This is a genomic window from Pseudotabrizicola alkalilacus, assembly GCF_003443995.1.
Classification (GTDB): domain Bacteria; phylum Pseudomonadota; class Alphaproteobacteria; order Rhodobacterales; family Rhodobacteraceae; genus Pseudotabrizicola; species Pseudotabrizicola alkalilacus.
The window spans coordinates 1-113,790 of record NZ_QWEY01000008.1 but is presented as its reverse complement, the minus strand read 5'-3'; the positions used below and the strand labels follow the sequence as shown (position 1 = coordinate 113,790).

General features: G+C 62.5%; 112 protein-coding genes, 3 pseudogenes and 2 riboswitches (1 of these 117 only partly in view). Of the genes and pseudogenes, 60 read left to right on the top strand and 55 right to left on the bottom strand.

The genetic code is table 11. From position 1 onward, the window contains the following. From nrdE to D1012_RS14650, 7 genes are all read right to left on the bottom strand, one after another. Positions 1-1,202: the 5' portion of a class 1b ribonucleoside-diphosphate reductase subunit alpha gene (gene nrdE / locus D1012_RS14680; RefSeq protein WP_118153708.1), read on the bottom strand. The gene continues 922 nt to the left of window position 1, outside the view; only the first 1,202 of its 2,124 coding nucleotides appear in the window; it begins with the start codon at positions 1,200-1,202; its stop codon lies beyond the left edge, outside the window. Then, complete coding sequence (gene nrdI / locus D1012_RS14675) at positions 1,187-1,600, bottom strand: class Ib ribonucleoside-diphosphate reductase assembly flavoprotein NrdI (protein ID WP_118153705.1); 414 nt, start codon at positions 1,598-1,600, stop codon at positions 1,187-1,189. The genes nrdE and nrdI overlap by 16 nt, the downstream gene beginning before the upstream one ends. Before the next feature lie 4 nt (positions 1,601-1,604). Next, entirely contained in the window at positions 1,605-1,826 is a 222-nt protein-coding gene (gene nrdH / locus D1012_RS14670) for a glutaredoxin-like protein NrdH (protein WP_118153702.1), read from the bottom strand. Positions 1,827-1,921: 95 nt separating this feature from the next. Then, positions 1,922-2,122: riboswitch (cobalamin riboswitch) on the bottom strand. Positions 2,123-2,159: 37 nt separating this feature from the next. After that, positions 2,160-4,874, bottom strand: coding sequence for a methionine synthase (metH, locus tag D1012_RS14665; protein WP_118153699.1), 2,715 nt, complete (start codon positions 4,872-4,874; stop codon positions 2,160-2,162). Continuing rightward, complete coding sequence (locus D1012_RS14660) at positions 4,871-5,896, bottom strand: homocysteine S-methyltransferase family protein (RefSeq protein WP_118153696.1); 1,026 nt, start codon at positions 5,894-5,896, stop codon at positions 4,871-4,873. Before D1012_RS14660 ends, metH begins: the two co-directional genes overlap by 4 nt. A 192-nt stretch (positions 5,897-6,088) precedes the next feature. Continuing rightward, positions 6,089-7,165, bottom strand: coding sequence for an FAD-binding oxidoreductase (locus D1012_RS14655; protein ID WP_118153692.1), 1,077 nt, complete (start codon positions 7,163-7,165; stop codon positions 6,089-6,091). Beyond that, positions 7,162-8,400 (bottom strand): aromatic ring-hydroxylating oxygenase subunit alpha, encoded by a 1,239-nt coding sequence (locus D1012_RS14650; protein ID WP_118153689.1) that lies wholly within the window; start codon positions 8,398-8,400, stop codon positions 7,162-7,164. The genes D1012_RS14655 and D1012_RS14650 overlap by 4 nt, the downstream gene beginning before the upstream one ends. A gap of 121 nt (positions 8,401-8,521) precedes the next feature. Beyond that, a riboswitch (cobalamin riboswitch) is annotated at positions 8,522-8,720 on the bottom strand. Between the two features lie 251 nt (positions 8,721-8,971). Here D1012_RS14650 and D1012_RS14645 point away from each other — a divergent pair. Further along, complete coding sequence (locus D1012_RS14645) at positions 8,972-9,478, top strand: hypothetical protein (protein ID WP_118153687.1); 507 nt, start codon at positions 8,972-8,974, stop codon at positions 9,476-9,478. Positions 9,479-9,772: 294 nt separating this feature from the next. Here the strand turns inward: D1012_RS14645 and D1012_RS14640 are convergent, their stop codons facing one another. Continuing rightward, positions 9,773-10,099 carry an Hpt domain-containing protein gene (locus D1012_RS14640; protein WP_118153683.1) on the bottom strand — a complete coding sequence of 109 codons (327 nt, stop codon included), beginning with the start codon at positions 10,097-10,099 and terminating at the stop codon, positions 9,773-9,775. 523 nt (positions 10,100-10,622) lie between these two features. On the opposite strand from D1012_RS14640, the gene D1012_RS14635 reads away from it, so the two are divergent. Then, a complete protein-coding gene (locus D1012_RS14635; protein ID WP_118153679.1) occupies positions 10,623-12,506 on the top strand; it encodes an ATP-binding protein in 1,884 nt (627 codons plus the stop codon). 76 nt (positions 12,507-12,582) lie between these two features. Here the strand turns inward: D1012_RS14635 and D1012_RS14630 are convergent, their stop codons facing one another. Together D1012_RS14630 and D1012_RS14625 are read right to left on the bottom strand one after the other, a co-directional pair. Beyond that, positions 12,583-13,794 (bottom strand): extracellular catalytic domain type 1 short-chain-length polyhydroxyalkanoate depolymerase, encoded by a 1,212-nt coding sequence (locus D1012_RS14630; protein ID WP_118153676.1) that lies wholly within the window; start codon positions 13,792-13,794, stop codon positions 12,583-12,585. A 23-nt stretch (positions 13,795-13,817) separates the two neighbouring features. Then, the gene (locus D1012_RS14625) at positions 13,818-14,240 is read right to left on the bottom strand and encodes a CopG family transcriptional regulator (protein WP_118153673.1); all 423 of its coding nucleotides are present in this window, start codon (positions 14,238-14,240) and stop codon (positions 13,818-13,820) included. 419 nt (positions 14,241-14,659) lie between these two features. Here D1012_RS14625 and D1012_RS14620 point away from each other — a divergent pair, with 419 nt between their 5' ends. Together D1012_RS14620 and D1012_RS14615 are read left to right on the top strand one after the other, a co-directional pair. Further along, positions 14,660-15,691, top strand: coding sequence for a sensor histidine kinase (locus D1012_RS14620; RefSeq protein WP_118153670.1), 1,032 nt, complete (start codon positions 14,660-14,662; stop codon positions 15,689-15,691). A 109-nt stretch (positions 15,692-15,800) separates the two neighbouring features. Beyond that, the gene (locus D1012_RS14615) at positions 15,801-16,124 is read left to right on the top strand and encodes an SH3 domain-containing protein (RefSeq protein WP_118153667.1); all 324 of its coding nucleotides are present in this window, start codon (positions 15,801-15,803) and stop codon (positions 16,122-16,124) included. A gap of 129 nt (positions 16,125-16,253) precedes the next feature. On the opposite strand, the gene D1012_RS14610 is transcribed toward D1012_RS14615, so the two are convergent. Beyond that, entirely contained in the window at positions 16,254-18,317 is a 2,064-nt protein-coding gene (locus D1012_RS14610) for a TRAP transporter permease (RefSeq protein WP_118153664.1), read from the bottom strand. Between the two features lie 87 nt (positions 18,318-18,404). Beyond that, positions 18,405-19,415 carry a TAXI family TRAP transporter solute-binding subunit gene (locus D1012_RS14605; protein ID WP_118153661.1) on the bottom strand — a complete coding sequence of 337 codons (1,011 nt, stop codon included), beginning with the start codon at positions 19,413-19,415 and terminating at the stop codon, positions 18,405-18,407. 384 nt (positions 19,416-19,799) lie between these two features. Here D1012_RS14605 and D1012_RS14600 point away from each other — a divergent pair, with 384 nt between their 5' ends. Further along, positions 19,800-21,467: a BCCT family transporter gene (locus D1012_RS14600; protein ID WP_118153658.1), complete on the top strand. Its 1,668-nt coding sequence runs from the start codon at positions 19,800-19,802 to the stop codon at positions 21,465-21,467. A 48-nt stretch (positions 21,468-21,515) separates the two neighbouring features. Here the strand turns inward: D1012_RS14600 and D1012_RS14595 are convergent, their stop codons facing one another. Next, a complete protein-coding gene (locus D1012_RS14595) occupies positions 21,516-22,256 on the bottom strand; it encodes a helix-turn-helix transcriptional regulator (RefSeq protein ID WP_118153655.1) in 741 nt (246 codons plus the stop codon). Positions 22,257-22,502: 246 nt separating this feature from the next. Between D1012_RS14595 and D1012_RS14590 the strand changes: the two genes are divergently transcribed. Continuing rightward, entirely contained in the window at positions 22,503-24,485 is a 1,983-nt protein-coding gene (locus D1012_RS14590; protein ID WP_199489519.1) for a vWA domain-containing protein, read from the top strand. Between the two features lie 153 nt (positions 24,486-24,638). Here the strand turns inward: D1012_RS14590 and D1012_RS14585 are convergent, their stop codons facing one another. Continuing rightward, the gene (locus D1012_RS14585) at positions 24,639-25,661 is read right to left on the bottom strand and encodes a LacI family DNA-binding transcriptional regulator (protein ID WP_233517137.1); all 1,023 of its coding nucleotides are present in this window, start codon (positions 25,659-25,661) and stop codon (positions 24,639-24,641) included. A gap of 67 nt (positions 25,662-25,728) precedes the next feature. Here D1012_RS14585 and D1012_RS14580 point away from each other — a divergent pair, with 67 nt between their 5' ends. The 5 genes from D1012_RS14580 (at position 25,729) to D1012_RS14560 (ending at position 30,517) form a co-directional block, all read left to right on the top strand. Next, positions 25,729-26,778, top strand: coding sequence for an ABC transporter ATP-binding protein (locus D1012_RS14580; protein ID WP_233517136.1), 1,050 nt, complete (start codon positions 25,729-25,731; stop codon positions 26,776-26,778). A 28-nt stretch (positions 26,779-26,806) separates the two neighbouring features. Next, the gene (locus D1012_RS14575) at positions 26,807-27,937 is read left to right on the top strand and encodes an extracellular solute-binding protein (RefSeq protein WP_118153646.1); all 1,131 of its coding nucleotides are present in this window, start codon (positions 26,807-26,809) and stop codon (positions 27,935-27,937) included. Between the two features lie 83 nt (positions 27,938-28,020). Continuing rightward, positions 28,021-28,887 (top strand): ABC transporter permease, encoded by an 867-nt coding sequence (locus tag D1012_RS14570; RefSeq protein WP_118153642.1) that lies wholly within the window; start codon positions 28,021-28,023, stop codon positions 28,885-28,887. 1 nt (position 28,888) lies between these two features. After that, the gene (locus D1012_RS14565; RefSeq protein ID WP_199489518.1) at positions 28,889-29,713 is read left to right on the top strand and encodes an ABC transporter permease; all 825 of its coding nucleotides are present in this window, start codon (positions 28,889-28,891) and stop codon (positions 29,711-29,713) included. Positions 29,714-29,719: 6 nt separating this feature from the next. Then, on the top strand, positions 29,720-30,517 hold the full coding sequence (locus D1012_RS14560; RefSeq protein ID WP_118153639.1) for a metallophosphoesterase: 798 nt from the start codon (positions 29,720-29,722) through the stop codon (positions 30,515-30,517). Positions 30,518-30,536: 19 nt separating this feature from the next. Here D1012_RS14560 and D1012_RS14555 read toward each other — a convergent pair whose 3' ends face one another. Both D1012_RS14555 and D1012_RS14550 read right to left on the bottom strand, forming a co-directional pair. Then, complete coding sequence (locus D1012_RS14555) at positions 30,537-30,926, bottom strand: hypothetical protein (protein WP_118153636.1); 390 nt, start codon at positions 30,924-30,926, stop codon at positions 30,537-30,539. A gap of 17 nt (positions 30,927-30,943) precedes the next feature. Continuing rightward, positions 30,944-31,972, bottom strand: a complete 1,029-nt coding sequence (locus D1012_RS14550; protein WP_118154042.1) for a dipeptidase — start codon at positions 31,970-31,972, stop codon at positions 30,944-30,946. 139 nt (positions 31,973-32,111) lie between these two features. Here D1012_RS14550 and D1012_RS14545 point away from each other — a divergent pair, with 139 nt between their 5' ends. From D1012_RS14545 to D1012_RS14520, 6 genes are read left to right on the top strand one after another with little or no spacing between them, the layout of a single operon-like run. Then, entirely contained in the window at positions 32,112-33,716 is a 1,605-nt protein-coding gene (locus D1012_RS14545; protein WP_118153632.1) for an ABC transporter substrate-binding protein, read from the top strand. 48 nt (positions 33,717-33,764) lie between these two features. Then, positions 33,765-34,841, top strand: a complete 1,077-nt coding sequence (locus tag D1012_RS14540; protein WP_118153629.1) for an ABC transporter permease — start codon at positions 33,765-33,767, stop codon at positions 34,839-34,841. Continuing rightward, positions 34,841-35,746, top strand: coding sequence for a nickel transporter permease (gene nikC, locus D1012_RS14535; RefSeq protein ID WP_118153625.1), 906 nt, complete (start codon positions 34,841-34,843; stop codon positions 35,744-35,746). Before D1012_RS14540 ends, nikC begins: the two co-directional genes overlap by 1 nt. Continuing rightward, positions 35,743-36,573, top strand: coding sequence for an ABC transporter ATP-binding protein (locus tag D1012_RS14530; protein WP_118153622.1), 831 nt, complete (start codon positions 35,743-35,745; stop codon positions 36,571-36,573). Before nikC ends, D1012_RS14530 begins: the two co-directional genes overlap by 4 nt. Positions 36,574-36,577: 4 nt before the next feature. Continuing rightward, the gene (locus D1012_RS14525) at positions 36,578-37,336 is read left to right on the top strand and encodes an ABC transporter ATP-binding protein (protein WP_118153617.1); all 759 of its coding nucleotides are present in this window, start codon (positions 36,578-36,580) and stop codon (positions 37,334-37,336) included. Between the two features lie 19 nt (positions 37,337-37,355). Next, on the top strand, positions 37,356-38,435 hold the full coding sequence (locus D1012_RS14520) for a dipeptidase (protein WP_435530924.1): 1,080 nt from the start codon (positions 37,356-37,358) through the stop codon (positions 38,433-38,435). A 122-nt stretch (positions 38,436-38,557) separates the two neighbouring features. Here the strand turns inward: D1012_RS14520 and maiA are convergent, their stop codons facing one another. The 4 genes from maiA to fahA are packed head-to-tail and all read right to left on the bottom strand — an operon-like array spanning position 38,558 to position 42,044. Then, entirely contained in the window at positions 38,558-39,211 is a 654-nt protein-coding gene (gene maiA, locus D1012_RS14515; RefSeq protein WP_118153611.1) for a maleylacetoacetate isomerase, read from the bottom strand. Continuing rightward, the gene (locus D1012_RS14510) at positions 39,208-39,903 is read right to left on the bottom strand and encodes a fumarylacetoacetate hydrolase family protein (RefSeq protein WP_118153608.1); all 696 of its coding nucleotides are present in this window, start codon (positions 39,901-39,903) and stop codon (positions 39,208-39,210) included. The genes maiA and D1012_RS14510 overlap by 4 nt, the downstream gene beginning before the upstream one ends. Before the next feature lie 15 nt (positions 39,904-39,918). Continuing rightward, a complete protein-coding gene (locus D1012_RS14505) occupies positions 39,919-40,770 on the bottom strand; it encodes a fumarylacetoacetate hydrolase family protein (protein ID WP_118153605.1) in 852 nt (283 codons plus the stop codon). Next, a complete protein-coding gene (fahA, locus tag D1012_RS14500) occupies positions 40,770-42,044 on the bottom strand; it encodes a fumarylacetoacetase (RefSeq protein WP_118153602.1) in 1,275 nt (424 codons plus the stop codon). The genes D1012_RS14505 and fahA overlap by 1 nt, the downstream gene beginning before the upstream one ends. A 255-nt stretch (positions 42,045-42,299) precedes the next feature. Between fahA and D1012_RS14495 the strand changes: the two genes are divergently transcribed. From D1012_RS14495 to D1012_RS14465, 7 genes are all read left to right on the top strand, one after another. Beyond that, a complete protein-coding gene (locus D1012_RS14495) occupies positions 42,300-43,919 on the top strand; it encodes an ABC transporter substrate-binding protein (RefSeq protein ID WP_118153599.1) in 1,620 nt (539 codons plus the stop codon). Between the two features lie 102 nt (positions 43,920-44,021). Then, the gene (locus D1012_RS14490; RefSeq protein WP_118153596.1) at positions 44,022-44,987 is read left to right on the top strand and encodes an ABC transporter permease; all 966 of its coding nucleotides are present in this window, start codon (positions 44,022-44,024) and stop codon (positions 44,985-44,987) included. Then, positions 44,984-45,895 (top strand): ABC transporter permease, encoded by a 912-nt coding sequence (locus D1012_RS14485; protein WP_118153593.1) that lies wholly within the window; start codon positions 44,984-44,986, stop codon positions 45,893-45,895. The genes D1012_RS14490 and D1012_RS14485 overlap by 4 nt, the downstream gene beginning before the upstream one ends. After that, a complete protein-coding gene (locus D1012_RS14480) occupies positions 45,895-47,016 on the top strand; it encodes an ABC transporter ATP-binding protein (protein WP_118153590.1) in 1,122 nt (373 codons plus the stop codon). Before D1012_RS14485 ends, D1012_RS14480 begins: the two co-directional genes overlap by 1 nt. After that, a complete protein-coding gene (locus tag D1012_RS14475; RefSeq protein WP_158569359.1) occupies positions 47,013-48,131 on the top strand; it encodes an ABC transporter ATP-binding protein in 1,119 nt (372 codons plus the stop codon). Before D1012_RS14480 ends, D1012_RS14475 begins: the two co-directional genes overlap by 4 nt. Then, complete coding sequence (locus D1012_RS14470; RefSeq protein WP_118153583.1) at positions 48,125-49,291, top strand: alpha/beta hydrolase family protein; 1,167 nt, start codon at positions 48,125-48,127, stop codon at positions 49,289-49,291. Before D1012_RS14475 ends, D1012_RS14470 begins: the two co-directional genes overlap by 7 nt. 25 nt (positions 49,292-49,316) lie before the next feature. Further along, a complete protein-coding gene (locus D1012_RS14465) occupies positions 49,317-50,009 on the top strand; it encodes a GntR family transcriptional regulator (RefSeq protein ID WP_118153580.1) in 693 nt (230 codons plus the stop codon). 119 nt (positions 50,010-50,128) lie between these two features. Here D1012_RS14465 and D1012_RS23015 read toward each other — a convergent pair whose 3' ends face one another. From D1012_RS23015 to D1012_RS22490, 6 genes are all read right to left on the bottom strand, one after another. Further along, positions 50,129-50,653, bottom strand: a complete 525-nt coding sequence (locus D1012_RS23015; RefSeq protein ID WP_267897830.1) for an ABC transporter substrate-binding protein — start codon at positions 50,651-50,653, stop codon at positions 50,129-50,131. 6 nt (positions 50,654-50,659) lie between these two features. After that, the gene (locus tag D1012_RS23010) at positions 50,660-51,121 is read right to left on the bottom strand and encodes a TroA family protein (RefSeq protein WP_233517134.1); all 462 of its coding nucleotides are present in this window, start codon (positions 51,119-51,121) and stop codon (positions 50,660-50,662) included. A 51-nt stretch (positions 51,122-51,172) separates the two neighbouring features. Continuing rightward, entirely contained in the window at positions 51,173-52,069 is an 897-nt protein-coding gene (locus tag D1012_RS22690) for a copper uptake system-associated protein (protein ID WP_158569358.1), read from the bottom strand. Positions 52,070-52,215: 146 nt separating this feature from the next. Further along, positions 52,216-53,385: a methanobactin export MATE transporter MbnM gene (locus tag D1012_RS14450; RefSeq protein ID WP_118153576.1), complete on the bottom strand. Its 1,170-nt coding sequence runs from the start codon at positions 53,383-53,385 to the stop codon at positions 52,216-52,218. Positions 53,386-53,388: 3 nt separating this feature from the next. Continuing rightward, positions 53,389-54,222, bottom strand: coding sequence for an MbnP family copper-binding protein (locus D1012_RS14445; RefSeq protein WP_118153573.1), 834 nt, complete (start codon positions 54,220-54,222; stop codon positions 53,389-53,391). A gap of 71 nt (positions 54,223-54,293) precedes the next feature. Next, positions 54,294-54,731, bottom strand: a complete 438-nt coding sequence (locus tag D1012_RS22490; RefSeq protein WP_158569357.1) for a hypothetical protein — start codon at positions 54,729-54,731, stop codon at positions 54,294-54,296. Between the two features lie 59 nt (positions 54,732-54,790). On the opposite strand from D1012_RS22490, the gene D1012_RS22485 reads away from it, so the two are divergent. Continuing rightward, on the top strand, positions 54,791-55,006 hold the full coding sequence (locus D1012_RS22485) for a hypothetical protein (RefSeq protein ID WP_147335705.1): 216 nt from the start codon (positions 54,791-54,793) through the stop codon (positions 55,004-55,006). Positions 55,007-55,128: 122 nt separating this feature from the next. Here the strand turns inward: D1012_RS22485 and D1012_RS14435 are convergent, their stop codons facing one another. From D1012_RS14435 to D1012_RS14415, 5 genes are read right to left on the bottom strand one after another with little or no spacing between them, the layout of a single operon-like run. After that, complete coding sequence (locus D1012_RS14435; protein WP_118153567.1) at positions 55,129-55,824, bottom strand: ATP-binding cassette domain-containing protein; 696 nt, start codon at positions 55,822-55,824, stop codon at positions 55,129-55,131. Between the two features lie 7 nt (positions 55,825-55,831). Beyond that, positions 55,832-57,004 (bottom strand): FtsX-like permease family protein, encoded by a 1,173-nt coding sequence (locus D1012_RS14430; RefSeq protein ID WP_118153564.1) that lies wholly within the window; start codon positions 57,002-57,004, stop codon positions 55,832-55,834. After that, positions 57,001-58,221: an HlyD family efflux transporter periplasmic adaptor subunit gene (locus D1012_RS14425; protein WP_158569356.1), complete on the bottom strand. Its 1,221-nt coding sequence runs from the start codon at positions 58,219-58,221 to the stop codon at positions 57,001-57,003. Before D1012_RS14425 ends, D1012_RS14430 begins: the two co-directional genes overlap by 4 nt. 59 nt (positions 58,222-58,280) lie before the next feature. Then, positions 58,281-58,955 (bottom strand): class I SAM-dependent methyltransferase, encoded by a 675-nt coding sequence (locus tag D1012_RS14420; RefSeq protein ID WP_118153558.1) that lies wholly within the window; start codon positions 58,953-58,955, stop codon positions 58,281-58,283. After that, positions 58,948-59,421, bottom strand: a complete 474-nt coding sequence (locus tag D1012_RS14415; RefSeq protein WP_118154037.1) for an RrF2 family transcriptional regulator — start codon at positions 59,419-59,421, stop codon at positions 58,948-58,950. The genes D1012_RS14420 and D1012_RS14415 overlap by 8 nt, the downstream gene beginning before the upstream one ends. A 183-nt stretch (positions 59,422-59,604) precedes the next feature. On the opposite strand from D1012_RS14415, the gene cydD reads away from it, so the two are divergent. After that, complete coding sequence (cydD, locus tag D1012_RS14410; protein ID WP_118153555.1) at positions 59,605-61,212, top strand: thiol reductant ABC exporter subunit CydD; 1,608 nt, start codon at positions 59,605-59,607, stop codon at positions 61,210-61,212. After that, entirely contained in the window at positions 61,209-62,876 is a 1,668-nt protein-coding gene (locus D1012_RS14405; RefSeq protein ID WP_118153552.1) for an amino acid ABC transporter ATP-binding/permease protein, read from the top strand. The genes cydD and D1012_RS14405 overlap by 4 nt, the downstream gene beginning before the upstream one ends. Before the next feature lie 88 nt (positions 62,877-62,964). Here D1012_RS14405 and D1012_RS23005 read toward each other — a convergent pair. The 3 genes and pseudogenes from D1012_RS23005 to D1012_RS14390 form a co-directional block, all read right to left on the bottom strand. Then, positions 62,965-63,279: pseudogene (locus D1012_RS23005) on the bottom strand (CIA30 family protein); the annotation flags it as partial. A gap of 179 nt (positions 63,280-63,458) precedes the next feature. Next, positions 63,459-64,331 (bottom strand): MBL fold metallo-hydrolase, encoded by an 873-nt coding sequence (locus D1012_RS14395; RefSeq protein WP_118154034.1) that lies wholly within the window; start codon positions 64,329-64,331, stop codon positions 63,459-63,461. Positions 64,332-64,400: 69 nt separating this feature from the next. Beyond that, positions 64,401-65,063: a peroxiredoxin gene (locus tag D1012_RS14390; protein WP_118153549.1), complete on the bottom strand. Its 663-nt coding sequence runs from the start codon at positions 65,061-65,063 to the stop codon at positions 64,401-64,403. A 112-nt stretch (positions 65,064-65,175) separates the two neighbouring features. Between D1012_RS14390 and D1012_RS14385 the strand changes: the two genes are divergently transcribed. From D1012_RS14385 to D1012_RS14335, 10 genes are all read left to right on the top strand, one after another. Further along, positions 65,176-66,093 (top strand): LysR substrate-binding domain-containing protein, encoded by a 918-nt coding sequence (locus tag D1012_RS14385; protein WP_118153546.1) that lies wholly within the window; start codon positions 65,176-65,178, stop codon positions 66,091-66,093. Between the two features lie 183 nt (positions 66,094-66,276). Next, positions 66,277-66,471, top strand: coding sequence for a hypothetical protein (locus D1012_RS22850; RefSeq protein WP_199489517.1), 195 nt, complete (start codon positions 66,277-66,279; stop codon positions 66,469-66,471). Positions 66,472-66,991: 520 nt separating this feature from the next. Beyond that, a complete protein-coding gene (gene phnF / locus D1012_RS14370; RefSeq protein WP_118153540.1) occupies positions 66,992-67,741 on the top strand; it encodes a phosphonate metabolism transcriptional regulator PhnF in 750 nt (249 codons plus the stop codon). After that, positions 67,734-68,177 (top strand): phosphonate C-P lyase system protein PhnG, encoded by a 444-nt coding sequence (gene phnG / locus D1012_RS14365; protein ID WP_118153537.1) that lies wholly within the window; start codon positions 67,734-67,736, stop codon positions 68,175-68,177. Before phnF ends, phnG begins: the two co-directional genes overlap by 8 nt. Further along, positions 68,177-68,722 (top strand): phosphonate C-P lyase system protein PhnH, encoded by a 546-nt coding sequence (gene phnH, locus D1012_RS14360; protein ID WP_118153534.1) that lies wholly within the window; start codon positions 68,177-68,179, stop codon positions 68,720-68,722. Before phnG ends, phnH begins: the two co-directional genes overlap by 1 nt. Further along, entirely contained in the window at positions 68,722-69,783 is a 1,062-nt protein-coding gene (locus D1012_RS14355) for a carbon-phosphorus lyase complex subunit PhnI (RefSeq protein ID WP_118153531.1), read from the top strand. The genes phnH and D1012_RS14355 overlap by 1 nt, the downstream gene beginning before the upstream one ends. Further along, entirely contained in the window at positions 69,780-70,694 is a 915-nt protein-coding gene (locus D1012_RS14350; protein ID WP_118153527.1) for an alpha-D-ribose 1-methylphosphonate 5-phosphate C-P-lyase PhnJ, read from the top strand. Before D1012_RS14355 ends, D1012_RS14350 begins: the two co-directional genes overlap by 4 nt. Continuing rightward, a complete protein-coding gene (locus D1012_RS14345; RefSeq protein ID WP_118153524.1) occupies positions 70,691-71,500 on the top strand; it encodes an ATP-binding cassette domain-containing protein in 810 nt (269 codons plus the stop codon). The genes D1012_RS14350 and D1012_RS14345 overlap by 4 nt, the downstream gene beginning before the upstream one ends. An 8-nt stretch (positions 71,501-71,508) precedes the next feature. Then, positions 71,509-72,216 carry a phosphonate C-P lyase system protein PhnL gene (locus D1012_RS14340; protein ID WP_118153520.1) on the top strand — a complete coding sequence of 236 codons (708 nt, stop codon included), beginning with the start codon at positions 71,509-71,511 and terminating at the stop codon, positions 72,214-72,216. After that, positions 72,203-73,372 (top strand): alpha-D-ribose 1-methylphosphonate 5-triphosphate diphosphatase, encoded by a 1,170-nt coding sequence (locus D1012_RS14335; protein WP_118153517.1) that lies wholly within the window; start codon positions 72,203-72,205, stop codon positions 73,370-73,372. The genes D1012_RS14340 and D1012_RS14335 overlap by 14 nt, the downstream gene beginning before the upstream one ends. Positions 73,373-73,412: 40 nt before the next feature. Here the strand turns inward: D1012_RS14335 and D1012_RS14330 are convergent, their stop codons facing one another. The 8 genes from D1012_RS14330 to D1012_RS14295 are packed head-to-tail and all read right to left on the bottom strand — an operon-like array spanning position 73,413 to position 80,559. Then, on the bottom strand, positions 73,413-74,228 hold the full coding sequence (locus tag D1012_RS14330; RefSeq protein WP_118154031.1) for a sugar phosphate isomerase/epimerase family protein: 816 nt from the start codon (positions 74,226-74,228) through the stop codon (positions 73,413-73,415). A gap of 40 nt (positions 74,229-74,268) precedes the next feature. After that, a complete protein-coding gene (locus D1012_RS14325; RefSeq protein WP_158569355.1) occupies positions 74,269-75,426 on the bottom strand; it encodes an alpha-D-ribose 1-methylphosphonate 5-triphosphate diphosphatase in 1,158 nt (385 codons plus the stop codon). Between the two features lie 5 nt (positions 75,427-75,431). Then, entirely contained in the window at positions 75,432-76,217 is a 786-nt protein-coding gene (locus tag D1012_RS14320) for a class I SAM-dependent methyltransferase (protein ID WP_118153511.1), read from the bottom strand. Positions 76,218-76,220: 3 nt separating this feature from the next. Beyond that, on the bottom strand, positions 76,221-77,435 hold the full coding sequence (locus D1012_RS14315; RefSeq protein ID WP_267897829.1) for an alpha-D-ribose 1-methylphosphonate 5-triphosphate diphosphatase: 1,215 nt from the start codon (positions 77,433-77,435) through the stop codon (positions 76,221-76,223). Continuing rightward, positions 77,436-78,092 (bottom strand): class I SAM-dependent methyltransferase, encoded by a 657-nt coding sequence (locus tag D1012_RS14310; protein ID WP_118153508.1) that lies wholly within the window; start codon positions 78,090-78,092, stop codon positions 77,436-77,438. After that, positions 78,089-78,895: a phosphonate ABC transporter, permease protein PhnE gene (gene phnE, locus D1012_RS14305; protein ID WP_118153505.1), complete on the bottom strand. Its 807-nt coding sequence runs from the start codon at positions 78,893-78,895 to the stop codon at positions 78,089-78,091. The genes D1012_RS14310 and phnE (D1012_RS14305) overlap by 4 nt, the downstream gene beginning before the upstream one ends. Then, on the bottom strand, positions 78,888-79,682 hold the full coding sequence (locus D1012_RS14300) for a phosphonate ABC transporter ATP-binding protein (RefSeq protein WP_199489516.1): 795 nt from the start codon (positions 79,680-79,682) through the stop codon (positions 78,888-78,890). The genes phnE (D1012_RS14305) and D1012_RS14300 overlap by 8 nt, the downstream gene beginning before the upstream one ends. Before the next feature lie 4 nt (positions 79,683-79,686). Then, positions 79,687-80,559, bottom strand: coding sequence for a phosphate/phosphite/phosphonate ABC transporter substrate-binding protein (locus D1012_RS14295; RefSeq protein ID WP_118153502.1), 873 nt, complete (start codon positions 80,557-80,559; stop codon positions 79,687-79,689). Between the two features lie 427 nt (positions 80,560-80,986). Here D1012_RS14295 and phnC point away from each other — a divergent pair, with 427 nt between their 5' ends. From phnC to D1012_RS14255, 7 genes are all read left to right on the top strand, one after another. After that, positions 80,987-81,790, top strand: a complete 804-nt coding sequence (gene phnC, locus D1012_RS14290; protein ID WP_233517133.1) for a phosphonate ABC transporter ATP-binding protein — start codon at positions 80,987-80,989, stop codon at positions 81,788-81,790. 25 nt (positions 81,791-81,815) lie between these two features. Beyond that, positions 81,816-82,718 (top strand): phosphonate ABC transporter substrate-binding protein, encoded by a 903-nt coding sequence (gene phnD / locus D1012_RS14285; RefSeq protein WP_118153496.1) that lies wholly within the window; start codon positions 81,816-81,818, stop codon positions 82,716-82,718. A gap of 60 nt (positions 82,719-82,778) precedes the next feature. Continuing rightward, entirely contained in the window at positions 82,779-83,681 is a 903-nt protein-coding gene (gene phnE / locus D1012_RS14280; protein ID WP_118153493.1) for a phosphonate ABC transporter, permease protein PhnE, read from the top strand. Continuing rightward, positions 83,678-84,544, top strand: coding sequence for a phosphonate ABC transporter, permease protein PhnE (gene phnE / locus D1012_RS14275; protein ID WP_118153490.1), 867 nt, complete (start codon positions 83,678-83,680; stop codon positions 84,542-84,544). Before phnE (D1012_RS14280) ends, phnE (D1012_RS14275) begins: the two co-directional genes overlap by 4 nt. Continuing rightward, a complete protein-coding gene (locus D1012_RS14270; RefSeq protein ID WP_158569354.1) occupies positions 84,544-85,383 on the top strand; it encodes a transglutaminase-like domain-containing protein in 840 nt (279 codons plus the stop codon). The genes phnE (D1012_RS14275) and D1012_RS14270 overlap by 1 nt, the downstream gene beginning before the upstream one ends. Continuing rightward, complete coding sequence (locus tag D1012_RS14265) at positions 85,380-85,988, top strand: DapH/DapD/GlmU-related protein (RefSeq protein ID WP_118153485.1); 609 nt, start codon at positions 85,380-85,382, stop codon at positions 85,986-85,988. Before D1012_RS14270 ends, D1012_RS14265 begins: the two co-directional genes overlap by 4 nt. 271 nt (positions 85,989-86,259) lie before the next feature. After that, positions 86,260-86,676 (top strand): hypothetical protein, encoded by a 417-nt coding sequence (locus D1012_RS14255; protein WP_199489515.1) that lies wholly within the window; start codon positions 86,260-86,262, stop codon positions 86,674-86,676. Positions 86,677-86,762: 86 nt separating this feature from the next. Here the strand turns inward: D1012_RS14255 and D1012_RS14250 are convergent, their stop codons facing one another. From D1012_RS14250 to ftsH, 5 genes are all read right to left on the bottom strand, one after another. Next, complete coding sequence (locus D1012_RS14250) at positions 86,763-88,337, bottom strand: Na/Pi cotransporter family protein (protein WP_118153476.1); 1,575 nt, start codon at positions 88,335-88,337, stop codon at positions 86,763-86,765. A gap of 406 nt (positions 88,338-88,743) precedes the next feature. Continuing rightward, positions 88,744-89,931 (bottom strand): efflux RND transporter periplasmic adaptor subunit, encoded by a 1,188-nt coding sequence (locus tag D1012_RS14245; RefSeq protein ID WP_118153473.1) that lies wholly within the window; start codon positions 89,929-89,931, stop codon positions 88,744-88,746. 3 nt (positions 89,932-89,934) lie between these two features. Beyond that, positions 89,935-92,301 (bottom strand): ABC transporter permease, encoded by a 2,367-nt coding sequence (locus D1012_RS14240; RefSeq protein ID WP_199489514.1) that lies wholly within the window; start codon positions 92,299-92,301, stop codon positions 89,935-89,937. Next, positions 92,295-93,002 carry an ABC transporter ATP-binding protein gene (locus D1012_RS14235; RefSeq protein WP_118153469.1) on the bottom strand — a complete coding sequence of 236 codons (708 nt, stop codon included), beginning with the start codon at positions 93,000-93,002 and terminating at the stop codon, positions 92,295-92,297. Before D1012_RS14235 ends, D1012_RS14240 begins: the two co-directional genes overlap by 7 nt. Before the next feature lie 36 nt (positions 93,003-93,038). After that, on the bottom strand, positions 93,039-94,958 hold the full coding sequence (gene ftsH, locus D1012_RS14230) for an ATP-dependent zinc metalloprotease FtsH (RefSeq protein WP_118153466.1): 1,920 nt from the start codon (positions 94,956-94,958) through the stop codon (positions 93,039-93,041). Between the two features lie 936 nt (positions 94,959-95,894). On the opposite strand from ftsH, the gene D1012_RS14225 reads away from it, so the two are divergent. The 12 genes from D1012_RS14225 (at position 95,895) to D1012_RS22845 (ending at position 108,018) form a co-directional block, all read left to right on the top strand. Next, positions 95,895-97,205, top strand: a complete 1,311-nt coding sequence (locus D1012_RS14225) for an RNA polymerase factor sigma-54 (RefSeq protein ID WP_118153463.1) — start codon at positions 95,895-95,897, stop codon at positions 97,203-97,205. Positions 97,206-97,361: 156 nt separating this feature from the next. Then, entirely contained in the window at positions 97,362-98,903 is a 1,542-nt protein-coding gene (locus D1012_RS14220; protein ID WP_199489512.1) for an ABC transporter substrate-binding protein, read from the top strand. A 28-nt stretch (positions 98,904-98,931) separates the two neighbouring features. Then, entirely contained in the window at positions 98,932-99,939 is a 1,008-nt protein-coding gene (locus tag D1012_RS14215) for an ABC transporter permease (RefSeq protein WP_118153457.1), read from the top strand. Continuing rightward, complete coding sequence (locus D1012_RS14210) at positions 99,936-100,829, top strand: ABC transporter permease (protein WP_233517132.1); 894 nt, start codon at positions 99,936-99,938, stop codon at positions 100,827-100,829. The genes D1012_RS14215 and D1012_RS14210 overlap by 4 nt, the downstream gene beginning before the upstream one ends. Continuing rightward, positions 100,826-101,815: an ABC transporter ATP-binding protein gene (locus D1012_RS14205; RefSeq protein ID WP_118153453.1), complete on the top strand. Its 990-nt coding sequence runs from the start codon at positions 100,826-100,828 to the stop codon at positions 101,813-101,815. Before D1012_RS14210 ends, D1012_RS14205 begins: the two co-directional genes overlap by 4 nt. Then, positions 101,812-102,816 (top strand): ABC transporter ATP-binding protein, encoded by a 1,005-nt coding sequence (locus tag D1012_RS14200; RefSeq protein WP_118153450.1) that lies wholly within the window; start codon positions 101,812-101,814, stop codon positions 102,814-102,816. The genes D1012_RS14205 and D1012_RS14200 overlap by 4 nt, the downstream gene beginning before the upstream one ends. Continuing rightward, positions 102,813-103,874 (top strand): C45 family autoproteolytic acyltransferase/hydrolase, encoded by a 1,062-nt coding sequence (locus D1012_RS14195; RefSeq protein ID WP_118153447.1) that lies wholly within the window; start codon positions 102,813-102,815, stop codon positions 103,872-103,874. Before D1012_RS14200 ends, D1012_RS14195 begins: the two co-directional genes overlap by 4 nt. Before the next feature lie 24 nt (positions 103,875-103,898). Next, entirely contained in the window at positions 103,899-104,876 is a 978-nt protein-coding gene (locus D1012_RS14190) for a sigma-54 interaction domain-containing protein (protein WP_118153444.1), read from the top strand. A 144-nt stretch (positions 104,877-105,020) separates the two neighbouring features. Continuing rightward, complete coding sequence (locus tag D1012_RS14185) at positions 105,021-106,379, top strand: acyclic terpene utilization AtuA family protein (protein WP_118153441.1); 1,359 nt, start codon at positions 105,021-105,023, stop codon at positions 106,377-106,379. 8 nt (positions 106,380-106,387) lie between these two features. Then, the gene (locus D1012_RS14180; RefSeq protein ID WP_118153438.1) at positions 106,388-106,717 is read left to right on the top strand and encodes a DUF4387 domain-containing protein; all 330 of its coding nucleotides are present in this window, start codon (positions 106,388-106,390) and stop codon (positions 106,715-106,717) included. 321 nt (positions 106,718-107,038) lie between these two features. Beyond that, positions 107,039-107,767, top strand: coding sequence for a GlxA family transcriptional regulator (locus tag D1012_RS14170; protein WP_199489511.1), 729 nt, complete (start codon positions 107,039-107,041; stop codon positions 107,765-107,767). Further along, a complete protein-coding gene (locus D1012_RS22845) occupies positions 107,764-108,018 on the top strand; it encodes a helix-turn-helix domain-containing protein (RefSeq protein WP_199489510.1) in 255 nt (84 codons plus the stop codon). The genes D1012_RS14170 and D1012_RS22845 overlap by 4 nt, the downstream gene beginning before the upstream one ends. A 14-nt stretch (positions 108,019-108,032) precedes the next feature. Here D1012_RS22845 and D1012_RS14165 read toward each other — a convergent pair whose 3' ends face one another. Both D1012_RS14165 and D1012_RS14160 read right to left on the bottom strand, forming a co-directional pair. Next, a complete protein-coding gene (locus D1012_RS14165; protein WP_118153432.1) occupies positions 108,033-108,812 on the bottom strand; it encodes an SDR family oxidoreductase in 780 nt (259 codons plus the stop codon). Further along, positions 108,812-109,132 carry a nuclear transport factor 2 family protein gene (locus D1012_RS14160; protein WP_118153429.1) on the bottom strand — a complete coding sequence of 107 codons (321 nt, stop codon included), beginning with the start codon at positions 109,130-109,132 and terminating at the stop codon, positions 108,812-108,814. The genes D1012_RS14165 and D1012_RS14160 overlap by 1 nt, the downstream gene beginning before the upstream one ends. A gap of 95 nt (positions 109,133-109,227) precedes the next feature. Here D1012_RS14160 and D1012_RS14155 point away from each other — a divergent pair, with 95 nt between their 5' ends. Then, positions 109,228-110,133, top strand: a complete 906-nt coding sequence (locus D1012_RS14155; protein WP_118153426.1) for a LysR substrate-binding domain-containing protein — start codon at positions 109,228-109,230, stop codon at positions 110,131-110,133. 20 nt (positions 110,134-110,153) lie between these two features. Here D1012_RS14155 and D1012_RS22840 read toward each other — a convergent pair whose 3' ends face one another. Next, complete coding sequence (locus D1012_RS22840) at positions 110,154-110,537, bottom strand: LysR substrate-binding domain-containing protein (protein ID WP_267897831.1); 384 nt, start codon at positions 110,535-110,537, stop codon at positions 110,154-110,156. Between D1012_RS22840 and D1012_RS14145 the strand changes: the two genes are divergently transcribed. Continuing rightward, positions 110,485-111,267, top strand: coding sequence for a DMT family transporter (locus D1012_RS14145; RefSeq protein ID WP_118153423.1), 783 nt, complete (start codon positions 110,485-110,487; stop codon positions 111,265-111,267). The genes D1012_RS22840 and D1012_RS14145 overlap by 53 nt on opposite strands. Before the next feature lie 21 nt (positions 111,268-111,288). On the opposite strand, the gene D1012_RS22995 is transcribed toward D1012_RS14145, so the two are convergent. Beyond that, complete coding sequence (locus tag D1012_RS22995; protein ID WP_233517131.1) at positions 111,289-111,630, bottom strand: ATP-binding cassette domain-containing protein; 342 nt, start codon at positions 111,628-111,630, stop codon at positions 111,289-111,291. An 81-nt stretch (positions 111,631-111,711) separates the two neighbouring features. Further along, positions 111,712-111,948 (bottom strand): hypothetical protein, encoded by a 237-nt coding sequence (locus D1012_RS22990; protein WP_233517130.1) that lies wholly within the window; start codon positions 111,946-111,948, stop codon positions 111,712-111,714. A gap of 27 nt (positions 111,949-111,975) precedes the next feature. On the opposite strand from D1012_RS22990, the gene D1012_RS14135 reads away from it, so the two are divergent. Further along, positions 111,976-112,347, top strand: a complete 372-nt coding sequence (locus D1012_RS14135; RefSeq protein ID WP_118154016.1) for a LysR substrate-binding domain-containing protein — start codon at positions 111,976-111,978, stop codon at positions 112,345-112,347. 6 nt (positions 112,348-112,353) lie between these two features. On the opposite strand, the gene D1012_RS14130 is transcribed toward D1012_RS14135, so the two are convergent. Both D1012_RS14130 and D1012_RS14125 read right to left on the bottom strand, forming a co-directional pair. Continuing rightward, on the bottom strand, positions 112,354-112,746 hold the full coding sequence (locus tag D1012_RS14130; protein WP_118153419.1) for a type II toxin-antitoxin system death-on-curing family toxin: 393 nt from the start codon (positions 112,744-112,746) through the stop codon (positions 112,354-112,356). Next, on the bottom strand, positions 112,743-112,967 hold the full coding sequence (locus D1012_RS14125; protein ID WP_118153416.1) for an AbrB/MazE/SpoVT family DNA-binding domain-containing protein: 225 nt from the start codon (positions 112,965-112,967) through the stop codon (positions 112,743-112,745). Before D1012_RS14125 ends, D1012_RS14130 begins: the two co-directional genes overlap by 4 nt. A gap of 266 nt (positions 112,968-113,233) precedes the next feature. On the opposite strand from D1012_RS14125, the pseudogene D1012_RS14120 reads away from it, so the two are divergent. Further along, positions 113,234-113,432 (top strand): annotated as a pseudogene (locus D1012_RS14120) (phage integrase N-terminal SAM-like domain-containing protein); the annotation flags it as partial. 257 nt (positions 113,433-113,689) lie between these two features. Here D1012_RS14120 and D1012_RS14115 read toward each other — a convergent pair. After that, a pseudogene (locus tag D1012_RS14115) lies at positions 113,690-113,790 on the bottom strand (IS5/IS1182 family transposase); the annotation flags it as partial.

The window sequence follows — 113,790 nt, the reverse complement described above, 5'->3', positions numbered from 1 at the left end:
TAGCTCAGATCCTCGTTGAAGGCGCTGGCCGCGTTCACCTGCAGGATTTCCGAGCACAGGTTCGACATGCTGATCCGCCCGGCAATCGGGTTGGCGCGGTTCACCGTGTCCTCGAACATGATATAGGGATAGCCGGATTCGAACTGGATCTCGGCGATGGTCTGGAAAAACTCACGCGCGTTGATCTTGCGCTTCTTGATGCGCTTGTCGTCCACCATCTCGGCATATTTCTCGGAGACCGAGATTTCCGAGAACGGCACACCGTACACCCGTTCCACATCATGCGGCGAAAACAGGTACATATCCTGATTTTTCTTGGCCAGCTCAAAGGTGATGTCGGGAATGACCACGCCCAGCGACAGGGTCTTGATGCGGATCTTTTCATCCGCATTCTCGCGCTTGGTGTCCAGAAAGCGCAGAATATCCGGGTGGTGTGCGTTCAGATAGACCGCGCCCGCACCTTGGCGCGCGCCCAGTTGGTTGGCATAGGAAAAGCTGTCTTCGAGCAGTTTCATCACCGGGATCACGCCCGAAGACTGGTTCTCGATCCCCTTGATCGGGGCACCGGCCTCGCGCAGGTTGGTCAGCATCAGGGCCACGCCGCCGCCACGCTTCGACAGCTGCAGCGCCGAATTGATGCTGCGCCCGATGGATTCCATATTGTCTTCGATCCGCAGCAGGAAGCACGAGATCAGCTCGCCGCGCTGCGCCTTGCCCGCGTTCAGGAAGGTGGGCGTGGCGGGCTGGAACCGGCCCGCCAGCATCTCTGCCATGAACCGCAGCGCCAGATCTTCATTGCCGCGCGCCAGTGTCAGGGCGACCATCACCACCCGGTCCTCATACCGCTCCAGATAGCGCTGCCCGTCGCGGGTTTTCAGGGTGTAGCTGGTGTAATACTTGAACGCGCCCAGAAAGGTCGGAAAGCGGAACTTGGCGGCATAGGCCGCATCCCAGATCTGGCGGTGAAAGTTGCGCGAATACTGGTCCAGAACGGCGGCCTCATAATAGCCCTCGGCCACCAGATAGCCCAGCTTTTCATCCAGCGAATGAAAGAACACCGTGTTCTGGTTCACATGCTGCAGGAAATACTGCCGTGCGGCCATCCGGTCGGCGTCAAACCGGATGCGGCCCTGATCGTCGTACAGGTTCAGCATGGCATTCAGCGCGTGGTAATCCAGCGCGGGTTTCACGGCGTCAAGCATTCAGTCCCCCAGAAGCGGTCAAGCCCCGCGCGCACGCGGGTTACGTCGGTTTCGGTTCCCGCCAGCTCAAAGCTGTACAGCACGGGTATGGCGCATTTTGCGGCGATCACCTTGCCCGCAAGGGCATAGGTCTCGCCGAAATTCCGGTTTCCGCCGGCGATCACACCCCGGATCAGGGCGCGGCGGGCGGGGTCGTTCAGAAAGGCAATGACCTGCTTTGGCACCGCGCCGCGCCCCATGCCGTCGGCAAAGGTCGGGCAGATCAGCACGTAGGGCAGGGCAGGCGCAGGCATCGGGTCGGCGGGCCGGATCGGGATCCGCGCGGCACTCAGACCAAGCGCCGCGACAAAGCGCGCGGTATTGCCCGAGGCGGACGAATAATAGACCAGCCCGCCCACGTCATCAGGCCAGCTGGCCGATCATGTCGGGGCGGAAACCGGCCCAATGTGCAGCCCCAGCCACCACCACGGGGGCCTGACGGTAGCCCAGCGACATCACCCGCTCCATCGCTTCGGCGTCTTCGGTCAGGTCGATCACGCTATAGGCGATCCCTTTGGCATCCAGCGCGCGGGTCGTGGCGGTGCATTGCACGCAGGCGGGTTTCGAATAAACGGTGATGGTCATGCCCTATGTCCCTTTTGGCAGTGTCTTGCGGGAACAGGCACGGATCAAAGGCAGGACACCCGCCACGATCACGCCCCCATGCCCACCGCACGGTTTCGGTCGTCTGCGTCAAGGCAGGTCTCCTGGCTCGCGGGTCGGGGCTCGGCTGACCTTCCCAAGGGCTAGCCCCCAGTGGCGTTTCAGCGTCGCTCGCCGCTTACAGTTGCGGGGGCAGCACCGGCTTTGGGTCAAGACCCGCACCGGCTTCCCTTTTCATCCCCGAGTCGCCTCGGGTCACCATGACGCTACTAATTGACCCGGAACGCCTTCGGCTGTCAATATGTAGTGGTCGCGTTATTCTGCCGCGAGGGCGGCAGAGGGCGAGGGGATGTAGTTGAGGATCGGCGCAAGCCAGCGTTCGGCCTCGGCCAGATCCATGCCCTTGCGCGCGGCATAGTCGGCAACCTGATCGCGTTCGACCTTGGCCACGCCAAAGTAATAGCTGTCAGGATGGCCGATATAAAGCCCCGAAACCGAAGATCCGGGCCACATCGCCATGCTTTCGGTCAGTTCCACCCCTGTCGCCGCCTCGGCGTCCAGCAGGCGGAACAGGGTCAGCTTTTCGGTGTGGTCGGGCTGTGCCGGATAGCCGGGGGCAGGTCGGATGCCGCGATAGGGCTCGCCCACCAGCTCGTCGGGGGCAAACTGCTCGCCCTCGGCATAGCCCCAGAGTTCGCGCCGCACCCGTTGGTGCAGCATTTCGGCCATAGCCTCGGCAAAACGGTCCGCCAGGGCCTTGACCAGAATGGCGGAGTAATTGTCGTTTTTCTCATCAAACCGCGCTGCGATCGCCGCCTCTTCCGGGCCTGCCGTCACCACAAAGCCACCGACGTAATCGGGCACGGTGCCTTCGGGGGCCACAAAATCGGCCAGCGCCACATTCGGGCGCCCCTCGCGCTTGGCATGTTGCTGGCGCAGGGTGTGCAGCGTGGCGAGCGTCTTGGTGCGGGTCTCATCGGCAAACAGCCGGATATCCTCCCCCACCGCATTTGCGGGCCAGAAGCCCACCACTGCACGCGGGCCGAACCAGCGCTCGGTGATGATGCGCTGCAGCATCTCCTGCGCATCGGCAAACAGCGCGCGGGCGGCCTCGCCCTGCTTTTCATCGTTCAGGATTTTCGGATAGCTGCCCTTCAGCTCCCAAGTCTGGAAGAACGGGGTCCAGTCGATATAGCGGGCGATTTCGGCCAGATCCCAGTCGTCAATCACTTGCGCGCCCAGCCGTTTTGGCGCGGGCACGGCATAGGCCTGCCAGTCCAGCCTCAGCGCATTGGCGCGGGCCTGTGCCAGCGGCAGCCGCTGCTTTGCCCGCTCGTTGCGCTCATGCCGCTCGGCCACCTCGCGGTATTCGTCGCGCAAGGAGGCGATGAACGGACCCTGCTGCTCCGGGCTTAAGAGCGCCGAGACCACCCCCACCGCGCGGCTGGCATCCAGCACATAGACCGCCGGACCGGCATAGCGCGGCGCGATCTTGACGGCGGTGTGCACTTTGGATGTGGTCGCCCCGCCGATCAGCAGCGGAAGGGTAAAGCCCTCGCGCTGCATCTCGGAGGCCAGATGCACCATTTCGTCCAGGCTGGGCGTGATCAGCCCCGACAAGCCGATCACATCGACCTTTTCCTCGCGCGCCACCTGCAAGATCTTTTGTGGCGGCACCATCACGCCCAGGTCGATGATCTCGTAATTGTTGCAGGCCAGTACGACGCCGACGATGTTCTTGCCGATGTCATGCACATCGCCTTTGACCGTCGCCATCAGCACCTTGCCTGCCGTCTGCCGCCCCTCGCCGCCATTGGCCAGCTTTTCGGCATCCATATAAGGCAGCAGCACCGCCACCGCCTGTTTCATCACGCGGGCCGATTTCACCACCTGCGGCAGGAACATCTTGCCCGCGCCGAACAGATCGCCCACCACGTTCATACCCGCCATCAGCGGGCCCTCGATCACATGCAGCGGGCGGTCTGCCAACTGGCGCGCGGCTTCGGTATCGGCTTCGATGAATTCGGTGATGCCGTTGACCAGCGCATGTTCCAGCCGCTTTTCCACCGGCCAGTCACGCCAGGCCAGATCGCGCAGCTTTTCCTCGCGCGCGCCGCCCTTGAAGCGGTCGGCGATCTCCAGCAGGCGGTCGGTGCCATCAGTGCGGCGGTTGAGCACCACATCTTCGCAGGCCTCGCGCAATTCCGGGTCAATCTGGTCATAAACCACCAGCTGCCCGGCATTGACGATGCCCATATCCATGCCCGCCTGAATGGCATGGTACAGGAACACTGCATGCATCGCCTCGCGCACGGTATCATTGCCGCGAAAGCTGAACGACAGGTTCGACACCCCGCCCGAGACATGGGCATGCGGCAGGTTCTGCCTGATCCAGCGCGTCGCTTCCAGAAAATCAACGCCGTAATTGTTGTGCTCTTCAATCCCGGTGGCCACGGCAAAGATATTGGGGTCAAAGATGATGTCTTCGGGTGGGAATCCCACTTCCTCGACCAGAATGCGATAGGCGCGGGCGCAGATTTCGGTCTTGCGGGCAAAGCTGTCGGCCTGTCCGGCCTCGTCAAACGCCATCACCACGACCGCTGCGCCATAGGCCAGGCACAGCTCTGCCTGATGCCGGAACGCGGCTTCGCCCTCTTTCATGCTGATCGAGTTCACCACCGGCTTGCCCTGCACGCATTTCAGGCCCGCCTCGATCACCTCCCATTTGGAGCTGTCGATCATCACCGGCACGCGGGCGATATCTGGTTCTGCTGCCAGCAGGTTCAGAAACTCGACCATCGCGGATTTCGAGTCGATCAGACCCTCATCCATGTTGATGTCGATGATCTGCGCGCCGTTCTCGACCTGATCGCGCGCCACCTCCAGCGCTGCGGCATAGTCGCGGTTGACGATCAGTTTGCGGAACCGGGCCGAGCCGGTCACATTGGTCCGCTCGCCGATGTTCACAAACGGAATGTCCGGGGTCAGGACAAAGGGCTCCAGCCCCGACAGGCGCAGATAGGGGGTCATGTCACGATCCTTGGGGCTTGGCCTGCCACGGCATCGGCGATGGCCTTGATATGCTCGGGCGTGGTGCCGCAGCAGCCGCCGACCACATTCACCAGCCCCTCACGCGCAAACCCGGCAATCTGGGCCGCCGTCTCGTCCGGGCCCTCGTCATATTGGCCAAAGGCATTGGGCAACCCGGCATTGGGATAGGCGCAGATGAAGGTGGGGGCCACGCCCGCCAGTTCGGCCAGATGCGGCCGCATGGCAGATGCCCCCAGCGCGCAGTTCAAGCCCACGGTAAAGGGCCGGGCATGGGCGACCGAATGCCAGAACGCGGTCGGCGTCTGGCCCGACAGTGTGCGCCCTGAGGCATCGGTGATGGTGCCCGAAATCATCAAGGGCAGGCGATAGCCGGTTTCGGCAAACACCTCGAAACAGGCGAAAATCGCCGCCTTGGCGTTCAGCGTGTCAAAGATCGTCTCGATCAGGATCAGATCCGCCCCGCCCGCCACCAGCCCGCGCACCTGCTGGCCATAGGCGATGCGCAGATCATCGAACGTCACAGCGCGGTAGCCCGGATCGTTCACATCGGGGCTCAGGCTGGCGGTCCGGTTTGTCGGCCCCACCGCCCCGGCCACAAAGCGCGGCCGCCCGTCCATCGCCGTCGCCCGGTCCAGCGCGCGGCGCACGATGCGCGCGCCTTCGGCGTTCAGATCGTGAACCGCGTTTTCCATCCCGTAATCGGCCTGCGCGATGGTGGTGGCCGAAAAGGTGTTGGTCTCGACAATATCGGCCCCCGCCATGGCGTAACGGAAATGGATGTCCTCGATCGCCTGCGGCTGGGTCAGGATCAACAGGTCATTGTTGCCCTTTTGCGGATGCTCTGAATGGTGGCGGCAGACGTGACCCGAGCCATGGCCGCCATAATCCTCCTCGGACAGCCCCAGATTCTGGATCTGCGTTCCCATCGCGCCGTCAAGGATCAGGATGCGTTCTCGGGCCAGTATGGCCAGCTGAGAAAGGCGGGGGCTGTGGTCAAGCATGGGGCAGGGTCACTTCCAATGTCAGGAAAGCGAGACCTTACAGCAGTTGTCAGCATGACGGAAATTCATACTTCTAATAAAAATTATGAATCCCGCGCAAGTTCGTTCTGCCTTGCCGGTTGCCAGAGGCAAGGGGAACAACCCCAAAGCTGAGGTCACCTCAGACCGCAGCTTTGGGATGAGCCCGAGAGATCAGACATCCACGCTCACATCGCCAATCGGAACCGAGCAGCAGGCAAGGATATACCCCTCCGCAACTTCGTCTTCCGAAATGCCGCCGTTATGCACCATATGCACATCGCCCGACAGCTTGCGGATCTTGCAGGTGCCACACAGGCCAAAGGTGCAGCCGGACGGAATGTTCAGCCCCGACTGCTTGGCCACCGACAGCACGGTATCGGTTTCCGAACAGGCCGCCGTGACCCCCGAGGCGGCAAAGCGGATCGACGCGCTGGTGCCCGCATCGGGCACCACATCGTCATGCACCGGCACCTCGGCCAGTGTCCGCGCCGGCGCGCCAAAGCTTTCCTGATGATACTGGTCCATGTTGTAGCCAAGCGAGACCAGCATCTCGCGCACGCCCTGCATGAACGGCTCTGGTCCGCAGCAGAACACCTCGCGCTCCAGATAATCCGGGGCCATCAGCCCCAGCATGATCTGGCTCAGCCGCCCCTGATAGCCCGACCACGCGCGGAACGGATCCGGCTCTTCGACCGTGAACCGCAGCTTCAGCCCCGGAACGCGGTTGGCAAACTGCTCCAGCCGTTCGCGAAAGATGATGTCAGAGGGCCGCCGCGCCGCGTGGACAAAGGCGATGTCCGGCATCGTGCCCGAATCCCAGGCCCAGGTCGTCATCGACATCATCGGGGTGATGCCCGACCCCGCCGAGATGAACAGGTACTTCTGCGCCGGGTGTCGGTGAAAGCTGAAAATCCCGCTGGGCCCGAAGGCCTTTATCCGCATCCCCGGTTTCAGATGATCCAGCATCCAGCGCGTGCCGATGCTGTTCGCCTGCGCCTTGACCGTGACAGAGATCGACAGCGGGCGGGAGGGCGACGAGGAAATGGTATAGGTCCGCTGCACATTCCCGCCCGGCACCGGCAAATCCAGCGTGATGAACTGACCGGGCTGGTAGTCGAACCACGCGCCCGACGGCGCGCGAAAGGTGAAGGTGGCGGTGTCGGCCACATCGGGCACCACCATCGCGCATTCCAGCGGCTCGGAGTCGCGCCACGGCTTGCCCGACCAGTTGATTTTCGTCTCCATCATTCCGCCGCCTGTGCCGGTTGCGGCGCAAGCCGATCAGCCATCAGCGTGCAATACCAGTCGACGAACTGGATCACGCCTTCTTCCTGAATCGGCGAGTAGGGGCCGGGTTCATAGGCCGGGGACAGAATGCCCTTCTGGTTTTCCTCGACCACCTGACGGTCTTCGTCATTGGTGGCCAGCCACACCTCGGTCAGCGTTTTCAGATCGTAGTCGACCCCTTCGACCGCGTCCTTGTGCACCAGCCAGGTCGTCGTCACCTCGGTTTGCGTCGCACTCACCGGCAGCACCCGGAAGGTGATGGCGTGATCGCCCAGGAAATGGTTCCAGGTGTTGGGGTAGTGATACATCAGCAGGCTGCCCGCATCGTTGAACGGCATCGTCCCCATGCGCCGGGCCACTGCGGCCTTTGTGCTCATCGTATAGCTTTCGGCGTTGTTCAGCAGCGGAATCCGCGCCAGCCGCCATTGAAACGCCGGGTGATGGACAAAGCGCGATGGCAGGCCCGCCGCTTCGCAACGGTCCCAATGCTCCAGAATCTCCGGGCTGGCCGAATGCGGCCCATCCATCGCACCCATCTTGGGATTGTCCGAGAAGGTGCGGCACAGCGATGGGTGCGAGCCGCCACAATGATAGCATTCGCGGTTGTTCTCGATCACCAGCTTCCAGTTGCCGTTTTCGATGATGCTCGACGTGAACGCCACCTTGGCATCGCCCAGGCCCGACGGCGCCAGATAGGTCATCGCGGTCTTGGCCAGATCGGCAATCGGCGGCGGAACAGCGGCCAGACAGATATAGATGACACCGCTCAGATCGACGCAATGCACCTTTTTCAGGCCAAAGGCCTGCGGGTTGAAATCCTCGCCCATGTCACGGGCAAAGATCAGCTTGCCCTCCAGATCATAGGTCCATTGGTGATAGGGGCAGACCAGATTGGTCGTCGACCCCGACACCTTGGCGCACAGCCGTTGCCCGCGATGGCGGCAGACGTTGTGAAAGGCGCGGATGCGCATGTCCTTGCCGCGGATCACAACCACCGGATAGGCCCCGACCTGCATCGTTGCATAGGCACCGGGCTTTGCCAGCTCGCAGGCCGGAACGGCAAAGATCCATTCCTTGTACCAGATGGCCTCCAGATCCGTCTGGTAAACGCCCGGATCGGCATAAAGCTCGCGCGACAGAGAGAAATCCGGTTTCCGCGACCGGATCTGCGCGTATGTGTCGCCTTGGCTGAGCATCTTGACCTCGCTTGCCCCATGCCTCCCCGCATGAGAACGGTGGATAGTGATATACGGCAGGGGGGCGACGGGGCCGCAGGGGGGCACAATCCGACCCCTGCATGCCCCACCGCTGCCGCGGTGTGCGTCTCGGTGCAGGGCTGGTTTCCGGGCTGAAGAGCGGGCCTTGCGGCCCGGACGCGACACCTTCCCAAGGGCAGAGGCCCCCAGTGGTCTATGTCACGCCGCTCTCCCTTTACCGTTGCGGGGGCAGCGCCGGAATTGCACCGGCTTCCCAATGCTCCGCTGTCGCCAGCGGCACCTTGCCCAGGCACCATATAACAGGGCCGGAAATGCCGCATAGCAGCGGCGACTTTGCATCATCAATTTCCGACGCGCCGCCGCCGGTTGCGCCCGGCTGCGGATGCACTCAGGAAGGGGCTTGACTATCCTGATAGATTTAGTAGGTATTTATCACCCACCGAAAGAACCGGGCGCAGACCCCGGGACGGACAGGCAGCGTTTCAAACCGGACCGCGTGGTGACTTTCCTCTTTCCCTCACGCCGCGCGGTCCAGCCAAAAGGGGATCCCATGTCCGCGTTCCGGGGTGCAACGAACCATATCAGACGCTGCGGCCAGCCCGGCCCGCGTGAGCGGCTGCTTGCCGGATCTGGCTTTGACAGTTTCGAGATCCGCGCGCTGGAGGTGATGCGGTTGATTTTCGCCGGGATGAGCAAAACCCGGCCCCGCTATGCGCCAGACGTTGCACAGGTGGCCCACACCCTGTTCGGCTGCCACCGGGGCGGCATCCTGCTGGCAGGGTTGACGGCTTTCGTGCAGACCATGGCGATCTCGCGCAGCGAAACCTTCCGCTATGCCAATCCGTTCTGCGCAGGCTGTGCCGCGGTGATGACCGAGAACGAGCTGCATCTGCTCCGCATTCTGCACCACAGCCGCCGGGGCAGCACCGGCCGCGCGATGACCTATGCGCTGCTTTTGTGCGACGCCCGCCCGGTTGCCGCTCTGCTGGATGCGGCCGCCGATCTGGCAAGCCTTGCCCCGTTGACGGCAGAGGCCACCTTGCCGCCCGGAGTCTGAGCGTCACAGCGACAGGAGCCCGGCAGATGTCAGGCTCCGGACCGGAACGGAAGAGCAACTCTTGCCCGGTATGCCCCGGTCATGACAGCGGATTGCGGGTGGAAAGCTGCGCCTCCGGCGGGAGTATTTGGCAAGCAGCAATGCAAAGAGCGGACCGTAAGCCATTGCTGCTTTTGAAATACTCCCGCCGGAGGCGTCCTTCAGGTGGTGCCTGTGCATGGTCCTTTGCACTGCTGGCGCAGGTGTCGCGATCAGTGGTGACCGGCACTGTGTTGAACAGGATCTTACAATTGCCTAAGCCGTCAGAGTCGGCAGCTGCTGCACAAAAGCTGCGCGCGAGCGCGTATAGACTGCCTGAACCTCGGCCAGCGGCAGATCGGTGTCGCCTGACTCGGCCCGGCTTTCGCAGCTTCGGGCGATCTCTGACAGATCGGTAAAGCCAAGGGTCAGGGCGGTGCCCTTGAGGGCGTGAAAGGCCGCCTGCATCTGCCCGGCTGTGGATGCGTCGCCAAGACCCGCGACGGACTGATCCGCCTCGTCCAGAAACAAGGTCACAACCTCGGCAAAGGCACTGGTGCCGATCGTTTGCTTCAGCTCGGCTACGCGGTCCCAGTCAATCATCTTACCGTCATTCCTTTGGCTTTTCCGACTATGACTGACTGACGCCTGTCAGCCTCTGTCTGTCTGACCTGCTGCGTTTTGCCACGCAGAACAGATTGCAACAACCCGCTGCGTGCAAGACGGGGCCGATCCTTTGGACTGAGTCCAACCTGTCACAGGCCGCGCAGATCCGAGCGGTGGTCCCGCACGGTTTTTGCGGTGGGAGTTCGGGCTGACAGTCCCGTGTCAGTGAAGGGCTCTGCCTTGATCGACGCTGCGATTCCGGCGATCATTTTGCGTGGCGGGCATGTTCCGTCCCGTCTGATCTGGCCTCGCCGCTTTGCTGCGCGCGCAACATGCCTCATGTGACGCGTCCACCTATATCTGATGTTGCGCTCTTGTCGGTTCCTGTGTTCATATCGGATCTCGTGAATATACCCGTCGTTTTGTGATTGCAGGGGATTTGACACCGCCTCCTGAATGCCGTTTACGCTACGTCAAATCGCACAAAGCCGGGCTTTCACGGCCCGAAAAAGGAACCAGATTGACCATCACAGTTGAAATCAGTGTCGTTGTCCTGATTGCCGCAACGATGGCGCTGTTTTCGCTGTTGATCGGATTTATGGAACGCCGGAACCGCAATCTTGATACCGATCTGAGGCGCGCGAACACCAGGCTTTGCGGATCAAATGTTGCGTTTCTGATTGCGTCAATCACGCTGCTGTTCCACCCTGATCTGCCGTTCTGGCTGAGCGCGTGCATCATCATCACCGGGGCACATCTGGGCATTCTGTTCGGCTTTTTCGCAATGCATCAGGCATTGAAAGTGCGCCCACCCTACCGGATCTTTGCGGCAATCTGTTCGGTCAACATCGGATTGCAATGCGTCTTTGCGGTAGGCGGGCCTGGTCTGGCCTTTCTGTTTGTCAGCACCTCGATCATCAACGGGGTGATGACGCTGGCAATGGGGCTGATCATCCTGCGCCTGTCGCGCCCCTATGAGCGGGAGTTGCGGCTGCTGGTCAGCTTTCCGTTTTTTGTGATCGCCACAGGCTATACGCTGCGACTGGTTCTGATGGCATCGGGCGCACCTATGGCGGTTCTGGTCACGGCGACCGCGCTGATTGCCTTCGTGCTGGCCTATTCCGCCCTGCAATGGTGCTTTGGCCTGATCGCCCTGCGCGCTGCCCGTCTGAACATGTCACTGACCCTTGAACGCCAGCGGGCACAGGAACTGGCGGACTCGCGGGCGCGGTTTCTGGCGCATATGAGCCATGAAATCCGTACTCCGCTGAATTCGGTTCTGGGGCTGGCCGATGTCTTGCAGGGCATGGTCCGGCAACCCGAGGCAAAGGATATGATCGGTCATATCCAGCATTCAGGCGACCTGCTGATCCGCATCCTCAACGACATTCTGGATGTCTCGAAGCTGGAGGCAAATGCGGTCACGCTGGAGCAGCGCCCGTTTGACATCAACGCCCTGTTGCGCCAGATCACTGCCACCCACGGTGCGAAATGCCAGGATCACAGGCTTGCGTTGCATGTCGACCTGCACCCCGAGGCGGCAGCCTGCTGGCTGGGTGATCCGCACCGGATAGACCAGATCCTGCAGAATGTGGTCGGAAACGCGATCAAATTCACCGAGGCCGGCACTGTCCGGGTCTCGGCCAGCGGCACAGATCGGTTGCAGCTGGTGGTCGAAGACACCGGCATCGGCATGACCGACGCGCAGATCGCCCGGATGTTCAATGAATTCAGTCAGGCAGATGAAGGCATCACCCGGCGTTTTGGCGGCACCGGGCTGGGAATGGCGATTGTGCACCGGCTGGTCACCGCGATGGGCGGCACCATTCAGGTGCAAAGCCAGTTCGGTAAGGGAACCCGGTTTACCATTGCGCTCCCGCTACCGCGTGTCGAACCTGTTGGCCTCACGCTGGTTGAGGTGCCGCCGCTGCCGACTGCGGATTTCTCCACGCTGACCGTACTGTGTGCCGATGACAGCAAAGGCAACCTGATGGTGTTGCGCGCGATGCTGCGCCAGTTGGGGATCGAGCCGCATATTGCCGAAGACGGCCACACCGCGATTGCGATTGCCGAGCATCAGGCGTTTGATCTTTATCTGCTGGATATTTCGATGCCGGGCTTTTCCGGCATCGAAACCCTGCATCGTCTGCGCCAGATCGAAAACGATCTTGTCCGTCCGCCTGCCTATGCCGCTGCGGCTACGGCGAATGCGCTGACCCCGGATCTGGCCCTTTATCTGAGCGCCGGGTTTGACGCACATTTGCCCAAACCCATCCGGCTGGAGGCGCTGCGTGCGGTGCTGGAGGCCAGCCTTGCAGAACAGTGCAAGAGGGCGATCCTGCCTGGTGCCGTTGCGGGCGGGGATCAGCCGAAGCTGGCCCTTGCCGCCGTTGCCGGCGGCTGAGCCTGCCGCTGTGCTATTGTTCTGTGCAGGTATTTCGTGCGCGGCAATGGCGTTTTGGGGTCGTCCTGTCAGCCTGTTATTTCGCCTGCCGGTGCTGGGCAAAGAACCGCAGCATTTCACGCGACGCATCGGGGCCTTCGGGGTCGGTATAGCTGCCATCCGGTTGCCCGCCTGACCACGCATGGCCCGCGCCTTCGATCTGCCAATGCTCGGCGATGCTACGGCCCTTTTTATCGTCGTGGCGGATGTGGCGATAGCTGCGGCCCCGCTCTGACGTGCCGGAATTCTCGATCTGTTTCAATCCTGACCGGGCCTGCACCATCTGTGCAATCACTGCCGTCCCGTTGTCGGGGTGCACGGTGCTGTCGGCCAGCCCGTGAAACACGATCACCGGGACAGATCCGGTCTGCGCCTTGCCCGACGCGCCGCTGCGCATCGCCGAGAGTGCCGACATCACATCCTGAGCTCCGCCGACAGGCAGGCCAGAATGCACCCCGGCCGCTGCAATGAGGTCAGGATAGGCCGCCCCCATGATCGCTGCCGCTGCCCCGCCTGCTGACAGACCGGCAACATAGACCCGGTCTGCATCTGCCGGGTGATCGCGCAGAATGTCGCGGATGATTCCGGCAATCACCGCAGGCTCGCCACGATCGCGCGCCTGATCTTCGGGGCGAAACCAGTTCCAGCATTTCTGCATGTTCGCGCCCTGCGGCTGCGCGGGCCATGCGACCAGATAGCCTGCCTCTTCCGCCAGCGCATTCATGCCGGTTCCGGCGGCAAAGTCCTCGGGGGTCTGGGTGCAGCCGTGCAGCATTACGATCAGCGGCATCGGACCTTTGGCCTTGCGCGCGGGAACATACAGCCGGTAGTCGCGGCTGCCTTGTGGGCTGGTGTGGCTCAGCGTCAGGAATTGTGCGTCAGTCGGCAGATCCGGCGCAGAGACGACCTGTCCCATACCCGGCATTCCGCCTGTCGCAAGGCTGCGCAGCGTCTCTCCCAGGCTTTTGCGGCGGGCGCGCGGTGCAGGTTTCGTCGCAGTTTTTCTGGCTTTGGCTTTTTGTGTTTTCTGCGGTTCCGGGTCGGGAGGCGTGTCGCCGACCGGGGTACAGGTGCCCTCGATCACGTCCTTGTCTGCAAGGCCGGGGACCACGGCACCCTCTTGCGGCGGTGCGTCGGTTCCGGCCTTGGGGCGCAGCAGCGACTGGATCAGCGCGGTTGCCTCGGTCAGCTTGCCTGCGCGCGTCAGCTGGCTGGCATGAGCCATATCACGTCCGAAAATTTTGGTCATACTCTACCTCTGGGCAATGGGGATCAGGTGATGCGGTCTGCAAGGGCTGCCTTGACCGCCGCAGGTGCGTGCAGGGTGCCCAGAATGGAGAGGGCGGAAATGGTGGCGCGGGCCAGGTCTGGCGTGACATCGGGGGCGATCACAACCAGACCCAGAACCCGGATATCCAGCATCTGACCCGCCGCCTGTGCCGTCATCAGCTCGTCCCGCGTGATGTGCCGCAACCCCAGATCCACACTTTTGCGAATGACGATCTGGCGCAGAGTATCGGCGTGGCGCTCGATCTGGTTGCGGATCGCGGTGCGGATGAAATCGCTGCGATTGGAATAGAACCCTTCCTGCACCAAAAGCTCGATCTGCCCAAGATCAACAAACCCCAGATTGATGGTAATCTTTTCCGACTCCGGCGTTTTGGCAGGGGTCGGATGATCTGCTGTATGCGCCAAGTTATCCTCCGTATGCCATCTGTATGGATGGTATTTGGATGTTGAGTGGCGTTCGTGCAACCCCCGCGATGGCATTTGCCGCAACTATTGCCTTCCGGGCCTCCCGTCAGGGGGTCATGCAGGGACATGAAACATGATTGGAATGCCTTTCAGGCACGGGGCCCGGCACGAAGATGGGTTGGAATAGTCAGAGGAGGACCGCAGGCGTTTGTACGCGTGATTACCGTAACAACATCCGTGACCTGTATTCGTTCCGGATATTCGGGAATGCGGACAAAGAAACTTCAGGCGTCACAGATTGCGCAGATCTCTGGTTTCAGCCCGTGCCCAGGGGGCATGACAGGCTGGCCATCTTTCCTTCTGGTTGATGCGGCGGTACAAAGTCGCCACAAAGAAGAATTGCCGCCCAAGGAGCCACCATGTCACCCAGCAACGTCACAGGTCACGAATGGGGCCATGAGGATCTGCGCCGTGCCGTCGATGCGGCAGGGGTGGCGATGTGGTCGTGGAACGTGGACACCGACAGTCTGGCGATGGACCCGCGCGGCTATGACCTCTGGGACGTGTCGCCGCATCAGGCGCTGTCGTTTGAAAAGCTGTCCGAGAAAATTCACCCCGCCGATCGCGACCGTGTGCGCGAGGCGTTTGCCGCCACCCGTTCTGCGACAGGCCGCTACGAGATCGACTTCCGCACGCTGGTCGGCGAAGAGGTCCGCTGGATCTCTGCGCGCGGGCAGGGGGGCGATGTCGGCATCAAGGACCGTGCCATGACCGGCGTTTTCATGGATATCACCGGGCGCAAACAGGCCGAAGAGGGCAATGAGCTGTTGGCAGGTGAAATGAGCCACCGCGTCCGGAACCTGCTGGCGATTGCAGCGGGATTGACCAAGATCACAGGGCGGTCGTCGACCGATGTGAATGACATGTCGCGGCAGCTGACGCATCGCCTGATGGCGCTTGGCCGCGCGCATGATCTGGTGCGCCCGCTGCCGGGCGGGCAGGGCAAGGCTGCTTTGCTGGGCGATCTGATGACTGTTCTGCTAGCCCCCTATGACGATGACGGCGCCTTTGCCGGGCGGATCAGGGTGGCCGTGCCGCGGATGGGCATCGGCGAGGCCGCCGCGACCAGTCTGGCCCTTGTGGTGCACGAGCTGGCGACCAATTCGTTGAAATATGGGGCGCTTTCGGTGGAGTCCGGCACGCTTGACATTACCGGCGTGCTGGCAGGAGAGGATATTAGGATCGATTGGAAAGAGCATGACGGGACCGATCAGGCCAGCGGTGCACAGACCGGGCCCGGCACGAACCCGACCCGCACAAGTGATGGCTATGGCAGCAACCTGATCCGCCAGACGGTAAAATCGCAGCTTGGTGGCACGATTTCCTATGACTGGAACGACGCCGGGGTGGTGGTGAGTCTGGTGTGTGCGGTCAGCCGCCTGTCACAATAACTTGGCGCGCCAGCACGGGCGCAACCGGCAGACTTTGACCGTCGCGCGGCTTGCGGGCGAGCGGTCTGGCCACCTACAATGGCCCGGAGGCAGACAACAGGAGAAACCAATGCGCAGAGCCATCTTTGCCGCACTTGCCGCAATCATGCTGGGCAATGCCCCCGGCAGCCCCGTGGTTAACCCGGCCCATGCCGAAATGGCGATGTATTACGAGGTTACGGGCGTTTCAGACGATGACATGCTGAAAATGCGCGCCGGGGCCGGAACCGGCTACCGCGTCATCGCGGGCTTTCCCAACGGCACCGTGTTCCGGGTTCACAGCTGCGAGCAGACCGGCAGCACCCGCTGGTGCCGGGTGTCGCTGCGACAGGCGCGCGGGCTCAAGGGATTTGTGTCCTGGGCCTATCTGAAAGAGCACAAATCCGGCTCATGACCCCTGTCGCGGTCCACCCGCTGACCGGGCCGCCCGCCAGCACATCACGGACAAACGCCGCACTGGCCGGGGCCAACAGCGGCGGGGACATCCCCGCCGCTGCATGATTGGCAGAGATGCGGCAGCCCCTTACGAGGCCTGCCGCACCGGCTCTGCCGGTCCCGCCATCCATTGCCGTAGCGCGACAGCGCCCAGAATGGCAGCGCCGATGGCGGTCGAGACAAACTCGGGCGCGATCATCAGCAGCGCTGCGATTGGCAGCAGCACCCGCTCGATCTTCCACAAGGGGGCCATCAGCCAGTTGGTGATGGCCGCCGACAGCGCGATGATGCCCAGGATCGCCCCGGTAAAGGCCAGCGCAAACGACTCCCAGGTAAAGCCGGAGGTCACCAGCAGCAGCGAGGGCGAGAACACGAACATGAACGGCACCAGTGCCTTGCCCATCGACAGCCGGAACGCGGTGTTGCCGGCCTTGAACGCATTGGCCCCGGCGATGCCCGATGCGGCATAGGCCGCCAGCGCCACGGGCGGCGTCACATCCGCCAGCACCCCGTAGTAGAACACAAAGAAATGCGCGACCAAGGGTTCGACATTCATCATGCTCAGCACCGGGGCGGCGACGGCCACCATGATGATGTAATTGGCCGTGGTGGGAATGCCGCAGCCCATCAGAATGCAGACCACCGCCGTCATCATCAGCGTGAACAACAGCGCCAGTGTCGGCATGGTGAACAGCTCGAACGGCAGAAAGCCAAGGAAGCCATGCACCGACGCGGCCCAGCTTTGCGCCACGCTGGTCAGCATGAAGGCAATCTTGAACCCGATGCCGGTCAGCGTGACCACACCGATCACCACCCCCACCAGCGCCGCAGCGGCGGTGACGGAGAGTGAGCTTTTCGCACCCGAGACAAAGCCATCGAAGATGCCGATGGCAAATTCCTTTGCGCCTGTCGTTACGCCCGACTCCATGATCCGCTGCACCGCATAGACCGCGATACAGGCGGTGATTGCCCAGAACGCAGCCAGAAACGGCGTGCGCCCCGACATCAGCATCCAGACCAGCAGCACCAGCGGCAGTACCGACAGCCAGCCTTCGCGCAGTACATTGAGGGCGTTGGGCAGCTCTTCCTTGCTCAGACCCCGGATGCCCAGACGCTTGGCCTCCAGATGCACCTGCAACAACACGCCAAAGAAATGCATGAAGGCGGGCACAATGGCGGCGATCAGGATCGTGCGCAGGGGAATGCCCAGGTATTCCACCATCAGAAAGGCCACAGCCCCCATCACCGGCGGCGTGATCTGCCCGCCGGTCGACGATGCCGCCTCAACCGCCGCCGCGAAATGGCGTTTGAAGCCGATCTTGATCATGGTCGGAATCGTCAGCGCGCCGGTCGTCACCGTATTGGCGATGGACGAGCCCGAGATCGACCCCAAGAGCGCCGAAGACACCACCGACACCTTGGCCGGGCCGCCCGCATATCGCCCGGTCAATGCGGTGGCGAGGTTGATAAACAACTGCCCCAGACCGATCTTTTGCGCCATCACCCCGAACAGCACGAAATGGAACACATAAGTCGCGATCACGCCCAGAGCGGTGCCGTAAACCCCTTGGGATGACAGGTACAGATGGTTGACGATCCCCGACCAGTCTGCCCCCGGATGCACAAAGATGCCCGGCATCGACCGGCCGAAATAGGCGTAACCGATGAACAAGAGCGCAATCAGCGGCAGCGGCCAGCCCATCGAACGGCGCACTGCCTCGAACAGCGTGACCAACAGAATGGTCCCCATCGCCACATCCAGCGGCAGCGGGTTGCCGATGCGGAACGCCAGCTGATCGTAGATCCACGGCACATACAAAGCGCTGATCAGCGCGGCGAAGCCGAACAGCCAGTCCAGCACCGGCAGGCCCAAGATGACAAAGCCGGTGGTTTTGGTGCGCCCGGAGGAAAAGGCGGCAAAGCTCAGGTAGATCAGGAACAGCGACACGCCCATATGCAGGCCGCGATGCGTGGTCGCGCGCGGGATGCCGAAACCGGCGGTGTAATAGTGATAGACTGCCAGCGCGAACAGGATCACCCCGGCCAGCAGGGCCACCGGGCGCGTAACCGTTCTGAAACGCGCCTCCGGGTCAAATTCCTCTTCGATTGCCCGCAATTCCGCCTCGGTCAGGGCGCGTGTCTCGTTGCTCATCAGGGGTCCTTGCAAGCTGTCGCAGATTTTAAAAGGGACGCGGCCCAATGCTGGCCGCGTCCCTGCTGTCATGTCAGAACAGCCAGATCACTGAATCGCGCCGGCTTCTTTGTAGAATTTTTCAGCGCCCGGATGGAACGGGATGCCAGCCCCCTGAACCGCGTTTTCCAGCGTGATGTATTTGCCCTTGGCATGGCCATTGGCAAACAGCTTTTGTGTGGTCTCGTTGAACAGCGCTTTGGTGATGCCGTACACCAGTTCTTCGGACAGCGCGGCGGAGGTCACCATCTGCGCACCGACCGAGATCGTTGCCACGTCGGCGTCCTGCCCCTTGTAGGTGCCAGCCGGGAAGGTATCGGTCGCAAAGAACGAGTATTCGGCGCGCAGCGCGTCGATTTCCGGGCCGGTGATCGGCACGATCACCACGTCATGCTGGCTGGACAGTTCGGCAATCGCGCCGGCCGGATAGCCGCCGACAAAGAAGAACGCGTCCATCGCGCCATCGCGCATCCGGTCCGACGCCTGATCCGGTTTCAGATATTCCGGGGTAATATCGGTTTCCGTCAGACCAAAGGCCCCGAGGATGATCTTGGCATCGACCAGCGTGCCCGAGCCCGGCTCGTCCAGCGATACCCGCTTGCCGCGCAGATCCGCGACCGAGGCGATGCCCGCATCGGCCCGCGCAACCAGATGGATGCTTTCGGGATAGAGGTTGGCGATCAGCCGCAGGTTTTCAACTGCGGGCTGGCCTTCGAACAATCCGGTGCCGGATTGCGCCCAGAACGCCACGTCGGACTGGCTGAAGCCAGCCTCCAATGTGCCGCCGTTGATCGAGTTCACGTTGCCGACCGAGCCATTTGATGCAACCGCCGTTGCGATCAGCCCCGGCACGCCGCAGGAACCGCCTTCTTCACAGGGGCGCGAACCGGGTGGGTTTGAGATTGCGTTCGCGATCAACCCGCCGATCGGATAATAGGTGCCCGCCGTGCCGCCGGTGCCGATGCGGAAGAACTGCATGTCCTGCGCCATGGACCCTTGTGCCATCAGCCCGACCGCAAGCGCGGCTCCGGCCAGAGCTTTAAAGGATGTGAATTTCATGCCTACCTCCTGGAAGTGTATCAGAGTGTTTTGCCGGCGCTTCTGCGCGGACTGCTGAAAGCCTAAGCGATGATCCGCCAGAGGTCTAGGCGCGACCTTATATCCGGTTGACGGCTCCCCTTACGTTACCGCTGCAGGGGGGACAAACCGGCGATCTTGCCGCTGGCGGTTGAAGTTTCTGCCAAAACAGGCGAAAACACGCCATGTGCGCCACTCAGGCAGCACGATTTTCGCACGGGCGCAGGGTCAGGGGAAACGCTGGCACGGCTGCGCCCGTTACCGGCCTGTGGTCGCAGGCCGATCCATCCGGGACGACCCGCCGTCAGCTTCTGACGGATAAAATCAGCGTAATCGCGCCGGGTCTGACACCAAGAGAGGGACATCATGACCGAAACTCCGAACGCGCCAGAGCGCGACGACGAACCTATCATCGACACCGAAGCCATCCCCGAACCCGAGGGTGAAACCGAAATCATTGTCACCGAGTATGCGATCGGTCAGGACAATGTGGCCCCGCGCTATGTGCTGGAATTCGACTTTCATCAGAAGGTGTTTTCGATCTCGGCGCTTGGCATCGTCGGCTTTACCATCCTGACGCTGGCATTTCAGAATCAGGTCGAGCCGGTATTTACCGGTATGCGCGACTGGCTGACTGGCAATCTGGGCTGGTTCTTTCTGATCGCCGGCAACATCTTTGTGTTGCTGTGCCTGTTTCTGATTGTCTCGCCGCTGGGCAAGATCCGGCTTGGCGGCCCTGATGCCACACCCGATTATGGCTATATCGGCTGGTTTTCGATGCTGTTTGCGGCAGGCATGGGCATCGGGTTGATGTTTTATGGCGTGTCAGAGCCGTTGTCGCACTATTCGGCGGCACTGGGCGGCGTTACGCTGGACGAAACCGGCGCGCGCACCGACTGGGCTCCGCTGGGCGGTGCTGCAGGCGACCCGGTCGAGGCCGCACGTCTGGGCATGGCCGCCACGATCTTTCACTGGGGCCTGCACCCTTGGGCGATCTATGCCGTTGTGGCACTCGCTTTGGCGCTGTTCTCGTATAACAAGGGCCTGCCATTGACCCTGCGCTCGACCTTTTATCCGATCTTCGGCGAAAAGATCTGGGGATGGCCCGGACATATCATTGATATCATGGCGATCTTTGCCACAATCTTCGGGCTTGCCACCTCGCTAGGCATCGGTGCGCAACAGGCGGCAGCGGGGCTGGATTATCTGTTCGGCTTTGGCCAGTCCAATTCCCGTCTGATCATCCTGATTATCTTTATCACCTTGCTGGCCATCATCTCGATTGTCCGCGGGCTGGAAGGCGGGGTCAAGGTTCTGTCACAGGTCAACATGTTCCTGGCAATTGCCCTGTTGATCTTTGTCGTGGCCCTTGGTCCCACGGCAAGCATCTTTACGGGCTTTTTCAGCAACCTTGTTGCCTATGGCGAGTATTTGCCCGCTCTGGCCAATCCGTTTGGCCGCGATGACGCCAACTTTGCGGCGGGCTGGACCGCGTTTTACTGGGCGTGGTGGATCAGCTGGTCACCGTTTGTCGGCATGTTCATCGCCCGCGTCTCACGCGGGCGGACGGTACGCGAATTCCTGATCGCGGTGCTGATCGTGCCAAGCCTGTTCTCGGTGCTGTGGATGACGGCCATGGGCGGCAGCGCGATTTCTCAGGTGGTCAACGACGGCTTTACCGGCGTGCAAGAGGCCGCATTGGAACTGCAACTGTTCGAGATGCTCAGCCAGATGCCGCTGGCGGGGATCAGCTCGCTGGTCGGGATCATCCTTGTCGTGGTGTTCTTTGTCACCTCGTCGGATTCCGGTTCCTTGGTGATCGACACCATCGCCGCCGGGGGCAAGACCAATGCGCCGGTGGTGCAGCGGGTGTTCTGGGCCACGTTCGAGGGGCTGGTGGCGGTTGCCCTGCTTCTGGGCGGCGGTCTGGCGGCCTTGCAGGCGATGGCGGTCTCGACCGGGCTGCCGTTCACGCTGGTTTTGCTGGCGGCCTGCTACTCCATCGTGCGTGGCTTGATGAACGAGCCGCGCTAGGCAAATCCCGAAAACCGGGGGAGGGCGGCACGCCGCCCTCTCCATCCTTCAGACCGGCGACAACAAGCCCCGCGCGAAGCCGATCGCAATCGCCTGTTCCCGCGTCGCTGCCCCCAGTTTGTTGCGGGCATTGCGCAGATACAGCTCCACCGCTGCCGGGCTCAGCCCCAGAGTACGGGCAATATCCTTTGTCCGCTGCCCCTGTGCCAGCAACACCAGACATTCCGTCTCACGCGGCGACAACGCCTGTGCCCCGCAGGCACCTTGCACACAGATCAGCATGTCATGCACATGTCTGGCGGCCAGCCGCAAAGCATCTTCACGATCCGCGCGCAGGGCATCCACCTCAGCGCCCGACAGCGACGAGCCGATGTTCCACCCCGCCACCCCGAAAGCCCCCGGCAGACGCAGGGTCGAGGAAAACCCCGCGTGAATGCCAAATTCCGAGGCTTCGCAGATCAGAGTCCGCTGCGCCGCGGTCAGCCCCTTGTGCCGGTCGGCATAGGCAACGCCGGTGCTGACGGGGCGGAAGCTGGTGCAACACTGGCTGAAAAACGGATCAATCCGGGCATACGCATTGTCCTGGTAATGGCCGATCCAAGCGGCGGGCAGGGTGGTCAACATGGTCAGCGCGCCGGGTTGGGCATCCAGATAGATCAGCTTGTCAAAGCCATGGTGTTCAAAAAACGCTGTTGTCAGCTGCCACACCCGGTCCGCCGCAGTGGCATCGCCCGACCGGCCGATCTGCGACAGCGTGTCCAGAAAATCGTCAACGCCATGCTGCGGCAAACACCCATGCCCCGCCCAGTAAGGATTTCCCTATATTGGCACAGCGCAGGCTATCGGTCTACCGTAGGCCAATTCTTGCAAGAGATGTACTCGCAACTGTATGAAGAAAAATAATAAAATGACCCGTTGTGCACCGGGTGGCGCCCGCGCTGCCCGGTGCATCATTGCGGTGGGCCGTTTGGCCATGCGCGGTTTCACCCCGATGTTTCCCGCTTGCCGCCCTTTCCCTGCCTGTAGGAGACGACCATGACCCGATTGATCCCCGCTGTTGTCGCGCTGATGCTGACGGCAGTGCCTGTGATGGCCGAGCGCGTATCTGTGCTGGTTTTTGACGCCTCCGGCTCAATGTGGAACCGGGTGGACGGCGATCTGACCCGGATCGAAGTGGCGCGCGACGTGATGGGCGATTACTTTGGCAGCCGCGATGGCACGGTGCCGCTGTCGGTCATCGCCTATGGCCACAACCGGCGCGGCGATTGCGGCGATATCGAGGTGATCGCGCCGATGGGCCAAACCGCGCCCGGCACGCTGGAAAGCCGTCTGCGCGGGTTGATGCCGCGCGGCATGACGCCCCTGACCGACAGCCTGCGGATGGCGCGCGGTCAGATCCCGCAGACCGCCGAGGCGGCCGATATCATCCTTGTCACCGACGGGCTGGAAACCTGCGCGGGAGACCCCTGCGCGCTTGCCGCCGAACTGGCGGCCGAGGGCATCGACATCCGCGCGCATGTGGTTGGCTTCGGCCTGACGCGGGCAGAGGTCGAGGCGCTGTCCTGCATCACCGAGCAGACCGGCGGGATGCTGTTCCAGACCAATTCCGGTGCCGAACTGGCGGATGCGCTGCAACAGGTCAGCGCTGTGATGTCAGAGCCGGAGCCGGTTCCAGAGCCGGAGCCAGAACCGGCGCGCGTGGCGGCCTTTGACATCGGCGACAAGGCCGAGGCGGGCTTTGCCTATCCGATCGGCTGGACAGGCGCGGCCAGCTTTGTCGACTACATGGGCTTTGTGCCACAAGGCGCGACCAGCGGCACCGTCTCGCCCAGTTATGGGGTCATCGGTGGCACGGGCGCAAATCCGAACAACCCCGCGACACGCACAGCCCCCAAAGAGCCGGGGATGTATGACCTGATTCTGGTCAGCGTGAGCGACGGCGTGATTGCACGGCAGGTGGTCGAGGTGGTGCCCCCAAGCATGGGATTTGAACCCATCGGCTCGGTCGAGCCCGACAGCCGGGTGCGGTTTGCCTTCCGTGGCCCCGAACGTGTGGAAGAGCGTATCGTGATCGCCGATCTGGATCAGCCGGTGAACGAGCATCAGCGCCACAACTGGGCCTTTGCGCTGCACAAGAACGGTGCAACAAACCTGAAAGTCCCCGCCGAACCCGGTGAATACGAGGTGCGCTATCTGAATGCAAAGCGGACCGAGATCATGTTCTCGCGCCGCTTTGGCGTCGGCATCCCGTTTGAAGACGCCGACCTGACGACCAGCGCCGATCTTTCCGCGCAAGCCGCCGCCGCGACGCGCGGCGATGCCGCACAAGATGATATCGCCTCTGTCCCAGCCACCTTTCGCCTGCCAGCAGATGCGGCACAAAGCGATGTATCGTGGGAGGCGGTGCCGCTGGACCCGGACATGTCACCCGAGGCATGGGCGCCGCAAGACACCGGCCCGGTGATCAGCGGCACGTTCGAGCCGGGCCGCTGGCGGGTGACAGCTTTTGCGCCCGGTGAGGTGGAACTATCGGCAGAGGTGGCGATTTTTCCGGGGCAGGTGAATGACTTCATCGTGCAGCTTCAGGACAGTGGCGAGACAGACAATGGTGCGCTGATGCTGGACGGCCCTTGGCGGGTGGTGGCAGTGCCGCCCCGCGATGCCCCTGCCGGAGCCGCGACCGACGTGATGGACATGCTGCGCATCACCCTGCGCACCCGCGCCGATGCCGGTGGCTGGGAGGGCAGCTTTGCCCCTACAGCGCTGATGGTCGGCCCGCAGGGCTCGCTGGAGACGGCCGCACTCGGCAGTGCGACCGAGGAAGAGGGCTATGTATTCCTGCGCTTTGCGCTGCCCGCCGTCTCGCCCGAGCCATTTGTGATCTCGCTCTCCCCCTATGATAATGGCTATTCAGGCACCATGGCTTCAGGCCCGAATAGCCTGCCGGTAGTGTTCTGGCCGCAGGACCAGTCTTTGCCCGCCTTGCCCGCGCTTCAGGACCAGCTGTACGGCCCCTGAGAGGGACCGATTGCCCGACCGTGCGCTCCGGGGTATGTGCCATAGCCCACTGGCCACCTGGATCTGCGAAAGGCCTTTCCTGCACAGATGAAACGCAATCGGAATGCCTCTGCCTGCCAGTATGCCCGTTGCGGAATTATTGCTTGCCGGGCTTCAGAGGCTTTGGCGGATGCAAAGAGCCGGAGGCAAGCGGATTGTCGAGGGCGCTCCGTTCTCGCCCGCGATTCTGCGGGTCAGCAGATCCAGCGCTGCCTTGACGGTTTCGGTCACCGGATTGGCCACGGTGGTCAGGCTGAACGGCTCCCACGCCGCCGCCGGAATGTCGTCAAACCCACAGATGCCCACATCTTCAGGCACCCGCAGACCAAGGCGGCGGGCCGCCGAGATGGCGCCGATGGCCATGGCGTCGTTGCCGCAGACAATCGCATCGGGGCGGTCCCGGCCAGTCAGCAGCGCCAGCGCCTGCACCATGCCGCTGTCCGTTGTGTAATCTCCGCGGCGGGCTTCGGTCAGCGACATCCCATGCGCGGACAATGCCGCTGTCAGCCCGTCAAACCGCTCGACATTGGAAAAGGTGTCGGCCCGCCCGCCGATCCAGGCGATCCGGCGGCGGTTGGTGGCGACCAGCCGTTCCGCGATCATCGCCATTCCCGCCCGGTTGTCGCAGCACACCGAATCGGCACCGCCGCCGTCCAGAACCCTGCCGACGACGACAATCGGCGCGCCATTGGCGGTGCTGCGTTCGGCCAGCTTGCGGTTGACCGATCCGGCGGCGATCACCGCGCCGTCGACCTGATAGGCCAGCGCGTGATCGAGCGCCGGTTCAACCTCTTGCCCCGGAGAGACCGGCACCAGCAGCGGCCACAGGCCCCGGCTGCGGATGCCTTGGGACAGGATATCCAGAAACCAGCTTTCATAGGGGCTTGAAAGCGACCCGACCACCACGGCGATCAGCCCCGTCGCCCCCCCCGTCAGGCTGCGCGCCATCAGGTTTGGCCGATAGCCGAGTTCATCGGCCATGGCGAGGATATGGGCGCGTTTGTCAGGCTGGATACTGGCGCCTTTGGTAAAGGCCCGCGACACAGCCGAGCGTGAAACCCCGGCTCGCGCCGCCACATCATCTGCCGTCACCCGCATGCTGCCCCCAAGGTCAGTAGGAATTGAACGCGATTTCAAGATAGACACATCCTTGTTACATATCAACGCTAATCACCCTTGACACAAAGGGATAATGAGACAAACGATGAATGCACACGCTTTCAAAACCGCATCGGGGGAGGACGATATGGGAGTCGAGGCGCTGGCGCTGCATGGCTTGTCCATTCGGTTGGGCGGGTCGCAGATCCTGCATGATATAACGCTGAATGTGCCTGCTGGCAGCTTTACCTGCCTGCTTGGCCCGTCTGGCTGTGGCAAAACCACGCTGCTGCGGTCGATTGCCGGTTTCGCCCCGCCCGCGTCGGGCGATATCCGTCTGGGCGCGCGGTCCATCTCTGCTCTGCCGCCGGAAAAGCGCGGCACGGCGATGGTTTTCCAGTCTTATGCGCTGTGGCCGCACATGACGGTGGCGGGCAATCTGACCTATCCGTTGAAACTGCGCGGCGTTGCCCGTGCCGAGCGGGATGCGCGGGCTGAGCGGCTGCTGGAGATGCTGGGACTATCCGGCTTTGGTCCGCGCAAAGTGGGCAGCCTGTCAGGTGGTCAGCGCCAGCGGGTGGCGCTGGGCCGGGCGCTGATCATTGATCCGCCGATCCTGCTGCTGGACGAGCCGCTGTCGAACCTTGACGCCGCCATCCGCCGCAACCTGCGCGGCGAGTTGCGCCGTCTGCAGCAGCGGCTGGGGATCACCACGATCATGGTCACCCACGATCAGGAAGAAGCTTTGTCGATGGCCGACACCATCGTGCTGATGCGCGCGGGAAAGGTGGTGCAGGTCGCTGCCCCGCAGGATCTTTATGCCCGCCCCGCCGATCTGGATGCCGGGCGGTTTCTGGGTGTCGATAATATGATTGCGGGCCGCGCCGGAGATCCGGTGGCGGCAGCAACGCTGGGGTTTCGCAGCATGGATGCGCGCATCCATGACACGGCCCCGCAAGACGCGCTTGTCCGGCATGGCACGGTTCTGGACTGTGCCTATACCGGCGGCGGCTATCACCTTCAGCTTGAGAGCGGAGCCGAGGTGATTTCAGCGGTTTCCGGCGTGCCTGTCATGCCGGGGTCGCAGGTGTGTGTCGCGGTACCGGCCACATCCCTCATGGCGTTCGGCGCAGATCAGATGTTGCTGCCGAACTGAGCCCCCCCAAAACAACGGAGACTTGCCAATGAAACGATCACTTGTACTGGGAGCGGCCTTCGGTGCTGTCCTCAGCCTTCCTGTTGCCGCCCAGACCCTGAATGTGGTCACCGCCGGCGACACCAACATGGTGGATTACATCAACGACTATCTCGGCCCGTTGTTCGAGTCCCAGAATTCCGGCGTGACCGTGCGCGCATTGGGCACGGGTCCGGGCGATGGCGGCAGCCAGGCGCTGTATGAAAAGCTTTCGGCGCAACAGGGCAACGATGTCTGGGATGTGGATGTCGGCGTCGTGCATCAGCGCATGGCGGGGCAGATGGTGACCGAAGGCTTGCTGCAATCCTACCGGGACAAGACCGCGACCGGCGCGCTGGTCACGGCAGACAGCGCCGAAAACGCGCTGGGTGTGGATGTCGGCGGCTATGTGATGCCGATGTTCCAAAGCCAGATCGCCATCGCCTACAATCCGGCGCTGGTCACCACGCCACCCCAAAGCTACGCCGATCTGGCAGACTGGGCAGCCGCAAATCCCGGCCAGTTCGGGTACAACGGCATCACCGGCGGCATGGCTGGCGTGGGATTTGTCTTTGGCTGGATGTACGCGTTTTCCGACATGTCCGAGACCCTGCGCAACGGCCCGTTTGACGCCGCCTCCGCCGCGTCCTGGACCCCGGCGCTGGACGGGCTGAAGCAGTTCAACACGGTTGCCACCATCACGCCCGGCAACGCAGGCACGCTGGATGCCCTGAACCGTGGTGAAATTGCCATGGGTCCGGTCTGGATGGACATGTTCTATACTTGGGTCGCCGACGGCCGCCTGAACCCGGATCTGAAGCTGTTGATCCCCGCGCCGGGGATGCCGGGTCAGCCGATGTATTACGTCGTACCGGAAAAGGCGGCCGAGGCCGAACTTGCGGTCAAGTTCATCGAGCTGGCGACCTCGCCCGAGGTGCAGGCCGAAGGCATCGTGCGCCGGTTCAACTGGCTGCCGGGCATCGACGCCAATGCGGTCAAGGAGAACCTGACGGCTGAAGAGTGGGGTGCGCTGTTCACCGATGTTTCGCCCGAAGTGCTGGCCGAGCGGGGTCTGTCGATGCCACAGGCCGACTACTTCCGCACGATCCTGGAAACCTATGAACGCCAGGTTGCCAACTGATCAACGACTGACAACCGACCGGGGCGCGGCGATGCCGTCGTCCCGGTCATTCCGTTTCCGCCCTCCCAGAAAGTCTGCCCTTGATGCCAACAGCTGACGCTTCCTCATCGCCGCTTCGCGGTATACTTCCCGGCCTGGTGCTGATCTTTCCCGCCCTTCTGGCGATTGCGCTGCTGTATGTGGTGCCTCTGGCCCGGTCGGTGGTCTTTGCCTTTGTCGATGCCGATGGCGGGCTCACCACGGCGCACTTGCGCACCGCAGTCGAGCTGTATGGCCGCGACGTGGTGTTCACCGTGCTGGTGGCACTGGCCTCGCTGATGTTGATCTCTGTGGTGTCGATCGCGATTGCCGGATACCTGACACTCGGCGCGACCCCTTGGGCGGTGACGGCGTTGCGTTGGCTGTACCGCTGGCCGCTGTTCATCCCGTTCATCGTCGCCGGGCAGACCGCGCGCAACTTTCTGGCGCGCAATGGGCTGATGAACAGCCTGTTGATCGACTCTGGCCTGATGGACCCGGCCACAGCGCAAAGCCTGCTGGACTGGCGCGGGCTGGTGCTGACCTTTGCATGGAAACAGGTGCCGTTCGTGACGCTGTTGCTGGCCGGTGCCATGGCTTCGGTTGACCGCTCCACTGTCGAGGCCGCGCGCAACATGGGGGCAGGGCGGTTGCGCTGCCTGATCGAGATTCTGCTGCCGCAGGTGCGCGGAACGCTGCTGGTCGGGCTGATCCTGTCGCTGGTCACCATCATGTCGGTGCTCTCGGTGCCGATGATGGTGATTGCCGGAAACCCGACAATGATGACCTCCATGATGGCGCATCGGGTGACCTATTACGGCGATTACGCGGTGGCCAATGCGTTGGGGCTGTTCTCATACCTGATCACCGCCGTCGCGGCTTATGCCTATCTGCGCATGACGCTGACCCAGCACAACGAGGGGGCACGATAACATGGTGATGACAAACCTTGCGCGGCGCGGCGCGGCAAACCTGCTGCCTGCCGTCATGATCGGGGTCTGCGCCTTTGTGGTGTTCGGCCCGCTGACCAACCTGTTTCTCTGGGCCTTTGCCGAAAAATGGTTCTTTCCGGCCCGCTACCCGACCGAGTTCGGCTTTGATTTCTGGCACCGCGTGTTCAGGCCACGGGCGGGGGCATGGACATCGCTGTTCTCGTCGGTCTGGATTGCGCTGGCCACGGTGGGGCTGTCGATGATGCTGGCCATCCCGGCGGGTTATGCTCTGGCGCGGTTGGTCCTTCCGGCGCGGGCATTCATCATGCTGATCTTCCTGTTGCCGCAGGCGTTTCCCAGCCTGCCGATCTTTGTCAACATCGCGCAGATGTTTTACGGGCTTGGACTGAACGGAACCTATACCGGCGTGGTTCTGGTGCATTCGTTGCCGGGGCTGGTCTATGCGGTCTGGATCGCCACCGCCGCCTTTGCCGCCGTGGACCGCACGATGGAGGAAGCGGCGCGCAACCTTGGCGCCGGGCCGATGCGCACCTTCCGCGACATCACGCTGCCGCAGGCCTTCCCCGGTCTGGTCGCGGCGTCGATCTTTGTGTTTCTGGACAGTATCGACGAATTCACCGGCACATTCTTTGTCGGCACGCCCGATATCTCGACCCTGCCGATCCTGATGTTCAACGCCTCGATGGGCGGGAACTACCAGATCGCCTCGATCACCGCGCTGATCCTTCTGGTGCCGTCCATCGGCTTCATGCTGGTGATCGAGCGGTTCCTGAAGGCCGATGTGCTGTCGCGGATCGGGAGGTGAGGGGGCATGCTGATCGCGCATCTTTCTGATCTGCACATCTCGGCCGGACCGCCCGAGACCGCCCCGGTGCGGCGCGATGCACCTGACATGGCGCGCCTGATCGTGGCCGATCTGCTGGCGCTGCCGCAGCGCCCCGATGCGGTTCTGATCACAGGCGATGTGGCGGATGGCGGGTCAGAGGCCGATTATGCGCTGGTGCGCCGGATCCTCGCGCCGCTGTCCATGCCGGTCTTTGTGGTGCCCGGCAACCACGACCGGCGCGGCCCGATGCGGGCGGCGTTTGGCGCCACCATCCCCTATGCCTCCCCCGTCACCCTGCAGTTCGAGGCGTGGGTGTCGGGCGTGCGCATCATCGGGCTGGACAGCCTGCTGCCTGGCAGGGTCGAAGGGGCGCTTGACTCCGCACAGCTTGACTGGCTGGAGGATCGTCTGGCCACCGGCGCCGATCCAGTGTTCCTGATGTTGCACCACCCCCCGTTTCCCACAGGCAACGCCCATTGGGATGCCAGCGCCCTGCGGGCAGGGGGGCAGCGCTTGCGCCGGATTGTACAGTCATGTCGGGCCCCGGTGCGCCTGCTGTGTGGCCACGTGCATCAGGCGTTTCACACCGAATGGGCCGGGTGCTACGCGGCTGTCGGCGGCAGCCCGGCGTTTCAGTATGGCTTTGGCTTTGGCGAAACCACCGAGCCGCCGTTGATCGACGGACCCTATGCCTGGTGGATGCATCACCGCCGGGGCGAGGGTGGTTTTGCTGTGCATCCGCGATATCTCGCCTTGCCGCTGCGCCAGGATCTGCCGCGCTGATACCCCACGCAGCAGCAGGTCATCCGTCGCCTTCATGAGCGAGCGGATCAGCACTGCCATGGCCGGCTCTGCTCTCTGGTGGGGACGGCGGCGCAAAGTCCCGCTGCCTTCGGCCTGTTGCTGCTGCAATGATCTGGCCCTGACGCACCCGTGGCGTATCCAGCGGCGGCGTGCCGATCACCTTGCCATCGACCATCCGGTTCCGCGCATGGGTTTTGGTCAGCACGCCCTCGGCCAGCGGCAGCTCCAGGCGGTGAACCCGGCTGTTTGTCGTGGTGTCGCACCAAGGCAAGGATATCGACGGTCCCCGCCCCTGCCGCGGGTGGTGGGTCGGTTGCGGGCGGATGATCCGGATCAGGCGAACGTCGTTCTGCCGTATCTTGCAGACCCGGCAGCGAAAGGGCGACAAGGTAGCCCTGTCTGCATTCAGCCGATGGTGCGGCGCAGCACGTCCAGCCAGTTGCCCCAGCAGAGCCGCGCGATCAGATCTGCGCCATACCCGGCCTGTTCCATCGCCTGCGTCAGCCTGGGCAGACCCGCTGCTGACCCGATGAAACGCGGGATCATCGTGCCATCGAAATCAGACCCCAGCGCCACGCCGCCCTCGCCCAGCCGTGCGATCAGGTGGTCTATATGGCGCAGCATCACCTCGGGCCCGGTATCGGCGGTCTTCACACCATCCTCACGCAGAAAGGCCACGCCGAAATTCAGGCCAACCAGCCCTTTGCTTTCGGCAATCGCGTCAAGCTGGCGGTCGGTCAGGTTGCGGGTGGCGGGCGTCAGCGCATGTGCTGCGGAATGGGTGGCGACCAGCGGTGCATCCGTCAGCTTTGCCACATCCCAGAATCCGGCCTCGTTCAGGTGGCTCAGATCGAACAGGATGCGCAGACGGTTGCAGGCTGACAGCAGCTGCTGCCCCGCCGCTGTCAGCCCCGGCCCGGTATCGGGCGAGGCGGGAAAGTCAAAGGGCACCCCATGGCCAAAGATGTTGTCACGGCTCCAGACCGGGCCAAGCGACCGCAGGCCTGCGGCGTGATAAAGGTACAGCTCGTCCAGATCCGGCCCGATCCCCTCGCAGCCCTCGATATGCAGCAGGGCCGCGATTGCGCCCGCCGTCCGCGCGGCCTCGATGTCGGCGGCACTCCGGCACAGGCGGATCGCATCGGGCCGGTCTGCGGACATGCGGTGCAGGATCGCGGCCATTTCCAGCGTCACCTGCCGCGCCATCACGGGATCGACGGGTTCAAAAGCCCGATATGTTGCCATCGGGTCAGGTGCCGTTGCCGGATCGCCCGGAACCCAGACCGCAAAAAAGCCACCCGCAAACCCACCCGCCCGGCACTTTGCCAGATCAAGGTCGCCATCGGTGCCATTGAAAAACGCAGCCCCCGTCCGGTCGCCAGCCGCCCAGAGTTTGCTCAATACATCATTATGGCCATCGAAAACCGTGCGCATCGGCATGGGCCTCTCCTTCTTTGTGACAGAAATACGACTCGCCTTGACAGGGGGGCGCAAAAATTGCCCAGTTGGTCAAAGTTGCGCCTGCCCGGTTCGGGTATAGACGCATACCAACAAGAGAGACAGGGAGTCTTCCATGAAGCTTGATCTTACCCTTCGCCGTGCCGGTGCGCTTGCGCTTGCCTCTTTTCTGGCCGGGACCGCACCTGCCGCGCTGATGGCACAAACCCCGGCTGATACACTGGTGATCGGGGATGCGATCGACGACATCGTGTCCATCGACCCGCATGAGGCGTTCGAGTTTTCCGGCACCGACCTGATAAACAACACCTATGACACGCTGGTAGAGCTGGACCCCACGAAACCGGGTGAACTGGTTCCCGGTCTGGCCGAGAGCTGGGACGTGGCAGAGGATGGCGTGACCTATACGTTCAAGATGCGCCCCGGCGTCACCTTTGCCTCGGGCAATCCGGTTCGGGCCGAAGATGCGGCGTTTTCCTTGCAGCGCGTGGTCAAGCTGAACAAGACCCCGGCCTTCATCCTGACCCAGTTCGGCTTCACGCCCGAGAATGTCGAGGAAATGATCACCTTTGACGGTGATACGGTCACGATGAAAACCGACCAGCCCTATGCGCCCAGCTTTGTCTACAACTGCCTGACCGCCGCTGTCGGGTCGATTGTGGATAAGGAAACCGTCATGGCCAATGACGCCAATGGCGACATGGGCAATGAGTGGCTGAAGTCGAACACGGCGGGGACCGGGGCCTATGTGCTGTTGTCCTACAAACCGTCCGACAGCTATATCCTTGAGGCGCGCGAAGGCCATTGGCGCGGCGATGCCAAGCTCAAGCGCGTGTTCATGCGCCATATCCCGGAGGGCGCGACCAACCGCCTGCTGCTGGAGCGTGGCGATATCGACATCAGCCGTGAGGTGACGTCGGTGGACATCGAAGGCATGGCGGGAAATGCCGATATCCGCGTCGAAACCGACCTTGCGGGCTATATCTATTATGTCTCGGCCAACCAGAAGAAAGAGGCACTGGCCAATCCCAAGGTACTGGAGGCGATGCGCTGGGCCATCGACTATCAGGGCATGACCGAAAGCTTCCTCAAGGGCGAACAGACCGTGCATCAGGCCTTCCTGCCGCGTGGCTATCTGGGTTCGATCGAGGAAACCCCCTATTCGCTGGATATCGAAAAAGCCAAGGCGCTGCTGGAGGAATCCGGTGTCGAACTGCCGCTGAACATCAAGATGTCGGTGCGCAACAGCCAGAACCGCACCGATATGGCGCAGTCGATGCAGAACACCTTTGCGCAGGTCGGTATCAACCTGACACTTTCGATCGCGGAGGGCGCGGAAGTGCTGGGCGAGTATCGCGCCCGCCAGCATGATCTGACACTGCAAAGCTGGGGGCCCGATTATCCCGACCCGCATACCAACGCTTCCACCTTTGTGATCAATGGCGACAATTCGGACGAGGCAAAGCTGACCGGCAGCCTGGCCTGGCGCAACGCCTATGATCCGGGCGAGCTGATGACCATGACGCAAGCTGCCGTGATCGAGCGCGATACCGACAAGCGCCGCGCCATGTACGAGGAAATCCAGCGCAAACACCGCGACACCTCGCCGTTCATCACCATGTTCCAGGAAAACAACCGCACTGCGATGCGCACCAACGTCAAGAACTTCTACACCGGCGGCACCGTGGATTCGGTGACCTACTGGCTGGCCGAGAAGTAAGGGCCTTTCGGCGGGCGGGGTATTCCCGCCCGCCGATGCCTGCCGCGCATGACTGCATCCCCCGACACCCCCGCCCCGCCCCCCGGCTCTTTGTCCGGCCTGCCCCGTGTGCTCCGCCTGATTGGCGGCACGTCTTTGTCGCTGGCCATCACCATACTGGGCCTGTTGCTCGTCACCTTCATCATCGGGCGCGTGGTGCCCATCGACCCGGTTCTGGCCATTGTGGGCGAACGCGCCACCACCGCGCAATACGAGGCGACGCGGCTGGCGCTTGGCCTTGATGAACCGATGTGGAAGCAGTTCGCCATCTATGTCGGAAATGCGGTGCAGGGCGATCTGGGCCAGTCCCTGCGCACCAAGCGCGAAGTGTCGGCCGATATCATCCGCTATTTCCCCGCCACGCTGGAGCTGGCGACACTTGCCACGCTGTTCGGCGTTCTGGTGGGGGTGCCCGCAGGTGTCTTGGCCGCCACCCGGCCCGGCACATGGGTCGATCAGGTCGTGCGGATTGTTGGGCTGATGGGCTATTCCATGCCGGTGTTCTGGCTGGGATTGCTGGCGTTGTTGGTGTTTTATGGCATCCTTGGCTGGGTGGGCGGTCCGGGCCGGCTGGATGCCGGGTTCTCGATGATGTTCGAGCTGGATGTGCAGCAGCGGACAGGGATGATCCTGATCGACACGGCGCTGGCCGGAGAATGGGCCATGTTCCGCAATGCGATCAGTCATATCATCCTGCCGTCGGCGGTTCTGGGTTACACCTCGATGGCCTATATCAGCCGCATGACCCGCAGTTTCATGATGAATGAGTTGGGGCAGGAGTACATCACCACCGCGCGGGTGAAGGGGATGCCGGAATGGCGGGTGGTCTGGGTCCATGCGCTGAAAAACGTGATGGTGCCGCTGATCACCGTCATTGCCCTGTCCTATGCCTATCTGCTGGAAGGGTCTGTGTTGACCGAGACAATCTTTGCCTGGCCGGGGCTTGGCAGCTACATCACCGACGCCTTGTTCGCCGCTGACATGCCCGCCGTTCTGGGCGGCACGGTGGTGGTGGGCGTGGTGTTTGTGACGCTGAACATGGCGTCTGATCTGTTGTATCGTCTTGTTGATCCGAGGGCGCGCTGATGGCCACGATGACAGAATGGCTGCGTGACCCCAGCCCTGCCTCGCGTACGCAGGCCCGGCTGGGGCAAAGCTATCTTGCATGGCTGCGGATGCGGCGCAATCCGCTGGCGATGGTTGGGCTTTTCATCATCCTTGTGCTGCTGTTCGTTGCAGCTTTTGCACCTTGGGTTGCCACGCATGACCCGCTGGCGCAGAACCTGTCGCAGCGTCTGCTGCCGCCTGGAACGCCGGGGCATTGGCTGGGCACCGATGATTTCGGGCGCGATATCTGGAGCAGGATCGCCTACGGCTCCCGCATCACGCTGTATATCGTGACGCTGGTGGCGGTGACGGCCCCGGTGCTGGGGCTGCTGATCGGCACGGTCGCGGGCTATTTCGGTGGCTGGGTCGATCAGGTGCTGATGCGGATCACCGATATTTTCCTCGCCTTCCCGCGTTTGATCCTTGCGCTGGCGCTGGTCGCCGTTCTGGGGCCGGGGATCGAAAACGCGGTTCTGGCGATCGCGCTGACGGCCTGGCCACCCTATGCCCGTGTGGCGCGGGCCGAAACGCTGACCGTGCGGACCTCGGATTATATCGCCGCCGTGCGCTTGCAAGGGGCCGGGGCAGGGCGGATCATCTGGGGGCACGTTATGCCGATGTGCCTGCCTTCGGTCATCATCCGCGTCACGCTGGACATGGCGGGCGTGATCCTCATCGCCGCCGGTCTGGGGTTCCTTGGCCTTGGCGTGCAGCCACCGACCCCGGAGTGGGGTTTGATGATCTCGTCGGGCCGCAAGTTCCTGTTCGAGCAGTGGTGGGTCGCGACCATGCCGGGGCTTGCCATCTTTATCGTGTCGCTGGGCTTCAACCTGCTGGGCGATGGGCTGCGCGATGTGCTCGATCCAAGGAGTTCGGGCAAATGACATTGCTTTCGGTAAAAGACCTGCGGGTGACCTTTGACACCGAGGCGGGCAAGGTCGAGGCCGTGCGCGGCGTGTCCTTCAGCCTTGGCCGCGAACGGCTTGGCATCGTCGGTGAAAGCGGATCGGGCAAGACCATGACAGGCCGGTCGGTGCTGCGGCTGATCCGCCCTCCGGGCCGGATCGAGGCGACCGAGATGGTGTTTGATGGCACCGATCTGATGGCTGCCTCGGAACGCGAGATGCGGGCCCTGCGCGGCCAGCGGATCGCCATGGTGATGCAGGATCCCAAATATTCCCTGAATCCAGTGATGAAGGTCGGCGCGCAACTGACCGAAGGTCTGCGTCTGCGCGATGGCATGTCGGCCAAGGCCGCCCGCGAAAAAGCCATCGAGGCGCTGGAGGCGGTGCAGATCCGGGGGCCGGAGCGCGTGATGGAGGCCTATCCGCACGAGCTGTCGGGCGGCATGGGCCAGCGGGTGATGATCGCGATGATGCTGATCCCGAATCCTGATCTGCTGATCGCGGATGAACCGACCTCGGCGCTGGATGTGACGGTTCAGGCAGAGGTGCTGTCGATCCTTGACGGGTTGGTGCGCGACCGGGGCATGGGCCTGATCTTCATCAGCCATGATCTGCGGTTGGTGGGGCGGTTTTGCGACCGCGTGCTGGTGATGTACAAGGGCCGCGTGGTCGAGGAGCTGGAGGCAAAGAACCTGATGCAGGCACAGCACCCCTATACCCAGGGCCTGCTTAACTGCCTGCCCCGGATCGGCGGCAGCCGGGCCCCCTTGCCGGGGCTGGACCGGGCTGCGGAATGGGCGGAGTAGGACGATGGCACTGATCGAGGTTGAAAATCTGTCGGTCCATTATGGGGCCAAAGGCCAGCTGGTGCGCGCCGTCGAAGGCGTGAGCCTGCGTGTCGACGCCCGTGAAAGCTATGGTCTGGTGGGCGAAAGCGGGTCGGGCAAATCCACCATCCTGCGCGCGATCTGCGGGCTGGCACCCATGACGGCGGGCCAGATCCGCATTGGCGGGCAGCCCGTGCCCACCCCGCGTGGCCGGGCCTTCAGCCGTCGGGTGCAGATGGTGTTTCAGGACCCCTATGCCAGCCTGCACCCACGCCACACGCTAGACCGCACCCTGTCGGAACCGCTGGCGATCCATGGCATCGGCGGCAGTGATGCGCGGGTCGTCAAGGCGCTGGAGGATGTCGGCCTGCCCGCCAACTTCCGCTTTCGCTATCCGCATCAGCTTTCTGGCGGCCAGCGGCAGCGGGTCGCGATTGCCCGCGCGCTGATGCTGGAACCGGAGATCTTGCTGCTGGATGAACCGACTTCGGCGCTGGATGCCTCGGTGCAGGCTGAAACGCTGAACCTGTTGAACCGGTTGCGCGCAGAGCGGGGGCTGACATTCCTGATGGTCAGCCATGACCTTGCCGTGATCGACCATATGTGCGACCGCGTGCTGGTCATGCAGCATGGCCGCGCGGTAGAAGAGTTGACGCGCGACCAGCTTGCAGGCGCGCAAATGACAACAGACTATGCCCGCACGCTGTTCGACGCGAGTGCGGACCGGATGCTCGGAGCCTGAGCGCTTCGGAAAGGACATGATGGATTTCCCGGTTTTTGACGGCCACAATGATTTCCTGCTGCGGCTTTACAACGCCCCTGACCGGCGCGAGGAATTGTGGCTGAAGGGTGAGACGGATGCGTCCGGCAAAACGGTCGGGCATCTGGACCTGCCCCGCATGCGACAGGGCGGTTTCGCAGGCGGGCTGTTTGCGATCTACATCCCATCCCCGATCGCGCATGACAGTGCCGACTATCAGGCGCTGATGGACACGCCCCCCTATGACCTGCCGCTGCCCGACCTGATTGACGCCCGTGGCGCTCAGCCGGTGGCGCTGTCGATGGCGGCGCATCTGCACTGGATGGCACGGGCCGCACCAGATGATTTCACCTTGTGCACCACCGCCACCCAGATCCGCGCGGCAATGGCCGACGGTCGCATCGCAGGCGTGATGCACATGGAAGGGGCAGAGGCGATCAGCCCCAATCTTGATGAGTTGCCGCTGTGGCACGCGATGGGGCTGCGCTCTATCGGGCCGGTCTGGTCGCGCCCGACCGTGTTCGGCGATGGCGTGCCCTTCCGCTATCCGGGTGATCCCGATACCGGGCCGGGGCTGACCGATGCGGGCCGCGCACTGGTGCGCGCCTGCGCCGAAATGCGGATCATGCTGGACCTGTCCCACATGAACGAGGCCGGCTTCAATGATGTGGCCCGGATCTCCGATGGGCCTCTGGTTGCCACGCATTCCAACGCCCATGCGGTGACGCCATCAACCCGCAACCTGACCGACCGGCAGCTGGCGATGATTGCTGAAAGCGGCGGGCTGGTTGGGCTGAACTTTGCAACATCGTTCCTGCGCCCTGATGGCCGGCAATCCCCCGCCATGGACTGGGATCCGGTGATGCGCCACCTTGACCACCTGCTGGCGCATCTGGGCGAAGAGGGCGTCGGCCTTGGGTCCGATTTCGACGGCGCGACCATTCCCGAAGGCATCGGCGATGTCACCGGCCTGCCCGCCTTGCTGCAGGCGATGATCCGGCACGGCTTTGGTGCGGAGCTGGTGGAAAAGATTGCGCACCGCAACTGGCTGGCTCTGCTGCACCGGATCTGGGGCGCCTGATATGGCGCCCCTCCAGACCGGACAGCAATTCTGGCGATGGTGTTTCGCCTCAGGTTGATCGTGCAGGCGCGGGGAGGGGCGCGCCTGAGCGGCTTTGCGCTGCTGCAAATCGACGCCGGCTCTCAACGGTGCACGGCATCCACCTGTCGTTCTGGTCTGGCGCTGTCAAAGGCAGACAGGTCGCAACACGCCTTGTGAATCCGCGCCAGTGTGGGCCAAGCCGACTCATCGACGCCGAAGCGGCGATTGTTCAGCATTTGGGCAAAAAGGCAAATGTCGGCAAGCCCCGGTTGATCCCCATGGCAGAACCGCCCGACGTGCTCTGATTGTGCCAAGACTGCCTCAAGCGGGTCAAGCGTGGCGCGCGTCCAATGCCGGAACCAGGCGGCCTGCGACGCTTGATCCGCGCCGTATTGTGATTCCAGATGCCGAAGGACGCGCAGGTTGTTGAGCGGATGGAGATCGCTGGCAACCATGGCCGCCAGTGACCGCACCCTGGCGCGCCCCGCACTGTCCGCTGGCAAAAGCGGCGTTTCCGGGAAACGTTCGTCCAGATACTCGATGATCGGCAAGGATTGCGTGAGAACCAGGCCGTCCATTTCCAGCGCAGGAACAAAGCCTTGCGCGTTGATATCGAGGTAACTCCGGCTGCGGTGTTCATCCGCCCGAAGGTTCCAGGCGACATAGTCGTAGCCCAGTCCCTTCAGTGCCAAGGCCACACGCACCCGCACCGACGTCGACGAGCGGAAATAGCTGTGCAGCCGGATTGTGGTCATGCTTTGGGTCCGATGGTCGTGGTGATCGGATGCAGGCCTTCCACACTGACGGTGCAGACATCGCCCGGCAGCAAGGGGCCGACACCTGCCGGGGTTCCGGTAAACACCAGATCACCGGGTTTGATCGTGACCGAAGCTGACAGCGCCGCGATGATTTCAGCGACATTCCAGATCATCGTGTCCAAGGGCGCATCCTGCCGCAGCTGATCATTGACCGACAGGCGAATGCGGGCCTGTCCGGAAAGCACGCGCCCCGGCATCGGGGTGATGGTGCCCACGACGGCGGATCGGTCAAAAGCCTTGCTCCAGTCCCATGGGCGGCCCCGGTCGCGCAACGCGAACTGCACATCGCGGCGGGTCAGGTCGTTTCCGACACCGTAGCCGTAAACATGGGCAAGGGCGTTCTCGACCGGGATATCGGTGCCAGACTTCCCGATGGCGACCACAAGCTCTGCTTCGTGGTGAAAGTTCTCGGTCATCGGCGGATAAGCCACCGTTTCACCGTCGGTGACCAGGGCATCAATCGGTTTGGTGAAAAAGAACGGCGGCTCCCGTTCTGGCTGAAAGCCCATCTCGCGGATGTGGTCGGCGTAGTTGCGGCCAACGCAGAATATGCGCCGCAACGCAAAGCGGCGGCTTTCACCATCGACCGCGAGGCTTTGGACGGGAAGGGGGTCAAATATGTAATCCAAGGGATGCTCCTGCTGTTAACTGACCAAGACCTGCATGTCGCCGATGCCCGATATGCGTGCCCGCATCACATCACCCGCCACAACCGGGCTGACGCCTTCGGGCGTTCCGGTGAACAAGAGATCCCCCGGCATCAGCGTATAGAACGCCGAGGCGCGGGCGATCAGTGTGGCGACATCGCGCAACAGGTCTTTGGTCGAGGCACTTTGGCGCGTCTCGCCGTTCACTTGCAGCTCCATCTCCAGTGCGTTCGGGTCGGGAATTTCATCCGCGGTCACCAGCCATGGACCCAGAACGGTGTAGCTGTCGCAGGATTTTCGCATGCTGCGTTCCTGAGTGCCGCGCACCGTCATATCAAGACCGATGCTGTAGCCCGCCACATGCGACAACGCCTGATCCGCACTGACCGCCGAGGCGCGGGTGCCGATGATGGCAACCAGTTCGATCTCGTGATCGTTGCGCGCTTCGGGAAAGCGGATCACCACCGGATCGGATGCGCCGATCAGCGAACTGGTGGCCTTGAGAAACAAGCCAGCCTTGTCGATGGGCAGAATGTTGGTGCCATGGTGGATCGAGTCATCTGCCAGGGCCTCGTCATGGTGCAGGCGATAGTTCACCGGCGCCGCGATGATCTTGCGCGGCGAGGCGACCGGCGACAGCAGGCGCACGCTGTCCAGCGCCAAAGGGGGGGCTTGGTCTGCCAAAGCCTCGAACGCAGGGCGCAATGCGGGCAGCGCCGCGATCAGCGGGTCGTGGTCGGGCAACGGATACTGCCACGTTGGCAGCGAGGCGAGCGCGGCCGTCACGTCATGCACAAAACTGCCGCGCACAAGGCCGACCCGGTTGTCGTTGAACCTGCAAATGCGCATCAGCCGGCCTTTCCGATCTGCTGGGGGGCGGGCAGGATCTGGCCCTCGCAGCGTCCGAACCCGATGCGTTGGCCATTGACCATGCCCCATCCGGTCAGGGTCACGCTGTCACCGTCCTCCAGAAACTTCCGGCTTCCGCCGTGTTCAAGGGCGATTTCGTCCCGTCCGCCCCAGCTTTGCTCCATCAGACACCCGAAGTTATGCCGCTCCGGCCCTGAAATTGTGCCGGAACCAAGCAGATCACCGGACTGCATCCGGCATCCCGACAGTGCATGATGTGCAAGCAGTTGCGGCGCTGAATAGGTCAGATGGGTGGTGTTGGTCTGAACGATCCTGCTGGCGCGATCCGTGTCTGCAGGGGTCAGATGTGCCTCCAGCGTGATGTCGAAGAAATAGGGCGCGTTTTCGTGCAGATAGGGCAAAAGTTCCGTGTCGCGCAGCGGTGCCGGGTGACGGCAGGGTTCCAGCGCTGCCCGCGTGACCACCCAAGGGCTGATCGAGGTTGCAAACGCCTTTGACTGGAACGGCCCCAGCGGCTGCCCCTCCCACCGCTGAATGTCACGTGCGGACCAATCGTTCAAAAGCACAAAGCCGAACAGATGCTCCCAGGCTTCGTCCACGGTCAGGGTCTGGCCAAGCTCGGTCGGCAATCCGACGATTGCGCCGAATTCCACCTCGATATCCAGCCGCCGCGACGGCCCGAGGACCGGTGTTGCGCTCCCACCCGGCAAGGTCTGACCCAAGGGCCGCCGGACCGGCGTGCCAGAGACCACGACAGTCGACGCGCGCCCGTTGTAGCCGATTGGCATGTGCGACCAGTTCGGCGTCAGCGCGTTCTCGGGACCGCGCAGGATGGAACCGGAGTTGAACGCATGCTGGCGGCCTGCGTAGAAATCGGTGTAGCCCTTTACCTCAATGGGCAGATGCATCTGTGCCGTAGCCTGTGGCACGAGGGCTTGGCGACAGAGCGCCACATTCTCGCGCAACTCAGCGCTGCCGCCGTCAGCCAGAAGATCGGTCACCCGATTGCGCACAGTTTCCCAGGCCTTTGGCCCGGCAGCCATGAAATGATTCAGGGCAGGGCGGTCGAACCCATAGTCATCGCCGGTCAGCAGGCCATTTGTCACCAGCTCTGTCAGATCAAGGATCATGTCGCCGATTGCGATGCCACATCTGGGGGGGCGCCCGCTGACCTCGAACACGCCGTAGGGCAGATTGCTGAGCGGAAAATCGCAGTCAGCGCGATTTGCCCCTGTCACCCATGATTGCGTCATTGTGGCCCTCCCAAGCTTTTGTTCGGCACCGCGATTTCTGGTGCCACCGTGTCTGACCTGCCGCACGCGTGACGGCGGCAGACTTCAAGTGCATCCAATTTTGACATATTTGCACTTAAATCAAGCAGAAAATTGTTGACGAATGACGTAATCGTATACACTTTTCAGTCACGCCGACTCAAAAGTCAAAAGCCGTTCCGACAGAGGAGTGTCGCGCGGCCCCCCGTGAAGCTCGGTGAATGGGAGGAGAAAACAATGACTGCCATCGTCAGAAGGCTGCCCTTTGGGCTGGCCACAGGACTTGTTGCGTTTGCCGTGCCCGCGCTGGCTCAGGATCTGGGTGAGCCGGTTCCGGAGTTGAAAATCGCTTACTACGCCGCCGACATGGGGCCGATGTATGAACAATCAGCCCGGGTGTTGTCAGAGGAATGGGCAAAACTTGGCCTGCGGTTCCAGATGCAGCCGGTTCAGTTCAGCAGCTTCATTTCAAATATCATGGTGGGCGGCGGTCTGGAGGACATGGCCGTGTTTACCGTGGGCGCAGACCCTGACCGGGTTGACCCGACATACTGGCTTCACGATCTTGGGGCCTGTGGTGCGCGTCGCAACGGGGCAAAGTGGTGTGACGAAGCCTATACGGCAAGCGTCAAGCAACAGCGCGAACTGGTCAATCAGGAGGAGCGCGTTGCCGCAGTCCACGCAGCCCAGCAGCACTTTTACGACACGATGCCATGGTGGCCCGCGACGAACACGGTGTACGGCATGGTGTGGAACAGCGCCAAATGGGAAAATGTGACCTCGCCCGAACCGGTTGCCGCGCATGAGGGGCTGATTGACCCATGGTTGTCCGCCCGCCCGCTGACCGACGATCGCTGGCTGGATTGGGCGCATTATGAAGACGTGACGACCTATAACCCGCTGACCGAAGAAGGCGCCGTCGGTTGGCTGCGCTTTGTCTATGATACCTTTGCCAAGAACAATTCCGAGGGGCAGACGATCCCTTGGGCGGCGACGTCCTGGGAATTCACCGATCCGACGACGGTGAAGATTACCCTGCGCGAGGGGATGACCTTTCACGATGGCGAGCCGGTGACGGCCGATGATGCGGTCTTTACCTTGAGCAAGGTTGTCGAGTTGCAGCCCCCTGCCATGTCCTCGCGGATCGCGAACCTTGCCGGTGCGGAAAAGGTCGATGACCTGACCTTCAACGTGAAGCTGAAAGCGCCCGACGCAACCTTTATCACCACGGTATTGCCCTATGCCTTCATTCTGCCGGAACATCTGTGGGCGGATTACACGGGCGACATGGTTGCGCGCGACGTGATTGCCGATGGCGTGGCCATTGGCAGCGGGCCGTTCAAGTTCAAGACATGGCGCGTGAACGAAGTGCATGAACTGGATGCCAACGCGACCCACTTCAACGCCCCCGAATACGATGGCGTGCGGCGTCTGGCGCTGGGGCAGGCCGATGCGATCCGCTCGGCCATGCTGTCGGGACAGGGCGATATCGCCACGATGGTCTTGCCGGTTGCGTCGATGAGCGATCTTGCCGAGCAGAACGCGGATCTGGATTTCCTTGAGATTCCGTCGCACGGTTCGATGCTGATCTGGCTGAACAATGAAAAAGAGCCGTTCACCAACCCGGCTTTCCGCAAGGCGTTGCGCATGGCGACAGCCAAAGAGCGCGCTGCGGTTGAGGGCTGGCTTGGCTTTGCCGTGCCAGCAGGTGAAGGCCCGGTGCCAAAGCAACTGGGCATGTGGTACAATCAAGACCTGCCAGAAATCGGCTTTGACATCGAAGCGGCACGCGCTGCCTTGGCCGAAGCGGGCTTTGGCTGGGATGCGCAGGGCGCGCTTCATTACCCCAAGCAGTAATCCTGCGCTGCCCGGTCCCTGTTGACGGGGGCCGGGCTTTCCACGTCGCCAGACGCAAATATCCCGCGTTTGCCCGTAGACTACATCCAGACAGAGAGTCCAATGCGCGCATATATCATCCGTCGTCTGGCACAAAGCGTGCTTGTCGTCTGGGCTGTGACAACGATCATGTTCTTCATGTTCCGCGTCATGCCTGCAGACCCGACCGCGATCCTGCTGGAGCGTGGATTGACCGATGAAGCGCGTCAGGCGCTGTTGGAGCAATGGGGCCTGACCGGATCGCTTTGGGATCAGTATGTTGCCTATCTGGCGAACCTCCTGACCGGCGACTTCGGGTCATCTTTCCTCTATCGAAAACCGGTGTGGGAGGTGCTGACCCCGCTCATCATCAACACGCTCTGGATCGCGGTTCCGGGCCTGCTTCTGGGCGCGGCGCTGGGGGCTGCAATCGGTACGGCCGTGGGTTGGGCAAAGCGCGGGGGCAAGCTGGAACGGTCCGGCATCTTTCTGGCCACCATCATCCGCGGGGTGCCCAATTTTGTGATCGGTATCGCCTTGCTGACCATCTTTTCCAGCACGCTGGGGTGGTTTCCAGGGTTCGGCATGGGTGATCCGGGCGAAACCACCGGCTTTGCCCGCTATATGACACTTGATTTCCTGCACCATCTGGCACTGCCGCTTATTGCGGTCATCATCTACTTCATGCCGGAAAACCTGCTGCTGATGCGCTCGGGTGTGGTTGAAAACCGAACCGAGGATTACATCGAACTGGTCCGCGCCAAGGGCGTGCCGCAGCGGCGGGTGGCCTGGCACGCCGCACGCAATTCCATGCTGCCGCTGATCACCTGGCTGTTTCCGGCACTTGCCGAGACCATTGCGGGCATCGTGGTGATCGAGATCGTGTTCTCTTGGCCCGGCGTCGGACGGGAACTGGTGCTGGCGGTCACCCGTCAGGATTATCCGGTGGCGCAGGCCGCGTTCTTTCTGCTGGCCGTGATGATCGTCATCGCGAACCTTGCGGCCGATCTTGTCTATGGAAAACTCGACCCACGGGTGGTTTACAAATGAAACAGGCCCAAACCAACGCACCCGCCGCGATCCGGGGACGCAGCGCATGGTCTGCCGCATGGGAGTCGTGGCGGCAGGTGATGCAAGACAGCTTTGCCGTGGTCGGTGTGGCCATTTTGCTGATCTTTGTCGTGATTGCCCTGACGGCGCCCTATCTTGCCCCCTTTGATCCCTTCAAGGCGATGATGACCGAGACGGGCCGACTTGCACGTTTGCGCCCTCCGTCTGGTGAGCATCTTCTTGGCACCACGGCTTTCGGCAATGATGTGCTCAGCCAGTTCCTGCACGGGTTCCGCGTGGCCTTGTTGGTCGGTCTGGTTGCGGCGATTGCGGTGGGTTTCATCTCTACCCTGTTCGGTGTGCTCTCGGGCTATTTCGGGGGCTGGGTGGATGATGTCCTGATGCGGATTACCGATGTGGCCCTGTCGATCCCGACACTGCCGTTTTCCATCGTCGCGGTGGCTTTGCTGGGACCGAGTATCGAAAACATCATTCTGGTGATCACGGTTCTTTTCTGGCGCAATGGCGCGCGGATCATCCGATCTGCCGTGCTGACAGAGCGCGAGCGGGTCTATGTCAAATGGGCGCGCGCAGCGGGGGCGTCGCATTTTCACATCATCATGCGCCACATTCTGCCCAATATCATCCGCGTGGTGTTTCTTTGGGTCACGATGTCGGTTGCCTTTGCGGTTCTGACCGAAGCCAGCCTGTCGTTTCTGGGCTTGGGCGATCCCACGGTGATCAGCTGGGGGCAGATGCTCAACACCGCCTTTTCCAGTGGCAACCTGCGCACGGCATGGTGGTGGGTTGTGCCGCCTTCGGTTGCGCTGGTGATGCTGGTTTCCGCCCTTTACCTGATTGGCCGCGCCTATGAAGAACAGACCAACCCCCGACTGAGGAGGCGCTGATGGTTGCCGTCGCACCGCCCCGCTCTGGCCATCGCCCGGCCAGCCCCGCAACGCTTGCAGAGTTGGAACGCCTGACCGACCGCCTCTCGCGCAAACCGGCCGCGCACCTGCAGGTCGAAAGTCTTTCAATTGGCTATTCCACATTGCGCGGCCGGTTTCACGCGGTCGAAGACATCAGCTTTGAGGTACCGGCCGGCACCAATCTGGGTCTGGTCGGTGAAAGCGGCTGCGGCAAGAGCACGGTCGTCAAAACGCTGATGGGGCTTCAGCCCGAGTCAACGGAGGTTTCGGGGCGTGCCTTGCTTGACGGGCGCAACATTCTGGGGCTCGATGAAAACGCCCTGCGCGACTTTCGCTGGAAGCGCATTTCGCTGATCACGCAAAGCGCCATGAACTCGCTTGATCCGGTCTATTGCATCGGGGACCAGATATCCGAGGCCATTCTGGCGCATGAGCCGGTCAGCAAGGCGACGGCCTGGGCACGGGCGGAGCAGATGTTTGCGCTGGTTGGTTTGCCGGCCGGGCGGCTTTACGAATTTCCGCACATGTTCTCTGGTGGGATGCGGCAGCGCGCTGTGATCGCCATGGCCCTGGCCCTGAACGCCGGGTTGCTTTTGGCGGATGAGCCGACAACCGCGCTCGACCCGATCATGCAGTCGCAGATCATGACACGCATCCGGGGCATTCATGCCCATATGCGTTGCTCGATGATTCTGGTGACGCATGACATCGCAGTGGTGGCGGAAACCTGCGAAAACATCGTGGTGATGTATGCAGGAAAGGTTGCCGAAAGCGGCCCGACGGCTGATGTGCTGGAACGCCCGCTGCACCCTTACACGATGGGGCTAAAAAACGCCTTCCCCCGGCTGCCGATACGGGGGGAACCGCGTCAGCCGTTGATCTCGATTCCCGGCGTGGTGCCGAACCTGTTGCTGCCCCCACCGGGATGCCGCTTTGCCAGCCGCTGCCCCTTTGCCACCGAGGTGTGCCACAGCGTGACGCCGCCTGTGGTTCAGGTCGGCGTGCAACGCGCGGCCTGCCACCATACAGACCGGGCCGCCGAATTCCGCCTGGCCGCCGCACGTCCGGACACATGGCGCAACATGAGAGGTGCCGCATGACGGGCCGTCAATCCATCCACCCCGACGCCCCTGCCGTGATCGAGGCGCGCGATCTGAAGACTCAATTTCAGGGCCGCACCGGCATTTTCAGTGCCCTTGCCGGGGTGAAACCGCCAAGCGCCCGTGCGCTTGACGGCGTTGATCTGCGCATCCGCGAGCGTGAGATCGTGGGTCTGGTCGGCGAGTCCGGGTGCGGAAAATCGACCTTGGGCATGACGCTGGTGCGGATGTACCAGCCGACCGCGGGCCAGATCCTGTATCGCGATGAAGACATCACCAAAGCCGAGGGCCGTCGCCTGAAAGCCTATCGCCATTCGGCGCAGATCATCTTTCAGGATCCTTATTCCTCGCTCAACCCGCGTCTGACCATCGGACAGGTGATTGAAGAGCCTCTTATCATTCATGGCATCGGAAACGCGGCCGAGCGGCGCGAAAAGGTGATCCGTGCGCTGGAACTTGTGCGCATTCCTGCGGGTGAAAACATTGACCGCTATCCGTCCGATCTGTCTGGCGGCCAACGGCAAAGGGTGGCCATCGCCCGCGCTCTGGTTCTGGAGCCAAAGTTCATCGTGGCGGATGAGCCGGTGTCGATGCTGGATGTGTCGATTCAGGCCAGTGTGCTGGAATTGCTTGACGAATTGTCGCGCGATCTGGGCCTCGCGGTGCTGTATATCTCGCATGACATCGCGACCGTGGGCTATATCTGCAACCACGTCGCGGTGATGTATCTTGGCCGCATCGTTGAAGAGGGCAGGGCCGAAGATATCCTGACCCGCCCTTTGCACCCCTACACCCAGCGCCTGATGGATGCGATTCCGCGCATGACGCCGGGTGACTCCCCCGACCGCATCGAACTGCGCGGCGATGTGCCGTCGCCGATGGCTGTGCCGCCGGGGTGCAGGTTTTCATCGCGCTGTCCATTCGCCACGGCGCTGTGTGAAGCGATCGAACCCGCGCTTTCAGACCAGACAGACGGCCAAAGGGTGCGCTGCCATATTTACGATGACCGTGCCTCGCGCGCACACCCCAGTCTGCTCGCACCAAAGGCCGGACACATCACAGAAGTCGCAGAAGCAGGCACTCTGGCTGAGGCGGTTGAGGGCGGCAGATGGTAGAGCTGATCTTTGACTGGAAGCATATTGCCTTTGCCGCAGACCGTGCTTTTACCGAAACCTATGGCTTCAACGGCTCACAGGGGCTGACCCATGTCGAGGGCGTGCTGATCCGGCCCGATGACCGGGTATCCCGCACCTTGCTCGTCTTCATGCATCCGTCATCCACCCTGCAGCTTTTGCCTTTGCCGCAGGCTCTGGCCCGCTCCGGGTATCATGTCTTGTGCGCGGGCAGCCGGTATCAGCGCAATGATACCAGTCTGATCATGGAAAATGTGGTTCTGGATCTGGGCGCGTGGATCAGGGCGGCGCGCGAAGACTGGGGCTATCAAAAGGTGGTTCTGTGCGGCTGGAGCGGTGGCGGCTCTCTTGCCATGTTGTATCAGTCACAGGCCGAAAGACCTTCGATCACGCACACTCCTGCCGGGGATCCGGTTGATATTGCGGGGGCGGGGTTGATCCCGGCTGATGCGGTTCTCAGCCTTGCAGCGCACAGCTCTCGGGCGCTTTTGTTGAGCGAATGGCTTGATCCGTCTGTCCGCAACGAGCACGATCCCGATGACCGCGATCCGGCATTGGATCTGTATGCGCCGGGCAATGACACGAAGGGGGGAACGTTTACGACCGCGTTTCTTGCGGAGTATCGCGCGGCTCAGCAGGCCCGGATGGGGCGCATCACCGCGCGGGTGCTGGAGGTGCTGGAGCGCTTGCGTCAATCCGGTGGGCTTGAGACAGAGCGTGTCTTTGTGACCCACCGGACAATGGCCGATCCGCGATTTCTGGACCCGAGCATAGACCCAAATGGCCGCCGACCGGGCTGGACCTACCTTGGGAATCCGGAAGTCGTGAACAGTGGTCCTGTCGGTCTGGGCCGGATTTCCACCCTGCGCAGTTGGCTGTCGCAGTGGTCACCCGCCCACACCCGCGCAGACTCGCTGCGGACCGGGCGAGACATCACGGTGCCGTTTCTGGCTGTTGAATGCGGCGCGGATGACGCTGTGCCACAGCCTCATACGGCGCGCATATTTGGCGCGGTGTCATCGCAGGACAAGACCATGCAACTTGTTCAGGGTGCGAACCACTATTTCGTCAACCAGCCACAGGAACTGGCCGCAGCAACGGAACTGGTTTCCGATTGGCTTGTTGTCCGGGATTTCGGATAGTGCCCGCAGGGAACAGGGAAATGAAATGGCCGAAGACATTTATGCCAAGATCCGCGCGCTTATCGCAGAAGGAGCGTATATTGGTGGAGACAGCATTCCCGAAAGCGAGCTGGCCACCCGTCTTGGTGTAAGCCGCACTCCTGTCCGGGAAGCCATGCGCCGGCTTCAGGCCGAAGGTGTGATCCGGCGGGAAGCGTACCGCCGTGCTGTTGTGGTCGACCTTGACCCGAACGAGGTGATCCACATCTTTACCGCCCGCGCCGCGCTGGAGCCGATCGCCGCCGGGATGGCGGTGGCATTGGCAGATCAGGACTTTCAGGATGTTCTGCGAGACCTTCATGACCGCATGGATCATGCGATTTTGCAGTCAAACCCAGATCGTCGGGCCTACCGCGATCTGAATGCCCAGTTCCATCGTGTGATCTGGCGTCAGGGGGGCAATGCGATTTTCACCGATCTGGTGAACATGGTCGCGCGAAAGCCGGTTGTCAGCCCCACGTTCAACAATTGGACTCAGGCCGAGCTTGTTCGTAGCAACAGACAGCATGAAGACGTGGTGTCTGCATTTGCAGCGCAAGACAAGGAATGGGTCGAGGCGGCAATGCGTGCACATCTGCTCAGCTCACGTGCGAATTACCGGCGCATTGGCGTGTCTCATAAAACGGATGCCCGGCACGATGACTGGACCTATTCGGAAAGTGACCATGCTGCACTTTAGCTGAATACGGCTGTGCGAATGTGGCTCTATGCCCTCAAAGCCTTGCAAACAAACGCTTTCGGAACTTCAAGAACCCACCTTTATGGGTCTGCCTTTTTGACGTTGCCCCCAACTTTTATCTAGCGTGAGCGAGACTCCGGGTTGCCGAGGTAGCGGGCAAAGACGAAATCCGACAGCGACCGCGAGCCGCCGTGGTAGATCGCATGCACATCGCCCGACTTAGCGGCCGGAAGATCGGCCCAACCGGCGCGGGTCAGATAGGCGGCCATTTTTTCCTGTGCCGCCGCCGGATCTGCGCCAATGCCTACCAGCACGGCTTCGGGCGCACCCAGCCATTCGGAACCGGCCAGCAGGATCACTTCGGGTTGTTCTGCCAGAACGTATTCTGGCGCCAGCGGACCCCAGTTTTCGACCTGACCCTTGGCGATGTTCGCCCCGCCGACCAGTTCAATTACCCCGGCCCACATGCCGTTGCCATAGCTGTTACCAACCTCGGCCGGGCCTTTCTTGGCCAGTTCGACGTAGACTTTCTTCGGTGTGTCACCAGCGGCGGCCACGCGTGCAATGGTGTCGTTGATCTTGCCTTCGTAAAGTCCGGCCAGTGCCTCAGCCCGATCTTGCGCGCCCATCAAGGTGCCAATCACGCGGGTTTAGGCCAGATGGGCCTCCAGAGTCTGGGCGTTGTAGTCCACAACGACAATCGGAATGCCGGCGGCTTCCAGTTGCGCCACACCTTCGCCAAGCGCATCAAACTGCCAGCCCGCCAGCAGGGCGACATCGGGTTTGGCAGCGATGGCGGCTTCGACGCTGAAGGTGCTGGTTTCGGTATCGCCGACATCAGGAAGGGTGTCGATCTGCGGATAGACGGCCTTGTAGGCATCCCACTGCATCGGGCGCCATTCCGCCCAAGGCGCGCGCGAGATGGCAACGACCTTGTCAATGCCGCCCGGGCCAGTGATGGCAATGAAGTCTTCGTAGTAAAAGCCAAGCAAGACCCGGTCAGGGGTATCGGCCAAAGTGACCGTCCGGCCCTTGAGGTCGGTCAGGGTGATTTCGGCCCATGCGGGCAAGGCGGTGGTCAGGGCAAGGGTGGCAAGATCAATGAGTTTCAAGATCGGGTTTATTGAGGTCTCCCTTGGTTGAAGGTTTGACTTAGGGATCAATTAGTGACCGTCGCGCCCGACGATCAGCGTGCCGTCAAAGCTGTCGAGCAGGGCGATGGTGTCCGGGGCAAGGGCTGCTTCGGCAGCCTTGGCCCCCGTCAGCAAAGCCTCGGCCTCTGCCGCCGACAGCCCCAGCGATTGCAGCGTGGCAGGCAGCATCAGGCTTGCGCCCGAGCACAGTTCGATGAACCAACCCTTGTCATCCTGACGCAGGAAGGCCCGCCCGCCGCGTCCGTCTTGCGCCCAACCCGCTATGGCGACAGGGCCGTGAACTGAAATCGGGGCCACGGTCAACGGGGTTTCCGGCGTGTCGAACTGCGCTTTCAGCAGGGCCTCGATGTCCACCATCGCATCCCCCGTCTGAACCGGAGCCGTATGGCCCGCGCCATGGGCGGCATGCGCGTTCGTCGCGTCATGGCCCATCGCCGAATGGTCCATCTTGGAATGGTCCACCGATCCATCGGCAGGATCGACCATGAACTCGATCTCGACCCGCCCGCCCTGTTCAAAGATCAGGGTTGCGGGCAGCATGTCCCCGACGTTCAGCGGCTGGGTCAGCCCCATCAGCATGATGTGATAGCCGCCCGGCTCCAGCACGACGGTGTCTCTGGCGGGGATCTCCAGAGCCTCGACGTGCTTCATGCGGGCCACGCCATCGGCGCTGAATTCGGTGGTGTGCAGCATGGCCTTCGCTGCAAAACCAACCTCGACGCCGATCAAGGTGTCGGGGTGATCGCCCTCATTGGAAATGCCCATATACCCTGCGGCAACCTGGGCCATGCCCATGGGTGCCGGGATATTGGCATGGATGATCTGCAGGTCGCCGACGGTCACTTCGTGGGCGAAGGCAGTGCTGGTCATCAGAAGGACGGCAATGGTGACAAGGTGGCGCTTCATGGCGATCTCCTGGAGTGAAGAAAAAGCCCCCTTCGACATGGCAGCCGAAGGGGAGAGTAAGGCCCTTGCCCACGGGAATGAGGGCAAGGGCCACCCAAAGATGCGAAGGGCGGGACGCCTCCTGCCTTGCATCTCAAGAGCGGGGCTCATGGCAGCACCCGGCTGGCCACTGCAGGATGATCTGCGGGCCAGGGGTCACCGTAAGCGGGGTTGGTGAGGAAGCCTTCATCCGTCAGGCTTTCGAGGAATGCGACGATGTCGGCGATCTCGGCATCGGTTGCGCTGTTGCCAACGATCATCCCATCGCGCAGCGGGCTTTGCGCGCCGTTGCCCGCATGGGGGCCGTCTGTGATCCGGCGTCCGCCTGCGCGGTAATGGTCCAGCACATCGGTCAGGGTTTCGGCGGAACCGTCGTGGAAATAGGGCGCGGTCAGCGCGACATTGCGCAGGGATGGCGTGCGGAACTTGCCCATGTCGGCAGGATCGCCCGTCAGTTCCATCAACCCGGTATTGTTGGCGGGGTAAGCCCCCGCACCGTCGATGTTGTAAAGCCCGGTGTTGTGAAATCCGGTTTCGGCAAAGGCCGAGCGGCTGGTCTGCAGATTTTCGGTGAAATGGATGCCGGAATGGCAGTGATAACACTCAAATCGGTGGTCAAAGAACAACTGTTCGCCGCGTTTGGCCGCCTCTGACAGGGCGTCTGTCTCGCCCCAATACTTGAAACGGTCATAGGCGCTATCCACCGAAATCAGGCTGCGTTGAAAGGCGGCCAACGCACGGGTCATGGTGAATAGGTCGGGCGCGGGATGGTCGGGGAAGGCCGCCGGAAAGGCCGTTTGATAGTAAGGGTCAGCCGCCAGCCGCGCGAACAGGACCGCTTCCTGGCCGTTGTTGCCCATCTCATCGGGGTTGTCGCCAAAGAGCGGCATCAGCGCCTGAAACTCCAGGCTGGTCATGTGCGGATTGGCCCATGTCAGCAGTGGCAGATAGCCGACATTCGCCAGCCCCGGCGCGTTGCGGATGCCAAGCGTGCCGTTGATCCCGACGGGCACCTCACGACCATCCGTAAAGGCGCGCTCCTGCACATGGCAGGACACACAAGCCACCGTACCATCCGCCGACAGGCGCGCATCGTAAAACAGATGCCGCCCCAGTTCGACCTTGGCCGTCGACATCGGGTTGTCATCCGGCACGGGTGGCGCTGGCATCCAGGCCGGGATGGGCCAGCGATAGGGCTCGGCGGCAAGCGTCAGCGGTGTGGCAAGGACAAGCCCCGCCACACCGATGCGCCCCGCCCATTGGGCAAGGCGGCGCATGGCTTAGCGCATCGAGACCAGTTGCTGCGCCCCTGCCGGGATGTCGCCATAAGCCAACCCCAGCTTGGACATCACCGTGGTGCAATCGGCATCACCGGGGAAGGACATGCAGCCCGGCGAGGTTTCTGCCGCGTTCACCGTCATATCCGCCTCGGCGACAACCGCTGCCGGGTCAATGACCACCACATTGGTCGCTGGATCAAAACCGGCAAAGCTGACGGGCAGGTGGTTGGGGTTTTTGCACTCCGCATTCGGCGCTTCGGTCTTGGAGGCTGCCGGGCACATGGTCGAACCCAGATGCAGGAACCAGCCCTTCGGCCCATCCGCAGCCTTGTTCACCGGCACCATGTCGATGCGCACAAAGCGGTAGCCGCCCTGCCAGTTCCAGAACATCGCCGTGGTGTTCAGGGGTGCGGCGGCCAGCGTCGGGTCATTATGGTTCTTGTCAAACGGCACCGCCAGATTGAACGTCAGCCCGACATACTCGTCATCCGGCACCGAGCCGCGCAGGGCGGTGTTGGTCTCGGCCGTTCCGGTAGAACAACCGCCTGACCCGTCCTCGAAATCCAGCAGCGCCAGATCATCCAGCTGCCATTTGCCATCTTGCTCCAAGGCAATCGGCTGGGCGGTGCCGTCGGCGCGGATCAGCGCCGCACCAGACACAAAGACGCGGTAATCGATACCCTTGACGGCAGTGGCCTTGGCCCCGATGGCCTCAAACGTCTCGGCGCAGGAGAACGGCTTGCCGCCGATTTCCCCGGCAAAGTTGATGGACACAGCCTGATCGGCCAAGACGGGGGTGGCGGCCAAAGCCGCAGCAAAAGCGATGTATTTCATAAGTTTACCCTCTGGATATGCCAGCGCGATAGCGCATGGCAGGTTGGATTGATCGACAAGACGTTTGGCGATCAAGCCAGAGGGGGTGCACGGACCGGTGTTGCGGGGTTGGTCGTGCGGCCAAAACCGCGCGCATGGGCAGGAACAAGGATCGCCGCAGCGGTGCGCAGTTCGATGTCCGCGACGCTTGCGACCGGTTCAGGAAGCAGAATTGACGCCGCAAGATGGCAGGCAGGGCAATCGCCCATGTCCATTCCACCGTCCGCGTCACCTGGTTCAGCGCAAAGGTCGGCAAGGCTCAGACCCAAGTCCGCCAAGGACACCGCCTGCTCAATCTGGGCGGCGGTAGGAACAGGTCGATGCGCAAAGCCACTGAGCAGGAGGCTTACTGCCACCAGCAAGACCATTGTGGTCTTTGCAAATGCAAATTGAACGCTCCTAACCATGCGCTTTGTTACCAGATTCCAAACCAGAGGCAAACAGAACTCGATAGCGCCGAATTCCGGCACGTTGCCACAGTCCCGGATACTTGGAAAAACTACGGCGACCGGCGCCGTTGGACCACTGAATGCCTGTGCACCTGCAATTGTGCCGCTCCAGCATCAGCCTAAGTGCCACGCCAGCAGCCCGCTCTTCGGCGGCGGCGTTGGCGGTCATCGTACTGGTGTCCCACCAGCGCCGCATCCTGTCGCCAAAACTGGTGGTGGTCAGTTTCGACTTTGCCATGGTGCCAACTGCGGTGTTGAGCATGCCGCTAGTATTACTGCTGGCGATGGTCCGATGATCCTGGCTTGATTTGTTCAGCCAACGCGCCGTTTTGATTTTATGTTTGAGGCCATCTAATTGAGCGGCCTATCTTCATGAATGCTACGTTTACAAGCACCGCTTTGCTGCTGCGGCCCAGCGTTACCCCCTGTCTTCCATCGTCACGATACGCCCGTCCTCCAACGTCAGGATACGGTCGGCGCGGTCGAGGATGCGGTTGTCATGTGTGACCAGCAGTGTGGTCATGCCGCGTGCAGCACCCATTCTTTTCAGCAAATCCACCACTTCAGCCGCACTCTCCTTGTCCAGCGCGGCCGTAGGTTCGTCTGCCAGCAGCAGCGCCGGGTTGCCCACCAAAGCCCGCGCGACTGCCACGCGCTGCTTTTGCCCGCCCGACAAGTTGCCCGGCAGATAGCCGACCCGGTCTGACAGGCCGACCAGACCCAGCGCATGGGTGGCCGCTCGCTGCGCGTCGGCGTCCGACACGCCACGGTGGACCTGAAGGCCCATGATTACATTCTGCGTCGCGGTCAGGCTTTCATGCAGATTGTGCGCCTGAAAGATAAAGCCCAGACGCCGCCGCAGCGCTACGAGTTCCGCCTCTGAAGCGCCGTTCAGTTCCCGATCCAACAGGCAGACCGACCCGTCCTGAACGCTGCGCAGACACCCGATCAGGGTCAGCACGGTGGTCTTGCCGGAACCGGATGGTCCCATAAGCACGGTAAAACTGCCGCGTTTCAGAGTCAGGTTGACGTCAAACAACGCCTGTTTCTTGACATCACCCGTGCCAAACCAGTGGTTCAGGCCCTTGGCTTCGAGGATGTTTTCGTGTTCCATTACACCCTCAAAACAAGTCGGCAGGATCAGCGGCGGCAAGGCGGCGGGTGGCAATCGCACCAGATATCGCCGAAAAGACCACAGTGCCGATAAACACGCTGACAGCCATCGAAAAGGACATGGCCAACGGCAGTGTCGTGATCTTGCCCATCAAGGTCAGAATGGCGGTGCCAACGATCAGTCCGGGGATAAACCCCATGACGCCCAGAACAAGCGCTTCCTCGAATACAACGCTCAGAAAGAAGCGTGGCCCATAGCCCATTGCCTTGAACGTCGCGTATTCGCGCAAGTGGTCGGCGACGTCGGTTGACAGAACCTGATAGACAATGACCAGCCCGACCAGCACGCCGATGAGAACGCCAAAACCAAAGATGATGCCGGTTGGCCGCCTTGTTTGCTGATACTTCAGATCGTCTTGCGCGGCGTCAGCATAGCTGCGGATGCGCAGGGACGGGTCTGAAATCAGCGAGCGCAACCGGGCGACGACAGTGTCCACATCTGCGCCCCGGCCCAAGGTCAACAAGATATGGTCAGGTGCCGCAGAACTGCGCGCAGGAAAGAGCGACAGAAAGGTCTGATCCGACACCAACATGTAACCGTCGCCGCCAAAGCCGCCGCCGCCTGCAAATGTGGCATAGGCAACCAAGGTGCGACTCTGGGCCTCGAAGGCAAGCGGTGTCTGCGGGCGGATCGCTGCCGCTTCATCCTTGGCTAACCCGCGTGCCAGCCGGTCAAGGATCGCGGCGTCCTGCACCTGCAAGAGTGGCAGATCGTCCGCGATCTGGACGCCGATGAAACCGGGTTTCACCGGATCGACGCCAAAGGTAGACAAGCTTATGTCTTTCTCGCCCCGATCCCACGGCACATTCGCCATAAACAGGCCCATTCCGTCCACAACATCCGGGTCCGCCATAGCCTGCAACAGCCATTGCCGCGCGACGTTTCCGCCATCAGACAGCGAGTTGGCATCCCCGGCAGAAATCATAATGTCGGCCTGAAAGAAATCATAAGGACGCAGCGTTGCGGCCCCCATGGAATTCATGATGCCAAGCTGCACAAAGACCAGCACATTGGCAAAGGCCACCCCGGCCAGCGCCGCCGCAAAGCGCGTGCGGTTATGGGTCAATTGCAGCCAACCGATCGGCAGGCGCCCGAACAGGGCTTGCAGCAGACGGCTCATGGGGTGACACGCAGGTCTGCGGATGTGTCGATCCGCGCGATGACCTCAAGGTTGGTGTAGCGGGCCGCAACTTGGGTCGAGGCGGCATCAAGCTTCACCAGTACGCGTATCACGCGGGCATCCTTGTTTTCGGCGGCATCGTCTGAGATCAGCCCTTGCCTGCCCACCGTCAGGCCGATGCTGTCAACCACTCCGCGCAGGGTTTGCCCAAGGGCGACGGCGGCAAGCTCGACCGGCTGCCCTGGTTTTATGGTCGCAATCCGGTCCTGCCATATCTCAACCTCGGCCATCATCTGGCTGGTATCGCCCATGTCCATGATTCCACCAGTGGGCGGGCGCTGGCCGGGTGTTGCGTGAATGTCGAGGATTGTTCCTGCAATCGGGGCAAACACCACAGCGCGTTCCAGATCCAGTCTGGCGCGCGCCAATTCGGCCTTGGCTGCGTCCATGTTGCGTGTCGCGACCACGACATCGGGTTGATCATCCAAGGCAAGTGCGGAAAAGCGCGTCAAGGTCGCCTCGGCCCGCGCTACGGCCAGCACCGCAGCCGCCGAGGCCGCACGGACGGACTCCACCGTGGCTTCGGTTGCAACCTTGCGCTGGAACAGCTCTTCCGTGCGAGCAAGGCTTGAAGATGCCTCCGAGGCGGCCGAAACCGCCTGGTCCAATGCGGCCTGCGCTTCGTCCCGGCTTGCCGCGATGGCAGCGCGCGTTTGCATCAGCGCGGCCTCCTTGATTGCCAGATTGGCCTGTGCAGCAAGAACGGCACTTTCAAGCGTTGTCCGGTTGTCGAGCCGTGCCAGAGGCGCGCCCTTTTCGACCCTATCGCCGACCGACACCAGCACCTCGGCTACCCGGGCATCTCCGGCACCATATGGGGCCGCGACAATCGACACATCGCCGCGCGGCATGACCCGTGCCAGACCGATCACATCGGTCGGCAGCATCGTCTCGGCCATCTTGGGCGGAAGGTCGATGTCCGGGGGCAGGGCAATGGGTGCGTCCGACCCGGCCCCGGGCTGCAATCCGGTCAGCAGGTAGAATTTCTGCAGTCCGGGTGGCTGGAAATACATCCCCATCACCGCCCCGGTGAACATCAACACCGGCACCAGCAGAACCAAAAGATACCGCTTTCGGAACCAGCGTCGCTTTGACGGCGGTTGCCCCTCTTCCAGATTCAGGTCTATCGGAAGGGTCTCGTCGCGGGGTTGCGTCATTTGTTTTTCCATGAAATCGACTGGCACGCCGGGCGTGCGAAAAAATTGCTGCTCGCGCCTCAAGGCTCAGCCAAAGCGGTTGGCCTGCGTGCAACGATATAGGGGTTTTGTGGCCTTTCCCCGAAGACACGCTGATCGACGATCTCGAAGCCAGCGTCCTGTATGGCCTGACGCAGATGTGCGACGCCAAGCGTGGCGGACGGAGGGAACAGGCCGATTACCCGCAGCACGCCAAACAGCAGTCGCAGTTTGCGCCCCAGATCGGCAAAACACCACGTCTTGCTGATCAACAGGCCGCCGGGCCGAAGCTGCGCGTGAATGCCGCTTAGAAGGCCGGGCAGATCGTCCACCAGATGCAGCACGTTGAAGGCGCAGATCGCATCGAACGGCCCGCCATCCAGCGCAGTTTCGGCATTCGAGGTCTTGAAATGAAGGTTGTCTGGCGCGGGTTTGGCCGCTGCGATCCGTATCATCTCGGTCGAAAAGTCGGTGGCAGTGAACTGTGATACGTGGGGCGCAAGGCGGATGGCCGTTCCCCCAGTGCCGCAGCCGATTTCCAGAACGCGGTCGGTCTTGCGCAATCGCGCTGCGACATCGGAAAGCAGCGCCTCATAGGCTGCGACATCCTTGATCGGGCGTGCGGCATAGCGGTCGGCGAACCTGTTCCAGAATCTTGCGCCGCCGCCTGCCGCAGCGGGTTGGGCCCGAGCGGTGGTACAGGTGTGATCAGACAACGGAAGCCTCCGCACAGGCCCTGCGCAAGCTGTCCGGCACCGCAAGCAAGGCGGCAAGTCCACAGTTGCCTTTGGTCAGATCGGCCAGCGTTACCATGTCCAACTCGTGATAGAACGCCTCAAGCGCGCGCGCGACATAGCCGCGCAGGCGACAGGTCGCAGACAGCGGGCAGGTGTTGGTGTCGGGCGCAAAGCACTCGGCAAAGGGCGCACCCGATTCAAACACGCGGAAAACCACGCCCATCGAGATCTGGGCAGGCGGACGGGCCAGGCGCAGACCGCCATGGCGCCCGCGAAGGGTTTCGACAAAGCCATGCGCCTGCAGTTCATTCACGACCTGCAGCAGATGATTGAGTGAGGCGTTGCAGGCCAAGGCGATTTCGGCAGTGCGCAGCGTCATGCCTTCGTTGACCGCACAGGCCATCAGGACGCGGGCTGCAAGGTTGGTCTTTGTGGTCAGGCGCATGAAAGTCGCTTTCTCGATGCAGATTTGATGTTGGTAATCGTGTGAAACCCGGCGGTCCTTGATCTGGATCACATCGGCGAGGCACGGAGTGGCTTAAGTGGCATTCAAAATAACAGTTTGAGTGACCCTGTGGACACATCTTCTGAGCTGCCGTCTGACGTTTCCGCCGGGACCGCGGCGATTATGGCCCCGGGTAGGCGACACCAGCGCCGCGCTGCGGTGCTGTCAGTGCTTGCCGGGTTGGTCTGGCCGCTTCAGGCGGGAGTGGTGGCTTGGGCCATCGGCGCGGTGCTTGCCGGTGCGTCGCCTTTACCGCTTGCGGCAGCCCTTGGGTTTGGCGGGCTTGGACTGTTGCGCGTCGCTCTTACCCATTTGGCCGAGGCGCAGGCGCACAGTGCGGCCGATGCAATCCTTGCCCGTGCGCGGACTGAAATCGTCGCAAACGAGGCGAGTCGGGCAACTGACAGTGCCTTTGGCGGGGCAGGAAGTCTGGCCGCGCTGGCGGGCGAAAAGCTTGAACTTCTGGCCCCCTATGTCTCTCGCTACGCTCCGGCGCGCGCGCGGGTGATGGTGCTGCCGCTGGTCATTCTGGGGCTGGCGTTCTGGCAATCCTGGGCGGTCGGGGTTGTCTTGCTGATTTCTGGCCCCTTGATTCCGGTGTTCATGGCGCTGGTGGGCATGGCCGCGAAAGAGGCCAGTGCCCGCCAGATGGCCGAAATCGGCACGCTGAACGATTTTCTGGTCGAGCGTCTCTCGGCACTGGTGGACATTCGTCTTTTGGGCGGCGGGACCGCGGTTTTGCAGGGCTTTGAGCGTCAGGCGGGCGATTTGCGGCGGCGCACCATGGCCGTTCTGGGGGTGGCTTTCCTGTCCTCTACGGTGCTGGAGTTGTTCGCAGCGATTGGTGTGGCAATGGTGGCCGTTTATGTCGGGTTTTCCCTTTTGGGTGCCTTGGAGTTCGGCGCCTGGGGTGGGCAACTGACGCCCCAGGCCGGGATTTTCCTGTTGCTCTTGGCGCCGGAGTTCTATCAGCCCCTGCGCGATCTGTCGGCCGCCTGGCATGACAAGGCGGCCGCGACGGCGGTGATCGACGAAATTGCTACCTATTCGTCCCAGACCGGGCCACAGTTGCCCGGTGCAGGCGGACCGGCCCCGCGCCTGTCTGGTCCTGCGAGCGTGGCTTTGCTGGGCTGTTTCACGCCTTCAGGCCGCGCCTTGCCCGACATTGCTATCGCCGCCGGTGAGCGGGTGGCGCTTGTAGGGGCCAGCGGCGCTGGCAAGACCAGCGCGCTGCGCCTGATGGCCGGGTTGGAGCTGCCGCAGCGGGGCGCGGTTGTTGTGGCAGGGCAGGTGCTGACGGCTGACGCTGCCGATGGGTGGCGGGCGCGGTTGGGTTGGATGCCGCAAGCCCCGCATTTTCTGGCCGGAAGTCTGCGGCAGAACCTGACGCTTGGCCGCACCGGAAACCTGCCCCAGGCGCTAGACCGGGCGGCGATTGGGGCGGTGGTTCAGGCGCTCCCGCAGGGTCTTTCCACCCGGCTGGGCGAGACCGGCGCCGGGCTGTCAGGGGGCGAGGCGCGGCGGATCACCTTGGCACGGGCGGTTTTCGGCCAGCCCGATCTGCTTTTGGCCGATGAGCCGACGGCCGACCTTGATCCCGAAACCGCGCGCAGTGTCACCGAAGGCCTGTTGGCCCAATCCGCCCAAGGCGTCACGCTGGTTGTGGCCACGCATGACAAGGCCCTTGCCGCACGCATGGACCGGATCATTGATCTTTGGGGCGCCCCATGACCGCACTCTGGGCCATCTTTCGGTTGATCCTGCGGGATCAGCGCACTGCCATACTTCGGGGGATAGCCCTAAGCCTTATCGTTCTGGTGATGGGTGTGGCACTCCTGGGACTGTCGGGATGGTTCATCACGGCGGCGGCGGCGGCAGGGCTGGCCGGGGCAGGGGCCGTGTTCGACGTGTTTCGCCCCTCTGCCATGGTGCGGTTCCTGGCCTTGGGTCGGGCGGCGGCCCGCTATGGCGAGCGGATGTTGACCCACGATGCCACGTTGCGCGCGCTCGAAGCGCTGCGATTGCGCGTGTTGGCGGCGCATCTGTCTGCGCCCTATGCAACGATGATCCGGGTGCGCGGGGCGCAGGCGCTGAACCGGCTGACGGCGGATATCGACGCGCTGGATGGGGTTCCGCTGCGGCTGGTCTTGCCGGTGTTGGCGGGAATCTCGACGCAGCTTCTCGCTCTTGTGGCGCTGTGGGTGCTGGTCGCCCCGGCCGTCGCCCTGTGGGTGGTGGGCGGCTATGTGCTGGGCGCTGCGGTGACATTCGGATGGATGGCACGAACAACCGTGCCGCTGTCGCGCCGGGCCGAGGCTGCGGCGCAGGCCTTCCGAACACGGTTGATCGACCTGATCCGCGCCCGGCGCGATCTGGCGGTCTATGGCAGGTTGGTGGCGCAAAGGGACGCGGTTCTTGCCGCCGATGACCGGCGTCGAAACCTGCGCAGGCTTCTGGATCGCGCCGAACGGCGGGCAGGTACGGCGCTGGGGGTCGTTGGAACCGTTGTCGCGGCCGGTGCCTTGGGGATCGGGTTGATGCTGGTGCAGGCCGGGCAGGTGCAGCCCGCTTTTGCCGCGCTAGGGTTCTTTGCCGCATTGGCCCTTGCCGAAACGCTGGCCCCGCTGCGCCGCGCCGTGTCGGACCTTGGCCGCATGGCCGATGCGGCCCGCAGGGTAAGGCGCGATCTGGCTGAGCCTGCGTCCGCCAAACCCTCTGAGGTCAAACCTCGCGCAGAAGCGGTCTTGCCCGTTGCAGAGGCAGTTGATCTGCGGGTCGCGGATCTGACCTTGGTTCGTGCGGACACCCCTATTCCTGTCATGTCGGGGCTATCTTTTGCGGTGGGCCGAGGTGAAACAGTCGCGATCACCGGGGCGAGTGGAGTTGGGAAATCGACCCTTCTGCTGGCTATTGCAGGTCTGCATCCGGTTGCTGCCGGGCATATTACCCTGGGCGGCAGGGCAGTTGCCGACTGGTCTGAGGCCGATCTGCGCGGCCTTCTGACGCTGTTGCCCCAGCGCAGCACCCTGATGACCGGCACCGTGGCCGAAGCGCTGCGCCTGGCCAACCCGGTCGGGGATGTGCGGCTCTGGCAGGTCTTGGAGGCGGTGCAACTGGATCAGGTTATCCGCAACAAGGGCGGTCTCTCTGCCCGGATCGGTCCGCGCGGGGAGGGGCTTTCTGGGGGCGAGGCGCGGCGTCTGACGCTCGCCCGCGCGCTGCTGCGCAATCCGGACCTGCTGCTGCTGGATGAGCCGACCGAAGGACTGGATGAAGCAACTGCCTTTGCCGTCTTACAAGGCGTGCGGCGGCTGCTTCCCGAGGCGGTCCTTCTGATCGCGGCGCATCGGCAGGTGGAAACCGATTTCGCTGATCGCGTCCTAAACTTGTCTTAAGTCGTATCCTCATCTCTGCGTCGTGGTCGCGGCCATAGGCGACGATGCCGATCGAGGTCAGGCTGCCCGCGCGGGGCACATCCCGCAAAAGCGCCCCCGAGGCTGTGAAGGCGTCGAACGGCAGCCGGATTTCGGTCCAGTCGCGCGTCACGTCGAACCCAGCCTGATAATACTGCCACGGCAGCAGAGTGCCACTGGTGCGCAGATGCACGAAGTAGCGCTGGTCGTTGCCGCGAACGATCAGACGCACCCCGACGGTGCCTTCGGACGGCGGTGCGGGCAGGTTCAACTGCATCTGGATGAAACCGCCGTTGTTTTCGGTGCTGACACGGCCAGTCATGTGCGCATGGGTCTGGCCGTCTTCGGCCACGAAGCGCACCTTTCCTGACGACACACCACCCATCACCGTGTCCGCAAAGAACCGCCAACGGGTTTCCGGTTGCACCTTGAAGTCCTCAATCACGATGTCTTCCGCCAGTACCGGGTAAACACCCCCCAGTGCCAGCAGTATCAGTGCCGCCAGTCTTGTCAAAACACGCATGACGTTCCCCTTGCACTCGTCTAATCAACGCGCAGCTGTTGTCAGCGTTCCTCGAAGTAGTCCATCGGCACCTTCAGATAGCGGCGACCGTTGCCTTCGGGGTCCGGCGCACGACCGCCCCGAATGTTGACCTGTAATGCCGCCAGCATCAGCTTTGGCAACGCCAGCGTGGCATCGCGTGCGTCTCGCCTTGCCTGAAACGTAGCCTGATCCGGGTCATCCGCCAGGTGGATGTTGGTCGCGCGGTGCTGGGCCACTGTCGCCATGGAGGCGGCGGGACGGCCTGGGGCATAGTCGTGCCCGACATAGAGCCGCGTCTCGGGGGGCAGTGCAAGGATGCGTTGCAGGCTGTCATACAGCGCCGCTGACGACCCGCCGGGAAAATCGGCGCGGCTGGTGCCGCTGTCGGGCATCATCAGCGTGTCATGTACAAAGGCAGCGTCGCCCACGATGTAAGTGACCGAAGCCATCGTATGACCGGGTGAAAACATCACCTTCACCGGAAGCGAGCCAACGATGAACGTCTCGCCATCCCTGAACAGCCGATCCCACTGGTGGCCATCCGCAGTGAATTCGTCGCCCAGATCGTAGATGTCTTTCCACAGCGCCTGAACCTTGAGGACATGCTCACCGATGCCGGTCTTTGCGCCAAGCCGGTCTTTCAACCAGACTGCAGCCGAAAAATGGTCGGCGTGCGGATGGGTATCAAGGATCCAGTCAACTGTGATCCCGGCTTGCCGCACATAGTCGAGGATCTTTTGTGCATCGCGTGTGGCCGTTGCGCCCGAAAGCGGATCAAAGTTCCAGACCGGATCGACAATTGCGCCCCTCATCGTATCGGGGTCGTGGAATACGTATTGCCAACTGCCGGTCTGCGCGTCCCAGAACGAAGCAACAACGGGTGAATGGGTCATGAAAAGCTCCTCCTTGTCGGGCACGTCCGGCCCTGCGGGGCCGGACGTGATCATATCAACCGGGTCGGATCACAGCATCTTGGTCGTGAAATACCAGTCAACCGTGTCCAGGCCCTCAGTCATCCGGGCATCGGCGGCATCCGTTGTCTGCGGGGTTGGCACGATCACCGGCTGGCCGGGGTGCCAGTTTTCCGGCGTCGCTACCTTGTGTTCGGCCGATGTTTGCAGCGCCACGATCAGACGGTGAAATTCATCTACCGACCGGCCGTTGGTCATCGGATAGTAGACCATCGCCCGCAGCTTGCCTTCGGGGTCGATCACAAAGGTCGCGCGCACGGCTTGCGTGTCGGACGCACTGGGCTGGATCATGCCGTAAGCCTGCGCCACCTTCATGTCGAGATCGGCGATGATCGGGAATTTGATATCGACGCCGAAGCTGTCCTTGATCGAGCGGACCCAGGCGATGTGGGCATAATGGCTGTCAATCGACAGGCCCAGCAGTTCAGTATTCAACGCGGCAAAGTCATCAGCGCGCTTGGCAAAGGCGGTGAATTCGGTCGTGCAGACCGGGGTGAAATCGGCCGGATGCGAAAACAGGATCAGCCATTTTCCCTTGTAGTCGGCCAGCGATTTCATGCCATGCGTGGTCAGGGCCGTGAAATCGGGGGCGGGCTCGTTCATCCGGGGCAGGCCTGCGGGGGCTGTGGCAACGGTGGGGGTGATGGCGTTCATGGCATCCTCTGGGGGTTGGTGTTTCGATGACCAACAGTTAGCCCACAGAAATACATAGTTGAAATTGATTGTATGTCTGGCAGTCATAGGGATAATCTATTATACGGACAGCATGACCACCCTTCGCCAGCTTCGCTTTCTTGTCGCCCTGTCGGATACGTTGAACTTTTCACGCGCCGCGGAGCTCTGCCATGTAACCCAGCCTACGCTTTCTGCGGGCATCAAGGAGCTGGAGGATCAGCTTGGCGTGCCACTGGCCGAACGATCGAAACGTTCGGTCATGCTGACTCCTCTTGGGGTCGAGATGGTGCGCCGCGCCCGTGTTGTGCTTAACGATGTGGCCGACATAGAGGCGTTGGCGCATGAACAGGCCGGAACGTTGCAAGGTGACCTGCGATTGGGCGCGATTCCAACTGTTGGCCCGTTCCTTGTCCCGCGCGCGTTGCCGCTTTTGCGCAAGGCTTGGCCCAACCAGCGGCTGTTCCTGCGCGAGGAACTGACGGAATCGCTGGTGACCGGCTTGGCTGAAGGGCGGCTGGATCTTATCCTCATGGCACTGCCGCATGCCATCGGTAACATCGAAACCGAACTGCTGTTCGAAGACGGCTATCATCTTGCCACGCCCCTTGGCCACGCGCTTTCCGGTGGCACCAATGTCACTGGTGAAAAGCTGGCGGCGGCATCGCTGCTGTTGCTTGAAAAAGGCCATTGCCTGCAACGCCACGCGCTGGAGGCCTATGCCGAAATGGGCACCCCGCCCGGCGATGCCTTTGCCGCGACCAGCCTGCCGACCCTGATTTCGATGGTAGAGGAAGGGTTGGGCATCACCCTGTTGCCGCAGCTTGCCGTGGATGCGGGAATTGCGCGTGGCCATGCCATAGCGCTGACCGCTCTTCCCGATGCCTGCCCAAGGCAGGTTGTGCTGGGCTGGCGGGCGACCTCTCCACACGCTGCGCGGTTTCGCCAGATCGCCGCCCTGTTCCGACAGGCACGAAAGACCCTGCAGGCGCGGTCAACACAAGAAGTCTGAAAATGTCATCCACGCGCTTGAACTTCCAGGTGTCGGGCATGATCCAAGCGATGCCCGAAGGTCCGTCTGGGCCGAGATTGCTCGCGGAGGTGGGTATCCTGCGGACGCTCCATGGTTCTAGCGGCGATTTTCACCAGGCGTGCCCGATGTCGTTTAGGGCAGGGATCGGCCCTGCTGTTTGAGATGAACGCCCTGTTCGAGGAGTACATCGGCCGTCTGGTGACGCGGGCGCTGGCGGGGTCCGAATTCCGCGTGACCCTGCAGGGTGGCCGCCTGTTTTGTCTGACGTCGGTCGATGACGAACGTGCCGACCTTGTGGACCGCATTCGTGGCCGGATCCTGACTGGCATCGACGAAATGTCCGCCGCAGAACCGTGAGGGCGAAGGTCACGCCCTTGGCAGGTGCACAATTGTGCCCATCGCGGCAGGAGACTGGAATGAGCGAATCTGCCATCATCGACCAGCAGCAGATACCTGCCGCGCGTTGACAGCGTAAATCCATGAAACGGGCCGGGCGATGCGCCGCAGTCGAGGCGTTCGGCGCTTCCTGTCAGGGACTCGCCAGGCCCGGATTTCATCTGCATGTTCGCGCTTGGTCGCGAAGGACGGTAGTCGCCGCGGCTAGCGTCGGTGACAGTTACGACAACGCTCTGGCCGAGACGATCTTCGGCCTGTTCGCGGCCGAAGTCATCATGCGATCACAATATCTAGAGTCTTAGTCTTGTAAGCTATTCTGATCGCGACGCCGTGGACAGTTCTGGAAAGTCTCCCTTAGCGCGCCGATGATCAGTCCCCCATCCCGAGAAGATTTCACCGTGCCACGCCTATAGTGTCACACGGCCGTAATGAACGGGTAGTATCCCTAGAGTCATTCGGATGAATTTGCGGATCGGGCAAGATGGGACGCGACAACTGGAAGATTATTCGTGATCAGATCTCGGCAGAGATTTCCGCCGGTATGCTCCAGCCCGGGGCGCAATTGCCGACCGAGTCGCAACTTTGCCAGACGTTTCATGCAGGGCGGCATTCGGTGCGGCGCGCGGTGGCGGCTTTGGCTGTCGAGGGCAAGCTGCGCGTGGAGCAGGGGCGTGGCACCTTTGTGCAAGTGGCGCCGCTGATCAGCTATCACATCGGGCGGCGGACCCGGTTCCGGCAGAACCTGCTGGAGCAGGGCATTTCTCCTGCAGGTGAGCAGCTGGCCGATGCTGTCGTGCCTGCCTCGGCGCGGGTGGCGGCAGCGCTTGGTTTGGCCGAAGGCAGCCCGGTTCACCGCCTGTTGCGCCGGGGGCTGGCTGACGGGGTGCCGATCAACATCGGGCTGTCCTACCACTGTGCCACGCGCTTTCCCGACCTTGCCGCACAGCGCATGGAAGGCGTATCGGTGACCGACATCTACCGCAGCCATGGCATCACGGACTATTTCCGCAAGCGCACCATCGTTTTTGCCCGCCGCCCGGACGGCGAAGAGGCAGGTCTGCTTATGCAGCATCCCGATCAGCCAGTCATGGTGCTGCAAAAGACCGACGTGGACGCTGCAGGTCAGCCCATCGGCTATTCCGAGGCGGTCTGGGCTGCCGACCGGGTGCAATTCTCCTTTGACAGTCAGGATGAGGGCGAAGCTGCCCCGGAAAGTGCCATCGATGTTTGACCAAGGCGAAGATCCCGCCCAACCCTTTGATCATGCACGGCTGCTGGATGTGCTGGCCCGTGCCGATTCCGACCGGCTGGCCGCGCTGGCCGAAGGGGTGCTTGCCAGCCTCGGCCCGGTCGAGGTTGTGCAAAGTCGCACCGGCCTCGTGATGCTGCCGATGCGCGACACCGTGCAAGGCACCGATTTTCATCTGGGCGAGGTGCTGATGGCCGAGGCGCATATCCGTGCTGCCGGGACCGAAGGCTATGGCATGATCGTAGGTCGTGACCTTACCCGCGCAATGGCGATGGCGGTGGTCGATGCGGCGGCGAGTTTGGGCCAGACGCCAGAGATACGCGCCTTCCTGCACCGCGAAGCCGCAGAGCAAGCCGCAACCGACACCGCCCGCCTACGTGAGGTTGAAGCAACTCGCGTCGATATGGAGACATTCTGATGTCATTGCTTACCGCCGTTCCGGTGCCCGACGCTTTCGAGACGCGCACCAATGCCACGTTCGAGGCCATGATGTGGGCCCTGTCGCGCCCCGGCACGGTGCAAGACTTGCCCGCTCCCGGCATGACGGGAATTGCCGAAGCCCTGCTGGACCGCGAGTGCCGTGTGTTCTGTGATGATCCGGCCCTTGCAGATCGCATCGCCGCGTTCGGCGCGGCGCTGATGCCGTTACCTCTTGCCGATCACTGTTTTTTGTCGCTTGGCAGCACCATTGACCGGCTTGCGCAAGTGGCCGTCGGGTCCGCACTTTACCCTGACGATGGAGCCACTGTGGTGGCTGAAGCCCAGTTCGGCACGGGCCAGCGGCTGCGCCTGACCGGCCCGGGGATCGAAACCCATGCCGAGGTCTCGCTGGACGGGATTGCCCCCGGCTTCTGGGCGATGCGCGCAGAACTTTGCCGCTATCCCGCCGGGTTCGATCTGTTCCTGATCTGCGGCGCACAGGTGATCGGCCTGCCGCGTTCAACCATAATCGAGGTGCTCTGATGGCCTACGTTGCAACCCGTGGCGGCGAACGCGCGATTGACCAGTCGGAACGCCTTTACCGCGCTGAACTTGGCCAGATCGACGCTGCCCGCGTGGCCGAAATCCGCCTTGCCTTGCCGATGCTGATCGACCGGGTGATGGGTGAGGCCTCGCTTTATGAGCCCGACCTTGCTGCCCTCGCGCTGGCGCAAGCGGGAGGCGATCTTTACGAGGCGGTGCTGCTGTTGCGCGCCTGGCGCACCACGCAGCCGCGCCTTACGATTGCCGAACCGGTCCTGCAAGACCAGCTTTTCACACATCGCCGGATATCGGCTGCGTTCAAGGATATTCCGGGCGGGCAGATCCTTGGCCCAAGCCTCGACTATGCACATCGTTTGTTGGCGACAGGCGTGCTGCAAGGCCAGCCCTATATGCCAACCCCCGTTGATCCCGCCGCCACGCCCGCCCCGGCGCATCAACCCTCACTGGCCGCATGGCAAAAAGCGCAGGGGCTGGTGGCAGACCCCGCCCGCACCGAGGTTGCTCCCGATGACATTCCCGACCTGACGCGGGAACCCCTGCTGTTTCCCGCCCAGCGTGCCCATACACTGCAAAGCCTGGCCCGCGCCGATACAGGCGGGATGCTGGCCTTGGGTTATTCCGCGATGCGCGGCTATGGTAACGCCCACCCCACGGTGAACGAATTGCGGCTGGCCGAGGCAGAGGTGCGCGTGCGCCATCCACGCGGCACGGTGTTTTCTGCAGGGCGCGTCAAGGTTTCACAGGCCGAGGTTACCTCAAAAGGCAAGTCAGGGCTGCTTGAGCTGGGATTCTGCGCCACGCTGGGCTGGAACGAGGTCAAGGTGATCTCGGGTGCCACGCTTGACCTGAACGCACCGGGTGCCGCCAAAGGATCGCCGGTCGAGGAAGAGTTCTTCCTTTACCACACAGAACCGGTCGAGGCGTCCGGCTTCTGCATCCACTTCAAGTTGCCGCATTATGTGACATTCCAATCCTCGCTTGATGCCCTGCGCGGGGCCAAAACGGCCACGCCCACCCAGCCGGAAAAGGTGCCCGCATGACCATCGCCACCCTGACCAGACCGTGGGAGGCGATGTCGTATGGCTTCCTCGACGCCTCGGCCAAGCGCGAACTGCGCCGCAAGATGCTGAAGGCCATCGCCGTGCCGGGCTGCCAGATGCCCTATGCCAGCCGCGAGGTGCCGATGGCGCGGGGCTGGGGGACAGGTGGCTTGCAAGTAACGCTTACGCTGCTGAAGCCATCCTCGGTGGTGAAGGTCATCGACCAAGGGGCCGACGACAGTGTCAACGCCGCCTCGATCCGGTCGTTCCTGTCCAAGGTTTCGGGTGCGCGCGAGACCTGGGATACGACCGAGGCCACCCTGATCCAAAGCCGCCACCGCATCCCCGAGGAACGGCTGCGGGCCGATCAGGTGCTTATCCTGCAAGTGCCGAACCCCGAACCCCTGCGGCCGGTCGAACCGAACATGTCCGTCGCCCGTCAAATGCACGCCGATGCCGATTACGGGCGGCTCTGGCTTATCCTGTACGAACAGATCGTGCGGTCTGGCCGGGTCATGCAGGGGGCGGCCTATCCGTCCTTGGTGAACGGGCGGCATGTGATGACGCCATCCCCCATCCCCCGCTGGGACGTGCCGAAACTGCACATGGCGCAGCATCTGACCTTCCTGTCCGCCGGGCGCGAAAAGCGGCTGTATGCTGTGCCGCCCTTTACGCGCGTCGAACCGCTGGTGTTTTCAGATGTGCCTTATCAGGTTGAGGACCATGCTGCCTTGACCTGCCACCGCTCTGGCATGACGGGCTATTTCATGAACGAGATCCCGCAAGAGGACGGCTCGTCGGCGTTCGAGCTTTCGGACAGTCATCTGGGCATCAAGGCGATCCGGCAGGCTGAGGGTGCGGCCGTCAAGATCGGCCCGACGTGGTATGAAAATGGAAAGATGCCGCAATGATCGCTTCCCCCACACTGACGCTGCAAGCCCCGCAACTGATGACGACCCCGCCACTGCTGACCATGACCGGCGTTTCGCGCCGTTATGGCGATGTGGTGGCGCTGCAGGATCTTTCGGCCACCGTTTATCCGGGCGAGGTTCTGGGGATCGTCGGCGAAAGCGGGTCTGGCAAGTCCACCCTTCTGCGGATGATGAACCTTGAAGATACGCCGGACGCAGGCGACTACCGGCTGGCGCTGCCCGATCTGCCCGGCAACCTGTTTGACCTTGACCGTTTCGCGCGCCGGATGCTGTGCGCCACGCGGATCGGCATCGTCTATCAGAACCCGCATCTTGGCCTTTTGATGAAGCACACCTCTAGCGGCAATGTTGCCGAACGCCTGCTGATCGCGGGGGAACGCAGCTTTGCCGCCCTGCGAGGCCGGGCGCGTGAGGCGCTGGACGCCTCTGAGTTCCCGCTGGACCGGATGGATGCGCGGCCGATCGAATTGTCAGGCGGCATGCAGCAGCGCGTGCAACTGGCCAAGGCGATTGCGCTCGAACCGGCGCTCCTGCTCTTGGACGAACCCACCACAGGCCTTGATGTATCCGTGCAGGCGCTGGTGCTTGATACGCTGAAACGCCTGCAGCGCGACCGGGCGATCACCATGGTCATCGTTTCCCACGATCTTGGCGTGATCCGCACCATGGCCGACCGGGTGATGGTGATGCGCCGGGGCAGGGTGGTGGAACAGGGGCTGGCCGACCAGATCTTTCAGGATCCGCAACACGCCTACACGCAACAACTCGTCCATGCCAAGCTGTGAGGTCCGCAATGCACCCGGTTCTTGAGGTTCGGAACCTCGCCAAGCAGTTTCAGATGCACCATCTGGGCCAGCGGCTGCATGCTTTCGACGGCATCAGCTTTACCTTGCAAGCTGGTGAGTTCCTTCTGTTGCGGGGGCCGAACGGGGTGGGCAAGTCCACCCTTCTGCGGACGCTCTACCGTAGCTACCTGCCGCGTGCGGGGCAAATCTGGTATCATACAGAGGAAGGCCGGATCGATCTGGCCACGGCGGCGGATGTGGATATCGCCCTTTTGCGGCGGCGAGAGATCGGCTTTGTAACCCAGTTTCTGATCGCCCGTCCCCGTGTGGCCGCCGAGGACATCGTCGCCGAACCTCTGCGCCGTGCGGGCATCGCTGCCCCCGAGGCCTTGGAGGAAGCGCGCCGCTGGCTGGCCGAGTTTGGCGTCAAGCGTGACCTTTGGCGGGCCTATCCCACCACCTTTTCCGGCGGGGAGCAGCAGAAGGTGAACCTAGCCCGCGCACTGATCCTGCCACAGAGATTGCTGCTGCTGGATGAACCAACCGCGTCCTTGGATGCAGGCGCGAGGGCGGCGCTGATCCGTCGGCTTGCCGACCTGAAGGCGGCAGGCGTGGCGATGATCGGGGTGTTCCACCATCCCGGCGATGTGGCAGGGCTGATCGACAGGGAAATCGAGTTGACCGCGAGAGAGGTGGCTGAAGATGTGGCTGTCTGATTTCTGCGTGGTCTTGGCCGACAGAGTAATCGACCGTGGCTCGGTCCGGGTCGAGGGCGGGCGGATTGCCGAGATTTCGGACAGCCCAATGCCCGGTGCGGCCTTGTCCGGTGACGGGTTGCTGCTTATGCCCGGCTTTGTCGATATGCATGGCGACATGGTGGAGCGGGAGGTGGAGCCGCGCCCCAATGTGCGGATGCCAATGGAACTGGGCCTGCGTGACCTTGACCGCAGGTTGGCTGCCGCAGGCGTGACCACCGCCTATGCCGCCGTCAGCTTTCACCCCGGCTCGGCCTATGGCCACATCCGCCACTTTGACCAGACAAGCGCGATCATCCGTGCGCTGAAATCGATGGGTAATGTGCTGAAGGTCGACCACAAGGTTCATGCCCGGTTCGAGATCACATTTCCCGATGCCTTGCGGGTGGTTGAAGGGCTGATTGCCGAGGGTGCCGTTGACCTTGTGTCGCTGACCGACCACACGCCGGGGCAAGGCCAATACCGCGACATCGAGGCGCATGTGGCCCGCGTTGCCCGTGAAAAGGGGCTGAGCCTGACGGATGCGGAAGGCGAAGTGGCCCGGCGTATCACCGAAAAACGCTCTACCGCTGGCGACATGGCCGCCACACTGCGCGCCATCTCGGCGACCTGCCGGGCGCATGGGGTGGCACTGGCCAGCCATGATGACGACACGGTGGAAAAGGTCGCGCTGATGCAGGCACTGGGGGCGGGGATCAGCGAGTTTCCGGTGACGGTCGAGGCCGCAACCGAAGCCCGCGCGCGCGGCCTTGCCACCGCGATGGGGGCACCGAATGCCCTGCGCGGGCAGTCCTATTCTGGCAACCTGTCGGCCCGGGCGGCGCATGGGCTTGGCCTGCTGGATATTCTCGCCTCGGACTACCACCCCTCGGCCCTGTTGCCCGCCATATTGGAACTGGCCAAGGCCGATGCGGCAGGTCTGTCCGGAGCCAGCCTTCTGGCAACTCTGAACCCCGCCCGCGCGCTGGGCCTGTCGGACCGTGGCGCGATCGCACCGGGAATGCTCGCCGATCTCGTGATCGCGGATGATGCCGGCATTGGCCATGTTCGGGCAACCTTGCGGCAGGGCCGCAAGATCTATTCGGACGGGTCAGTCATGTTGGCGATGGCGGCCTGAACCGGGGACCAAGGGAAAGCCCGTCGAGCCGACAGGACACCTATTCAACCAGCCCAAGCCTTTTCAGATAGGCGAATCCCTGCGGGATATGGGACTTGTTGTGCAGTTCCAGCACCAGATGCGGCGCGGCGGTGCAATCGGCCAGGGCGCGGAACACGGCGGCCCATTCGATCTCACCTTCTCCGGGGGGCCAGTGGCGGTCGGCATGGCCATCAACGTCCTGCAGATGCACATGCGCCAGCTGCGCCCCGGCATCGCGCACAAAGTAATCGACCGGCGGCGCCCCGGACATCCGCCGCGCAAGCTGGGCATGGCCGGTGTCAATGGAAAGCCCGATTGCCGGGCTGGCAAAGCTGTCAACCAGCGCGCGGCGGGTGGCGGGATCAACGTCTTCGATGTTTTCGATCACGATGGTGATCCCGGCCTCTTCGGCGCGTTTGACCACCGGGCCAAGGACTGTGTGGATGCGCGCCTGCTTTGTCTCGGCATATCCGGGCGATGCCAGCTTGTTGTTCTGATACCAGGCCCGATAGGGGGAATGCAGCACCATCTGCCGCGCGCCGATCGCTTCGGCGGCCTCAAGCGCGCGCAGAAAACGCGCGGTGATCAGGGGGCGCAGTTCGGCATCCTTGTTGTCTATATCAAGCCCTTCATACGGGCCATGAATGCCGACACGACCGCCGTGACCAGCAAGGGCCGCCCTTGCGGCTGCAATTCGATCGGCACGTTCATCGCCAAGCGCGGTATGGGTCATGAAATCCTGCAATTCGATGTCGCGCTGCGCGTCGAATAGCCAGTCACGGTGGTCTGCAATTTCGCTGATGCGCAGGCAGGCGCCTATCTTGAGCGGCAGCATGGGGCGTTCCTTTGTTTGATGCGGTTGATCCATAGGTACGTCAGTAAACGCGCCGCCCCTCGCGCCAGACTGCAACCACCTGATTGTGCACCCCCAGCCGCCGCACCTGCACCAGATCGGCGCGCAATCCGGGGGCAATCCGCCCCCGGTCGCTCAGCCCGGCCAGACGCGCGGGTGCGTCGGTGACCATGGCGATGGCGCGGGGCAGGTCCTGGGGCAGGCTGTCGTCAAGGCCGATGAAAAAGGCTGCGTCCAGCGGGCTGCGGGGGATGTAGTCAGAGGACAGGATATCGCAAAGGTCCGCCTCCAGCAGCGCGCGCAGCGAGACGTTGCCGGATTGTGAGCCTCCGCGCAAAAGGTTCGGGGCACCCATCACAACCGACAGGCCTAGCGCGCGGGCATGGGCGGCGGCTTCCAGCGTGGTGGGGAATTCGCTGACCACAGCCCCTTCGGCATTGGCCTGATCGACCTGCGCCACGGTGCGGTCATCGTGGCTCATCAACGGCAGACCCGCCGCCTGCGCGCGCGCCACCACATGCGCGCGCACCTCGGCCCCAACGCGGGCGGAGCGGTCCAGAAGTTCGGCCATCGCGGCGCGGGCGTCGGTCATTTCCAGCCCCATGTCCACGGCCATGCGGCCAAGCCAATGCTCGCGGTCGACGCTTTGCCGGTCGCCCGGCGTGTGGTCCATCACCGAGACCAACCGCACAAGCGGGCTAGAGATGGTGGCATCGGTCAGCGCAATTGTGTCGGGGTCACAAATCTCACACCGCAGATGCAAAAGGTGATCGCCGCGGAACAGCCCCTCGGCGCGGCCTCGCTCCAAAGCGGCCACCAGCGGCACCAGAAGATCGCGCCGTTCGGGGCGCTTCATTGACGCGCCGACGCACAGGCTGTCCAGCACCGTCGTCGTCCCGCCCGCGATCACCACCGCGTCATGGGCCATCAGGGCATTCAGGAAATCCCACTGGACGCCGGCACGCGGAAAGACATGCGCTTCGACATGGTCGGTGTGGACATCGACGATACCGGGGATCAGGAAATCGCCTGCGAGGTCGGTTGCCCCTGCGGGCCGCGCACCGGGGCGCAGGGCGGTGATAAGCCCTCCTTCCAGATCAACAGCGCCTTCAAACACGCCCTCGGGTGTGATGATCTGCGCCCCTGCCAGCGTCTGGTTCGGTCCTGTCGTATCAAGCATGTCGTTCACTCGCTTCGTTTTCGTGCCCATTTGGCCGTTGTTTCCCAGGCAATCTCTATCGCCCCGTGCTCTAGGCCATGTTCGGCGCAGATTGCCGTCAGATCTGCCATGACCCGGGACAGGCCGATCCGCCGGACCACCCCCCACAGGGTGGACCGCGTCAGGTAAAGGTCGATCAGGCCGCGCGCGGTCAGGTTATTCGACCAGTGATAGGTGGAGGACCGCGCGGTCATGAAGCCGGGCAATTGCGCAAGGTCACGCACCACCGGCTCTTTGCGGGCTTCGCGGCGGGCAAGGTCTGGCGTCTCGGTGGAATGTGTCTCGATATACCGGTCAAAGGCTTGGATGACCGGGATGGGTCTGCGCCGGTTGCGGATCAGCGCCAAAACCCCACCGGGGGCAAGCACGCGTGCGGTCTCGGCATGAAATCGCGGCATGTCAAACCAGTGAAATGCCGTGCAGGCCACGATCAGCGCGGCAAATCCACCGGGCAGTTTCATGTCTTCGGCGGTCGCTTCGGCCACATGTACATCCGGGGCCTTTGAAAACCGCCGGGACAGGACGCGGCGCATGTCGCGCCCCGGCTCGATCGCAATGTAGCGCCACTCGGCGCCAAGGGCATCGCGCAGCGAGGCGGTCGAATTGCCGGGACCGGCGCCCACATCCACCGCCACCCTTATTGGGCAGCGCAGGTCGGCCAGCAGGGCCTGAAACGCAACCGCGGGATAGCCGGGGCGGTGCATTTCATAGGCTTCTGCCAAGCCGTCAAATCGGTCTGCCCCGTCCGTCATGACCTAGCCCGCAGCAATCGCGCCATAGGCGGCACGGCCGTTGACCAGGCAGTGCCGCACAACCGGCGTGTGGCCTTCGGGCCAGTCCAGAAGCACCAGATCCGCCCGGCGACAAACTGCGATTTCGCCACGGTCGGCAAGGCCAAGCGCTGCTGCGGGATTGCCTGCGACCAGCTTCCACAGATCGGGCAAATGGCCGATCCCGTCGGCCTGCAACCGTGCCACGGCGGCAAGCATCGCGGGGTAGTAGTAGTCTGACGCAAGAATATCGCACAGCCCGGCCGCCACCATATCCGCCGCCCCGGGTGACCCTAGGTGACTGCCGCCGCGTGCCGCGTTCGGGGCACCGAACACGATCCAGTCGCCTGCCTCACGCGCGGACCGGGCCACGGCCATGTTCATCGGGAATTCCGAAATCCGCGCGCCATGGCCGCGATAGTAGTCGCGCGTTTTGGGCTGGCTGTCATCGTGGCTAAGCATTGGGGCGCAAACCGCTCCTGCCTTTCTGCCAGCCTCGGCAATGACCGCCGGAACATCCAGGCGGCGCTTCCAGATGTCGCGCATCAGGCCGATGAACGCCGAGATCTCCATCCCCGACCGCTTGGCACGGCTTTCCATCTTCGCGGCAAAACCGGGGCTGTCCATGTCAACCACGGGAAAGCCGGGGTCGTGGTCAAAGGGCCGGTCCTGCATCGCTACGGAGGGGTGCAGCATACCCATCGTCGTATGGTCGTTGAAGGCCAGCGCTGGCAGCAACGGCCCCGCAAGGGCAGCATCAATCAGCGGCAACGCCTCGAAGCAGAAGGTCTCCCACCGCAGTTGCACCCGGTTTTCAACGGTTAGACGGGGGGCAAGCGCGGCAAGTGCCGCGACCACCTCTTGACCGATGGCGACCGAGCGCAGGCCAGGCTCCCAGCTGAGTGTCAGGGCATGATAGGCGGTCGCGATGCCGTTGGCCGCCAGTTGCCGGTCGGTTTCCAGCAAAGCGGCCTCGGTCGGGATCATCACGCCGGGGCGGGGCATCAGCTGGCGTTCAAACGCATCCCCGTGGATGTCGACCATGGCTGGCGCAAGGATCATGCCGCGCCCGTCAATCACCCGAGCGCCGTCGCGCGGGCCATCGATAGCCGCGATTTCGCCGTTTTCCACGCGCACTGAAACCTGCGCCACCATGTCGGGCAGAACAACCGACGCCCCTTCAATGACGATCGCTTCCACTTACAGACGCTCCAGCACCAGATGCCAATGCCATGATCCGGGCGTCTCATGCTCGCGGTCTTCCAGACGGCAGACCTCGAAGGCGGAAAACAATTCCAGCAGATCGCGCCCGTTGCAGAAGTAATGCGGGTGGATCTTGTCGCCCGGACCTTCAAACACCCAAGTATTGCGCGAGATTTCGCGCCCCGGAGCCTTGGCCAATTCGACGGGCACACGACGTGCCGAAAGCATGGTGCCAAGGAAAGTGCCGCCGGGTTTCAGGACGCGGGCAATCTCGGCGATGGACTCGCGCAGCACCACCTCATCCCCATGGTAGATCACGTTCCACGATAGCACATGGTCGAACAGCCCGTCGTCAAAGGGCAGGTCGGTCATCATGCCGATGCGGGCGTCAACGGCAAGGCCCTCGGCCCCGGCGATGCGGGTGATCTCGGCGATCCCTTCGGGGGCGGCGTCAAGGGCTGACACGGCAAAGCCCTGCCGCGCAAGGGCCAGAGCATGACGCCCCACGCCTGCACCAAGGTCCAGCACTGCCGCACCCGGTGGCAGGTTTTCAGCAAAATCCATCACCTCGGCTTCGGGGCGTTCCCATTTCGAGGTGCCATCGGCCTTGGCCCATTCCGTGCCCCAGTAGGCATGTGCGGTATCGGTCTTCATCGTGCTGTTCCTATGATCTTCTGGCGCAGGACCGCGCCGATTTGTTCCACCCCAATGACCACCACAGCAATCATCAGGATCACGGTCAGGGCGGTCGGGTAATCGAAAAGGTCAAAGCCCACCTTCAGCTCGATCCCGATGCCGCCCGCGCCGACAAGGCCAAGGATGGTCGAGGATCGCACCGCCTTTTCCAGCCCGAATAGGGATGTGGAAATGAAGGCGGGCATGGCGGCCGGGATGATCGCGCTGGCGGCAATGTCGATACGCTTGGCCCCGGTGGCGGTCAGCGCCTCGGCCGGGCCGGGGTCGGTGTTTTCCATGTCATCGGCAAAAAAGCGGCCGCAAAAGCCGATGGTGTCGATGGCGATGGCCAGCATCCCCGCAAAGGGACCAAGGCCGACCGCTACCACAAACACCAGCGCCCAGGCCAGATCCGGCACCGCGCGGATGAAACCCAGAAGCACGCGCACCACTTGGTTGATGCCGCGCCCGACCAGCACATTGCGGGCGGCCAACAGGGCAATCGGCAGCGACAGGACAATGCCAATCGCCGCACCGGCCACGGCGATCTGCAAGGTTTCCACCATCTTCCACGCCAGCCGGTCGAGATTATGGGTTGATGGCGGCCAGGCGCGCGAAAAGAAGTCGGCCAGTTTTGGCGGTGAGGACAAAAGCCGGTCCATCGACCAGCCCGCACCTTCCAGCGACCAAAGGACCACCAGCGCCACGACGACATAGCTGACAAAGCCAAGGCCACCCGGACGGGCAAAGCGGTGGGGCAGGGGGTGCGACGGGTTATGCATAGAGTTGCGCCATTTCCTTGGGTGTCACGTCGGCTGATGCCGCATCAATGGCAATTCGCCCGCCCTGCAAGCCAAGGATGCGGTCGCCATAGGAAAGAGCGTGCTGGACGTTGTGCGAGGTGAACAGGACCGTAACGCCTTCACGCTTCACCAGCGACATGAACAGCGCCATCACCTCTTCGCCCGCCTGTGGGTCGAGCGAGGCGCAGGGTTCGTCCGCCACCAGAAATCGCGGGTTGCCGACCAGCGCGCGAGCAATCGCCACCCGCTGACTTTGCCCGCCCGAAAGCTGATCCGCCCGCCGCAGAGCGAGGTCGGCCAGCCCGACCTTGGTCAAGGTAGCCATCGCTGCGGTACGCGCCTCGGCCGGAGCCAAACCTTGCATCCAGTAGCGCGGCCCGGAATGGCGGCCCAGAAGGCCGTGGATGACATTGGAAAGCACCGACAGACGCGGCACCAGATTGTGTTTCTGCCCGACCAGCCCGGTCCGCGCCCGCAAGGCACGGCGTGCGGCACCGCCAAGATCGGTCAGCTTTTCACCCAGCAGCGAAACCTCGCCCGCGTCCGGGGCGATCAGCCCCAGACAGCAGCGCAGTAGCGTGGATTTGCCGGTCCCATTGGCCCCGACAAGCGCCACGCAATCGCCCTGAGTAATGCTGAACTCAAGGCCAGAGAACACGGGAGCACCCGAGCCAAAGCGTTTGGCCAGTTCTTTGGCCTGCAGGTCAAGAACCTGCAGACCGCCTTGGGTTACACCCCGCCGAAGGCCGGGCCGGTCAAGCGGCACCGGATCATTCCCCTAGGAACTTGTCGAACTGCGGATAGCCTGCCGAGGTATACATCGAGCGCACCACGTCATAGCTTGCGTCTTCGATCGTCACGAGGTCCATGCCCAGATACTTGCCATTTTCTTCATGCGTGGTGATCGCAGTGATGATCTCGGCCTTGTTGCCGATGATCTTGTCGCGGACCATCGCCTGCACTTCGGCGGGGACATGGGCACCGGCCAGCAGCATGTCGTTGGGCAGATCGCCCGACCGCGCCAGAACCTTGAAGAAGCCGTAGGGAACCGAGGTGTCCTTGTCACGGGCCGAGGAAATCCACGACCCCTCATTGATCCCGATGGCGGCCACGTCGCCTGCCTTCAGCGCCTCATGGGCGATGTTGCGGGCGGTGTGCACGGCTTCGATGTCGGTGACCGGGCTGACACCATAGTCAGCCATCAACTGCATCGGGCACAGCATGTTCGAGGTGGACCCGATGTCGCCGAAAGCGACCTTTTGACCTTTCAACCCGGACATAGTGTCGATGCCCGCATCGGCACGCACAATGATGGCGCAGCGATAGTCGGGGCGGCCAAAGCCGATCAGCGGAGTCGCTTCCGTCAGCGTGTTAATGACAATGTATTCTGCCGGGCCAGTGATGACGAAATCAACCGTCTCGCCACGCAGTGCCTCGGCAGCGGCGGTGCGCGAAGACACCGGGAAGAAATCGAAGGTCTCGCCGGTGGCCGCTTCGAGGGCGGTTTTGAACGGCCCCCACTCGGCCTGCAGACGCTCCAGCCCTTCGACATCCGTGACGGCAATGTTCCAGGTCTCGGCAAAGGCGGCGGTTGCACTGACAGCGGCAAGCGCCGTCCCGATCATGAGCGACTTGAGCGACATTATGGTCCTCCGGTATGAAGTTGTTCGAACGAATTTCTAGGTGTGGCCGGTAACGCCGCTGCGATGCCTGTGTGAATTTAACCCGACGCGCGCATGACGCTTTTGCGACGGCCCTCGTCCCGCATGGCAAGGGGGATTTCGGAAGGCTTTGGTTTGGCGAAAGGACTTTTGCCTGCACGCCGACCCTTTTCGGCGCCAAGCGTTTTTGAACGGCAAAAAGGGCATGGCAGAAGTGCATTTCCGCCCGAGCAAAGGTGTGTCCGGCAGATTTCGCTGGGGAAAAACAGGCCATCTTGGCCAAGTGTCTGAAACCTAAAGGTTCAGATTTCTGTCGTTACGCAACGGTCAAGATTCCGAGTCGAAATATTCATTCGGATGATGTTGGCCTGTCGCACTGCGCTGGCAGACCTTGAGCATGGAAAAACACATGCTCTCTCTTGCTGGCCTTGGCCGCACGTTCAACACCACCCGCGCGGTGGACAATGTCACGCTGGATATCCGCCCGGGTGAATTCGTGGGCGTGATCGGTCGATCGGGGGCGGGGAAATCCACGCTGTTGCGCTTGATTAACCGGCTGATCGACCCGACGTCGGGCCGGGTAACCTTTGGCGGAACCGATGTCACCGCGTTGAGGGGCCGCGCCCTTCGGCAATGGCGGCGCGATTGCGCGATGATCTTCCAGCAGTTCAATCTGGTGGAACGGATGGACGTTCTGACGAACGTGTTGGTCGGTCGGCTGGCGGATCACGGCTTTCTGTCGTCGATGGCGATGCGCTTTTCAGATGCCGAGCGCACGCTGGCCATTCGTGCGCTTGACAGGCTGGAGCTTGCGCCTCAGGCGTTGCAGCGTGCAGGTACGCTGTCGGGTGGGCAACAGCAGCGTGTGGCCATCGCCCGCGCGCTGGTGCAGAACCCGCGCATCATGCTGGCGGATGAACCGATTGCCAGCCTTGATCCCGGCAACGCCACTCGGGTGATGGAGGCCCTGCGCAGCATCAACCGCGACGACGGCATCACTGTGCTGGTCAACCTGCACACACTTGATACCGCACGCGCCTATTGCCATCGCATCATAGCGATGCGCGATGGCCGGGTGTTCTTTGACGGCACCCCCCGGCAACTGACCAACGATGTCGTGCGCGACATTTACGGCAGCGATGGCCTGACCGAGTTCAACGAGGCTGTCACATCTACCGCTGCCATCCCCCATCGCCTCCGCGAGACTGCCTGAATTTCCTCAAAGATGGAGTCCTACCATGCGTTTGCTTGCCACCACTGCCCTGATCGCCCTGACGGCATTGCCCGCCGTTGCTCAAGACTGGAAGACAGATTACCGCATCGTTCGCTTTGGCATTCTGTCGGGCGAGAATGAGGCCGACCGGATCGCGCGTTATGAACCGATGGTTGCCTATCTGAAAGAAAAGCTTGGCGTCGACATCGAGATTTTCAGCGCCGGCAATTATGACGGTGTTGTTCAGGCGCTTGCCGCCGGCCAGATCGAATTCTCATGGCTTGGGCCATCAGCCTATGCCGCTGCTTGGACAGAAACCAACGGCGGTGTGGTGCCGTTGTTCACTTCTCAGCAGAATGATGACTCGGTCGGCTATTACAGCGTGGTCGCCACCCGCTGCGATGCCGGATACAACACCATCGACGATCTGAAGGGCAAGACCATGGCCTTTGCAGATCCTGACAGCGCATCGGGCTATACCGTTCCCTACTATAACCTGCATGCGCAGGGTTATGTTCCCGAAGAATTCTTCGGTGCCGTTCCGTTCTCGGGCAGCCACGAAGCCGGGATCATGGGTGTGGTCAACGGCCAGTTTGACGGTGCCGCAACGCACTGGACCAATGAAACCGCCGGAAACATTCAGCGCATGGTGTCCAAGGACATGATCAAGGAGGGCGATGTCTGCATCGTCTGGACCAGCCCTCTGATCATGGCAAGCCCGTTCACCGCGCGGACCAACCTGCCCGCCGGGCTGATCGAAGACATGAAGAAGGTCATGATGGCCATGCCGACCGACGCGCCAGAGGTGTTCAAGCAGGTCAGCGGCGGCGAAGCCTCGACATCCAAGGCTTATGTTCCCGTGACGCATGAACAGTACCAAATCCTGATCGACATGCGCAACTGGTTCAAAGCCAACCGCCGCAGCTGATCCCCGATGCCAAATGCGGGCGGGCCAGTGGCTCGCCCGCCACTTTTCGGGGAGCCCTGAATGTCCACCGCCATCCTTGCCTTCGAGCGCGACTATGCGCAGCACCGCCGCAAGGCGCGGCTGACCTTTGTGAGCGTCACCGTCGTGCTTGCCGTGCTGTTCCTGCTGACGGCCGAAGCCTCTAACTTTTTCAAGATCACGCAAGTTACCCTTGCCGATGGCAGCCGCGCCGAGCGCTGGGTGATTGGTGCTGGTCTGCCGCGCTTGGGCGAATACCTCGCAAAGACAATTCCAGACCTGTCATGGGCCACCTTGGGCAGCGATCTTGCGGTCTGGTTCGGGCGCTGGCAAATCTGGGCCAAGTTGTTGCTGGAAACGGTGCTGATCGCCTTTATGGCGACGGTCTTTGGCGTCGTCGGCGGGTTCCTTTTGTCATTTCCCGCCGCGCGCAACCTTGCGCCCAACGGCTGGGTCCTGTGGCTGTCGCGCCGGTATCTGGAAATCGCCCGGACGGTTCCGGAACTGGTCTTCGCGCTGATCTTCGTGTTCTGCTTTGGCGTCGGGCCTTTGGCCGGGGTGCTGGCCATCGGGCTGCACACCGCTGGCGCTTTGGGTAAGCTTTATTCGGAAGCGAATGAAAACATCGACATGCGGCCGCTTGACGGGGTCAAGGCTGCGGGTGGGTCGTGGTTCGACATGATCCGCTATGGGGCCGTGCCGCAGGTTCTGCCCAACGTGCTAAGCTATACGCTTTTGCGGTTCGAGATCAACGTCCGCGCCTCGTCCATCATCGGTTATGTCGGTGCCGGGGGGCTGGGGCAGGAGTTCCGCACAGCAATGTCCTATCAGGAATACACCGACCTCTCTGCGCTGTTCGTCATCATCCTTGTCACCGTCATCGTCATCGACCGCGCGTCCGAGGCTCTGCGCCACCGCGTCATCGGGATCGGAGCCGCCACATGACCCCGCAAAGCGTTCACGCCGACGATATCGAACGTGCCCGCGCCGAGCACCCGCTGGCGTTCCGCGCGCCCCTGCCAGTCCGCCTTCGCCGCATCGCCCTTTGGGCCGGATTTGCGCTGCTGTTCGGCTGGTGCCTTTATGCTTTCGACTTTTCCCCTTTCCGCATCTGGGAGGGGCTTGGTCGTCTGGGCCGCGTGCTATCCTTCATGTTCCCGCCCCATGTCTGGACCACCTGGCAGGAATTTTCCGACATCCTTAAAGGTCTGGGCGAAACCTTGTCGATGGCCTTTCTGGGCACGCTTCTGGGCGCGGTCTTTGCCTTTCCGCTGTGCTTTCTGGGGGCCAAGAATATCAACCGCCTTCCGTTACTGCGCTTCACCGTGCGGCGCGGGTTCGACATCATCCGCGCGTTTGAAACCCTGATCCTTGCGCTGATTTTCATCCGGGCCTTCGGCCTTGGGCCGCTGGCAGGCGTGCTGGCCATTGCTGTTGGTGAAATCGGGGTGCTGGCCAAGCTGTATGCCGAAGCGATCGAGAACACGTCGAACAAATCGGTGGATGGCGTGGTGGCATCCGGGGGCAGTCGCACGCAGTCGCTCCGCTTTGCTGTGTTGCCGCAGGTCTGGCCCGTGCTTTTGTCGATCACGCTTTACAATTTCGAATCCAACGTCCGGTCGGGGACAATCCTTGGCATCGTCGGGGCAGGGGGGATTGGGTTCCTCCTCGCCGACCGGATCGGTGCCTATCGCTGGGACGAGGCATGGTCGATCATCTTCCTGATCATCGCCATGGTCTATCTGATCGACTGGCTCTCGGGCCTGATCCGCGCACGCTTCATCGGCACGTGGGAGGGTGCAAGGTGATGGGTTACACGGTCGAAATGATGCTGGACGACCCCCGCGCAGAATTCATCGCTCCCGCCGGTCTGGACACCCCCTTGTCGCGCGCGCTGGGCCTTAGCGTTTCTGGCGGGCAGGTCCGGTGGTGGACCGAAGCTCAGACGGGCCAGAGCTTCGCCCGCATCGCGCCCGAGGGTGGGCCGTTGAAGTTGCGCTTTACGTTTGACGGAAAACCGACCGCCTACCCCGAGGCGATCTTCCGTCCTTCCTCCTCCCGCTACACCCGCGCAGCCGCCAGCTTGCTGGCCGAAGTTGCAGATCTTGGCACCGGGCCGAGCCAAATCGCCCGCGCCGTGGCGCAAAAGTTCGACTACGGCCACCCTGACAAACGGTTCTACGACGGGCATGACGATAGCCTGCCAGCCTTGGGCTGCGACCGTGCGGCGGGATCCTGCGTCGATATCAACATGTACTTCCTTGCTGCCCTTCGCGCTGCGGGCGTCGAGGCGGGCTACATCGCCGGGGCGTTCTTTCCGGCAGAGAAGGGCGACTGGTGCCGCGATGGCCATTGCTGGATCGTGACCCGGACGGCAGAGGGGGTGCAGGAATGGGACATCGCCCACCACCTGAAGATGGGCACGCGTGACATCGCGCCGGGTCTGAACCCCAAGCCCGGCTTTCGCGCGGCGCTGTCCCACAGCCTCGGGCTGACGATGCCGGGAGGCGGCATGATCAAACTTCTGGCCGAGCCGGTCTTGGCCGAAGCACCCCACCGCTATGTCCCGACCCGGATGATCCGGTTGCAGCACCCAGACATCCCGGCAGGCCCGCTGCGACCCCAACTTGACAGCGTGATGCCGTGAAACTCCTGACAGAAGCACCCAACGTCCACGAAACCGCCACGCTGGTTGATTGCGCTTTGGGCAAATGGACAGAGGTCATGGCGCATGTAACCATGCGCGAGGTCACCTTTGGCGACTATTCCTACATCGTGCGTGGCGGCAACGTGGTCTGGTCCACCATCGGAAAGTTCTGCTCCATCGCCGAGGGCGCACGGATCAATCCGGGCAACCATGCGACCTGGCGGGCGGCCCAGCACCACTTCACCTACCGCGCCGCGCAGTTCGGCCTGGGCGAGGATGACGACGCCTTCTTCCAGTGGCGCCGCGACCACTGGGTCACCATCGGTCACGATGTCTGGATTGGCCACGGCGTCACCATCCTTCCCGGCGTGACCGTGGGCTCTGGCGCGGTCATCGGTGCTGGCGCCGTCGTCTCCAAGGATGTGGCCCCCTATGAGATCGTCGGCGGTGTTCCCGCGCGGCACCTGAAATGGCGGTTCGCTGCCCCGCAGGCCGAAGTGCTTCATGCCATTGCCTGGTGGGATTGGGATCACGCGGCACTGAAGGCTGCCCTGCCCGATATCCGGGTGATGGACATTGACGCCTTCATCGAAAAGTATCGCTGAACCCTGCGGCCCCACCCCCGCAATACAGTCGGAACACCCACGATGGAGACCCTGCCTCGGATTGCCCTGGCTCTTTTGATCGGGACGGCAGGCGGTGCGGTGTTCTACCATCAGCCGGCGATATCACTGGAGCGTAGCCTAGTTCTTCTCGCGCGCGGCTTATATCGATGGTGAAATCCTTGCCGATCAGTCGCAGCATCTGTCACATTCGGCGATCTACCGGCACTTTCGGTCCAAGGCAGATATCTTCGACGCCTTGGCTGCACGGACCATGGATGAGGAGGCCGAACTGGCGGCCCGTTTCGTGATCGCCGATGGTTCTGCAGGCGACAGGTTGCGCGGTCTCGTCCTGGCGCTCCATCGCAGCAAACGCGCCAAGCTGGGGGATGACCCGGAGATCCACGGCCTCTACCGCCGGATCGTGACGGAGCGCCCCGACCTCGTTGCCGACTATGCGCGACGCATGACCGAGCTTGTGCGGCAGGTGTTGAACGATGGGGTATCACGGGGCGAGTTCCTTGTCCCTGACCTCGACGCCGCTGCCGGTGTGGTTCGCGACGCGGTTACGGTCTTCATCCATCCCGCCCATGTGGAGCAGGCTGTCTTGGCCGGGCTGGATATGGAACCAAGGCTTCAAGCGGTGATGGATGCCCTGGTCGTGGCTTTCGCGGCTACCAGGCGGGCGTGATCGGTAACCCATGCAGATCGCCCCCTTCCTGCCCAAGCTACCCAGGGGCCCAGCGGGTCGGCGGAACTTACTCTGCGATTTATACCTCAAGCTGGGCGCACAGAGTTCATCTGCGGGCCCGCCGCCTGCGCCTCGTAATGGGCGAGCCGTTCGGCATGTTCGGCGACCCGGTCGACCCAGCGCAGAGCGTCGGTTTCGCGAAAGACCTCCACCGGGCTGATCATGCCGGCATGTTCGCGCAACAGCGCCCCGCGTCGGTGCCGCAGGGCAAAACCCCGAATGCGAGCAAACAGCCGGGCGGCCTGACCGACCTTGCGCTGCTTGGCCAGGGCTGCGGCAATGGCCCGAGCAGGTCGGGCAAGTCGTGGACTGTCGGCCAGATGAGCGATACGGTCCAACTCTTCGCTTCGCGAGGTCAACCGGGTGATATGGTCGGTCAGATGCATCAGCGCTGCCATCCGGTTAAGCAGCTCTGGCCGGTCTGGTGGCAAATGAAGTCGTGAAAGCCAGGTCTCCAGCGCCTTGCGCGCGGGCTCCACCTTGTTGGGCAGCGCGGCCAAGGGGCGCAGATCGCGCGCGTCTTGCGGGGCCAGTGCGGCCTGCAACGCCTGTCCGATGGCCTCGGTGATGGCCGTGGCCGTGCGCGCGGCGGCATCCAGCGCGGTGCCGCTGTCTGCCAGAAGCTGCGGGTCCAGCGCCATGGCCAGTGTAACCGGCCGGTCTGGCACCAGCCAGGTCACCAGCGCTCCAAAGGGTTTAGTCAACGGCAGAAACAAGGCTGCTCCCAACACATTCAATGCGGTGTGGAACAAGACCAGTGCTGTCTGATCATCTGGCCCGGTCACCGGGTTGTGCAAGAGCGGTGCCAGCAGGTTGAGCAGCGAAAACGCAAGCAGGGCCGAGATGAAGTTGAACAGCAGGTTGGCAAGGGCTGCCCGCAGCATCTCGCTGCCGCCACCCAGACTGGCCAGAAACCCCGTCAGGGTGGTGCCCATGTTCATGCCTACCACCATCGCCGCCGCCTGACCAAAGCTCAGCGTGCCCGATCCCAGCAGGACAAGGGTCAGCGCAATCCCGGCAGATGAGCTTTGCATGATCGCGACAAGGACCAGTCCAATCGCAGCCATCGCCAGCCGTCCGGCCCAGGTGTCCCCAGGCAGCCAGTCGAGTGGCACAAAGTCCTCGACCCCCGCCGAAGCGGCCTGCATCAGGTCCAGCCCTATGAAAAGCAGCGATAGCCCTGCCAGCATCCGGCCCAGCCTTGCCAACTGGCCCTCACCAAGGATCCCCATCAAGGACGCGACGAACAAAACGGGCAGAGCAACGACTCCCAGCTTAAGCTTCACCCCGACCAGCATGATGATCCAGCCGGTCACAGTCGTCCCGATGTTGGCGCCATAGATCACGCCCAGCGATTGCGAAAAGCTGATCAACCCGGCGCCGACAAAGCCAATGGTCATCACCGTGACGGCCGTTGAGGACTGGACGACAGCGGTAATGCCTGCCCCGGTCAGCACGCCGCGCAAAGGGCTGGATGTCACGCGCAACAACCAGCGCCGCAACCCCTCACCGGCAAGCGACCGCAGTGCTGCAGTCAACGTCTCCATCCCGAACAGGAAGAGTCCAATTCCGCCCAGAAACCCAAGTATGCCACCCGTCATGGAGCAACCTTGCCGCAGGCGTTTTCGCTTTGCAATCCGGGCTTTCTCGCCATTGGCGTCCACGTCCGGAATGCGGCCATCCTGTTCATCCCCCCAACCCGAGCCGGTTCTGCTTTTTGATTTCGATCAGCGCGAAGAAGGCCGCGCCGATGCCGACAACGACAACGAGCACTCCGTCCATCAGCGGGACAGATGCGGTGCTCAGTATAGCTTGCAACGGCGGCACGTAGGCAACGGCAAACGGTGCGGCAGTGACTGCGACGCCCCCCGTCCAGACGGTTTGCGTTCCCTTGACCGCTTCCAGGTCAGCGAGGTCCCGTGAATGTTGGAATGAAGTAAAGGTGGAAGGTCTTCAGCACGACCAGAGTGTTCATCGCGATGGTCTGTGAAAGGGCGCGCGAGTAGCCTACCTGTCGGACTGAAGGCTGACGGCCACGCCATCCGCGACAAGATCACTGGGGTGCAGGATCACCTGATCGCCCGCCTTCACTCCGGACAGGACCTGCGCAAAGCTCTCGTTGCGTTCACCCAGGGTGATGATCTGCAATAGCGCGCGCCCGTCCTGTACAGCATAGGTTGCCCAGTCAGACCCGTCGCGGAACAGGGCACCCACCGGGATCGACAGCACACCATCGCCTTTCCAAAGGTTGATGTGGGCGATAACGCGGAAACCGTGGCCCAGAAGCTGCCAATCCGCCGGATTCCCGCGTAGGGTCAGGATCACCCTGACCCGCTGCTCGTCAATGCCAAGCGCCGACACCCTGGTTCTGGCTGAAGGTTCGATACGCTCGACCCGCGCCGTTATGGGCGCGCCGCCCCAGCCGGTGATCTGCGCCTCGGATCCCTCGCGCACCCGCACGGCATCGCGCGACAGCAGGTCCACCGTGATCTCAAGGTTGCCGGGATTGCCGATCTCCATGATCGGGGTGCCGGGCTGCACCACCTGTTCGTTTTCGGTCAGCACCCGCAGAACCCGCCCCGAAACCGGGGCGATGATATCCACGCAGCAGGCTTCGGCACCGTAGGGATCGCCAGTGCCAAGAACGGCCTCGGCACTTTCCAACTCGCGCTGACGCACTGCGAGATTGGCCCTGGCGCTGTCAATGGCAGCCTGGGCGGTTCTTTGTTCCAAAATGGTGGCGTCCAGCACCCGCTGCGAGATGGCCGCCCTTTCAAATAGCGCGCGGGACCGGTCGGCCTCTGCGGTTTTGAACTCCAGCGCAGCCTCGGCTTGCGCCACCTGTGCTGCCGCCAGATCGACGGCAGATTGTGCGGCCGATCTGGTCGCCTCTGCCACGCTGCGCGCGCGCGAATCCAGCAGGGCAGGGGCCGCCGGGCCGATCACCGCCACCACGGTCTTTTGGGCATAGACCGGGTCACCGGCATGCAGGTCGATCCGCCGTAGCTTGCCGCCGATCGTGGCCGAGATGGTGAACACTTCGCGGATGCGTGCCTCACCCTCTTCGAGGACCGCAACTTCCAGATTGCGTGGCGCAACGTTGGCCACCTCGACTTCGACCGGCCGCGGCAGGAAGGCCCAGACGATCCCGGCAATCAGGGCCAGAACAGCAATCGCAAGGATCAGGCGGCGCATGGGTCATTCCCTCGTTTTCAGAACCTCGACCATGTCGAGGTTGTTGATCCGTCCCCGGATGGCCCAGGCCGAGGCCAGGGCGGCGACACAGACGATCAGGCTGGCGGTCACATAGACTTCGGGTCCGATGACAAAGGGCACCCGGTAAAGGTCGGACGAAAAGGCCTGGACCATGCCAAAGGCGATGACATAGCCGAACAACCAGCCGACGGGTTGCGCAGCCAGGACAACCGTGGCCAATTCGCCGAACAGGATGCCCGATACCTCGCCACGGGTGAACCCCAGCACCCGCAGGCTGGCCAGTTCACGGCCCTGTTCGGACAGCGCAATGCGGGCAAAGTTGTAGACCACCCCAACGGAGATGATTGCCGCCAGCCCGACATAGACGGTGATCATCACTGTGATGTTTTCCGCCAGTGTTTCCTTGAAGCGCGCCACGGTCAGGGCGGTAACCGCCACAAAGCCGGTCTTGGGTGTGGTTTTTGCGGCAACATAGAACGCCTCTTGTCCCGTTTCGTCGATCTGCAGGGCTACCCCCGAGATCAACGCCCCTTCGCCCATGACCCGGTTCAGCGCGGTGATCTCCATCGCGGCTCCAAGACCCACATAGCCCAGCGACAGGCCACTCACCGGCAGGGTGACCGTGCGGCGCGCGCCTTCCAGAAACTCGACCGTCACGCGGTCACCGGGGCGAACGGCCAAGGCTTCGGCCAGCGCTTCGGACAGGATCAACCCCGCCTCTGGCATCGCCATGGGGCGCAGATCGGGGGCCAGCACGCGCGACAGTGTGGGTGTTTCCGGCTTGCCCATGATCGACAGCTTGCGCGACAGGGCGCGGTGGCTGATCCGGGCGGCCACGGCGCGAAACGGCTCTGCCGCCAGAACGCCCGGCATCTGGCGGGCGGCAAACAGCGCGCGCGCTGGTTCGGGCGCGCCAAAGGCCACCAGCGCATCATGCCGTTCAGCGCGGGTAAAGGTGACGTCGATCATGTGGTTGATTGACCCGAAGGACCACAGCGAGGCGACAAGGATCGCCACCGCCATGGCAACGCCAAAGGTGCCGGATGCGGTCCGCAGCGGCCAGCGGAACAGATGCCGCGTGACCATCACCCCGGTCTGGCGCAAGGCGAACAGCCGACGGAAGGCCCCCATCCGCGCCCGGTAGTCGGCCGGAGCAGGCGGCGACATCGCCACGGCGGGTGGCAGGGCCACGGCAACACGCACGGCCAACAGCGCCCCGGCCACGGCAGCGGCCACGGTGACAGCGGCCGCCAGCCCGTAGATCTGGGGATCGCGGGTAAAGATCAGGAACGGGAACGAAAAGAAGCGGGCATAAAGTTGTGCCAGACCAACCCCAAGCCAGACGCCGGCAGAAATGCCAATGACGATGCCCAGTGCTGCGATTGCCAGCACGAACTCGACATAATGCTGCGCGATGGCCCGCGACGAATAGCCGATGGCCTTCAACAGCCCGATCTGCTCACGCTCCAGCGTGATGAGACGTGACAGGGTGATGTTCACCAGCATCGCCGCGACCAGAAGGAAGATCGGCGGCAGCACCTTGACCATGGCGCTCAGTTGCTTCAGCTCGGCATCCAGAAAGGCATGCGAAATCTGATCTTTGCGCGCCACCGCTCCGGCCCCGCCATAAGGCGCGGTCAGCCGGTCAAGCGCCTCGATCGTGCGATCCACCGACGCACCGGGCGCCAGTTTCAGCACCACATTGGAAAAGGCACCCTCAAGATCAAAGGCCGCTTCCAGCGCCGGGCGTGGCAGCCAGGCGATGCCAAAGCGGCGCGGGTCGGGCATCATTTCACCCGGTCCCAGCGCATAGATGAACTCGGGCGACAGGGTGATGCCGGTGACCAGCAGATCACGCCGCTGGCCGTTCATCAGCACCGTCAGCGGCGCACCGGGCCGCAGCCGGTGAGCGGCGGCAAAGCCTTCCGACACCACCACCTCTCGCGCCGATTGCGGATCTGGCAACCGACCTTGCCGCAAATGCAACAGGTTCAGCCCCCGGCCGCCCTTCTCGGGCAACGAGACCATTAACATCGTGCCGGGTTCCACCATGGCCGGCATGTCGAGCAGTGCCAGCTTCACGATCCGGGCCTCGGCGGCCAGCACGTTGTCGATCTCGCGGATATCGCCCAGCAAGGCGCGCGGTGCACGGGTCACATCGGCAAAGATATCGGCAAAGCGGTAGTCGTCATAATAACGCGCCCGCGTTTCATAGAGCGAGGAATAAGCCCCGTTGCCAAGGATCAGCGTCGCCACCCCGGCCGCCAACACCAGCGCAATCGCCAGCACCTGTGCCCAAAGACGGCGCAGATCGCGCAACACCTTGCGGCGCAGGGGCGAGATCACCATGACACCTCCGCCGGGCTCTTCTTGGTGGCGTTGACGGTTTCCTCGACGATCCTGCCATCGGCAAAGCGCAGAACCCGGTCGGCAATTTCACGGATCGCGGCGTTGTGGGTGATGACCAGCGTGGTCGCACCGACACGACGGTTCACCTCGGCCAGGGCCTCCAGCACCTTGATCCCCGTGGCTGAATCCAGCGCGCCCGTCGGTTCGTCGCAGAGCAACACCTCTGGGTTCTTGGCAATGGCGCGGGCAATCGCAACCCGCTGCTGTTCACCCCCAGACAATTGCGCGGGGAAATGGTCGCGGCGGTCTGTCAGACCCACCAACGCCAGGGCATCATCGGGCGACATCGGATGGCGGGCAATTTCGGTCACCAGCGCCACGTTTTCACGCGCGGTCAGGCTGGGCACCAGATTGTAGAACTGGAACACGAAGCCCACATGATCGCGGCGGTACTGCGTCAGCCCGCGCTCATCCAGCGTGGTCAACTGGTGGTCCTCGAACCACGCCTCACCCGCCGTTGCCGTATCAAGCCCGCCGACAATGTTGAGGAAGGTCGATTTTCCCGACCCCGACGGGCCAAGGATGACGATGAATTCACCCCGCGCCGCCCGAAAATCCACCCCGCGCAGGGCATGCACCTCCTGCGCGCCACTGCGATAAACCTTGGTCAGGCCCTTGGTGTGAAAGATGGTCTCGGACATGGCCGTTATTCTGTGCTGTTCCCGTTCGCAAAAGTCCTATCGGGTTTTGTGGGTTGGCGGTCTGTGTCCAGCCCGGCCTTTGACGAAGGGGGTGACCGTCTCATTGGGGCCAAGGCATTCCCGGATCGCCGGCAGATCAAGGGTTTCAGCCGCCTCCAGCCGGGCGACAAGCTGTCCGATCTGGTCGCGGTGCGTCTCGATGATCTGTAATGCCTGTGCTTCGGCCGCGTGCAACAGGGTGATCACCGCCTGATCCACCCGTGCGGCCGTCTGATCCGAAAAACTGCGCGGCTGGGCGATCTGCTGGCCGAGGAACGGATGATCCTCGCTGTCGCGCAGATCGACCGGGCCGATGTCGGGGTCCATGCCCCAGCGTGCCACCATCGAGCGCGCCAGCACGGTGGCGCGGCGGATATCGTCATCGGCCCCCGAACTGACCGAGCCGAGCAGCAGCTTCTCCGCCGCCCGCCCGGCCAGAAGCGTGGTCAGTTGCACCCGCAGATAGGCCTCGGGCAGGGTGTGGCGGTCGTGTTCGGGCAGCATGTGGGTGCTGCCAAGGCTGCGCCCGCGCGGAATGATGGTGACCTTGTAGATCGGATCGGCGCCGGGATTGTAGAAGGCCACGGCGGTATGCCCGGCCTCATGCACGGCAAGGCGGTGCTTTTCGTCCGGCTGGATCGCCAAGGTGCGCACCGTGCCCATCATCACCTTGTCGCGCGCCTGATCTAGATCGTCGGGGGTAATGTCTGCCGCCGACCGTCGGGCCGCCGTGATCGCGGCCTCATTCAGCAGGTTCTTAAGGTCAGCCCCGGAAAACCCCGGCGTGCCTGCGGCGACCTGATCCAGATCGACGTCATGGCGCAGCGGCAGATCTTTGACATGTACATCCAGGATAGCCCGCCGCGCACCCTTGTCGGGCAATTCCAGCGTCACATGTCGGTCGAACCGGCCAGGCCGCAGCAGGGCAGGGTCCAGCACATCGGGGCGGTTGGTGGCGGCCAGCACCACCACTGCCTCGCGCGGGCTGAAGCCATCCAATTCCGCGAGGATCTGGTTCAAGGTCTGTTCGCGCTCATCATGGCCACCGCCAAGGCCGGTTCCCCGCGTGCGCCCGATGCTGTCCAACTCGTCGATGAAGATGATCGACGGCGACTGCTTGCGCGCCTCCTCAAACATCTTGCGCACCCGGCCTGCGCCGACGCCCACGAACACCTCGATGAACTCGGAACCAGAGGTGGAAAAGAACGGCACATCGGCCTCGCCCGCCAGCGCGCGGGCCAGCAGCGTCTTGCCGGTGCCGGGCGGACCCATCAGCAAGACCCCATGCGGCACCGTTGCGCCGACTTTGGAAAACCGGTCCGGATCGCGCAGGAATTCGACCAGTTCTGACACCTCGCGCTTGGCCTCGTCCTGACCTGCGACATCGGCAAACGTCACCTTGCGCGTGGGTTTGACCGGCTTGGCCGCCCGCCCACCCAGAAGATCACCGATACCCCCCGGCAGGCCGCCGCCCATGCCTCCGATGCCGCCGCCCATCATCCTCCGGCTCAGCCAGAAATAGAATGCAAGGATCAAAAGCCACGGCAGCAACGTGATCAGAACCGACGGCGCGCGCGGTTCTTCGGCTGTCACGGTCACGCCCATCTCCTCAAGCAGCGGCAACAGCCCGGCATCGGGTTGCTGCGGAGTGATGGCCCGCGCCCGGCTGGTCCCCTCGGCGGTCGGGCCGTGAAGGGTGGCGACAATGGCTGTCGCCTCCAGCGTCGCCTCACGCACCTGACCGCTGCGAATGAGGGTTTTGATCTCGCTGTAGGAGACCTCGGACGGTGCCGAAGTCCCCGGCGGCATCTGCATGGAAAGAAACAGGAACCCAAGCATCATGAAGACCAGGGGCCATACCAGACGGGACAGATTTAATGGTTCTGGTTGTTCTGGCGGTGTTGCGTGATTTCCCATCTGGTGCCCCAATCCACTGTGCCGGGCATGATTGGCGACCCCGGAAACAGGCGTGCGTGAATGTCCCAGTATTGCTTGTGTCGGTATCCAAGGCCTTGATGCAGATCAGATTGGGCTGACGAAAATTTCGAATGCGCAGCACGACAGACTGGAAACCGCCGACTCATCGCGTTGCCACAGCGCTGGCATGGCTGCGCTCGTGCCAATCAACGCAATAATATTGCCTTGGATCCAGTGGAATACTCTTTGGGCTGGAGGGTTCTGATTGCACCAGTCAGCTGAAGGGCGTAGCCCCAAGATCCTGTCTTTATACTATGCTGTTGCGCAAACCACGGATGGTTGTCGCCATCGCGCTCGCCAATAAGATGGTCCGCATCTTTTAGGCGATGGAGACCAGAAGAGAAGTCTACTGAGATCCGCAACTGGCTACCGTCTGACGACTGTCAGGCAGCTAACGGCGGCGCGTCGGTGTGTGAGTAGGTCTCAGGAAGTGACGACAAAATCCGGTAACAATGGTTCTGAATCCTGGCGGACTTCGGTGAAATGCATGCCAATTGTCCCTTCGCCGTGTTACCCATGAAACGGGGCTGCCAAGTTGACCGATATCCTGACAGTGAACGACGCCAGCCTCCCAGACCAAGGTGCATCCTGCGTTGTGAGCACTGCGCCATGCGCGGGGCGACACCTGCTGCGACCTGTCGCGCACTTGACCGGGTTGGTGGCAAGCTGCAGTTTCGCGATGGCACTGAGGAACTCAAAGAGACTTGTTCCTTCATGTGCATCGTCAAAGTGTGGAGGTCGGGGTAAGATCAATTCGCGTTGCGATCTATCCTCCAGATGCCGGCACGGACCACCCGGTGTAGTGGCAATTTTTGACCCGGCGCAGTGCGACGGCACTCTGGCGCTCCTGGGCACACACCATAGAAGGAGCCTGACTTGATTGGAATTGACCTTGGGCTGAAGCAACGTACGTCGCTTGCGATCACTCCGGTTCTGCGCGAAGCCATTGGCTTTATGGTGATGTCCAATGCCGAGCTTTCGGCACGGCTGGCGGATCTTGCGCAAACGGGTGCTGTCCTGAAGGTTGTTGTTGGAGCTGAAGCATATAACTGGTTTTCGTTACTCCGTCAGATAAGTCCGCCAACCTCGGGTCGTCATTGTCAGCCGCCCGACGTCCACTTCGGACCGGGTGGGTTTGATGCCGAAAGACTTCCGCAGTCCGATGCCGGGCTTATTGCGCATGTGGAGAGCCAGCTTTCGCTTCTGGTGCGGGACCGTGAAGATCGGAGGATAGCGCAAAGCTTCCTGCTCGCTTTGGAGCCTTCGGGCTGGCTTTCCGCGAGCCTTGCCGAGATCGCCGCAGATGCGGGTTGTTCGGTGGCCCGCGCAGAACTGGTTTTGCGCCAGTTGCAAGCGGCAGAGCCGACCGGACTTTTTGCGCGTTCGCTTGCGGAATGTCTGACTCTGCAAGCCGAGGAACAGGGCTGCCTGACGCCCGCCTTTGCTGCCCTGCTGCGCAATCTGCCACTTCTGGCTGCGGGTGAGACCGAAGCCTTGGCCGCTGCCTGTGCGTGCGGTGATGACATGGTGCTCGACATGACCCGGACATTGAGGCGGATGAACCCGAAACCCGGCGCCGCCTTTGCCGAAGCATCAGTCGTCGGTCGTCCGTGCGACCTGATTTTGCGTCGTGATGACGATGGATGGCTCCTGGAGTTGAACGCCCAGACGGTTCCGGCTTTGCGCCTTGAGTCCGGAACGGACACGCCGATTCACGCCTTGCGAGAGGCGCGCGCATTGATTCAGGCGGTAGAGCGGCGGAATGCCACGGTGCTGACGATCGCGACTGAAATCATTACGCGCCAGGATGCCTTTTTGCGCGGCCACGCACCGCTGGCGCCGCTGACGATCAATGATCTCGCGTCGGCCACTGGGTTGCATCGAAGCACTGTCAGCCGGGCCACAGCTGCGTTAACTTTGTCACTGCCAAATCGGACACTCGGCTTGCGCAGCTTGCTTTGTGCCTCTGCTCCGGCGGCGCGCCAACAGGAAGGCCCGCTTTCGGTTCAGGCGGTCTTGGACCTCATGCGCGCATTGGTGGCCAAGGAAGATGCGGCCAACCCGTTGACGGATGAAGCCTTGGCAAAGCTCTTGTTGCCGGAAGGGGCGGCCTTGGCGCGCCGCACCGTGGTGAAATATCGGAAACTGGCTGGCATTCCTGCCAGAGCGGTGCGTCGTGATGCGTGAAGTGCAAACCACGCCGCGTGCAATTCGCGCCTAGAGCCGCATCGATCAGCCCGTAGTGCCGCCAAATTTTGGCACGGCCTGTGCATATCTGTTCCTGTCCGCATCTGAATGGACCACGCACCCGCAATCGGGGCACACTCATAAGGGAGAATTCCAATGAACGCACTGCCACGCCTCTTGCTGGCCACTGCCTTGGCCACTTGCCCTGCCTTGATGCCCGCCGCCGTGGTGGCCGAGGATCTGATCGTTGGCTTTACACTGGATGCTGATACGCTTGACCCGGCCAACCACCGCAAACGCGAAACCGAGACAGTCATCCGAAACATCTACGACGGTTTGCTGACACGCGACCCCGACATGCGTGTCGTGCCCGAAATTGCCGAGGCGATGACCCAGGTTTCCCCCACGGTTTATGACTTCAAGATCCGCTCGGGCATCAAGTTCCACGACGGGACCGAGATGACCGCCGAAGATGTCAAGTTCACCCTGGATCGTGTAACGGTCGAGGGCGCTATGGGCGATGGTCAGACCAGCCCGCGACAGGGGTTGATGGGGCCGGTTGCCTCGGTCGAGATTGTCGACGGCGACACCGTTCGCATCACGCTCAAGGAGCCGTGGCCGATCCTGCCTGCGATGCTGCCCAACCAGCAGATTGTGTCGAAGGCGTTTGTCGAAGCAAACGGCACCGCAGGCATGGCGACCATGTCCAACGGCACCGGACCCTTCAAGCTGGGGGAATGGCGCAAAGGGGATGCGATCATCCTGCAGCGCTTTGACGATTATTACGGCGGCGCGCCTGATATCGCGCCAGTCGGCGCGGCTTGTGTTGAACGGGTGATTTTCAAGATCATCCCCGAAAGCGCCAGCCGTGTTGCGGCGCTACTGGCGGGCGACGTTCATATCATCAACGAACTGCCCACCTTTTCGATTGCACAGGTCAAGGCGAATGCGGGAACCGACGTGATGACGGTGAACGGCACGCGCAGTTTCTTCCTGGCGATGAACCTGCAAGGCGAGGTGTTCGATGACCTCAAGGTGCGTCAGGCTGCGGCCCATGCCATCGACAAGGATCTGATCATTGACCGCATTCTTGACGGAACAGCCGCCCGGATCGAAGGCATCCTGTCTCCCGATGCCTTTGGCTCAAGCGAGCTTCCGGCTGTTTCCTATGATCCCGAAAAGGCAAAGGCGCTGCTGGCCGAGGCGGGATATCCGGACGGCATCAGTATCACGATGGACACTGAAGGTGCTTTCAAGGACACTGCCGAGGCTATCGCCTCCATGCTGACGAACGCGGGCATCCGCACGACAGTCGCGGTGGGCGAAAGCGCGCAACTGACCGAAAAGTGGCGCACTGCTGGCAAGCCGAAATCGGGTGATATGTATTTCTCCAGCTGGGGGAATGGCTCGCTCGACCCGTTCGACATCTTCACACCGACGCACAAGACCAATGATCGGGGCAATTCGGCTGGCTATGCCAATCCCGCACTGGATGCGCTGCTGGATCAAGCCGCCGTTGAAATGGATGCGGAAAAGCGCGCCGGGATGTATCGCGAGGCGGAGTTGATGATCAACGCCGATCAACCCTACGTCTATCTCTGGGTCCCGCAGGACATTTACGGCGTGTCGAAAAAGCTGTCCGGCTGGGCGCCCAGCGCCGACAGCAGGATCAATCTGCACGACGCCTGCATCAACTGAGCATTGATCACAACCAAAGGGGGCGAGCATGAGTCTGAGCAGATTACTGGAACGTTTGCTGCAACTTATACCCGTCCTGTTGGGTGTCAGCGCCATCGCATTCCTGATGATGGCGCTGACACCGGGCGATCCGGTGCAAATCATCATCGGCGATCAGTCGATCACACCCGAGCAGGAGGCGGAGTTGCGGCGTGGTCTGGGCCTTGACCGATCCTTGCTGGAACGGTTCTTCATCTTTCTGCGCAATGCCCTGCAGTTCGATTTTGGCACCAGCTATTACCACCGCCGCCCGGTAAGCGACGTGATTGCCGAACGTCTGCCCGCAACCATCGAACTGAGCCTTGTCGCCCTGATCGTGGCATTGGTGACAGCAATTCCACTGGGCGTGCTGGCTGCGATCCGCAAGAATTCCATCCTTGATCGGTTGGCAACCGTCGGCTCGTTACTTGGGGTGTCGCTGCCGGGATTCTGGTTCGGCCTTCTGTTGATCATGCTGTTCGCGGTGCAACTTCAGATCCTGCCAGTCTCTGGCCGGATTGGCTATTCCAGTGAGGTTCCGACGATCACGGGTTTTTTGCTGATCGATACGTTGCTCCACCGTGATCTGGCCGCCTTTGGCGATGCGTTGCGCCATATCTTGTTGCCCGCGATTACCTTGGGGCTTCCGATGACGGCGATCCTGATGCGCGTCACCCGCGCGTCGATGCTGGAGGTCTTGCGTCAGGACTACGTCACCTTTGCCGATGCCAAGGGCCTGTCGCGCCGCCGGGTCCTGTTCCGCCATGCGCTGAAGAACGCCTTGATCCCGACTGTTTCGGTTGCCGCCATCGAAACTGGCAGCCTGCTGGGGGGCAATATGATTGTGGAAGCCGTCTTTGGCTGGCCGGGTCTTGGCCGCTTGGTGGTGGAAAGCATTTTCCTGCGCAACTACCCGCTCGTGCAGGCCGCGGTGCTGCTTTACGCGGTCACCTATGTGCTCCTGAATTTTGTCGCCGATATCCTCTACACCGTCCTGAACCCGAGGGTGAAGCTGTGACCGATGTAACCCTTGCTCATACCCCGCCAGCAGACTCGCTGTTCCGCCGCAATCTGCGCGACTTTCGCCGCAACCGTCTGGCGATGGCGTCTGTCATCGTGGTGCTGATCTTTGTCATCATGACCGTTGCGGCGCCCCTGATCGCACCGCATGACCCCAATCAGACTGACCTGTTTCGCAGGCTGCAGCCGCCCGCCTGGATGGAGGGGGGCGACTGGGCCTTTGTTCTTGGCTGTGACGGGCTTGGCCGCGATATCCTGTCGCGCATCATCTACGGCGCGCGCATCTCGATCTTTATCGGGGTGGTGGTGATCGTTCTGGCCACGGGGGTCGGCATTCTGGCCGGCCTAGCGGCCGGGTATTTTCGCGGCTGGGTCGATGTGGTGATCGGGCGCGTGGTCGATATTTTGCTGGGCTTTCCCTATCTGATTTTTGCCATCGGTCTGATGGCGATGATGGGGCCGGGGCTGTTCAATATCGTGCTGGCGCTTGCGTATAAGGAGTGGGTCATTCCATGTCGCGTGGTGCGGGGTGAAACGCTGGCGGTGCGCGAACTGGAATATGTCGAGGCCGCCCGTGCGTTGGGTGCGGGGTCGGGCCACATTATGTGGCGCGAGATCCTGCCCAACATCATGTCGCCTGTGATTGTGGTCGCCACGATCCGCATGGCCAATGTCATCATCCTTGAGGCATCGCTGTCTTTCCTCGGGCTCGGCGTGCAGCCCCCCACCGCAAGCTGGGGCAGCATGGTGTCGGACGGGCGCGCCTTTATCCTTGAGGCGTGGTGGGTGTCCACCTTTCCGGGGCTGGCGATCGTGCTTCTTGTTCTGGCCATCAACGTGGCCAGCCAGGGATTGCGTGACGCCTTTGATCCGAGGTTCAGCGAATGACCGTTCTGCTTGAAGTGACCAACCTGCGGACAGAATTTACGGCCCGCGCCGGGCTGGTGCGCGCGGTTGATGGCGTGAGCCTGCAAATCTCACGCGGGGAATGCCTGGGCGTGGTGGGCGAAAGCGGCTCGGGCAAGTCTGTGACGTTTTCGTCGATCATGGGGCTGGTGCGCCCGCCCGGACATGTCACGCAGGGCACCATCTTTTTCGACGGGCGCGATCTGCGTGGAATGTCTGCGGAAGAGATGCGGGGCGTGCGTGGTCGCGATATCGCAATGACGATGCAGGACGCGCTGACGGCGCTGAACCCTGCGCTGACAGTGGGCGAACAACTCGCCGAGGTGTTGATCGCGCATGACGAGACCCTGCCCAAAGGCCGCGCTGCCCGTCGTGCCGCGATCAGGGATCGCTGCGTCGAGATGCTGGGACTGGTTGGCATCCCGTCGCCGGACTCGCGTCTGCGCCAGTATCCTCATGAATTTTCGGGGGGAATGCGACAGCGGATCATGATCGCCATCGCCCTTGCATGTCGTCCCAAGCTGTTGATCGCCGACGAGCCCACCACGGCGCTGGATGTAACCATTCAGGCGCAGGTGCTTGAACTGATCTCAGACATCCGGGGCCAGATGGGAATGGCAGTGGCACTGATCACACATGACCTTGGTGTGGTGGCCGAGCATTGCGACCGCGTGATGGTGATGTATGCCGGTCAGGTCGTCGAAGAGGGGCCGACCGACGATGTGATCAGCCATCCGCGTCACCCATATACCCGTGGACTTCTGGCATCCATCCCGCGTCCGGCACTGCGGGGGCAACCGCTGACCCCGATCAAGGGGCAAGTGCCAAACCTGATGGGTCTTGCGCCACAATGCCGGTTCCACTCGCGCTGCCCGCTGGCGCAGCCTGACTGTCTGGTTGAGGTGCCGATGCTGTCTGCCGGACCCGGTCGCCGCGCCCGGTGTCTGCGGTTGGAGGAAACGTCATGAGCCTGCTTGAGGTTACCAATCTGTCGAAGCACTACGAGGGCCGCCTGTCGCTGGCGCAGCGTCTGACCGGCGGACGCAAGACCGTGGTGCGGGCGGTAAACGGTGTGTCGCTGCATGTGAACAAGGGCGAGGTTCTGGGCCTGATCGGCGAAAGTGGCTGCGGCAAATCCACCTTGGGCCGCGCAATCCTGCGGCTGCATGAACCGACCGAAGGCAAGGTTGTGTTTGATGGCGAAGATGTGACGGCGCTTTCGCCACCGGCGCTCAAGGCGATACGGCGGCGGATGCAGATCATCTTTCAAGATCCCTACGCCAGCCTGAACCCCCGCCGGACTGTGGCCGAAATCGTCGGCTTGCCCCTGGCACTGCATGACATCGCCAGCGGAGACGAAGCGCGTGCCATCACCACACAGGTCTTGCAACGTGTGGGCTTGCAGCCAGATCAGATCGACCGCTACCCGCACCAGTTTTCTGGCGGGCAGCGACAGCGCATCGGCATCGCGCGGGCGCTTGTGTCCAACCCCGAATTCATCGTCTGCGATGAACCAGTGTCTGCGCTGGATGTGTCTATTCAGGCGCAGATCATTGCGCTGTTGCTGGAGTTGAAACAGGAACTGGGGCTGACCTATCTGTTCATCAGTCACGACATTTCGGTGATCGGCTACCTGAGCGACCGGGTCGCTGTGATGTATCTGGGCGAGATTGTTGAGACCGGGCCGGTGGCATCGGTTCTGGACAATCCGCGCCATCCCTATACCCAGAGTCTGCTGTCTGCGGTGCCCGAAATCGGTGCCAAGCGCGCGAAGGGCAGGGTGCGGCTTCAGGGCGATCTACCCTCGCCATTGAACCCGCCCAACGGCTGCAAATTCCACACGCGCTGTCCTTTGGCCATTCCGATCTGCCAGACGGTTGTTCCGGTTTCGCAAACCGTGGGTGCGGAACATTTCGCGGCCTGTCACCGGCTTGAAGAAGGACACACGCTGTTGGAAGAAACACGATGATCGAGGTTTCGGTCAATGGCACCGCCTATGAACGGGGCAGGGCGCAGGCGGGGGCGGCCTCGGTTGATGCGGTGCGCAATGCCACTGTCGCGCGGGTAGAACGCGCCCGTGCCGAAGGTGTGATTGACGCCGCGGCCGAGACCTATCTGGCGGCGCAACGCGCGTTTCATGAACATCACGACCCCGAAAGTCTGTCCGAGCTGGTCGGCGTGGCAGCAGCCTTTGGCCTCGCAGAGCCGGACCTTTTCGCCCATCTGCATCTTGGCACCCTGCGTGATATCAAAGGGGGGGGCACGCTTCTTGACGGGTGCAGTGCGTGGGTGGTTCCCTCTGGGCCAGAGGGGGCGCTGGTGGTGAAAAACCGCGACACCTCAGGGGTTCACGCGGGGATTCAATGCGTTTTGCGGCATTCCGGCCCCGATATCGTGACGGGTCAGGTGCTTAGCCTGAGCAGCCTTGGCAGTTTGGCGGCGTGGTCGTCGGGCATCAACGCCGCAGGCCTTGCGGTGGCTGACACGCAGGTTGCGGTGAACCGGCATCGCGTCGGTTGGTTGCGCTATTTCCTTTTGCCGCGCCTGCTTGCGCGCGCACGCACTGTGGCTGAGGCTGTAGTGCTGATCCGCAGTTTGCCACACGCCGGCGGCGGCACGCTGGTTCTCGCAGATCAAGGGGGAGCAACCGCAGCGGTGGAGCTGTCAGCCAGCGGCCCGGTCATCACGCAAGGCGGCGTGCAGTGGCGGACCAATCATTACACGGCAACGCAGACGCGGGCGGAAACACTTGGCCCGGACGGGGACAAAATTGCCAGTAATTCGCATCAGCGTTTCGATTTTCTTGGCCGTGTCTTGCCGGACCGGACATGGACTGTCCAGGAAGCAAAAGACTTGATGGCCACCCATCCCGGCCCTGGCTCTGCGCCGCTATGCCAGCACGCAGATGATGTCGATGGGTCTGAAACCATTTCCTCGGTCGTTTATTCCTGTAGTATCGGCGGCATGGAGATCAGCGACGGGGCACCCTGTCTGAGCCGGTGGCAAAGGATTGAACCTTCCCGGTGATTACCTACGAAACGCAGGGGCGGCATGGCAAACTACGGGAACGAACTGGTCGGCACGTCGCCAGCGGTAGAAGCTTTGCGCAGGCTGGTCGAACGGATCGGCGGCAGCCCGACGCGAACGGTATTGATTTATGGCGAAACCGGTGTCGGCAAGGGGCTGGTTGCCCGGATGATCCACCAGATGTCCAGCCGCGCGAACCGTGATTTCGTTGACATCAACTGCGCCGCCCTGCCAGCGAATTTGATGGAGTCTGAGCTGTTCGGCCACGAGAAAGGTGCTTTTACCGGCGCAATAGACCGCAAGATGGGGTTGGTCGAGGCTGCGGACCATGGCAGCGTCTTTCTGGATGAAATACGGGAGCTGGACCTGACCTTGCAGGCCAAGCTTCTGACATTGTTGGACACTCAACAATTTCGACGTGTGGGCGCGGTCAAGCCGGTCAAGGTCGATGTGCGCTTTATTGCCGCCACCAACAAGGTGCTCTTGTCCGAAGTCACGTCGGGCCGGTTCCGTGAAGATCTTTATTATCGGCTTCAGGTGGTGGCGGTGAATCTGCCTGCGCTGCGGGAACGCGGCGAAGATGTACTGACATTGGCGCGCCATTTCATCGCGCGTTTCAACAAGACCTATGGGCGAACGATGCGCGGGCTGACCCCCGAAACCGAACAGATTTTTCTGCGATACGCTTGGCCCGGCAATGTTCGGGAGCTGGAAAACCTGCTCGAACGCATCTTCATTCTGGAAGATGAAGACATGATCTTGCCACGACATTTGCCCGACCGCATTCTGCGCTCGGTGTCGGGGCAGTCAGACCCAATCGCCGCTGCCCCGCTGATGAGGTCAGAGGATTATCATGTCGCGACCGATTCCTTTCAGCGCGCCATGATCGGTCAGGCGATGTCACAGGCCAACGGCAACCCGCAAGAGGCGGCGAAAGCGCTCGGTCTGTCGCGCCACGCCCTGCGCCACCAGATGATAAAGCTGGGCCTTCTGAAATCCTGATTCATGCGTTGCGTGATGTGCGCACGCCCGCGTGCTTTTCGCGCAAGGCATCCGGGTTTCCCCAAAGTTGCGCGGTGTTTTTGCCCCTCATTTTGGCACGCAACGTGCATATAACTCATTGAAACGCGATGTGCGAGGGATCGAATGTCTTCCATCAGAATCATCTGCCCGAATGGGCATCTGGGCTTTGCCCCTCTCAAGACCGAGAGTTTCCGGCTTGCGGTTGAAACAAAACCCGATTTCATCGCGGCGGACTCTGGCAGCGATGACATCGGCCCGGTGCCTCTGGGCAATGACAGCTGTGCAAGCCCCCGTTCGTGGCAAGAGCATGATCTTGAAGAAATGCTGTTGGCTGCGCGTCGTCTGGGTGTGCCGATGGTGATCGGTTCGGCGGGCGACACCGGCACAAATTCACGCGTGGATATGTTTGTTCAGATCATTCGTGACATTGCCGCCCGGCACAACCTTGCGCCCTTCAAGCTGGGCTGGTTCTATTCGGAGGTGGATCGCGAGTATGTCCGCACCAAAATCCGTGACGGCTCGGCCATACGTGGGCTGGATGCGCGCGAAGATCTGACCGAGGCGGAACTTGACGCCACGTCGCGTGTGGTGGCGATGGCGGGTGTCCACCCCTTTGTCAAATTGCTGGAAGACGGCTGTGATGTGATCATCGGCGGGCGGTCATCCGACAGCGCCATCTTTGCGGCCTGCGCGTTGTTCAAGGGGTTTCCCGAGGCGCAAAGCTACTACCTCGGCAAGGTTCTGGAATGTGCGTCGTTCTGTGCAGAACCTTACGGCGCCAAAGAAACCGTCATGGGCGAGATCACGCCCGAAGCGGTAGAGGTCACCGCAATGGCCTCATGGCAACGCTGCACCGTCGCCTCGGTTGCGGGCCATGCGATGTATGAACGGTCAAACCCGTTCCACGAATTCGTGGCTGGCGGCATGTTGGACATGACCGATTGCCACTATGACCAGATCAGCGAAAAGACCACCCGAGTAACCGGTATGGACTTTGTTCCGGCAGAAGATTTCAGGGTGAAACTGGAAGGATCGGGCAAGGTGGGGGAGCGTTTCGTTGGCATGGCGGGCATCCGTGATCCCTACACCATCGCCAATGTTGACGCCGTCATAGACTGGGCGCGCACGCAAACGATCGAGCGCTTTGGCCCGACCGGGTGGGAGCTGCATTACAACGTTTTTGGCCGCAACGGAGTCATGGGGGACATGGAGCCCCTGAAAGACAAGCCAGGCCATGAACTTTGCGTCGTCGTTCAAGGTGTCGCGCCCACGCGCGAAATGGCAGAAGAGGTCTGCATGACCGGAACGCGGCAAATGTTTTATGCGCGGCTGCCAGAGGTAAAGGGAACTGCGGGCGGCGTGTCTTTTGTGCTGGATGAGGTGCTGCAGGCAAGTCCCGCGTATCGTTGGACACTGAACCATACCATGTCGGTCAGCAGCCCTATGGAACTGTTCCCGACCCATAGCGAAACCGTCGGCTGAGGTACCCCATGAACAACGTCAAGAAACTTTCCGATCTGGCGAAAACGATCCGTTCCAAGAACGCCGGCACGGACAAGATCACCTTCGACATTATCTTCCGGGAACGCGAGACCTATGATCTGGTGAAACGGTCTGGCGCGCTGACCCGCGACAGCGTCTGCCACATCCTGAAGATTGATCCGGGACGACTGACGGATTTTGTCGAGTACGATCCGGCCTATGCGATCAAGTTCACCATTCTGCGTGTGCGTCCATCGGGGAGCGCCGGGGATGGTGATATCTTTGGCGCGCAACAGTATGCTCCGTTCTTGGATGTAGAGGTAGATATTTCTGCCTGACCGTCTGACCGTCTGACCAAATGCCGATGTCTTCTCTTGCCAGCAGAGGTGGCTGGGCTGCGCATCGCGCGGGCCCCAGTCTTTGTAGAAGATGTTGGTGCCGTCGGTGGTGGTGAAGGTTGCCATGATAAAGATTCTTTCCGTGTTTGCGTTGGTTGTGCGGTTCAGGATCAGAAGGGCGGCCGCTGCGGCCCCGGTCATCATCCGTGTGCGTCTGGTCATCGTTGGGTTCATTGCGGTGCCTTTCGGTATGGAGAATCTACGCCCTGCGATGCACCAAGAGGCGTGGCGGAAATGACAGCTAACGGGTCATATCGGACAATGACGCAAAAGCTGGAGCTGGTGGCCGACATTGGCCTGCTGATTTACCCCGGCTGCGCGATGGCCGCGATTCATGGGCTGACCGACCTGTTCCAGATTGCCGGGAACTGGACGGGTGAGGACAAACGCGCCATCCGGGTTTCGCACTGGAAGGCCGATGAGGCAGGCGTCACCTGCATATGGGACAGCCACCCCGGCACGGCCCACCGCTTGACCCATATCATCGCCCCGCCCAGCATCGTCATGCCCGAGCGGATGGCCCCTGCGCCCATGGCGGCGCAGGGGCTGATAGGCCAGCATACAGCGGGCGCGACCCTGTGTTCGGTTTGCGCCGGGGCTTTCGTGCTGGCGGAAACCGGGCTGATGGACGGGCGCCGTGCGACCACGCATTGGGCCTTTGCCCACCAACTGGCACAGCGTTTCCCCAAGGTGCAGCTGGCGGAGGAGCATATGGTGGTGGACGAGGGCGACATCGTGACCGCGGGTGGCATCCTCGCCTGGGCGGATCTTGGCCTGACGCTGGTGGGGCGCCTGCTTGGCCCGGCCACCCTGCTGGCAACCGCGCGGTTCCTGCTGATCGAGCCACCGCGCCACAGCCAGCTGCCCTTTGCCCAGTTCATCCCGCGCTTTGACCATGGCGACGCAGCGATCCGCGCCAGCCAACATCAGATCCATGCGCAATCCGGCACGTTGCAAGGTGTGACCATCTGGCCGATCAAGCGGGGATGACCGCACGCACCTTTCTGCGCCGGTTCAGTGCTGCGACGGGGTTCACCCCGATCGAGTATCTGCAGCAGGTCCGCATCGCCAAGGCTCGCGAGGCGTTGGAGCGGTCGCAGACCCCGGTTGACCGCATCGCCTGGGATGTCGGCTATTCCGACCCGGCGGCGTTTCGCAAACTGTTCCAGAAACTGACAGGTCTGCCCCCCGCAGCCTATCGCCAGCAGTTCGGGATTGCATCATCGTCCGCCGAGGCCTGAGCAGATGCCGCGCCTTATGCGGTCGGCACGGTTCCCCCGTCGATCACAACTTCAGTGCCGGTGATGCTGCCCGCCCGGTCCGAGGCAAGAAAGGCAATCAGGTTGGCAATTTCCTCGGGCGTTGTCGGGCGACCCAAGGGGATGCCGCCAAGGCTGTCCATGATCATCTTCTTGCCACCCTCCAGATCGGTCCCTGCTTGGGCTGCCAAACGCTCTGCCAGCCGGATTGACGCATCGGTGGCGATCCAGCCGGGCGATACACGCACCACGCGCACGCCCTTTGGTGCCACCTCTTTCGACAGGCTTTTGCTATAGACCGACAGGGCGGCCTTGGTGCTTGCATAGCCGGTGGTCGCCTCGGGCAAGGGCAATGCGCGCTGGATAGAGGTGACATGCACCACCACGCCCGACCCTTGCGCCACCATGGCGGGCAAAAGCGCGCGATCCATCCGCACGGCGGGCATCAGGTTCAGGTTCAGTTCAGCCTGCCATTCCGCCTCACCGAGAGCTGCAAAACCGCCCCCCGGCGCTGCAGAGCCACCCAGCATGTGCACCAGAATATCTACCCCGCCCAGTTGACCGCGCACCGCTTTGGCCACGGTTTCACAGCCTTGCAGCGTGGTCAGGTCGGCGGCAACGAACTCTGTCTCGGGCAGGTTGCCCGGATTGCGGCGGGCCGATGTCATCACCCGTGCCCCCAGATCACGAAAGAGGGCCACGGTCGCAGCGCCCGCCCCTTGGGTGCCGCCGGTGATCAATGTGCGCTTGCCTTGCAATGTCAGGAAATCGCCCATCACCCGATCCTCAGATCCTGAATGTGGTCGCCCGTCAGAGCGAACGCAAAGGTCAGCACCGCCGGGCTGCCCGGAAAATCACCGCTGACCCGCGCGCGGACCAACAGTTTGCCCCCCGCTTCGGTCATGTCCAACGGCTCGGCCCGGTGGCGATATTTTGCAAAGGCGGCCTTCCACCAGTCTTCTATCTGCGCAGGGCCGAGATGGGTGGCGCCTTCGTCATGGACGATGGCATCTGGTGCAAAGGCCGCCGCAAACGCCGCGCCATCTTGCGGCGCCTGCGCGGTGAAATAGGTCTGGATCGGTTTTGGCAGAGTCATGTCGGTTCCTCATTGTTTGTCGTCTGAACATAGACCTCGACCCGCAGTGGGATAACCGGGATAATTTGGCATCTGAAGATGACAGAATCGGGACAATGACGGGGACCAGTCTAAAGGGAATTGAGGCGGTGCTGGCCATCGCGCGGCGCGGGACTTTCCGCGCGGCGGCGCTGGATCTGGGCATGTCGACCACGGCCCTGTCGCATGTGATTGCGCGGCTGGAGGCGGGGCTTGGCGTGCGGCTGTTCAACCGGACCACCCGCAGCGTCGCCCTGACCGATGCGGGGCGGGAATTTGTGGCCCGCGTCTCCCCTGCCTTGGCCGAAATTCGCGCTGCGATGGAGACGGTCCGCTCTCAGCGCGCGACTCCCTCGGGCATGTTGCGGATCAACGCCTCGGTTCAGGCGGGCCGAGCCGTGGCGCCCGTGGTGCTGGCCTTTCTGCGCCGCTATCCCGATATGCAGGTCGATCTGGTGACCGAAGGGCGACTGGTCGACATCGTGGCCGAAGGATTCGATCTGGGCATCCGCCCCGCCGATCTGGTGCCGCGCGACATGATCGCATTGCCGCTGGGCCAGCCGCAGCGGCATGCGGTCGTGGCCGCGCCCAAGTGGCTGGCGGTGCATCCGGCGCCGCTGTCGCCCGCCGATCTGGACCCTGCTCATTGCCTCCGCGTGCGCCTGCCCAACGGTGCGCTGTTACGCTGGCCGCTGGAGAAGGACGGCGAACCGGCCCCGTTCGAGGCGGTGGGCCGCCTGACCGTGGACGAGGCCGCCATTGCCCGCGCTGCCGTGCTGGACGGCGCAGGCATCGGCCTGTTCCACGAAGCGGACGTGGCCGATGACATCGCCGCCGGTCGCATGATCCGCCTGCTCGAGGATTGGACCCCTGCACGCCCCGGATTCAGCTTGTATTACCCCGGCCGCCGCAACCCTTCGGCCGGGTTTGTGGCCTTTCTGGCCATGGTCCGCAAGGAAACGCGCTCCGGGTTGGCGGGCTGATCAATCAGCGCAGGGCGCCCCTAACTGGCGAAGTAAGCAGCTTGCTTCATTCGTTCCGCCAGAGCCTCGAGAACAAGCGCAACCTTTGCCGAAGTGCGGGGGCCGGGGGGACGCAAGGTGTAGATGCCATAGTCTGGCGAGAGGTAATCGGCCAGCAACTCCACCAGCGACCCGGCTTTCAGCTGATCTTGTACCAAAAAGGCCGGCAAATAGCTTATGCCAAGCCCGGCCACCGCCCATTGCACGATTGTCTCGCCACTATCCGTCCGCAACTGTCCCCGTGGCCGCACCGAAACCCAACGGCGCCCCTGTCGGAACTGCCAGTCGCCGCCCCCGGAATAGGTAACGCGGGTGGCGGTCGGGGGGGTCTCGCCGCTGTTCCTGACCTCGGCACGGGCGGTGATCGCGGCGTTGCTGGGGATTGCTGTGTTAGTTCTGCTGCGCCAACCTTGGCCCGGACGTCGCGATCTTGCGCCGCTTGCCATAACGGCGGCGGGCGTGGTCATCGGCTTTCCGCTGCTGACGGCGCTGGCGCTGTTGCACATACCCTCGGCCCGCTCGATTGTCTTCATCGGTCTTTTGCCGCTGGCCACGGCGATCTTTGGGGTTCTGCGCGGGGGCGAGCGACCTCGCCCGGCCTTCTGGCTGTTTTCCTGCGCGGGCAGCCTCGCGGTGGCGCTGTTCGCCGGGACGCAAAGCGGTGGCGGCACGCTGACGGGCGATCTGTTGATGCTGGCCGCCATCGTGATCTGTGGCCTGGGCTATGCCGAAGGGGCAACCCTGTCGCGCCACCTTGGCGGCTGGCAGGTGATCTCGTGGGCGCTGGTGCTGTCGCTGCCGGTGATGCTGCCGGTGATGGCCGCAAGCTGGCAGCCGGATTTCTCAGCCGTGACCCCGCCTGAATGGCTGAGCCTCGGATACGTCTCGCTGTTCAGCATGCTGATCGGGTTCATCTTCTGGTATCGCGGCCTCGCGCTTGGCGGGATTGCGGGCGTGGGCCAGTTGCAGCTGCTGCAACCGTTTTTTGGGTTGGCGCTCGCCGGCCTGCTACTGGGCGAAGAGGTGGCTGGAACGATGCTTGCCGTGACCATGCTGACCGTGCTGTGCGTGGCAGGCGCAAAGCGGTTCGCGTGAAGGGGAGATGGCGCGGCGACGCTATCCAGCCATCAGCCGGTCGAAGACGGGGTCAGGGTCGTCAACCTCTATCAGCCGCTTGCCCTCGATCACCCAGATCCGCGTTGCCACGGCACGGACAAAGGCGCGGTCGTGGCTGACCAGCAGGCAGGCCGCACCATGTTCGACCAACTCGCTTTCCAGCATGTCCTGCCCCTCGATGTCGAGGTGATTGGTCGGTTCGTCCAGCAGGTAGAAATTCGGGCGCGCAAGTCGCAACATCAGCATGGCCAGCCGGGCCCGCTGCCCGCCCGAGAGGCAGGCGATTGCCGCGCTCTGGGCGACAAGCGTGATCCCGGCCCCGGCAAGCAAGCTGCGGGTCATCTGGTCGGTCTGGTCGCCCGATTGTGTCGCGGCCTCCCACGGCGTTGGAAAGGCCTCAAGCTGCGACAAAGTCTGATCGGATTAGCCGGGTTTCAGGCTGGCGGCTCGACGGATGTCGGGATCGGACCCAGCCAGTGCCCTTCGCAATCGACCGACCAGTTGTGTCTTGCCAGTGCCATTTTTCCCTAACAGCGCGACCCGTTCGCCGTTTTCGATCCACAGCTTGCCGGTGCGGAACAGGATCCGCCCGTCCGGGGTCGTGTTCGCGGTTTCACCGATGGTCACCAGCGCCTTGGCGTGGCTTCCGCTGTTGTTCAATCGGATTGCTCCGACCGACTGTTCGTGATGGGCATGCGCCTCGGCCATCCGGCGATCGAAGGTTTCGGTCTCGACCGCTGGCTTGCGTTCCCCCATATCCTTGTGTCGGGCAAGGGTGAGACGCGCAGCCCGTTTGACAGCGAACTGGCCCGGATCGGCCGCAGCCGGAGGATCGGGCTGGTGGTGCCGAGCTTTATCATGGTGCCGGGCCTGTTGCAGGAGACAAACATGATCGCTATGCTGCCGTCGCGCCTTGTCGCGGTGCGGCCGGACCAGATCAGCCTGCCGCTGCCGATTCCCGTGGCGGGTTTCCCGCTGCATCTGGGCTGGCATCGCCGCAGGACCAAGGACAAGGGACTTCGGCATGTAGCGGGATTGCTGGCGCAGCTTCTGAACTAGGTTTGCTCACGTAGCTGATCTCTGCGCCATCGCCCTAAGCCAGCTGGCGAAGCTGGCCTCTGTCACCTGGCTGGAGGCAAGATCCTCCATCATCCGCACACCCTCTTTCGGATCAGGGCGCAGGTTGCACCCATTTAGCCGGAGGAAGGTAAAGGCTGCGACGAAGGCTGTGCGCTTGTTCCCGTCGACGAAGGCATGCGCCTTGCTGATCCCGAATGCGTAGGCAGCCGCGATGTCGAACGCATCTGGTTGGCCATAGGCAGCCAGGTTCATCGCCCGAGCACAGCCCATCTCCAGCAACGCCGGATCGCGGGTTCCCGATGCACCGCCATGCCGCGCGATCTGACGGTCGTGGATCACCGTCAGCGCCTGCAGGGGCATCCAAACCCAAGCGGTCATGCCAGTGCCTGCAGCAGGTCCCGGTTTTCGTTCATAACGACATCGGCAGCCTCAAGCGCAACTTTAAGACCAGGATCTTCAGCCATAAGTTTGAGCGCTCCGTCATCGGTGCGCACGACATACAGCGTATCACCCTCTTTGGCATCGAGGAGCGTCAGCATCTCGGTCGTCAGCGTCATTACTGCCGAGTTGCCAACCTTGCGGATCTTCGTTTCAATCATGGCGCACCTCCCGTATGTGCTTTAGTATATACCTGCTGCCAGGCAGAGGACAAGACAAACAAAACTAAGATCAACATCCCAATTCCGGTTGGTGCCGCCAGTGCTTCGGGCAGGCACCGACGCGAAGTGAGCCCATGAACGAAGCCGCTCCGTGGCATTGGTGCATTTGGCTGATGGCGCGAGACGCCCGCAACTGCGCACATTTTGCGATCTGCCTGACTTGCCTGACGATTGGGGCCTTCTCAATCATCAGACAGAAGGCTTCCATGACAGAGGAGAGAGTAAGCCTGCTTCGTCAGCGGATGATCAAAGATCATGCGCATCCGCGGGATGGAGGACAAGGCACAGAGGTCGCACATCCCGGCGATCAAGGGTTTCGCCGCTTTCCTCGGACGATCACCCGACACGGCAACGCCGGAGGATCTGCGCGCCTATCAGCTCCACATGACCGACACCGGGGTGAGCGGTCAGTATAACGATCTTGATTGCCACATTGTCGTTTGATTTTGCGAATTTGTTGGTGCGATGAAATCTCGAGCTTGCCGAGACCCGCAGATAAGTTGTTTGATGGGTCAATGCCTTGAGTTGGCCGCAATTCGGCCCTGCAGTCGGGTTTCATCTTTGGTCTCTTCACCCCAAGGAACCGGATAAAAGAAAGAAATTATTGCCCATGCTTGATCGTGCGGATCGTTTGACGACTAGGGTCAGGACTCGTTCTCGCTTCATAGCCAGAACATGACGGTTGCGGCGAGGGCGATGGCTGAGAGGAAGACCTTCGGGCATCTGTCGTAACGGGTTGCGACCCGTCGCCAGTCCTTCAGCC

Coding starts and splice junctions, on each gene's coding strand:
- D1012_RS14630 (WP_118153676.1), bottom strand. CDS start 13,794: ATGACCAAAATTTTCGGACGTGATATGGCTCATGCCAGCCAGCTGACG.
- D1012_RS14345 (WP_118153524.1), top strand. CDS start 70,691: ATGATCGCTTCCCCCACACTGACGCTGCAAGCCCCGCAACTGATGACG.
- D1012_RS14650 (WP_118153689.1), bottom strand. CDS start 8,400: ATGCTCAGCCAAGGCGACACATACGCGCAGATCCGGTCGCGGAAACCG.
- fahA (WP_118153602.1), bottom strand. CDS start 42,044: ATGACGCAATCATGGGTGACAGGGGCAAATCGCGCTGACTGCGATTTT.
- D1012_RS14195 (WP_118153447.1), top strand. CDS start 102,813: ATGATCGAGGTTTCGGTCAATGGCACCGCCTATGAACGGGGCAGGGCG.
- D1012_RS14495 (WP_118153599.1), top strand. CDS start 42,300: ATGACTGCCATCGTCAGAAGGCTGCCCTTTGGGCTGGCCACAGGACTT.
- D1012_RS14245 (WP_118153473.1), bottom strand. CDS start 89,931: ATGCGCCGCCTGATCCTTGCGATTGCTGTTCTGGCCCTGATTGCCGGG.
- D1012_RS14165 (WP_118153432.1), bottom strand. CDS start 108,812: ATGGGCGATTTCCTGACATTGCAAGGCAAGCGCACATTGATCACCGGC.
- D1012_RS14620 (WP_118153670.1), top strand. CDS start 14,660: ATGTCACCCAGCAACGTCACAGGTCACGAATGGGGCCATGAGGATCTG.
- D1012_RS14640 (WP_118153683.1), bottom strand. CDS start 10,099: ATGATTGACTGGGACCGCGTAGCCGAGCTGAAGCAAACGATCGGCACC.
- D1012_RS14475 (WP_158569359.1), top strand. CDS start 47,013: ATGACGGGCCGTCAATCCATCCACCCCGACGCCCCTGCCGTGATCGAG.
- D1012_RS14565 (WP_199489518.1), top strand. CDS start 28,889: ATGGTGATGACAAACCTTGCGCGGCGCGGCGCGGCAAACCTGCTGCCT.
- D1012_RS14390 (WP_118153549.1), bottom strand. CDS start 65,063: ATGAACGCCATCACCCCCACCGTTGCCACAGCCCCCGCAGGCCTGCCC.
- phnG (WP_118153537.1), top strand. CDS start 67,734: ATGTTTGACCAAGGCGAAGATCCCGCCCAACCCTTTGATCATGCACGG.
- D1012_RS14130 (WP_118153419.1), bottom strand. CDS start 112,746: ATGACCGCTTGGGTTTGGATGCCCCTGCAGGCGCTGACGGTGATCCAC.
- D1012_RS14185 (WP_118153441.1), top strand. CDS start 105,021: ATGTCTTCCATCAGAATCATCTGCCCGAATGGGCATCTGGGCTTTGCC.
- D1012_RS14470 (WP_118153583.1), top strand. CDS start 48,125: ATGGTAGAGCTGATCTTTGACTGGAAGCATATTGCCTTTGCCGCAGAC.
- phnE (WP_118153505.1), bottom strand. CDS start 78,895: ATGCATAACCCGTCGCACCCCCTGCCCCACCGCTTTGCCCGTCCGGGT.
- D1012_RS14530 (WP_118153622.1), top strand. CDS start 35,743: ATGACATTGCTTTCGGTAAAAGACCTGCGGGTGACCTTTGACACCGAG.
- D1012_RS14215 (WP_118153457.1), top strand. CDS start 98,932: ATGAGTCTGAGCAGATTACTGGAACGTTTGCTGCAACTTATACCCGTC.
- D1012_RS14355 (WP_118153531.1), top strand. CDS start 68,722: ATGGCCTACGTTGCAACCCGTGGCGGCGAACGCGCGATTGACCAGTCG.
- D1012_RS14560 (WP_118153639.1), top strand. CDS start 29,720: ATGCTGATCGCGCATCTTTCTGATCTGCACATCTCGGCCGGACCGCCC.
- D1012_RS14170 (WP_199489511.1), top strand. CDS start 107,039: ATGACGCAAAAGCTGGAGCTGGTGGCCGACATTGGCCTGCTGATTTAC.
- D1012_RS14425 (WP_158569356.1), bottom strand. CDS start 58,221: ATGACGCAACCCCGCGACGAGACCCTTCCGATAGACCTGAATCTGGAA.
- D1012_RS14255 (WP_199489515.1), top strand. CDS start 86,260: ATGGATGAGGAGGCCGAACTGGCGGCCCGTTTCGTGATCGCCGATGGT.
- D1012_RS14125 (WP_118153416.1), bottom strand. CDS start 112,967: ATGATTGAAACGAAGATCCGCAAGGTTGGCAACTCGGCAGTAATGACG.
- D1012_RS14295 (WP_118153502.1), bottom strand. CDS start 80,559: ATGTCGCTCAAGTCGCTCATGATCGGGACGGCGCTTGCCGCTGTCAGT.
- D1012_RS14240 (WP_199489514.1), bottom strand. CDS start 92,301: ATGGTGATCTCGCCCCTGCGCCGCAAGGTGTTGCGCGATCTGCGCCGT.
- nikC (WP_118153625.1), top strand. CDS start 34,841: ATGGCCACGATGACAGAATGGCTGCGTGACCCCAGCCCTGCCTCGCGT.
- D1012_RS22845 (WP_199489510.1), top strand. CDS start 107,764: ATGACCGCACGCACCTTTCTGCGCCGGTTCAGTGCTGCGACGGGGTTC.
- D1012_RS14320 (WP_118153511.1), bottom strand. CDS start 76,217: ATGACGGACGGGGCAGACCGATTTGACGGCTTGGCAGAAGCCTATGAA.
- ftsH (WP_118153466.1), bottom strand. CDS start 94,958: ATGGGAAATCACGCAACACCGCCAGAACAACCAGAACCATTAAATCTG.
- D1012_RS22850 (WP_199489517.1), top strand. CDS start 66,277: ATGAACGCCCTGTTCGAGGAGTACATCGGCCGTCTGGTGACGCGGGCG.
- cydD (WP_118153555.1), top strand. CDS start 59,605: ATGGCCCCGGGTAGGCGACACCAGCGCCGCGCTGCGGTGCTGTCAGTG.
- D1012_RS14445 (WP_118153573.1), bottom strand. CDS start 54,222: ATGAAATACATCGCTTTTGCTGCGGCTTTGGCCGCCACCCCCGTCTTG.
- D1012_RS22690 (WP_158569358.1), bottom strand. CDS start 52,069: ATGAAGCGCCACCTTGTCACCATTGCCGTCCTTCTGATGACCAGCACT.
- D1012_RS14180 (WP_118153438.1), top strand. CDS start 106,388: ATGAACAACGTCAAGAAACTTTCCGATCTGGCGAAAACGATCCGTTCC.
- D1012_RS14550 (WP_118154042.1), bottom strand. CDS start 31,972: ATGCGCACGGTTTTCGATGGCCATAATGATGTATTGAGCAAACTCTGG.
- D1012_RS14465 (WP_118153580.1), top strand. CDS start 49,317: ATGGCCGAAGACATTTATGCCAAGATCCGCGCGCTTATCGCAGAAGGA.
- D1012_RS14520 (WP_435530924.1), top strand. CDS start 37,356: ATGGATTTCCCGGTTTTTGACGGCCACAATGATTTCCTGCTGCGGCTT.
- D1012_RS14525 (WP_118153617.1), top strand. CDS start 36,578: ATGGCACTGATCGAGGTTGAAAATCTGTCGGTCCATTATGGGGCCAAA.
- D1012_RS14415 (WP_118154037.1), bottom strand. CDS start 59,421: ATGCGCCTGACCACAAAGACCAACCTTGCAGCCCGCGTCCTGATGGCC.
- D1012_RS14615 (WP_118153667.1), top strand. CDS start 15,801: ATGCGCAGAGCCATCTTTGCCGCACTTGCCGCAATCATGCTGGGCAAT.
- D1012_RS14485 (WP_118153593.1), top strand. CDS start 44,984: ATGAAACAGGCCCAAACCAACGCACCCGCCGCGATCCGGGGACGCAGC.
- D1012_RS14600 (WP_118153658.1), top strand. CDS start 19,800: ATGACCGAAACTCCGAACGCGCCAGAGCGCGACGACGAACCTATCATC.
- D1012_RS14480 (WP_118153590.1), top strand. CDS start 45,895: ATGGTTGCCGTCGCACCGCCCCGCTCTGGCCATCGCCCGGCCAGCCCC.
- maiA (WP_118153611.1), bottom strand. CDS start 39,211: ATGACCACAATCCGGCTGCACAGCTATTTCCGCTCGTCGACGTCGGTG.
- D1012_RS22485 (WP_147335705.1), top strand. CDS start 54,791: ATGCCTGTGCACCTGCAATTGTGCCGCTCCAGCATCAGCCTAAGTGCC.
- D1012_RS14325 (WP_158569355.1), bottom strand. CDS start 75,426: ATGCTTGATACGACAGGACCGAACCAGACGCTGGCAGGGGCGCAGATC.
- D1012_RS14655 (WP_118153692.1), bottom strand. CDS start 7,165: ATGATGGAGACGAAAATCAACTGGTCGGGCAAGCCGTGGCGCGACTCC.
- D1012_RS14155 (WP_118153426.1), top strand. CDS start 109,228: ATGACGGGGACCAGTCTAAAGGGAATTGAGGCGGTGCTGGCCATCGCG.
- D1012_RS14335 (WP_118153517.1), top strand. CDS start 72,203: ATGTGGCTGTCTGATTTCTGCGTGGTCTTGGCCGACAGAGTAATCGAC.
- nrdH (WP_118153702.1), bottom strand. CDS start 1,826: ATGACCATCACCGTTTATTCGAAACCCGCCTGCGTGCAATGCACCGCC.
- D1012_RS14660 (WP_118153696.1), bottom strand. CDS start 5,896: ATGCTTGACCACAGCCCCCGCCTTTCTCAGCTGGCCATACTGGCCCGA.
- phnH (WP_118153534.1), top strand. CDS start 68,177: ATGTCATTGCTTACCGCCGTTCCGGTGCCCGACGCTTTCGAGACGCGC.
- D1012_RS14435 (WP_118153567.1), bottom strand. CDS start 55,824: ATGGAACACGAAAACATCCTCGAAGCCAAGGGCCTGAACCACTGGTTT.
- D1012_RS14310 (WP_118153508.1), bottom strand. CDS start 78,092: ATGAAGACCGATACCGCACATGCCTACTGGGGCACGGAATGGGCCAAG.
- phnD (WP_118153496.1), top strand. CDS start 81,816: ATGCGTTTGCTTGCCACCACTGCCCTGATCGCCCTGACGGCATTGCCC.
- D1012_RS14645 (WP_118153687.1), top strand. CDS start 8,972: ATGTCCGCGTTCCGGGGTGCAACGAACCATATCAGACGCTGCGGCCAG.
- D1012_RS14200 (WP_118153450.1), top strand. CDS start 101,812: ATGAGCCTGCTTGAGGTTACCAATCTGTCGAAGCACTACGAGGGCCGC.
- phnF (WP_118153540.1), top strand. CDS start 66,992: ATGGGACGCGACAACTGGAAGATTATTCGTGATCAGATCTCGGCAGAG.
- metH (WP_118153699.1), bottom strand. CDS start 4,874: ATGACCCCCTATCTGCGCCTGTCGGGGCTGGAGCCCTTTGTCCTGACC.
- D1012_RS14340 (WP_118153520.1), top strand. CDS start 71,509: ATGCACCCGGTTCTTGAGGTTCGGAACCTCGCCAAGCAGTTTCAGATG.
- D1012_RS14395 (WP_118154034.1), bottom strand. CDS start 64,331: ATGACCCATTCACCCGTTGTTGCTTCGTTCTGGGACGCGCAGACCGGC.
- D1012_RS14610 (WP_118153664.1), bottom strand. CDS start 18,317: ATGAGCAACGAGACACGCGCCCTGACCGAGGCGGAATTGCGGGCAATC.
- D1012_RS14190 (WP_118153444.1), top strand. CDS start 103,899: ATGGCAAACTACGGGAACGAACTGGTCGGCACGTCGCCAGCGGTAGAA.
- D1012_RS14490 (WP_118153596.1), top strand. CDS start 44,022: ATGCGCGCATATATCATCCGTCGTCTGGCACAAAGCGTGCTTGTCGTC.
- D1012_RS14570 (WP_118153642.1), top strand. CDS start 28,021: ATGCCAACAGCTGACGCTTCCTCATCGCCGCTTCGCGGTATACTTCCC.
- D1012_RS14540 (WP_118153629.1), top strand. CDS start 33,765: ATGACTGCATCCCCCGACACCCCCGCCCCGCCCCCCGGCTCTTTGTCC.
- phnE (WP_118153490.1), top strand. CDS start 83,678: ATGACCCCGCAAAGCGTTCACGCCGACGATATCGAACGTGCCCGCGCC.
- D1012_RS14220 (WP_199489512.1), top strand. CDS start 97,362: ATGAACGCACTGCCACGCCTCTTGCTGGCCACTGCCTTGGCCACTTGC.
- D1012_RS14385 (WP_118153546.1), top strand. CDS start 65,176: ATGACCACCCTTCGCCAGCTTCGCTTTCTTGTCGCCCTGTCGGATACG.
- D1012_RS14575 (WP_118153646.1), top strand. CDS start 26,807: ATGAAACGATCACTTGTACTGGGAGCGGCCTTCGGTGCTGTCCTCAGC.
- D1012_RS14270 (WP_158569354.1), top strand. CDS start 84,544: ATGGGTTACACGGTCGAAATGATGCTGGACGACCCCCGCGCAGAATTC.
- D1012_RS14590 (WP_199489519.1), top strand. CDS start 22,503: ATGACCCGATTGATCCCCGCTGTTGTCGCGCTGATGCTGACGGCAGTG.
- D1012_RS14430 (WP_118153564.1), bottom strand. CDS start 57,004: ATGAGCCGTCTGCTGCAAGCCCTGTTCGGGCGCCTGCCGATCGGTTGG.
- D1012_RS14250 (WP_118153476.1), bottom strand. CDS start 88,337: ATGACGGGTGGCATACTTGGGTTTCTGGGCGGAATTGGACTCTTCCTG.
- phnC (WP_233517133.1), top strand. CDS start 80,987: ATGCTCTCTCTTGCTGGCCTTGGCCGCACGTTCAACACCACCCGCGCG.
- D1012_RS14205 (WP_118153453.1), top strand. CDS start 100,826: ATGACCGTTCTGCTTGAAGTGACCAACCTGCGGACAGAATTTACGGCC.
- D1012_RS14330 (WP_118154031.1), bottom strand. CDS start 74,228: ATGCTGCCGCTCAAGATAGGCGCCTGCCTGCGCATCAGCGAAATTGCA.
- D1012_RS14545 (WP_118153632.1), top strand. CDS start 32,112: ATGAAGCTTGATCTTACCCTTCGCCGTGCCGGTGCGCTTGCGCTTGCC.
- D1012_RS14505 (WP_118153605.1), bottom strand. CDS start 40,770: ATGCGCATTTGCAGGTTCAACGACAACCGGGTCGGCCTTGTGCGCGGC.
- D1012_RS14405 (WP_118153552.1), top strand. CDS start 61,209: ATGACCGCACTCTGGGCCATCTTTCGGTTGATCCTGCGGGATCAGCGC.
- D1012_RS22995 (WP_233517131.1), bottom strand. CDS start 111,630: ATGACCCGCAGCTTGCTTGCCGGGGCCGGGATCACGCTTGTCGCCCAG.
- D1012_RS14350 (WP_118153527.1), top strand. CDS start 69,780: ATGACCATCGCCACCCTGACCAGACCGTGGGAGGCGATGTCGTATGGC.
- D1012_RS14605 (WP_118153661.1), bottom strand. CDS start 19,415: ATGAAATTCACATCCTTTAAAGCTCTGGCCGGAGCCGCGCTTGCGGTC.
- D1012_RS14160 (WP_118153429.1), bottom strand. CDS start 109,132: ATGACTCTGCCAAAACCGATCCAGACCTATTTCACCGCGCAGGCGCCG.
- phnE (WP_118153493.1), top strand. CDS start 82,779: ATGTCCACCGCCATCCTTGCCTTCGAGCGCGACTATGCGCAGCACCGC.
- D1012_RS14450 (WP_118153576.1), bottom strand. CDS start 53,385: ATGCGCCGCCTTGCCCAATGGGCGGGGCGCATCGGTGTGGCGGGGCTT.
- D1012_RS14235 (WP_118153469.1), bottom strand. CDS start 93,002: ATGTCCGAGACCATCTTTCACACCAAGGGCCTGACCAAGGTTTATCGC.
- D1012_RS14135 (WP_118154016.1), top strand. CDS start 111,976: ATGGGCATGCGCCTCGGCCATCCGGCGATCGAAGGTTTCGGTCTCGAC.
- D1012_RS14580 (WP_233517136.1), top strand. CDS start 25,729: ATGAATGCACACGCTTTCAAAACCGCATCGGGGGAGGACGATATGGGA.